The organism is Ralstonia chuxiongensis (genome assembly GCF_024158925.1).
Taxonomy (GTDB): Bacteria; Pseudomonadota; Gammaproteobacteria; order Burkholderiales; family Burkholderiaceae; genus Ralstonia; species Ralstonia chuxiongensis.
Map to the genome: position 1 here is coordinate 675,530 of NZ_JAMYWC010000003.1, position 112,561 is coordinate 788,090.

The following is a 112,561-nucleotide window of genomic DNA, read 5'->3' on the forward strand; positions in this document are numbered from 1 at the left end:
CATCGACATCCGTCAAGGGCTGCAATACGAATGCATCGGTTGTGGCGCCTGCATTGACGCCTGTGACCAGGTCATGGACAAGATGCGCTACCCGCGCGGTTTGATCCGCTACACGTCGGAACGCGCGATGCTTGATCGGCTCAGCCCGAAGGAAGCCCGGCGACATCTGATGCGTCCGCGCGTGCTGATCTATACCGGGATCATGCTGGTGCTCTTCACCGGGTTCATCGTGGCATTGGCGATGCGGCAGCCGCTCAAGGTTGACGTGATTCGTGATCGTGGTGCGCTGGCGCGTGAAGTGGACGGCGGCAAGATCGAGAACGTTTATCGCCTGCAACTGATGAACGCGTCCGAGCACCCCATGCGCGTGACCATCACCGCCGAGGGCATGCCGGAACTGGACGTGGAGGGCGGTCGCGGCGAATCGACCACACTGGAACTGCCGCCAGCGGCTAACCGGCTGCTGCCAGTGCGCGTGCGCCGGCCGGCCGACGATGCCGCCCCCGGCTCGCACAAAATCCGTTTCGTCATCCATGCAGACAGCGGTAGCGACAGCCTTGTACTGCGCGAACCGTCGAGCTTCATCGTGCCGCGCTGATGCGGCATCCCCAACAGGAGGCAACGATGCACGCAACGCAATCTTCCGCACAGGCCCGTCCTTGGTGGCGCGAGCCGTGGCCGTGGCTGCTGATGGCAGGGCCGTTCGTCGCCATGGTCGGCTGCGGCGTCACCATTTGGCTGGCGATATCGCATCCCGATGCTGTTATTCATGACAACGTCGTGCGGCGCGGTTTGGTCGTTGAAAAGACGACGGGCGCACCGGCGCATGCCATTCACACGGAGGCCCGATGAAGCGTCGACTGCTGATGTGGATTCTGTGGCCGGCATTTCTGTCGGCGGCCCTGGCTGAGCTGGTGGTCTTCGCGGTGGTAGACCCCGTCGATCTGCGCTTCTTCGGCGAGCAGATCACGGTGTCGGCCCAGGCGGTTTACACCGTGTCCTTCTTTGTGTTCTGGTTGCTGTGCGCATTGTCGAGCGCGTTGACGCTCTATGTGTCGCCGGGCATTGGCAAGCTGGAAGCGCATGAACACCCGCTCGTCTGAGCGGGAGCCATGAAAGGCAGCTTAGGCCGCCTGACCGCTCATGACCTGGCGCAGGCCGGCCAGGTCGATCAGCTTGACGTGGCGTTGGCGGATCTGGATGAGACCCGCTTCGGCAAAGCGCGAGAACAGGCGGCTGACGGTTTCGAGCTTGAGACCCAGATAGCTGCCAAGTTCTTCGCGGCTCATGCGCAGCACAAACTCGGTCGACGAATATCCGCGCTGGGCCGAACGCTTCGAGAGGTTGAGCAAGAATGCTGCGAGACGCTCTTCCGCACGCATGGAGCCCAGTGTGAGCAGCATCAGATGATCCTGCGAAATCTCCTTGCTCATGATGCGCAAGAACTGATGCTGCAGCGAAGGCAGCCGGCGCGAAAGGTGCTGCAACTCGTCGTAGCGCACCACGCAGACTTCGGTATCTTCAAGCGCGGTGGCGTCCGACACGTGGCGCATATCGCCAATGCCATCGAGCCCGACGATTTCACCCGGCAGGTGGAACCCTGTGATCTGATGCCGACCGTCTTCAAGCGTCAGATGGGTTTTGAGTGTGCCGAAACGAATGCCGTAAACCGCCTCCAGCGGCTCACCCAGAGAATAGAGCGATTGCCCCTTCTTAATGCGGATGCGCTCGCCGACCAAATCGTCCATCTTGCGCACGTCATCCGAGTTCATTCCCACCGGCAGGCAGATTTGCCCGAGTACACAGGTGGAACAACGCGAGGCTTGGTCGGTAAGTGCGATTCGAGTGAGCACGGGCGGGGGCGAATTTCGGGAAGGTGAAATGAGTAATTCTTGTTTTACAGCGCCAGCTTATTATAACGGCGACCTTCTTGTCCTCGGACATTTCCGATGCGGCAAAACGCGTCAATTACGCTTGGTTCGCAACAGTAAGACAAAAACCTTGGTCCATATCAAAAGAGCGTCAGAAAGATGAGTGCCGCGGCGCTTGTGAGCGTTTTCCTGATTGCATTGCTCGGCGGTGTGCATTGTCTGGCGATGTGCAGCGGTATCGCACTCGCAGCCGAACGTGGCGCTGTGGCGGTGCGGATCGTGTCCCGTCGCCGGCTTTGGTTTGAACAGGTCGTCATGCATGCCGGCCGGCTGACCACCTATGCGTTGCTGGGCGCAATCATGGGTGCCATGGGCGCGACCGTCTGGCGCCAGCAATGGCTGCCGATTCAACGCGGCTTGTTTGCGTTCGCTAGCGCATTGCTGGTCGCCTACGGGGTTTTGCTGCTTGTTCGGTCCGCAGGGGATGCGTGGCGCAGTGTGTGGCTTGAACGCTTGCTTGGCCGCGTGGCAGGAGGCCTGTCTCGAGGCGCCGCCACGCTGGGCGGTAGGCTGCAGCGTCAGCCACCGTTACTGCGCCGCTATCTCACGGGTATGGCGTGGGGGCTGGTGCCGTGTGGGATGGTCTACGGCGCATTGGCTGTGGCGTTGTTGGCAGGCAACGCCGCTTCCGGGGCCGTGGTCATGCTCGCCTTTGGTGCGGGTACGCTGCCCAACCTGCTGATGATGTCTGGTCTGGCTGGGTGGCTGCGTGGGCTGTCGCGCCAGCGATGGGCGCGGGGCGCGGCCGGCATCGCCATCGCCGGGTTTGGGGTCTGGGGGCTGGCTCACGCAATCTGGTTGCCGGAGATGCTTAACGCACACGGATTCTGTCTGGTGCTGTAGGCGTTCAGGCAGGCAAAAATTGCCAATCGTCCCATGATAGGAGGCTAGGACATCTTCCCGGTTGCGGCGCTGCTGGAAATTGCCCTACAATCAACCGCAATTCGATTCGCCACCCGCGCAAATCAACAATCCTAAGCGCGGCGCCAAGCGATGCCATCCAGCGGTAGAGTCCCCTGGACAGTCGATTCGGGCGGGCTGCCGTTCTTCTTGGTAGTCGTCCGGCGCAGTATCCGTCCCCATGGCGGCGGAAGAAATTGCCCTTGTGGTGCCTGACCGGCACCGGATCAACTCGCTCCTCCGGCCCTACTTTGCGGGCACAGCCACTGCGTTTCGGTGCAGGCTCCAATTGGATGATTGGCCTTCGCGCGCCGGGCCCGGGCGGGCAACAGCATTCAGAAATGCCGCGTGCTTCGCGGTGGGACGACAAACCTCAAGCGTGACGGCGACTGGCCGTGCGCGAGCAATGACGAGCCGCTCAACCCGATGAATACCCAAGAGGCGAAGATCGTCCTCGAAACCGCGCTGATCTGCGCGCAGGACCCGTTGCGAGTCAATGACTTGCGCAAGCTCTTCGACGAAGATGTGTCCGCAGACACCATCCGTGTGCTGCTCGAAGAGCTGCGCCAGGATTGGCTGAATCGAGGTGTCGAACTGGTCGCGCTGGCCTCCGGCTGGCGCTTGCAGAGCCGCCCGGAAATGCGCGTGTATCTTGATCGGCTGCACCCGGAAAAGCCGCCCAAGTACTCGCGCGCTGTGATGGAAACGCTGGCGATCATCGCTTATCGTCAGCCGGTCACTCGCGGCGATATCGAAGACATTCGCGGCGTGACGGTCAACACGCAGGTCATCAAGCAGATTGAAGACCGTGGCTGGATCGAGGTCATCGGTCATCGCGACGTGCCGGGCCGCCCCGCGCTGTATGCGACGACCAAGCAGTTTCTCGACGACCTTGGCTTGCGCTCGTTGGACGAACTGCCGCCGCTTGAAGATGCCCGCGCCCAAGCGCAGGCGAGCTTGCTGGAGCAGGGCGCCATCGAGTTTGAAGGCGGTGCAATTGCGGTGGAAGAGCTGACGGCGCTCGTCAACGACGCGCCGGAAGGTGCTGGGAGCGCCGAGGCTTCGGTGCAGGAATCGGCTGCATTGCCGGTTGCCGAGGCTTCCGTTGAGGTAATCGCTGAAACGCCGGCGCAGTCTACTGAGGGTGCGGCGGGTGGTGAGCTGGCATTGGAAACCGAGTCGCAAGCGGTGAGTGCGACCGAGGTTCCATCCGAAGATGAGTACAAAACACCGGTCGAGCCGCCTGTGGCTCCCGCCAATGAACATTCGTAACGCCATGCCTGCCGCACAGTCGGCGCATGGCCTGAACCCCTAGATTTTTTGAAGACGTTGTGAGCACCCAGTCAGACTCCATGGATACACGTATGCCGGCCGACGCCGACGCTCAGCCGCCGCGACAAGACGGCGGTGATGGGACTGAGGCCGCGCCTCGTCGCAAGGGATTGCGCCGCGGCTTGCGCAATCTGGTGGCTTCGCGCCGCCAGCAGCAGGACGGCCGCCCTGAGGGTGAAGCCGCTGAGGCGGGTGGCGCGGACGCCGGCCAGCCTGCGCAACCGCGCAAGAGCCGCGCGCCACGGGCACGCAAGCCGAAAGAGGCGACAGCTGAGCCGGCGGTAGTTGCCGCAGAGGGTGCTGCACCGGCCGAACAGGCGCCAGCAGACAGCCAGGGCGAGCGACGTGGCCCGCGCGGCCGTTTCGGCAAGAACCGTCGCCGCCAAGGCGAAGGCCAACCGGCGGAACGCGCCGAGCGCGGCGAGCATACGGAAGGTGCTGGCGGCAAGAATGCCGGCGGTCGTGGCAAGCAGCAGAGCCGCAACGGTAAACCGCAAGGCAAGGCTGGGGGTCAGACCCAGAATCGCGGGGGCAAGGGGCTGAAGGGCGGCAAGGGCTCCGAAGACGTCTTCCAATACGTGATTTCAGGCGCGTACGACTCGGAGGTTGACGCCGGAGGCGCATCGCAGCCCCCCAAGGGGCGCGAACTGACCTCCGACGACGACGCTCCTAAGCTGCACAAAATCTTGGCTGATGCCGGGCTTGGCTCGCGCCGCGACATGGAAGACCTGATCCTGCAAGGTCGCGTCTCCGTGAACGGCCTGCCGGCTCATATCGGCCAGCGCATTCTCGCGACCGATCAGGTGCGCGTGAACGGCAAGCTGATCCAGCGCAAGCTGCCGAACAAGCCGCCGCGCGTGCTGCTGTATCACAAGCCGGCCGGTGAGATCGTGAGCCAGTCCGATCCGGAAGGCCGTCCGACCGTGTTCGACGCGTTGCCGCGCATGAAGACCGGCAAGTGGGTCGCTGTGGGCCGCCTTGACTTCAATACCGAGGGCCTGCTGATTTTCACGACGTCCGGCGACATCGCCAATCGGTTCATGCACCCGCGCTATGGCGTGGAGCGTGAATACGCAGTGCGTACGCTTGGTGAGCTGGCGGAAACCGATCGCCAGAAGCTGCTGCACGGTATCCCACTTCAGGACGGCGAAGCCAACTTCCTGCGCTGCGTCGATGGCGGCGGCGAAGGTGTCAACCATTGGTACCACGTCGCCCTGACCGAGGGGCGGAACCGCGAAGTGCGGCGCATGTTCGAAGCGGTCAACCTGACCGTGTCGCGCCTGATCCGTACGCGCTATGGCAGCTTCGTCCTGCCGCGCGGGCTTAAGCGCGGGCGCTGGCAGGAAGTGTCGGCCGACGATGTGCGTACGCTGATGGGCACGCTGGGCATGAAGGTGCCGACGGCCAGTTCCGGCAGTGGGCAAGACCGCCAGGGCAATCGTCGCCGTGGGCCTGCGCCGGTGCTGATGGGGCCGATGTCGTCCGGTTTTGCGGGGGAAGCTAACTTCCAGTCGCGCGGTATGGGCGTTGAGAACGGTAATCGCGCGCAGCCCGCGCAGCGCCGTCCGACCAACCCGCGCCAGCCCGATCCGATGCAAACGTCCATGGGCTACATCAATGTGGGCGGTCCGACCACGCTGACAGCGCGCACCCGTATGGGTGAGCGCCCGAATGGCCGCGGCGGCGCGGCTGGCGGCGGTGGTATGCATGATGGCAATCGCGCGCCCGGTAGCAAGCGCCCCGGAAAGAGTGGTGGTGGCATCCCGAGCGGCAACAAGGCGCCGCGCGGTGGTGGCAAACGCGGCGGTAAGCGCTAAAAAAATGCGGGCGTTGTGTGCGGCAGCCGTCGCAACGCCCCATTTTGTGGCGGCTTCTGGGCAATTTTTGCGTTTTGCCTGGAAGCGTATTACAATGTCAGTCTAATCAAAAGTCATCCTGTAGAAGATGGGCGAATGATATGGGCGTTGCGCCCATTTTTTTTTGCTTCCGCAGGTTGGCCATACCGGGAAATTCTTCAGGAAAAACGTGCATCTGACTGATCTGATTGAGAAAACCCTCACCGCCATGGGGTACGAGCTGGTGGAAGTGGAGCGCGCACCCGCTGGGCTGCTGCGCGTGTATATCGATCAGGCAGAGAACGGCATCGTCATTGAAGATTGCGAAAAAGTGAGCCATCAGCTCACGCGCGTGTTCGAAGTTGAAAACGTCAATTACGAACGGTTGGAAGTGTCGTCGCCCGGGCTGGACCGCCCGCTGCGCACGCTGGCCGACTTCACGCGCTTCGCCGGCCTTGAGGTCAAGGTGACGTTGCGCCTGCCAGTGGACGGGCAAAAGAATTTCACGGGAATCATTCAGGCTCCGACGGGCGAGTCAGGCCAGGAACGAATCGGCCTTGAGTTTGAGGGCAAGGAAGGCCCCGCACTGCTGGAATTCACGCTGTCGGAACTCGACCGCGCCCGGCTGGTGCCCGTGCTGGACTTCAAAGGAAATCGAAACAAAGGGAACAAGCAATGAGCCGCGAAGTTCTGTTGCTCGTCGATGCGCTTGCGCGCGAAAAAAACGTCGACAAGGATGTGGTGTTCGGGGCGCTGGAGGCCGCATTGGCTTCGGCGACCAAGAAGCGCTTTGAAGAAGACGTGGATGTGCGCGTGGCGATCGACCGTGAGTCGGGCGAACACGAAACCTTCCGTCGCTGGCTCGTCGTTCCCGACGATGCAGGCCTGCAGGAACCGGACAAGCAGATTCTGCTGTTCGAAGCCAAGGAGCAGAATCCTGACCTCGATGTAGACGACTTCGTCGAAGAGCAGATTGAGTCGGTCGAGTTCGGCCGCATTGGCGCGCAGGCTGCAAAGCAGGTGATCCTGCAGCGCATCCGCGATGCTGAGCGCGAGCAGATCCTGAATGATTATCTGGATCGTGGCGAGAAGGTCATGACCGGTACGATCAAGCGTGCCGACAAGAAGGGCCTGATCGTTGAAACCGGCCGCGTCGAGGCGCTGTTGGCCCGCGACCAGATGATCCCGAAGGAAAATCTGCGTACGGGCGACCGTGTCCGGGCGTACATCCTGAATGTCGACCGTACCGCACGTGGCCCGCAGATCGAGCTTTCGCGCACTTGCCCTGAGTTTCTGATCAAGCTCTTCGAAAACGAAGTGCCGGAAATGGAACAGGGCCTGCTGGAGATCAAGGCAGCCGCGCGCGATCCTGGCGTGCGTGCGAAAATCGCGGTCGTTGCACACGACAAGCGTATCGACCCGATTGGCACCTGCGTCGGCGTGCGCGGGACCCGTGTGACAGCTGTCCGTAACGAAGTTGGCGGCGAGGCTGTGGACATCGTGCTGTGGTCGGAAGACCCGGCGCAGTTTGTGATCGGTGCGTTGGCGCCGGCGCAAGTGCAGTCCATCGTCGTAGACGAGGAAAAGCACAGCATGGACGTGGTGGTCGACGAGGAAAACCTCGCCGTTGCCATCGGCCGTAGCGGCCAGAACGTTCGCTTGGCGTCGGAGTTGACCGGCTGGCAGATCAACATCATGACGCCGGCAGAGTCTGCGCAGAAGCAGGCAGAAGAAAGCTCCGTCGTTCGCCAGTTGTTCATGGCGAAGCTGGACGTGGACGAAGAGGTTGCCGACATCCTGATCGAAGAGGGCTTCAGCTCGCTCGAGGAAGTGGCCTACGTGCCGCTGCAGGAAATGCTGGAAATCGAAGCGTTCGACGAAGACACCGTCAACGAGCTGCGCAACCGCGCTCGCGACGTGTTGCTGACGATGGAGTTGGCGAAGGAAGAAAAGGTCGAGAAGGTGTCGCAAGACCTGCGCGACCTCGAGGGGCTGACCCCGGAGCTGATCGGCAAGCTGGCCGAGGGGAACATCCAGACGCGTGACGACTTGGCCGAGCTGGCCGTGGACGAATTGGTCGAGATGACCGGCGTCGACGAAGAACAAGCCAAGGCGCTGATCATGAAGGCGCGTGAACACTGGTTTTCGTGAGTCGTATAAGCGTTGATCGTTTATCGCAATCCTCACTGAAACCAAGCATCGAAAGGGTTTGAATGGCAAGCACAACAGTTGCCCAACTCGCTGGCGAATTGAACCGTAGCGCATCAGCGCTGCTGGAACAATTGCAAGCCGCGGGCGTGCAAAAGGCGACGCCGGAAGACGTCATCACCGAATCGGACAAGACCCGACTGCTCGACTATCTCAAGCGAGCACACGGCAGCGCCGAGGATGGCGCGCGCAAGAAGATCACGATCACCAAGCGCGAAACCAGCGAAATCCGCCAAGCGGATGCCACCGGCAAGACGCGTACCGTGCAAGTGGAAGTCAAGAAGAAGCGCGTGCTGGTCAAGCGTGATGAGCCGAACGCGGCACAGGCTGAATCGGACGCCACAGAGGCTGTACCGGTGGTCGATGCCGAGGAAGTTGCGCGTCGCGAGGAAGAACAGCGCCGCCAGGCCGAATTGCTGGCCCAGCAGGAAGCCGAGCTGAAGGCGCGCCAGGAAGCAATGGAGCGCGAGGAAGCTGAGCGACGCGCCCGCCAGGAAGCAGCGGAAGCCGAGCAGAAACGCCAGGCTGAACTTGCTGCCAAGAAGGCGGAAGAGGAAGCCGTTGCTGCCCGCGCAGCCGCTGAAGCGTCGGACGAAGCCCCGCGCCGTAAGGCCGAGGAAGATGCCGCACGTCTGGCAAGTGAACGCGAAGCGGCGCAGAAGGCCGCTGACGAAGCGCGCGTTGCTGCCGACAAGATCAAGGCCGAGGAAGACGGTGCGCGCAAGCGCCGTGAAGCTGCCGAAGCCGAAGCACGTGCCATCCGCGAGATGATGAGCGCCCCCGCTCGTGTGCTGAAGACACCTGCCGAACGCAAGGCTGAAGAAGTCAAGAAGGCCGAGCAATCGGGCACGCTGCACAAGCCGGTCAAGCCGGCTGGCGAAGCACGCCCGGCTGCGGCTGCCAAGAAGCCGGCTGCCCCCGCACCAGCCGCAGCTGCACCGAGCTCGCCTACGGGTGACAAGAAGGGCGGTCGTGGCAAGGCGGGTTGGCAAGACGACAACCGTGGTGGCAAGCGTGGCGGCCTGAAGACGCGCGGCGATACCGGTGGCGGTGCCGACGGCTGGCGCTCCGGCTCCAAGGGCGGCCGCAACCGCCATGGGGACGACAACCGCAATGCCTTCCAGGCACCGACCGAGCCGGTCGTGCGTGAAGTGCACGTGCCGGAAACCATCTCTGTGGCCGATTTGGCGCACAAGATGTCGGTCAAGGCTGCCGAAGTCATCAAGCAGATGATGAAGCTCGGCCAGATGGTCACGATTAACCAGGTGTTAGACCAAGAGACCGCGATGATCGTGGTCGAAGAAATGGGCCACCAGGCGGTCGCCGCCAAGCTTGACGATCCGGAAGCGCTGCTGATTGGCGGCGTGGAAGAGCCGACGAATGCCGAGGCCGAAACCCGTCCGCCTGTCGTGACCGTCATGGGTCACGTCGACCACGGCAAGACCTCGCTGCTGGACTACATCCGTCGTGCCAAGGTTGCGGCAGGCGAAGCCGGCGGTATCACGCAGCACATCGGCGCGTATCACGTTGAAACCGATCGCGGCGTCATCACCTTCCTCGACACCCCGGGTCACGAGGCCTTCACGGCCATGCGTGCACGTGGCGCCAAGGCAACCGACATCGTGATTCTGGTCGTGGCTGCCGACGACGGCGTCATGCCGCAGACGAAGGAAGCCATCGCCCACGCGAAGGCGGCCGGGGTGCCCATCGTGGTGGCGATCACCAAGGTTGATAAGCCCGAAGCCAACCCCGACCGCGTCAAGCAGGAGCTGGTGGCTGAGAGCGTGATTCCGGAAGAGTACGGCGGTGATGTGCCGTTCGTGCCGGTGTCCGCCAAGACTGGCGAAGGCATCGACAGCCTGCTGGAAAACGTGCTGCTGCAGGCTGAAGTGCTGGAACTGAAGGCGCCGGTCAATGCGCCGGCCAAGGGTCTGGTGGTGGAAGCGCAGTTGGACAAGGGCAAGGGTCCGATCGCTACGGTGCTCGTGCAGAGCGGTACGCTCAAGCGCGGCGACGTGGTGCTCGCTGGCACGGCCTACGGCCGCGTGCGCGCCATGCTGGACGAAAATGGCAAACCGGCCAAGGAAGCTGGTCCGTCGATCCCGGTGGAAATCCAGGGTCTGTCGGAAGTGCCGGGCGCCGGCGAAGAAGTGCTGGTGTTGCCGGACGAGCGCAAGGCACGCGAAATCGCGCTGTTCCGCCAAGGCAAGTTCCGTGACGTGAAGCTGGCGCGCCAACAGGCCGCCAAGCTGGAAAACATGCTGGAGCAGATGAGCGAAGGCGACGTGAAGTCGCTGCCGCTGATCATCAAGGCAGACGTTCAGGGTTCGCAGGAAGCATTGGTGCACTCGCTGCAGAAGCTGTCCACCGACGAAGTGCGCGTACAGGTTGTGCACGCGGCCGTGGGCGGCATCACCGAGTCGGACGTCAACCTGGCAACCGCGTCGAAGGCCGTCATCATCGGCTTCAACACGCGGGCTGATGCGGGCGCACGCAAGCTGGCCGAGCATCAGGGCATCGACATCCGCTACTACAACATCATCTATGACGCTGTGGATGAGGTGAAGGCGGCGATGTCGGGCATGCTCTCGCCGGAGAAGCGCGAAGAGACGACGGGCCTTGTCGAGGTGCGCCAGGTCTTCCACGTACCGAAGGTTGGTGCAGTGGCCGGCTGTATGGTGCTGGACGGTTTCGTCAAGCGCAATTCGCTGGTCCGGGTGCTGCGTGCGAACGTGGTCATCTTCTCGGGCGAACTCGATTCGCTCAAGCGCTTCAAGGACGATGTGAAGGAAGTGAAGCAAGGCTTCGAGTGCGGCCTGTCGATCAAGAACTTCAACGACGTTCAGGAAGGCGATCAACTCGAGGTCTACGAGATCACCGAGGTGGCGCGTACGCTGTAATACGTTGGCCGGACGCTGCGGTGTCCGGCTCGACTTTGCGACGGTGGCCCGGGCGCGTCCCGCGCCACCGTTTTGTCTTTTGGGCCAGACTAGCGCGTGCTGGCGGCGCCCATGTGAGGAACACTCTATGCCGAAGAAATCGGGATCGGCCGCTGGCCGCAACGTGCGCATCGCCGATCAGATCCAGCGTGATCTGGCCGAATTGATCCAGCGCGAAATCAAGAACCCGGCGATGGGCCTGGTGACGCTGCAATCCGTGACGCTCACGCCTGACTATGCGCACGCCAAGATCTACTTCACGGTGCTGGGCGCCGAGCCGGAAGTCGCCGGCGCCATCCTGAACGAGAAGGCAGGCTACCTGCATTCGCTGTTGTTCAAGCGCCTGCACATCCACACGGTGCCTACACTGCATTTCCACTTCGACGGTTCGGTCGAACGCGGTATCGAGATGTCGCGCCTGATCGATGAGGCCAACGCCACGCGTGCCAAAGACGATTGAAATGGGTGAGCAACATGCGACCACGCCACAGAAGCAGCCTCGCCGCGATGTGCATGGCGTGCTACTGCTGGACAAGCCGATCGGCTGGTCGAGCAACGATGCGCTGATCCGCGCCAAGCGCTTGCTGTGGGCCAAGAAGGCGGGGCATACCGGCACGCTGGATCCGCTGGCGACGGGCTTGCTACCGCTGTGTTTTGGCGAGGCGACCAAGTTTTCGCAGGATTTGCTCGATGCGGACAAGACGTACGAAACCGTTGTGCGTCTTGGTATCAAGACGAGTACCGCAGATGCGGAAGGCGAGGTGCTGAGCGAGCGCCCTGTTTCGGTCACGCCGGAGCAGCTGCAAGTAGTCATCGCGCGCTTTGTCGGCGAGATCGACCAAGTGCCGCCGATGCACTCTGCGCTGAAGAAGGACGGCAAGCCGTTGTACGAGTACGCGCGCGCGGGTCAGACCGTGGAGCGCGCTGCACGTCGGGTAACGATCCACGCGATCGATGTGTTGGCGACGGATCTGGAGTCGGCAGAGCCGACGATCACGTTGCGCGTGTCATGCAGCAAGGGAACGTACATCCGCACGTTGGGTGAAGACATTGGCGAGGCGCTGGGCTGCGGCGGGCATCTGGTTGCGCTGCGACGCACGCAGGTCGGCAACCTGACACTGAACGGCGCCGTGACGCTCGAATTGCTGGACGCGGCCGCTGAAGATGCTCGCGCCGCATTGCTGGCCCCAGTCGATGCGCTGCTGCAGACGCTACCGCGTGTGGAGTTGGATGCGGAAGAGAGCCGCCGCTTCCTGCATGGACAGCGCTTGCCGTTGCGATTGGCGTTGCCGAACGCAGATCAGGTACGCGTATACGGCGTGCGTGAGGCGATAGGGGCGGGCTCCACGGCATCGCTGCTCGGAGTGGCTACTTGGCAAGATGGTGTGCTGCGACCGGGGCGGCTCGTGCATCTTTAAGCCGATCGACGGCAAAAAAAAGCCACGCAGCTATGCGTGGCTTTTTTGTTGCGCGATCTTGGATCAGTGCGCACCGGCTGCCGCTTCCGCACCGGCCGCCGACTTCGCCGGCTTGGTCAGCCAGATGAAGACGATCAGCACGATAAACAGCACAGCCGAAATCCAGAAGATATCGTTGGCGCCCAACATTGCGGCTTGCTGCGAGATCACGCGTTCGATCACGCCATTGGCCTGCAGGTTGGGCATGCCAAGCTGCGTGTACTGGTTGATCGACGACGCATAGGCCGGGTTGTACGGATTCACGTGCTCGACCAGTTGGGCGTGGTGCAGGGCTGAGCGGTTGTCCCACACCGTGGTCGAGATCGATGCACCGATGCCGCCGAACATGATCCGCACGAAGTTCGACAGACCCGATGCCGCCGGAATCCGCTCGGGCGGCAGGCCCGAGAGGATGATCGACGTGAGCGGGATGAAGAACATTGCCATGGCGGCGCCCTGGATCAGCGTGGGGATCATCAGCGTCCACGTGTCGACTTGCACGGTAAAGCGCGAGCGCATCCAGAACACCAGCGCGAAGGTAATGAACGCCGTGGTCGCCACCCAGCGTGCATCCATCTTCGGCAGGTTCTTGCCGATCACGGGCGACAGGATGATGGCGAAGATGCCCACCGGCGCCATGATCAGGCCCGCATCCGTGGCGGTGTAGCCGACGATGGTTTGCAGCCACAGAGGCAGGATCACGAGGTTGCCGAAGAACAGCCCGTACGCCACCGAGATCGCAACGACCCCCGCGCTGAAGTTGCGGCCCTTGAACAGCGTCAGATCCACGACGGGGTGATCTTCGGTGAGCTCCCACACCAGGAAGAACGCGAAACCCACGATGGCCACGACCGTCAGCACCACGACCTCGGTCGAGTTGAACCAGTCGAGTTCCTTGCCGCGATCGAGCATCAACTGAAGCGAGCCCACCCACAGGATCAATAGCGCCAGGCCGATCTTGTCGATCGGGAGCGCGCGTGTCGGCGATTCGCGGTCCTTGTAGATGACCCACGTTGCGTACGCAGCCAGGATGCCCACCGGGATGTTGATGTAGAAGATCCACGGCCAGCTCATGTTGTCTGAGATCCAGCCGCCGAAGATCGGCCCCATGATCGGCGCGACCAGCGTGGTCATCCCCCATAGCGCCAATGCCATCGAGCTTTTGGCGGGCGGATATGTCGACAGCAGCAGCGATTGCGACAGCGGAATCATCGGGCCCGCCACAGCGCCCTGGATGATCCGGGCCGCGATCAGCATGCCCATGTTGGGCGCCAGCCCGCACGCCCACGACGACAGCACGAACAGCAGAATGGACGTGACGAACAGGCGCACCTGCCCGAAACGCTGCGTCAGCCACCCCGTGAGCGGCACCGAGATGGCGTTGGCTACCGCAAACGAGGTGATGACCCACGTGCCCTGGTTCGGGGCCACGCCCAGGTCGCCCGAAATTGCCGGGATCGACACGTTGGCGATGGACGAATCCAGCACGTTCATGAAGGTGGCCAGCGACAGCGCGACCGTACCGATCGCCAGTTTGGCGCCGGTCAGTGGCTGTAGCGGCTTGGGCGCGGCTGTTGCCATGCGTCAGACCTTGGGTGCGGGTTGTGAAGTGCGCGGAGCCGTTGCAGCCGGCACGTTGGTGGCGGCCGGTGCCGTAGCGCCGCCGCGGCCGGCGTTGGCTGTGATGATGCTGGCAATGACCTGATCGGCGTCTTTTCCGGCCTGGTCGTACACCGTCGTTTGCAGCGGTGAGGCTGTCGGGGAGGTGGCCAGGCTTTGACCGCCTTCGTCATGGATGTCGACCTTGGCTTCCATCGACAAGCCTACGCGCAGCGGGTGGTCCTTCAGTTCCTTCGGGTCGAGCGACACGCGCACCGGCAGGCGTTGCACCACCTTGATCCAGTTGCCCGTGGCGTTCTGTGCCGGCAGCAGCGAGAACGCCGAGCCCGTGCCCGCCGAAAAACCGACCACCTTGCCGTGATACGTCACGCTGCTGCCATACACGTCGGCCACCAGTTCAACCGGCTGGCCCACTCGCATGTGGCGCACCTGGACTTCCTTGAAGTTGGCGTCCACCCAGAGCTGGTCCAGCGGCACGATGGCCATCAGCGGCGTGCCCGGAGCGACGCGCTGGCCGACCTGCACCGAACGCTTGGCCACATAGCCCGTGACCGATGCCGGCAGGCTGGTACGCGCATAGGCCAGGTAAGCCTCGCGGACTTTGGCAGCAGCCTGCAGCACGTTCGGGTGACGCTCCAGCGTGGTCTGTTCGGTCAGCACGCGGTTGCCCTGCAGTTGTTCCTTGGCGGCTTCCAATGCGGACTGGGCAGCCTGCACGGCGGTTTGTGCGTGCGAGATTTCTTCTTGCGACACGGCGCCCGTGCCGGCGATCTGCTTGCGGCGTGCCAAGTCGTCCTTTGCCTTGGCGAGATCGCTTTCGCGCATGGCCAACGTGGCGGTGAACGCGCTGGTGTTCGAATACAGCGTGCGCACCTGGCGCACCGTCTGCGCAAGTGCGGCTTCAGCCTGCTCCAGCGCGACGCGTGCATCGGCACGATCCAGCTCAATCACGGGCTGGCCGGAGGTGACGAGCTGCGTGTCATCAGCGCGAATGGCGACCACGGTGCCCGCCACCTGCGGCGTCACCTGGACCACGTTGCCTTGCACGTATGCATCGTCGGTCGACTCGAACCAGCGGCCGTACAGGCCCCAGTAGACGCCGTAGCCGACGCCGGCAACGACCAGTGCGGCGGCCAGCGTGGTCAGCATGCGCTTGCGCTTTCCGTTGGAATTGCCGTTGCCGGCGGGCGTTGCCGCGGGGGCTGCGGGTGCGGGGGCAGCGGACGGTGCGGCTTGGGGCTTGTTGTCACTCATGATGTTGGCTCGAAAGAATGCGGTGGAACGTTCGGTTCAGTTCAATTCAGTACAGCTCAGCCATGCGATGCGGCGGCCTCGGGCTTGGCGCCGGGGAGGTCTTCTGCCGTATAGCCGCCGCCGAGGGCCTTGATAAGGGCCATCTGCGCGTCGAGTCGGCGTGCCTGCAGATCGGTCGCGAGCTTGCGTTGCTGCAGCACGGTAGTCTCGGCGTTCAGCACAACCAGTTGTGTACCAAGGCCGGCGCTGTAGCGCGTGCGTGCAAGGCTGTAGGCGCGCTCAGCTTCGCTCAAGGCGGTGCGCTGGATGGCGATCTGCGAGTCAATGCTGTGCAGCGTGGTGATCTGGTCAGCGGTGTCGTGCAGGGCTTCGGTCAGCGTCTGGTTGTAGCTCGCGACTGCAGCGTCATAGTTGGCGTACTTGCCGCGCAGGTTGGCGCGCAGCTTGCCGCCCTGGAAGATCGGCAGCTTGAGCGCCGGGCCGATACCGAGCTGACGCGATGCACCAAGCAGCAGGTTTTCCGGCGCAATCGAAGCCAGCCCCAGGAATGCAGTCAGGCTGATATCCGGCAGGAATTGCGCCTTGGCGACGTCGATATCCTTCGACGCGGCTTCCACGCGCCAGCGCGCAGCCACGAGATCCGGGCGACGGCCGATCAGGTCGATGGTCAGGTTGTTCGGCAGCTTGGGCGTGGTTTGCGCGAGCAGCGTCGGGCGCGTGATTGAGAGGCCGCGGTCGGGGCCCTTGCCCAGCAGCGCGGCCAACTGGTTGCGTGCCAGCGCGATCTGCTCGTCGACTTGTTCAAGTTCCGTCTGTGCGGCGGCCACATTGGCGCGGGCCTGCGTGGTTTCAACTTGCGTATCAAGGCCAGCACGCACGCGTTGGCCTGCAAGGTTGGTCAAATCCTTGCGCTGCACGATTGCACGTTCGGCCACGTCGCGCTGCGCGTAGAGCGCGGCCAGCTTGGCGTAGGTGCGTGCCACCGTGGTCGACAGCATCAAACGCGAAGCCTGGCTTTCCGCTTCCATCGATTTGTCATCGGACAGCGCAGCTTCCAGCGCAGAGCGATTCTTGCCCCAGAAATCCAGGTCGTAGCTCACACCCAGCTGGATCTTCGATTCCGTGAACCAGCGACCAGCCAGTGGCGTGCCTTCAAACATGTCGTATTCCGACAGGCGCTGACGCGTCATGTCGGCATCGAGACCGACGCTCGGATACAGATTGCCGCGCACCACATCGGCCATCGCACGCGAAGCGCGCACGCGGGCAAAGGCGACTTGCAGGTTCGGGTTGTCCTTGATGGCCTCATCCACCAGCGCGCGCAGTTGCGGATCGTTGAACTGATCGACCCAATTCTGCGACGGCCACTGGCCGCCTTGCGAGGGCAACGATTGCGCGCTCGCCAACTGGCCCGGCGTTGTCAGCGTCTGCGTGCTGTGCGAATTGCCGAGGTTCGCGCAACCAGCCAGCACGGCCAGCGTCACGGTGGAAAGCGCCACACCCAGGCGTGCCGGCCATTGCGCGCGCGGACTGCCGGCGCGGCTTAGGGGCGAAAGTGCCTGAGGGGCGGAATTCAAGGCGTTCATGTTGTTTGATGGGTCAAGCGATCAAGGGGGCGGGAAGCGTTCGGTGCTGCAGATGCAATTCGAGCGGGGCGGCGTCAGTGGCCGGCGGGGCGCACGCGGTGCCCCTCCGTGGCGGCGCCGTTGTCGAGAATGCGCTTGAGGAGTTCGCGCAGCGTATCGACGTCGCCCGGCGTGAAGCCAGCAAAAAAACGGTTCAGCACGTGCGTATAGATGGCTGGCATGCGGTCAGCCAAGTCACGGCCGGCTTGCGTCACCTCCAGATGCACGACGCGGCGGTCGGACTCGCTGCGCACGCGCTCGATCAGGCCGCGCTTTTCCATGCGGCTGAGCATGCGCGTGAGCGAACCGATATCGGTGTTCAATTCGCGGCCCAGATCGGTAGCGGTTTGGCATCGGCCGTTGGCGAGCAGCACCAGGCAACTGGCCTGGGAATGCGTCACATCCATCGCGGCAACTTCCTGCTCGATGGCCATGGACAGCGCCGTCTTGGCGCGCCCGACGAGGTAGCCCACGCTTTCGCACATGCGGTAGTCCTCCACCCGGAAGAGCGTTCCGGCAGCAACTTCGGTGGCGGGTCTTGTTTGTTCGGACATCTTATGTATGCACAATCATTGTCCGGACAAATATACGAATCGGCGCAGCAAACAGCAAGGTACTGAATGTGCGATTCCATTTTTAGAAATAATTGGTGATCTATGATGCACTCGAACTATGCTCCTTCATCGATTCGTCAAGGAGTGTCATGTCTTGCGCATCGCAGCATGCTAGAATGTCAGGTTATTCCGCGAGCTGAATTTGGGTGCTGTCCCGGGCTCGTATCACGTCTTTTCGAGTTCACATCCCATGCGCGCGCTTCGCAACATCGCCATCATTGCCCACGTTGACCACGGCAAAACCACTCTGGTCGACCAGCTCCTTCGCCAAGCCGGCACGTTCCGCGAGAACGAGCAGATCGCCGAGCGCGTGATGGATTCGAACGACATCGAAAAAGAGCGCGGCATCACGATCCTGGCCAAGAACTGCGCGGTCGAATACAACGGCACGCACATCAACATCGTCGACACGCCGGGGCACGCCGACTTCGGTGGTGAAGTGGAGCGTGTGCTGTCGATGGTCGACGGCGTGCTGCTGCTGGTGGATGCCGTGGAAGGCCCGATGCCGCAAACGCGTTTTGTGACGCGCAAGGCGCTGGCCCTGGGCCTGAAGCCGATCGTCGTGATCAACAAGGTGGACCGCCCGGGTGCGCGTCCGGAGTGGGTGATCAACCAGACCTTCGACCTGTTCGACAAGCTGGGCGCCAACGACGACCAACTCGACTTCCCGGTGGTGTACGCCTCGGGCCTGAACGGTTACGCGGGCCTGACCGACGATGTGCGCGAAGGCGACATGAAGCCGCTGTTCGAGACCATTCTCGACAAGGTGCCGCAGCGTAACGACGACCCGAACGGCCCGCTCCAGCTGCAGATCATCTCGCTGGACTACTCGAGCTACGTGGGCAAGATCGGCGTGGGCCGCATTACGCGTGGCCGCGTGCGTCCGCTGCAGGACGTGGTGGTGAAGTTCGGTCCGGAAGGCAACCCCATCAAGGGCCGTATCAACCAGGTGCTGAAGTTCCGCGGCCTGGAGCGCGAGCTGGTGCAGGAAGCCGAAGCCGGCGACATCGTGCTGATCAACGGTATTGAAGAACTGGGCATCGGTTGCACCGTGTGCGCTCCGGACGCCCAGGAAGCCCTGCCGATGCTGAAGGTGGACGAGCCGACGCTGACGATGAACTTCTGCGTCAACACCTCGCCGCTGGCTGGCCGCGAAGGCAAGTTCGTGACGAGCCGCCAACTGCGCGATCGTCTGGACCGCGAGCTGAAGTCCAACGTGGCCCTGCGCGTGAAAGACACCGGCGACGACACGATCTTCGAAGTGTCGGGCCGTGGCGAACTGCACCTGACGATTCTGGTGGAAAACATGCGCCGTGAAGGCTACGAGCTGGCCGTGTCGCGCCCGCGCGTGGTGTTCAAGGAAATCGACGGTGTGAAGTGCGAGCCGTTTGAGCGTCTCACCGTGGACGTGGAAGACGGCCACCAGGGCGGTGTGATGGAAGAGCTGGGCCGCCGCAAGGGCGAGCTGCTCGACATGGCGTCGGACGGCAAGGGCCGTACGCGTCTGGAATACCGCATTCCGGCCCGTGGCCTGATCGGCTTCCAGGGTGAATTCCTGACGCTGACGCGCGGCACCGGCCTGATCAGCCACATTTTCGACGACTACTCACCGGTCAAGGAAGGCGACCTGGGCGAGCGCCATAACGGTGTGCTGATCTCGCAGGACGACGGCGCTGCCGTGGCCTACGCGCTGTGGAAGCTGCAGGATCGCGGCCGCATGTTCGTGTCGCCTGGCGATGCACTTTACGAAGGCATGATCATCGGCATCCACAGCCGTGACAACGACCTGGTCGTCAACCCGATCAAGGGCAAGCAGCTGACCAACGTGCGTGCGTCGGGCACCGATGAAGCTGTGCGCCTGGTGCCGCCGATTCAGATGTCGCTGGAATACGCGGTGGAATTCATCGCCGACGACGAGCTGGTGGAAGTCACGCCGAAGAGCATCCGCCTGCGCAAGCGTCACCTGAAGGAACACGAGCGCAAGCGCGCATCGCGTGAAGAAGCGGTCTGATCGCCAGTCGGTCTGCCAAAACGACGCCCCGATATTTCGGGGCGTTTTTTTTCGTCCGGCGATGCCGGTGGCGTTACGTCTGGATGCGCGCGAAGGCTTGTGCCAGATCGTCGATCAGGTCTTGCGGGTCTTCCAGCCCGATATGCAGGCGCACGATCGGACCCGTTCGGGACCAATCCGTGCAGGTGCGCGTGCCCGCCACATTGCTGACCGTCGCAAGACTCTCAAAGCCGCCCCATGAGGCGCCGATGCCAAACAGCGTGAGGGCATCGACGAAGCGCCCGGCGGTTTGCGCATCTGCTTGGGCGAATTCGAACGAGACCAGTCCGTTGGTGCCGCTGCAGTCGCGTTTCCACAATGCGTGGCCGCGGTCTTCGGGAAGCGCGGGGCAAAAGACACGTGCCACTTCCGGGCGCGCCACAAGCCAGCGCGCAATCTCAAGCGCGTTGCGTTCGTGCATGGCAAGGCGCGCGGCCAGCGTGCGCGTGCCGCGCAGCACGAGGTAGGCATCGTCGGGGCTGACAGCCACGCCTTGGGCGTCGCTCATCGTGGCGAGCGTTTGCCAGCACGCCTGTGTGGTGGTCACCGTGCCCATCATCACGTCGGAGTGGCCGCTCAGATACTTGGTTGCCGCCATGATCGATACGTCGGCACCCAGTGTGAGCGGGCGGTATTGCAGACCCGAGCCCCACGTGTTGTCGGCGATGACCAGGGCCCCATGGCGATGCGCAATCTCAGCCAGCGCGGGCAGATCGCACATCTCATAGACGAGCGAGCCGGGGCATTCCACGTAGACGAGCTTGGTCGTCGGTTTGATCTGCTGTGCGACATCGCTGCCGTCGGCGCAGAAATACGTCACCTCCACGCCCCAGGGGCGCAGGAACGTATCGACGAAATGACGCAGCGGCTGGTAGACGCAATCGGCAATCAATACGTGATCCCCTGGGCGGGCGAAGGCCAGGAAAACCATCGAAATGGCGGCCAGGCCAGTCGGGAAGAGCCGCGTGCGATAGCCGCCTTCGAGTTGCGCGACAACGTCTTCCAGCGCAAAGCCCGTCGGGTTGCCGCGCGCGCCGTAGGTAAACATGCGTTCGGTGCCGCGACGGCGGCGCGCGTCGTTCATCTCGTCCATCGACTCGAACAACACGGTGGAGGCGCGCACGACGGGCGGGTTGACGGCTCGGCCGCCTTCAAAGGCGGGCGATGTGCCACCCTTGACGAGGCGTGTTGCGACTCGGGTTGCCAGCCGTGGCTCGGTTTTCTGCGATGACATGGTGCGTGGGCCTCGAGGGTTGAGCGTCATGACTGCGCGGCACCAGCGCCCACGCGAAAGGCGCCAAGTTCTTGCGCGTCGAGCTGGGCCAGCAGGCCGGTTTCCCAGGCTAGGTATTGCCTTGCTGCAGCCTTGTTGCCGTCATGCCGATCATGCACGAAGAAGAGATAGTCGATGCAATCGGCGTCGGGCGGGACGTTCTCGGAACCTTCGGTGGCGTAGCCGGCAGCAGTCCACGCGGCGACGCTTCCGGCGAGTAACTTGAGACGCGATGCAGCCCGCGGTGCGCCCGTGCCCCAATCCGCCGCCGCGAGTGCTGCGATGCGCGGGTCGTCAGCGATCAACACGGTATCGCGGTCGGCGGCCAGGGCCGGCAAGCGCGGACGAATGGCCCATGTGGCGCCAGGCACGTGGGCGCGGCGGAAGGCCATGCTGGGGCGCAAGTCGATCACGTGTGCGGTGCCGGCCGCGAGCGCGGTGGAGAGCGCTTGCGCACTGATTTCCGGTAACGGTTGCGGCAACGCGGTTGGGGCCACCGGCAGGCTCGCGTTGCTGTTCAACCCCTCGCGCAGCACATAGGCATCGTGGCCGAGTTGCCGCAGCCAGCTTGCAACAATTGGCGCGCGCACGCCGTCGGCATCGAAGAGCACGAGGCGGGCATGACGCACGCCGACGTACTGATCGGTTGCCTGGATCAACTGGCCGCCGGGTGCATGCTGTGCACCTGGCAGGCTGCCGCTGGCGAATTCCTCGGGGGTACGGACATCGCACAGGAAGACGCTGTGCTCACCGTGTGCAGCCCAACGTGCGAGCGTTTCTGCATCGACCTCGGGCACTGCAAAGCGGGCGGCGAGTTGCTGACTGGCCTCGCGCATGTCCTTGACGGTAGCGGGCGTCACGACGTCGGGATAACGGCGCGTGCTGCCGTGCTCCAGAGGCAGGTCTTCGAGGTACCAGCCTTGCGTTCCGTTCTCCAGCGCCATCACCGGATTGGGGATGCCCAGGTTGATCAGCGTCTGCGCGCCGATGATGCTGCGTGTGCGGCCCGCGCAGTTGACGACGATCGGCGTGGTTGCATCGGGGACAAGCTCGCGGATGCGCAGCCCAAGTTCGCCGTTCGGGCAGCAGATCGACGACGGGATCGTCATCTTCAGATATTCGCTGACGGGGCGGCCGTCGACGATGACCACGTCGTCGCCGCGTTCGCGCATGGCCGCGAGCTCGCGTGCGGTGACGCGTGGCGTGTGGTACGCCATCTCGACGAGTTCGCCGAAGGTTTTGGATGGTACGTTGACGCCGGAAAATAGCGTGAAGCCTGCGTGAGTCCAGCCTTGTGCGCCGCCTTGCAGCACGTGCACGTTGGTGTAGCCGACGGCGCTCAGGCGTTCGGCCGCGCGGTCGGCAACGCCATCGTTGTCGTCATAAACGACCATGCGCACTGCGCGGCGGGGCGCGAGGCGCGGGGCATCGATCTCAAGACGGCTGTACGGCAGCGGGATGGCGTAGAAGAGGTGGGCTTCACCGTACTGGCCGTGCTCGCGCACGTCGAACAGCGCAATCTCGGCGCCGTCGTGCAGCCACGCTTTCAGGGTCTGGGCGGTAACGAACGATGTCATATCGATGCGAAACGAATCAAAAGGGTGAGCGCGCCCCTCCGCGCACGCAGCGCGGATTGCAGGCAACGCGATTCGGGTTGAGGCTGGCCGGTTAGCGGCGCGTCTTCACGCCGATGCCCATGGTCTGGTAGCGGCCGGTCGCCAGGTCGAACGTGATGCGCTCGGTCAGCGTTTCGAGCGCGCGTCCGTACATGTGCAGATGGCGGATGGGAGCCTCGCCCTTGATCTCGACGGCGTGGATGTCTTCGGCCGCCAGCGCGATGCCGGTACCGGGTTCGACGACAACGGTGTCGGTCATTTCCAGCGTGCCGACGCCTGGCGTGGCGCGGTCGTCGGTGCGGCGGTAGACATAGTTGTATTCCGTGCCGGCCACGGCAGCGATGCAGGCCCACGTGGTGTGGTTGTGCGGCGTGATCTTCTTGCCCGGGCGCATGACATTCAGGTACAGCGCGTAGGTCTGGTTTGCATCTTCGTGGATCAGGTAGCGGGCTTGCAGCTCGCCGTCGCTGGGAGGCGGGAAGTCGGTTTCCTGCCAGAACTCCGTGCGCGCGGCGAGGCCTTTGACCTGTTCGAGCACGTCCGCCAGTGCGGGACGCGTTTCACCTTCGGGTGCGAGAGCGGCTTTCATGGCTGCAATCGCATCATTGACTGCCGCTTGGCGTTGCTGAGGAAGAGATGTCGACATGGATGGATTCTCCTGAGGTATGGGGGCGCCTTGTTGTATGACGTGGCGTTGTTATCGTTGTTGGTGTCAGGCGACGAGTTCGGCAATGCGCGGGGCCGGCCGCAGGACGTCTTGCAGAAAGCGCTGCGCACGCGCGTGCTTCGGTCGGCTGAAGAACTGGTCAGGCGGCGAGTCCTCCAGCAGCTCGCCCTGGTCCATGAACCAGACACGGCTGGACACATCACGCGCGAAGCCCATCTCGTGGGTGACGATCATCATCGTGAGACCGTCGTCTGCCAGCTCGCGCATCACGTGCAGAACCTCTTGCACCATCTCGGGGTCGAGCGCGCTGGTCGGCTCATCAAACAGCATGAGCGGCGGCTTCATCGCCAGCGCCCGTGCAATGGCCACGCGCTGCTGCTGGCCGCCCGAGAGGTTCGCGGGCATCGCGTCGATCTTGTGGGCAAGGCCGACCTTGGCAAGTAGCGCTTCGGCCTGCGCCGTCGCTTCATCGCGCGATAGACCGAGCACCTTGGTCGGCCCGAGAATCAGGTTCTGCCGCACCGACAGGTTCTGAAACAGGTTGAAGTTCTGGAACACGAAGCCGATGCGCGCACGCAATTGGTTGACGCGTACATCGCGTGCATGGACATCGCGTCCTTCGAAGCGGATGCATCCGCCGTGGATGGCTTCCAGCCGCGTGACCGTGCGGATCAGCGTGGATTTGCCCGAGCCCGAGGGGCCGCACACCACAACGACTTCACCGCGTTCGATGGTGGCGCTGATGCCTTTGAGCGCGTGGTAGTCGTCGTAGTACTTATCGACGTTTTTAAATGCCAGCATGGGATGTTGTCTCCGGCAAGGGTTTGTTCCTAGGCAAGCCCCGCGCGATGGCGGGCAATGCGGCGCTCCAGCTGCCCCGCGAAGCGGGAGATGGCGAAGCACAAAACGAAGTAGAAGGCTGCCAGCACGAGGAAGGTCTCCAGCGGCTTGGTCAGCGTGATGGTGTTGACCTGCGCCGCTGAGTACGTCAGCTCCGGCACGCCAATCACATAGGCGAGCGACGTTGCCTTGATGATCGACACGAACTGGTTGACGATCGACGGCAGCATGTTGGTCAGCGCTTGCGGCAGTTGCACGTAGCGCATGCTCTGCAGCCAGGACAGGCCGTTCGAGCGCGCGGCTTCCATCTGTCCGCGCGGCAGGCCCTCCAGCCCCGCACGTACGATCTGCGAGAGGAATGCGCTTTCGTAGACGATGATCGCGCAGACCGCCGTGGTGAACGCGGACACTTCCTTGCCCACCAGCAGCGGCACCGCGAAGTACGCCCAGAAGATGATCATCAGCAGCGGAATGCCGCGCACCAGGCGAGACCAAACACCGGCAATACGACGCAGCCAGCGCCAAGGGCTCACGTGTGCCAGACCGATCAGCACTGCAATCGGGAACGACATCACCAAGCCCAGCGCCGAAAGCACCAGCGTCACCGCCACACCGCCCAGCGGCCCATTCGGCCACGACCCGACCAGAAACAACGCCAGATAGTCATGCAGGATTTCAAGCATGCGTCAGACCCCCAGTGGCGTCGTACGACGCTTGGCAACGCGATCCGACAGCGACATCAGCGCAAGCGTGCCGAGCAGATATAGCAGCGTGGCGACGAGGAACACGTCAAACGTGCGGAAGGTGAGGTTATCGATCTGCCGCGTGCGGTAGAGCAATTCGTGCACGCCGATGGCCATCGCGAGCGAGCTGTTCTTGAACAGCAACAGCGCCTGGTTGAGCAGCGCGGGCAGCGCCACGCGAATCCCCTGCGGCAGGATCACGTAACGCAGCGCCTGCAGATGTGTCAGCCCGATCGACCACGCCGCCTCCTGCTGCGTATGCGGGATCGCACGCAGGCCCGAGCGCAGGTCTTCGGAGATGAACGCACCCGAGTTCAGCGCCAGGGCAATCGCCGCGAAGAAGAACTCGGTGTTGCCGGCGTTGATCCATACCTTGAGCGATTCCGGCAACAACTGCGGGACGCCGAAATACCACACCAGGATCTGCACCAGCATCGGCACGTTGCGGTGGTATTCGACAACCACGATGACGAACGCCTTGAACACGCGCACCGGCAGCGCACGCAGCGTTGCCAGTGAAATACCAACGGCGATGGCCAGCAGGCCCGAGACGACAAACAGACGCAGCGTGGTCAGGATGCCGTCCCGCAACAGGCGCAGATATCCGTCTTCGAGCAGGAACGAGAGATCGAACATGTCGGCCGCCTTGGGCTTACTGCGGCTTGATCGGTTCGACCTTGTAGTCGCGCGAGAACTTGTAGACCGACTTGGCGCCGAGCCACTTGTCGAAGCTCGTCTGCAGGCCGCTGGACTGGTCGTAATCCGCCAGCACCTTGTTGACGGCCGCCATGAGCGCGGGCTCGTTCTTGTTCGTCACCACGCCCCAGCGCTCTTCGTACACGGGCGCGGTCAGCAGGCGATATTGCTGGCCGCCTTTTTGTGCCGCCTCGTTGGCAAAGCGGGCCAGCACCAGTTGCCCCGCCACCAGCCCATCGACCTTGCCTTGCTGCAAAGCGAGATACGCCGACGAAATATCGTGGAATGTCAGCAGACGCGAATCCGGCAGGCGCGTGACAGACACGGCTGCCGAGCTGGACCCTTCGGATGCGGCGATTTTCTTGTTGGCAAGCTGATCGAGCGTCTGGATGGGCGAATCAGCGCGCACCAGCACGCGGATCGGCGCAACGAAATATTGGTTGCTGAAATCGACCTGCGCGGCGCGCGCCGGCATCCACGCCACAGCAGCGGCCAGCACATCCACGCGATGTGTTTTCAGTTCGGGAATGCGGGCGTCGGTCGACAGCGCGCGGTGCTCCAGCTTGACGCCCAGCCCCTTGGCCAACGCGCTGCACACATCCACGTCAAAGCCGACGATCTGCCGCGTGGCGGCGTCGGGAAAGGCGTAAGGCTCGCTGGCGTTCTGGGTGCCGCAGACCAGCGTGCCGCGAGATTTGATGTCCGTCAGCGCATCGGCGTGCGCCACACCTGCCACGCCCAGCATGCCCAAGGTGAGCGTCGCCGCGGCTTGTGCCCATTTCCATACCCACATGGTGTTCCTCCTTTGTATGAAACCGATTCAATGTCGGACCGCGCTTCCCCGCGGCTCAGGTGTCTGTCTGAACGTATTGTTCGTTCAGTGTTATTTGTATTTCTGGCAGGTTATCGGCCAGAATTGCGCAGAACAATTTAATTCTTGGTTGGAATTGATTAGGGTTTCTGAAGTATCGGGATCGAGATGCGAAATCTGGACATCGATTTGCTGCGCACATTCGTAGCGATTGCGCAGCACGAGACGTTTGCCGCGGCAGCGGCACGGGTGGGGCGCACGCAGTCTGCGGTCACGCAGCAGATGCAGCGGCTGGAGGAGGAAATGGGCTGCGCGCTGTTCGAGAAGCGCGGCCGCCACAAGATGATGACGCCCGATGGCGTGCGGCTTGTCGCCTATGCGCACAAGATCCTGGCGCTCAACGACCAGGCCGTGCAGGTGATCCAAACTGGTGGGCCGATCGAGAAAATCCGCATCGGCTCACCGCATGACGTGGCCGATTCGATCTTGCCGAATCTGCTGCGGCGGTTGTCCAAGCTGTCGCCAGAATTGCAGATGGAAATCAACGTCGGACGCAGCCCGTTCCTGATGGACGCGTTGCGCGACAAGACGCTCGATCTGGCGATCTCCACCCGCTATGACGATGCGTTTCCTGGTATCAAGCTGCGCACGTCGCCGATGGTGTGGATCTGCGCGGAAGACTTCATCTTCAATCCCGCCGCGCCGGTGCCGTTGGTCATGGCCGACGAACTGAGCCTGTTCCGTCAGCTGTCGATTGAATGCCTGGACGCGCACCACATTCCGTGGCGCACGAGTTATCTGTCGCCCACGCTGACGGGCATCAAGGCTGCCATCAGCGCGGGGTTGGGCGTGACGGCGCGCACGACCGAATTGCTCGACGCCAACATGCGTGTGCTGACCGAAGCAGATGGCCTGCCGCGACTGCCGGAAGTGGCGTTCTACCTGTACGTGCAGCCGACGTGCACCAGCGCCGTCCTGCGCGATTTGTTCGATTCCACCGATCGCGTCGCCACGCGCTTCGGGCCGCCGTTCATGTGAGCGGCATCGCCTCGACCGTTCCCGCAGCGCGCGGGCTGCGCCACTCGGGGGGTTTCCACAGGTAGCGAATGTCCCGATCGCGGAACACGTCTGCCCACATGTCGCGCCATTCGTGGAAGGTGAGGGTGAGCGGGTTGTGCGTGTGGACTTGCCGCGTGATGCCAAAGATGGGCGCGTCTTCCTCCGGCACGAAGCTGCCGAACATGCGATCCCAGATGGTAAGCACGCCGGCGTAGTTTCGATCGATGTACTGCGGGTTCTTGGCGTGGTGCACGCGATGCACCGACGGCGTATTCACGTATTGCCCGAGCCAGCGCCAGAAGCCGGCGTAGCGCGAATCCAGTGCCCCCAGCCGCGTATGCACGAAGAACTGGAATGCCAGGTTCAGGCCCACGGCGAGGATCACCCAGTCCGGCGTAAAGCCGATCCAGGCAAGCGGAATCCAGAACAACCACATGCCAGAAATCGGGTAGGTCAGGCTCTGGCGGAACGCCGTCGAAAAATTCATGCCTTCCGACGAGTGGTGCGTCACATGCGAGGCCCACATCCAGCGCACGCGATGGCTCGCGCGGTGGAAGAAGTAGTACAGAAAATCCTGCAGCAGCAGGAGCAGCACAAACGACCACCACGTCTCGGGCACCGCGCGCAGGCCGTGGCTGTACGTCCACGAATAGACCGTCTTGATCATCAGCCACAGGAAGAACGCGTCCGACGCCTGGTGCATGAGCGCAAGGCACGCGTTTGAAACGGTGTCTTTGAGGCCGTAGACGGATGGATCACGCTTGCGCCAGTACCACGCCTCTGCGCCGATGGTCAGCAGGAAGACCGGCGCAAAGGCCAGCAGGATCAGGCCTGGGTCGAAACCGGATGCGCCCGGGGTGGCGTTGGCAGGGGTCATTGGATTGTTGTGATGTGTGTCGTCTCCAACCGGCAGGTATACGCCCAACACCCGCGCTGCGAAAGGGGGCAGGCTAGAGCCCTTCCTCGCTTCAATACGCTGTCGTGTACAGTGCGAGCCGTTATTTCCACAACAACATCCGAGACATGCAATCCACCGTTTCCATCGCGCCTCAGGCTGAAGTCCAACCCAACGTGATCGCCGAAGTACGTGGCGGCATCGGCTGGCTGACGCTGAACCGGCCGCAGGCGCTCAACGCGCTGTCGCTGGAGATGATCCGCGCGATGTCGCATGCGCTGCTGGCCTGGCAGCACGATCCGGAGGTCCACGCTGTCATCCTGCGTGGCGAGGGCGGCAAGGCCCTGTGTGCCGGCGGCGACATCCGTTTCTTCCACCGCGCCGCCACGGCCGGCGACCCGCAACTCATCACCTTTTTCACCGAGGAATACCGCCTCAACCACCTGATCTTCAGCTATGCCAAGCCCTACATCGCGCTGATGGACGGCGTGGTGATGGGCGGTGGCATGGGCATCTCGCAAGGCGCATCGCTGCGCGTAGTGACCGAGCGCGCGAAGATGGCCATGCCTGAAACCAACATCGGTCTGTTCCCGGACGTTGGCGGCGGCTGGTTCCTGGCGCGCGTGCCCGGCCATGTGGGCGAATACCTGGGCGTGACAGGGCAGATGATCGAAGCGGCCGACGCGTTGTCAGTTGGCCTTGCCGATTGCCACGTCACCACCGACGCGCTGGCGGGCATCGTCCAACGCCTGCGCGATGGCAACTGGGGCAGCGCCGAGCAGATCGCTGCCTGCTTTACCGAAGCCGCATCGGCGCCGAATGATGCCAAGGCCATCATCGTGCCCCACCGCGAGGCCATCGATGCCTGCTTCAGCCAGAGCAGCGTGCAAGGCATCTTCGCCGACCTGGCTGGCAGCACGGATGCCGAATGGGCCGCACAGACCGCTGAGCACATGGCCAAGCGCTCGCCGTTGATGATGGCGGTGACGCTGGAGCTGATCCGCCGCGGCCGCCGCACCACGCTGGCCGATGAACTGCGCCGCGAACTGGACATGATGACGCACGTGTTTGCTGAAGGCGACGGTATCGAAGGCATTCGCGCACTCGCTGTCGACAAAGACCACGCGCCCAAGTGGAAGCACACCAGCATCGACGCCGTGCGTGACGATGAAGTGGCTGCGTTCTTTATCTCGCCGTGGCGCCATGAGCAACATCCGCTGCTGGGGCTGTCGGACTAGAACCGGTAAACTGCGCGCCTGGATTTTGAATCGTTGATCTTGCTGTGACTGCTGAACGCCCCACGCCCAACCCTCGCCGCTTGTCGGTGGCGCCCATGATGGATTGGACAGACCGACATTGCCGGTTCTTCCATCGCCAGATCTCGCGCCACACCTGGCTCTACACGGAAATGGTGACCACCGGCGCGCTGCTGCACGGCGACGTCCCGCGCCACCTCGATTTCGACGAGGTCGAGCATCCCGTGGCACTGCAGCTCGGCGGCAGCGAACCCGATGATCTCGCCCAGGCCGCGCGTCTCGGCCAGCAATGGGGCTACAAGGAAATCAACCTCAACTGCGGCTGCCCGTCCGAGCGCGTGCAGCGAGGTGCGTTCGGCGCGTGCCTGATGGCCGAACCGAAGCTCGTCGCACAGGGCGTCAAGGCGATGCGCGACGCGGTGTCGATTCCAGTCACGGTGAAGCACCGCATCGGCATCGACGCCATCGAGACCTATGATTTCGTGCGTGATTTCGTCGGCGCCATCGCCGAGGCGGGTTGCGAGACCTTCATCGTCCACGCGCGCAACGCCATCCTGAAAGGCCTGAGCCCCAAGGAAAATCGCGAAATTCCGCCGCTGCGGTACGAAGTCGTCTACCAGCTCAAGCGTGATTTTCCGCATCTGGAAATCCTCCTCAACGGCGGGGTGCAGACGCTGGAACAGATCGACACGCACCTTGCGCACGTTGACGGCGTCATGATCGGCCGCGAGGCATATCACCATCCGCATCTGATGGCGGTGTTCGATGCGCGGTACTACGATGCCGACACCGAGGCCCCCACGCGTGCAGAGGTGGAAGACGCGATGATCGGCTACGTCGGCCGCTGGGTAGAGCGCGGCGGCTACGCTGGGGCGGCGGTGCGCCACATGCTGGGGCTATATCGCGGCGTGGCGGGCGCGCGCGGCTGGCGGCGCGTGCTGTCGGATTCCAAGGCGTTGGGCCGCGTCAAGACGCTGGCCGACGCCCACGCACTCTTCGACGAGGCGCGGGCGCACCTGCGGCGCGGCGAAGAATCGAACGATGAGGCGGTAGCGGTTTGATGCAGGAAGGGGCGGGTTGCCCCGACCGCTGAATGAAAAAAAGCCCGCGAATGCGGGCTTTTTCTTGAATCTTGGGGTGACTGATGGGATTCGAACCCACGACAACCAGAATCACAATCTGGGACTCTACCAACTGAGCTACAGCCACCATTGTTCTTTGAGCAGCGTGTCGCCGTTCAAGGAAACAGCGATTATACAAACATTCTTTCGACTTGCCTAGAGGGTTTCGCAACGGAGTTCAACGAGCCTCCGCCACGACCGTTCCCTGGTGGTACACGATCTTCCAGCCATCAGCCGTCCGCCGCCACAACGTCGCCCGGCGCGTCGTCCGGTTCGATTGCACCAGCGTGTACGTCAGCAAGTAGTTGTCCGGCGCAATCTCCTGGCAGCGGAAATCGCGCGTTTGCCAGAAATCCTCGCCGATATGGCCGTGCCGGGCATCGAGAACCCCAAGCACATAGCTGCGGCTATAGCGCTGACCGGAGGCGCCGGTTTCCCAGAAATCTTCCGTGGTCATGCGCTCGAAGTCTTCGCGGCGCGTGCCCAATTCGGGGCGATGGAAAATAGGTTCGCGCCGGCGCAGTTCTTCCAGCACGCTCAGCAGAGCCGGGGCGGTATCCAGAGACGGTTCCATGCGGTAAGCCTCCTAGGAAAACTCCAAGCATACTGCGCAGCGTGCGTAGCTTAGCGTTTTTCGCGCCGCACAATGCGTGGCTTGCGCTTCGCCCCTATGATGGCGCCTTCGCCTTTCCTGGAAACCACTTCGATGCAACGCACTGCCCGTATTGGCCTGTCTTCGCTGACGATCGCACTGTCGCTGGCTTGCGGCACCGGCGCCTTTGCCGCCACGCTTCAGAAACCGCAACTCGATGCGCTGCTCGCCGCCGAACAATCCAAGGCATCTGCTGACCTGAACAGCTTTCTCGCGGCAGCCGCGAAGGCTGATCCGCAGGTCGCAGGCAGTGTTGCCGCGTATCAGAAGAAGGCCGCGCTCACTGGCGATGACCTCGTCAATATCGGGCGTCTGCTCGGTCTGTACAACCGCCTGCACAACCAGCAGGCCGTGATCGCCTCGATCGAGAAGATGGTCGCGCTGCCGACGGTGCGCGACGACAAAATTCCGCAGTACGAAAACCCCGCCATCGTGGCGTTCGGCAAGCTGGTCGAGGGCATGGCGCGCGACTTCGGCCTGAAATATCGCAACGTCGACAACCGCGTATTTGAAGTCACGCTGCCCGGCACCGGCTCGGACGAGTTCGGCATCCTGACGCATGCCGATGTCGTACCCGCAAAGCCCGAAGAATGGGTGCTCGGCGACGGCACCAAGCTCGATCCGTTCAAGGTCACGCGCGTTGGCAATCTGCTGTACGGCCGCGGCACGATTGACGACAAGGGCTCGATTGCCGCCGCGATGTACGCCATGAAAGCGGTCAAGGACAGCGGCGTGCCGCTCGCGCGCACGATCCGTCTGATGATCGAAACCACCGAAGAAACTGGTGGCGATGGCATGAAGTACTACCGCGAACACACGCAATTGCCTGCGTACAACATCGTGCTCGACAGCAAGTATCCGGCCGTGGTCGCTGAGAAAGGCACTGGCGCGCTGAAGGTGTTCTTCCCTGCGCAGGCCGGCGATGCAACGCATACGGCCATCATTTCGATGACGGGCGCGGCGTCGGCCAGCTCCGTCCCGCAGACGGCCACCGCCACGCTCAAAGGCGGGGATCTGGGCGTGGCGGCCGCCGCGCTCGAAGCCAAACGCGACGCGTTTGTGAACAGCTTGGCCGCACAGGGCAAGTTTGCAATCGACATCACGCGCACCGCGGACAGCATCGTCTTGAAGGTGACCGGCACGTCGGCGCACGGCTCGCGCCCGGAGGAAGGCGTTAACCCGCTGCCGCGTCTGGCGCTGTTCCTGCGCGCAGCCGATCTCGGCCTGGCAGACAACGCTTACGCCCACGCCGTGCGTTATCTGACCGACCTTTACGGCACTGACTACCTCGGCAACACCATGGGCCTCGCCTACAAGGACGACTTCATGGGGCCGCTCACCATCTCGCCTACGGTGATTGGTGACAAGAATGGCCGCGTGGAGGTGACCGCCAACGTGCGCATGCCGCGTGGCAAAACCCCCGACGCGCTGCGAGGTGAGATCGCCGGCAAGATCAACGCGTGGGCCAACGCCAACCATGTCGCCCTTGAGATCAACCACGACCAGGGCAACTGGATGGCGCGCGATCCGAAGGGGGCATGGCTGTCGACACTGCTCAACATCTACGGCGACACGACTGGCCTTGACGCCAAGCCCGTCCCCACGGCCGGCAGTACGACCGCCAAGCTGATGCCGAATGCCATCAACTTCGGCCCCGCCATGCCCGGCAAGAAGTACACCGCGCACAACGCCAACGAGTACAAGGAAGTGCCGGACCTCGACCTCGATATGCAGATGTTCACCGAGATGCTGGTGCGTGTTGGCAATCTGCCGTCCATGCAGTAACCGCCGGGAACCGCCATGAACATCATCCGGGCCAAGTCGTTTACTGCTGAGCGTGCCTGGGGCGCGCTCGACATTGCCAACATGAGTGGCATTACCACGCGCTTGCATTGGACCGACCAGCCTTATCGCTGGCATGTGAACGATGGCGAGGAGGTGTTTGTGGTGCTCGACGGCACGGTCGACATGCATTACCGCGAAGTCGGCGAAGAGAGGGTCGCGACGCTGGAGCCCGGTGACATCTTCTTCGCCGGTGTCGGTTGCGAGCATGTGGCGCACCCGCGTGGCGAGGCACGAATTCTCGTCGTCGAGAAAGCCGGGAGCGTTTAGCGGCTCGCCGTCGGGTTGCGGCGAAAAAAAAGCCCGCAATGTGCGGGCTTCGAATTCAGCGATCTCATTGCCCCTGAGGGCACTGGCAATACTACTGTCACGTACGCCAAACAACATCCGGGTAAACGTCCGTTTTGCTGACGGAACATCGTGGGATGTGCCGCTGCAGCAACTTGCGAACAAAAAAAACAGCCCGCTCAAGCGGCGGGCCGAAAATCAGTTGAAGAAAGCCCTGTCCTCAGGGCAGGGCAAGTGTATGAAATCAGTTGCGGCGGCAGCATTGGGGTATGCCCTGATCGGCTGCGGCAGCACGTTTCATCGCCCCTCGTTGTCCTTCTTTTCCTCAGCAGTTTTCGGCGCCAGCGGTACGTGAAGCGACCGGAATAGCATCCAGCATTCGGCAGATGGCGGCCATGCTGCCGACCATCGTACGGCGCTGCTCCCCCTGATAGATGCGCACGCCCTGGGTTTGGCGGAAAGGCACCGGTTGTACCGGGCGGCGGCGGGAAGACATCGATCCGAGTCGCATGGCAGACCTCGTGAGTTCGGGTGGAAAAGCGAGAGGCAAGACTCCGCCCTGGCGAGCCGATGGCTCACCTCCAGGTTGGATCAAACGGCGAAGTTTTGGCGCTGAGATGCGCCGGAGACTTACGGAGCAGCAGGCCGGATCAGACCGACGGCCAAGCCCTCCAGGTGAAACTCATCACGATCCAGATCAACGTGGATCGGTTCGAAATCGAGGTTCTCGGCAATCAGCTCGACATGGCGGCCCTTGCGCTGGAAGCGCTTGACCGTGACGTCGTCGCCCAGTCGAGCCACAACGATCTTGCCGTTGGTGGCTTCGGCGGCGCGCTGCACGGCCAGCAGATCACCGTCCAGAATGCCGGCGTCGCGCATGCTCATGCCACGCACCTTCAGCAGAAAATCGGGCTGCGCAGAAAACAGCGACGGATCGACCTGATACTGGCGATCAATGTGCTCTGCAGCCAGGATCGGACTACCGGCGGCCACGCGGCCCACCAGCGGCAGCGTCAATTGCATCAGCCCCATCGACGGCAGCGAGAACTGATGCTGCGCCGTGTCGCCTACCGCCCGCAGCCGAATGCCGCGCGAGGCGCCGGGCGTCAATTCGATCACGCCCTTGCGTGCCAGCGCGCGCAGGTGCTCCTCGGCAGCATTGGGCGATGAGAAGCCGAACTCAGCGGCAATCTCAGCGCGTGTGGGCGGAAAACCCGTGCGCTGGATCGTCTGGCGGATCAAGTCGTAAATCTGCTGTTGGCGAGGGGTGAGGGCGGCCATTGGTGTACTGTATATGTGAACAGGTGCTGTGATTTTATACAGTGACGCGGGAAGCGCAAGTGATTTTGTTGTGATGTGTTGCGCGAGCACCCGGTCCTTATGACCGCCGTCAAAACCTATGCGAGTGGTTAGAAGCTTATGCGCAATCCATGCAGGCGCAGCCGCGGGGAATCGCATAAAATCAAGGCCTTGACCGATTTTTGCACCGCCACATAGCCCGATTGAGCCTCGTTGGGCTGGCCCGAACGTCACCATGTCCGCCTTCAATCAAGAGACCGTTCTGAGCGTCCATCACTGGAACGACTCGCTGTTCAGCTTCAAGACCACGCGCGATCAGGCGCTGCGCTTCCACAACGGCCACTTCGTCATGATTGGGCTGGAGGTCGAAGGCAAGCCGCTGATGCGCGCCTACAGCATTGCCAGCCCGAACTACGAAGAGCACCTCGAGTTCTTCAGCATCAAGGTGCAGAACGGCCCGCTGACGTCGCGCCTGCAGCACCTGAAGGTGGGCGACAAGCTGCTGGTGAGCAAGAAGCCGGTCGGCACGCTCGTGCTGGATGACCTGCTGCCCGGCAAGAACCTCTATCTGTTCGGCACTGGCACCGGCCTCGCGCCGTTCATGAGCATCATTCAAGACCCGGACACTTACGAGCGCTTCGAGAAGGTCGTGCTGCTGCACGGCGTGCGCCAAGTGAGCGAGCTGGCCTATGCCGACTTCATCACCCGCGAATTGCCGAATAACGAGTTCTTCGGCGATCAGGTGCGCGAGAAGCTGATCTATTACCCGACCGTCACGCGCGAGCCGTTCCGCAACATGGGCCGCCTGACAGACCTCGTCGACAACGGCAAGCTGTCTGCCGACATCGGCCTGCCCCCGATGGACCCGGCCGTCGACCGCGCCATGATCTGCGGCAGCCCGGCCATGCTGGAAGACACCTGCAAGCTGCTTGATGCCCGCGGTTTCAAGATTTCGCCGCGTATGGGCGAAGCCGGCGACTACGTGATCGAGCGCGCCTTCGTCGAGAAATAATCGACGCCGTTTCTGCTGCAAACGCCGGCCCGTGTGCCGGCGTTTTGTTTTCTGGGTGCCCAGGGCAATCCCGCGTCGGCAAAGGCGGGGCGGGCGGATACAATGCGCGCCTTGCCCACAACGCATGTCTGCAACGATGTCCTTGCCTACCATCGCCATCCTCGCTACCGGCGGCACGATCGCCGGCTCTGCTGACGACGCTGGCTCCGCCGCGCGCTACCGCGCAGGCGCCGTCCCCATCGATCAACTGCTCGCGGCCAGCAAACTCGGTTTGGAGCGCCTCGCCAACGTGCGTGCCGAGCAGGTCGCCCAGATCGACAGCAAGGACCTGACGTTCGACGTATGGGAAAAACTGGTGGCGCGCATCCGTCACTGGATCGACGTCGAACGAGTGGACGGCGTGGTCATCACGCACGGCACCGACACGCTTGAAGAAACCGCGATGCTGCTGCACCTGACGCAGCAGACCGATACGCCGATCGTTCTGACGGCAGCGATGCGGCCGTCGACGTCGCTGTCGGCAGATGGTCCGCTGAATTTGCTGAACGCGGTGCGGCTGGCAGCCAGTCCATCGGCGCGCGGGCGCGGCGTGCTGGTCGCGCTCAACCAGCGCGTGCACGCCGCTCGCGATGTGCAGAAGGGCCATACTTACGCGGTCGAAGCCTTTGTCTCGCCGGACACGGGCGCGCTGGGTTTTGTGCTTGACGCTCAAGTGCAGTTTCAGCGTGCAGGGCAGCGTGTAGGTGCGGCGGATGTGCTGCCCATGCCGCCCGCAGGCCAGTGGCCGTGGGTTGAGGTGGTGGCGAGCTATGCGCAGCCCGATGCGCGCGTGGTCGATGCCCTGGTCGCCGCTGGCGTAAAGGGGCTGGTGATTGCCGCAACTGGCGCGGGCTCGATTCACGCCAATCTTGAGGCCGCGCTGAACCGGGCGAGTCAGCAGGGCGTTTTCGTGCTGCGTTCCACGCGTACCGGCGCTGGCGTGGTCCCCGCGCAGCCTGGTGGGGAGCGCTGGGCATCGAGTGGCTCGCTGAACCCATATAAAGCGCGTGTGCTGTTGACGTTGCTTCTGGCCTCTGGGCGCGCCCAGGCAGAAGTTGCCTCCCTGCAGCAAGTCATTGATCGATATTGAAAAAATCTCCAAGGCCTGCGTATAATGGCAGGCTAACCAACCTTGCTGCACCGGAGTGTGACGCCCGGGCGGCTTAATCCACAAGGAGCGTCAATGCGTCATTACGAAATCGTATTCATCGTCCATCCGGACCAGAGCGAGCAAGTGCCCGCGATGATCGAGCGCTACAAGAGCACGGTCACCACGCAAGGCGGTCAAGTGCACCGCGTCGAGGACTGGGGCCGTCGTCAACTGGCCTACATGATCCAGAAGCTGGCGAAGGCTCACTACGTGTGCCTGAACATCGAGTGCGGCAAGGAGACCCTGGCTGAGCTCGAGCACGCGTTCAAATTCAACGACGCCGTGCTGCGTCACCTCATCGTTCAGACCAAGAAGGCTGAAACGGCGCCGTCGCCGATGATGAAGGAAGTCGCACGCGAAGAGGCCAAGAAGGCCGCCGCTCAGACCGAACAGGCCGCCTGATGCCGCGCGGTGCTGCGCAAGCCTGATCGCGCATCACCAGCATGAACGAAACCCACGGGGACAACGCCATCAACCGCCTGCAGCTCGTCGCCACTCTGGTCGAGCGCGAGGTGATGCGATACACCCCGGCCGGCGTACCGATCGTCAATTGTCTTCTGGCATACAGCGGGCAGGCGGTCGAAGCGCAGACAGTGCGGCAGATCGAGTTTTCGATGGAAGCACTGGCAGCCGGCAAGATGGCTTCCGTTCTGGATCGCATCGCTCCGGGCACCGTCCTGGATTGCGTAGGATTCCTGGCTCGCAAGCACCGCAGCAGTAAGGCACTGGTCTTTCACATCTCCGGATGTAACGTATTCGTAAAGGATTGAATCATGGCATTCATGAACAAGAAGCAGCGCGACGCGAAGAACAAGAAGCGCTTCCAGCAGCAAAACCCGTTGTTCAAGCGCAAGAAGTTCTGCCGCTTCACCGTGGCTGGCGTTGAGCAGATCGACTACAAGGATCTGGACACGCTCAAGGACTTCATCGGCGAGAACGGCAAGATCACCCCGGCCCGCCTGACCGGTACGCGCGCGATCTATCAGCGCCAGCTGGACACGGCCATCAAGCGCGCACGTTTCCTCGCGCTGATGCCGTACACCGATCAGCACAAGCACTAATCAGCGGGATAAGGAGAACTCACAATGCAAATTATTCTGCTCGAGAAGGTCGTCAACCTGGGTAACCTGGGCGACGTGGTGCGTGTGAAGGACGGTTACGCTCGTAACTTCCTGATCCCGAACAAGCAGGCCCGCCGCGCTACGGATTCCGCCATCAAGGAATTCGAAGCCCGCCGCGCTGAGCTGGAAAAGCTGGCAGCTGAAAAGCTGGCTGCTGCGCAAGCCGAAGGCGAGAAGCTGAACGGCCTGACGCTGCAACTGTCGCAAAAGGCTGGTGTGGATGGCCGTCTGTTCGGCTCCGTCACCAACCACGACATCGCTGATGCACTGGTTGCGCAAGGCTTCAAGGTTGAGAAGGCGCAAGTGCGTCTGCCGAACGGCCCGCTGAAGACCGTGGGTGACCACCCGGTCGTCGTGTCGCTGCACACCGACGTGGCAGTTGACGTGAACGTGTCGGTGCGGGGCGACGCAGCCTAAGCACGCACGCAGCACCTCGCGGCGCCCGGGTCACCGATCGACGCGAGTCAAGAAGGCAGGGACGAAAGTCTCTGCCTTTTTTTTGTTGTCCTTTGTGTCAGGGGTTCCAGATTGAAGACCGAGCAGCGCCGCTATAATCCCGCCATGAACGCGCCCTCCGATCCCCAGCTCGATTCCCTCAAGGTGCCCCCGCATTCCATCGAGGCCGAGCAGTCGGTGCTCGGCGGGTTGCTGCTGGATAACGCCGCTTGGGATCGCATTGCCGATTTCATCAACGAGCACGATTTCTACCGCTACGACCACCGGCTGATCTTCCACAACATCGGCAAGCTGATTTCGCAGGCCAAGCCAGCTGACGTGATCACGGTGTACGAGCAGTTGCAGGCCGCAGGCAAGGCGGAAGAGGTGGGCGGTCTGGCCTACCTGAACGCGCTTGCGCAGAACACGCCGAGCGCAGCCAACATCCGTCGCTATGCGGAAATCGTGCGCGACCGCGGCGTGCTGCGCCAACTCGTGACGATCGCCGACGAGATTTCCGCCGGCGCCTTCAACCCGCAGGGGCGCGATGTGCGCCAGCTGCTGGACGAGGCCGAATCCAAGGTGTTCGCGATTGCCGAAGAAGGTTCGCGCGGGCAGAAAGGCTTCCTGGAAATCCAGCCGCTGCTGACGCAGGTGGTCGAGCGTATCGACGAGCTGTACCACCGCGATAACCAGAGCGACATTACCGGCGTGCCGACTGGCTTCGTTGACCTCGACCGCATGACCAGCGGTATGCAGGGCGGTGATTTGATCATCGTGGCTGGTCGCCCCTCGATGGGTAAGACGGCGTTCTCGCTAAACATCGGCGAACACGTTGCGGTGGAGCAGGGGCTGCCGGTAGCGGTGTTCTCGATGGAAATGGCCGGCACGCAGCTCGCCATGCGTATGCTGGGTTCGGTTGGGCGATTGGATCAGCACCGGCTGCGTACCGGCCGCTTGCTCGACGAGGATTGGCCGCGCCTGACGCATGCCATCCAGAAGATGAACGACGCGCAGCTCTTCATTGACGAGACGCCCGCGTTGAACCCGATGGAATTGCGTGCGCGCTCGCGCCGGCTTGCACGGCAGTGCGGGCAGCTCGGCCTGATCGTGATCGATTACCTGCAGCTGATGTCGGGCTCGGGCAGCGGTGAGAACCGCGCGACCGAAATTTCGGAAATCTCGCGTTCGCTGAAGGGCTTGGCGAAGGAACTCAACTGCCCGGTGATCGCGCTGTCGCAGTTGAACCGAAGCCTGGAACAGCGTCCGAACAAGCGTCCTGTGATGTCGGACTTGCGTGAATCCGGCGCTATCGAACAGGATGCCGATGTGATCCTGTTCATCTATCGTGATCAGGTCTACAACCCCGATTCTCCGGACAAGGGCACGGCAGAAATCATCATCGGTAAGCAGCGTAACGGCCCGATTGGTACGGTTCGTCTCACGTTCCTGGGTGAATACACGAAGTTCGACAACTTCACCGGGGGCAATGCATTCTTTGACAACGACACGTAACGTGTAATTCGTGTCGGCCCGCCACAACGTGCCACGCATGTCGCGAGGCTGGTTCCGGTAAAATATTGCGTTTTAATGACAGCGCCGGCGGTGATCCCGTCCGGCGTTGTTTTTACGACTCCTGCTTTTTTCCGTTCCCAAGGATCATCATGTTCGGTCGCTTCATGCCCACCGAAGGCAAGTTTTTTGAGTACTTCAACCAGCACGCCGAGTGCGCCGTCAAGGCAGCCCATGCACTCAAGGAACTGGTCAATGACTTGCCCAATGCTGAAATGCATGCGCGCAATGTGCAGAACTTTGAAAAGAAAGCCGATCGCATCACGCATGACACGATCGAGTTGCTGCACAAGACCTTCATCACCCCGCTCGATCGCGACGAGATCCACAAGCTGATCACGACGATGGACGACATCCTCGACCTGATGGAAGACGTGTCGCTCACCATCTCGTTGTACGACGTGACCAATGTCACGGACGAATCGCGTCAGCTCGCGATGATCTGCGTGGCTTGCTGCGAGGAGGTTCGCAAGGCTGTGGCGCTGCTCAACGACATGAACAACGGCCGCCAGATCCTCACCATCGCCCAGGAAATCGACCGTCTTGAGTCGGAAGCCGATCGCGTGATGCGCGCCGCCATGGCCAAGCTGTTCCGCACCGAAAGCGATATCAAGCTGCTGATCAAGCTCAAGGCGATCTACGAGCAACTGGAGAGCGTGACCGACCGTTGCGAGGATGTTGCCAACATCATCGAAGGCATCGTGCTCGAAAACGCCTGACGAGACGACGCCTCATGCATACGCTTCAGATCAGTCTCTGGGTGGTCGTTCTGCTGGTGGCGCTGGCCATCGTGTTCGACTTCATGAATGGCTTCCACGACGCGGCCAACTCCATTGCGACGGTGGTGTCGACGGGCGTGCTCAAGCCGCAGCAGGCAGTGGCGATGGCCGCAGCCTGCAACGTGATCGCCATTTTCATCTTCCACCTCAAGGTGGCGACCACGGTGGGGCGAGACACGATCGATCCGTCCATCGTCGATCACTACGTCATCTTCGGGGCGTTGGTCGGCGCCATCGCGTGGAACATCATCACGTGGTACTACGGCATTCCGTCCAGCTCGTCGCACGCGCTGATCGGTGGCTTGGTGGGCGCAGCTGTGGCCAAGTCGGGTACGGGCTCACTGGTGGCGAGTGGCTTGCTCAAGACCGTGGCGTTCATCCTGATTTCGCCGTTGCTGGGCTTTATCCTCGGCTCGCTGCTGATGGTGGCGGTGTCCTGGCTGTTCTTCCGAACGCCGCCATCCAAGGTGGACCGATGGTTCCGGCGCCTGCAGCTGCTCTCGGCCTCGCTGTACAGTCTGGGCCACGGCGGCAACGATGCGCAGAAGACCATCGGCATCATCTGGATGCTGCTGATCGCGGGCGGCTACGCGTCGGCCACTTCAACTGAACCGCCGATCTGGGTCATCGTCTGCTGCTATGTGGCGATCGGTCTGGGTACGCTGCTGGGCGGCTGGCGGATCGTGCGGACGATGGGTCAGAAGATCACCAAGCTCAAGCCGGTCGGCGGTTTCTGCGCTGAAACCGGTGGCGCCATGACGCTGTTCTTGGCGTCGGCGTTGGGGGTGCCCGTGTCGACGACGCATACCATCACCGGCGCCATCGTCGGCGTGGGATCTGCGCAGAAGGCTTCCGCAGTGCGCTGGGGTGTGGCCGGCAACATCGTCTGGGCGTGGGTTTTGACGATTCCCGCATCCGCGTTCATGGCGGCGATTGCCTGGTGGATTGGCCGACACTTGCTGTAAGCCGACCGCAGGTCGACTCCGAAAAAACGAAACGCCCACCAAATCGGTGGGCGTTTTGCGTTGGGGGCCGTGCGCCAGCTATTGCGTGGCGAAGCGCGCGATGGGGTCATCGTCCGCAGGTGTCGTCGCAGCGGCAGGCCCGCGCGTCGACATCAGGCTGTCAGCTTGAGCGTCGCGTGACCGGGCGAGGGTTCCCAGTGGATCATCGTCGATCGGATGGGCTGGGCTGGCGGGTGCCGGAGCCATCGGAGCGATGGTCGGTGCTGGCGCATCGGGCAGATTGCTCACGGCCACGACGCGGCGCGCGCCCATGTAGCGGCTTGCCCAGTAAGACTTGGTCATGTCTTCTAAGCGTACCGTGCCGCCTGTGGCGGGTGCATGGACAAACCGGTTCTGGCCAACATAGATGCCGACGTGCGAATTCGGCTGGCCGGTCGTGTTGAAGAAGACGAGGTCACCCGACGCGACGTCGCGTCGGTCCAATGAGGTGCCGCGGCGGCCCATTTCGGCCGCCGTGCGTGGCAGGTTTACAGAAGCAGCGCGCCGCACGACGTAGCGCACAAGTCCGCTGCAATCGAAGCCACTGTCGGGAGTATTGCCGCCGTAGCGGTATGGCGTGCCGACCAGCGCCATCGCTTCGATGGAGATTTCCTCCAGGCCAGCGCTCGGATCGTGGATCGGGGCGCCGCGCGTGCGCAGACCCGCGTCGCGCGAGGCGGTGGAGCGGGTCGGTGTCGACGAGCAGGCAGACAGCAAGCACGCCAGCGCCAACAGGCCGGCGCCTGCTAGTCGCGTGTTTGCGTGGAGAAAGCTGTGCTGCGCGAGCATGCGCCATCAGGAGAGTCCAGATAGGGAGCATGCTATGCGCGCCTTGTCAGAAAGCCAAACTGCGTGTTGGCGAGGCGCAACGCCAAGCGGGGCGCGGGTCTGCGGATTTTGGCTCGATGGCGTCGCGTTTTGCGGGCCGTTTTACCAGCGCAGTTGGACGCTGCGTGTGCTGCCGGTCTGCACCGTCGCGCGCTTGGTGGTGCCCTGGTACGTGGCGATGACGTTATAGCTTGCCGGCGGGGCTTTGATCAGGCAGCGCGGTCCGTCGGCGCGAAAGCTTGCGACCTCCTTGCCGTGCCGTATGAGTTGTACGTCGACGTCGGCCAGATATTCGCCACGTGCGCCTTGGGTGAACAGCAAAGACAGGTTGTAGTTGCGTGCCTCGCTGTTCAGCGCCTGTTGCTCGTCTTGTGCAACGCCGCCGCAGACGTAGCTGATCTGTCCGGCGGTTTTCGGCGTGAGGTTGTCGGCGAGCGCAATGGAAGCGCTGGCGGACAGCATCATCGCCAGCGCGGCCGACGTCAGGGTCAAGCGCGATCGGGTCCGCAGGTTTTGCTGCATGGGCATCATTGGCCTCCATCAGGGAAAAAGAGAGGTGCCTCAGAAGCAGCAAAAAAAAGGCCACGCAATTGCGCGGCCTGATAGCACAACGGTTTGCGGCAGACAAATATGTCGCCGCGTGATTTTTACAGCACGTCTGACGCGTGATCCGCGAGCCGCGAGCGCTCGCCGCGCGCCAGCGTGATATGCCCGCTGTGGCTCCAGCCCTTGAAGCGATCGACCACGTAGGTCAGGCCTGATGATCCTTCGGTCAAATACGGCGTGTCGATCTGCGCGATGTTCCCCAGACACACGATCTTCGTCCCCGGGCCCGCGCGCGTGACAAGCGTCTTCATCTGCTTGGGCGTGAGGTTCTGCGCCTCGTCGATGATCAGGAACTTGTTGACGAAGGTGCGGCCGCGCATGAAGTTCATGCTCTTGACCTTGATGCGCGAGCGGATCAGCTCCTGTGTAGCCGCGCGGCCCCATTCACCGGCATTGTCGTCGGATTTTTGCAGCACTTCGAGGTTGTCGTCGAAAGCGCCCATCCACGGCTGCATCTTTTCTTCTTCCGTGCCGGGCAGGAAGCCGATGTCTTCACCCACGGGCACCGTGGCGCGCGTGATGATGATCTCGTTGTAGAGCTTCTGATCCAGCACTTGCTCAAGGCCCGCCGCCAGTGCCAGCAGCGTCTTGCCTGTGCCGGCCTGGCCAAGCAGTGAAACGAAGTCGACTTCCGGGTGCATCAGCAGGTTCAACGCGAAGTTCTGCTCGCGGTTGCGCGCGGTCACACCCCAGACGTTGTTCTTCTGGTGCGTGTAGTCCTTGAGCGTCTGCAGTACGGCGGTCTTGCCATTCAGCTCCTTGACCTGCGCGTACAGCGGCAAACTGCCGTCATTCGGCTCTAGGAAGACAAACTGGTTGACGAGGAACGACGGCACCAGCGGGCCGGACAGGCGGTAGAACGTCGTGCCCGTCTTGGGGTCCTGCCAACTCTCGATGTTCTTGCCGTGCTTCTGCCAGAAGTCTGCCGGCAGCGCCATGATGCCGCTGTAGAGCAGGTCGGTGTCTTCCAGCACGCGATCGTTGAAGTAGTCCTCCGCCGGCAAGCCGAGGGCGCGTGCCTTGATCCGCATGTTGATGTCTTTGGACACCAGCACGACCGATCGGTCCGGACGTTGCTGCTGCAATGCGGCCACCACACCAAGGATCTGGTTGTCCGCTTTGCCCTGCGGCAGGCCATCGGGCAGCTTGATGTCGTTCAGACGCGTTTGGAAGAACAGGCGCCCCTGCGCATCGCGGTTGCCGAGCTTGGCGAGCGGCAAGCCGTCGTCCATGACACCATCGGTGCCAGCCACGAGCTGGTCGAGCGTGCGGCTGACCGTGCGGGCATTGCGCGCAACTTCGCTCATGCCCTTCTTGTGGTTGTCCAGCTCTTCCAACGTCATCATTGGCAGATAGACGTCGTGTTCTTCAAAACGGAAGAGCGATGTCGGATCGTGCATCAGGACGTTGGTGTCGAGCACGAACAGCTTGGCGGGGCCTTCGTCGCGGCGGGTGCGGCGGCGGGCGGCGGTTTCGGTTGATTTGCCGGTCGCGCCCACCGTGTCCACGGCCTTGGCGAGGATGCCTGTGTGTTCGCGTGAGGTGTCTTTCGCCATGGGCGACGCTTCGCCCGAGCGGGCGCGGGCCGTGCTGGCTGCATTGCGTTTAGGTTGCGCACGGCCTGTTTCTGACAACGCCTCGCGCTCGAGCGCGGGCACCGGTTTTCGAGGTTCCTGACCCGCCTTCGGCTTTCCGGCTTTGCCGAAAGGCTTGAATTCAGCCGGGTCAAGCAATTGGGCTGGCTGGGTGGGCATGGTCGGCAGCGGCATGCTTCGATTACCTCTCTGGGTGGAACAACGACGAAACACCGTCCGCGCACATGGCGAGGCGGCGCTGGCGGGAAACGCTGGAAAACGGATGGGCGCGCCGCAGCGGTTGAGGCATGGACGACGGCCACAAAAAAGCCGCCATGACCTGCGAGAGGTGAGGCGGCCTAGGTGAACGCCACGACAAGCTGCACGTTTCGGACGTCCTGCCCGGCCTGCTTGCCGGGAAAAACGCAGAAGCGGTATCAGGCCAACTTGGCCGCCGGTACCGTCGTGGGCTATCGGAATGGCATCCGGATTTCGTACTCATCGGTTCCGACTGTATCGGAAGCTTTTGTGATTTGCAATCGCTCACATGTGACCTGTGGTGCGTCGCAAACTGGCCACGACAGACGATGCGAAATCGACGCAGAATCAACCGCCAGGAGGCCCTGCACCGCACTTTCCCGACAGCTGGATCCACGTGCAGTTACAGGGCGCGCACCGCCGCGAGCACATCATCGACATGGTTTGGCACTTTTACGCCGCGCCATTCCTTTCGCAGCACGCCCTTGCTGTCGATCAGGAATGTGCTGCGCTCGATGCCGCGCACGTCCTTGCCGTACATCTTCTTCATCTTGATGGTGTCAAAGATGTCGCAGACGGCTTCGTCGGCGTCGGAAATCAGCTCGAAGGGCATCTCCAGTTTCGCCTTGAAGTTTTCGTGCGATTTCAGGCTGTCGCGCGAGATGCCGAACACCACGGCGCCGGCGGCTTCAAAGGCGTCGTACTGGTCGCGGAAGTTCATCGCCTCGGTGGTGCAGCCAGGCGTGTTGTCCTTCGGATAGAAATACAGCACGACGATCTTGCCGCGCTGCGATGCCGGCGAGAACGTGATGCCGTTGGTTGCCGGTGCGGAGAAATCGGGAAGAGGCTGGTCGATCGTGACGGGCATGGTGTGTTCCGGAAAACCGCGAGGAGAGAGACGGGAAGCTCGTAGACGGGCAAATCTGAGATACAGCGCCCAACGCCAAACCGGAGATCGGAAAGATCAGGCCGGCTGAACGATCAGGCTGCCGCTGCGGCCGGCAACTTCGCCCCATGTGACGGGCTGCACGGGCAGGGTACTGCGATCGAGCGTCGCGTAGTAATCGCCCATCGACCCTAGCCGATGGCCTTGCGCGCGCCATCCTCGCAGCAACTCGCGGAAGATCGGGGCAAGTTTCTGCCCTTCAAGTTCTGCATGCAAGGTAAACACCTGGTCGCGGTCGGACTCGGTCATCTTCAGGATATGCCGGGCGACGTTGTCGAGGGAGATGTCTTCCACGCCGATCAGCTCGTCCAGTGTGGGCAGCGTCGTCGGCAATTGCACGTGGTTCAGCGCTTTGCCATCAACGCTCGGGATGTACGGATGCGTGCCCCGGCCGTCGGAGGCATAGGCCATGCCCCAGTTGTCGATCTGGCGGAACGCGTGGTCGTTCATCTGCCAGCCGGCGGCGCCGTGCGTCGCGGGTGGCTGGCCGAATACCTGGATGAAACGGGCGTGTGCGGCGGTCATCTGGCGGGCGGTCCAGCCTGCGTCGCGCTGGCGGACATTGTCTTGCCAAAGCACGTGGTCCCACGTGTGGATGCCGGTCTCGAAACCTGCCTCGGCGATGGCGCGCATTTCAGCTGCGGCTTTGCGTCCGATGTCGGGGCCGGGCAGCAGCACGCCGTACATCAGCGTGCGAAGACCGTAATGCTCAACAACCGACGTGCGAGAAACCTTTTTGAGAAAGCCGGGGCGAAAGGCCCGACGCAGCGCCCAGCCGGTGTGATCCGGGCCGAGGCTGAAGAGGAAGGTCGCGCCCGCCTCGTGCTCGCGCAGCATGCGCGCGAGGTTGGGCACGCCTTCGCGGGTACCGCGCAGGGTGTCGACGTCGATCTTGAGGACGATGAGAGCCATGAACCTGCGCGGGGGGTGTTGCTTTACTTGTTGCCGTTGCCGTCTTCGACCAGGCTGCGGGCTTCAGCCACGTGCGTGCGATACGCTTCGAAAATGTTCGCCAGCGCGTCCTTCATCACGGTGGTCGGCTTCCAGCCGAGGTCTTCCATGGTGTTGGCGATCTTCGGCACGCGGTTCTGCACGTCCTGGTAGCCGGTGCCGTAGTAGGCGCCGGAGGTCGTTTCCACCAGTTGGACCTGCTTGGCGGTGTCCTTGTACTCGTCGATCTTGGCGGCTTGTTCCAACATCATGTTGGCCAGCTCGCGCACCGAGTAGTTGTTCGACGGGTTGCCGATGTTGTAGATCTTGCCCGAGGCCACGCCGTCCTTGTTGGCAATAATGCGCACCAGGGCGTCGATGCCGTCATCGATATACGTGAAGGCGCGCTTCTGGCTGCCGCCGTCGACGAGCTTGATGTTCTCGCCGCGCACGATGTGGCCGAGGAACTGCGTCACAACGCGCGACGAACCTTCCTTCGGGGTGTAGATCGAGTCCAGGCCCGGGCCGATCCAGTTAAACGGGCGGAACAGCGTGAAGTTCAGGCCTTCCATGCCGTAACCCCAGATCACGCGGTCCATCAACTGCTTCGAGCACGCGTAGATCCAGCGCGGCTTGTTGATGGGGCCGTAGATCAGCGGCGAGGCTTCCGGATCGAATTCCGAATCGCCGCACATGCCGTAGACCTCGGAGGTCGACGGGAAGACCAGGTGCTTGCCGTACTTGGCAGCCGAGCGAACGATCGGCAGGTTGGCTTCAAAGTCCAGCTCGAACACGCGCAGCGGGTCTTTGACGTAGGTCGACGGCGTGGCGATAGCTACCAGGGGCAGGATCACGTCGCACTTCTTCACGTGATACTCGACCCACTCCTTGTTGATGGTGATGTCACCCTCGAAGAAGTGCATGCGCGGGTGGTTGATCAGGTCGCCCAGACGCTCGGTCTGCATGTCCATGCCGTAGACCTCCCAGTCGGTGGTCTCCAGGATGCGCTTGGACAGGTGGTGGCCGATGAAGCCGTTGACGCCGAGGATCAGTACTTTTTTCATGAAGGCAAACTCAAGATCAGGAGAGGGCGAGCTGGCTGGCGAGCTGCTGCGCGGTCACGACAGATGTTCCGCTGGCAGCTTGGGGCTCGACGCGCCAGAGCTCGTGAATGGCGATGGCTCCCCCATCGCCGCACACGCCGAACATCGCATTATCCACGACGTGCAAGCCCGGCGGCAAATTCGTAAGGGTTTGGTGCGCCAGACGGGCCCGCGCGACAACGTAGCGTTCGCTGCCGGCGTCCGTAAAGGCACCGGGGTAGGGCGGCGCCACGGCACGAATCAGGTTATAGACCTGCTGTGCCGGTTTGGACCAGTCGATGCGGCCGTCTTCGGGTTTGCGGCCGCCGAAATAGCTACCGTTGGCCAGCACGTTCGGGTGCTGCGGAATGTGCCCGGCAATCATCGCGGGAAGCGCGCGCCACAAGGTTTGCTCGGCCGCCACGGTGGCCTTTTCGAACACTTCGTGCGAGGTGTCGTCCGGCAGGATCGGCACGATGGTCTGGTCGACGATGTAACCGGCATCCGGTTTTTCGACCATTTCGTGCAGGGTGGCGCCGGTTTCGGTCTCGCCGTGCAGCACCGCCCAGTTGATGGGCACGCGGCCGCGGTACTTGGGCAACAGTGAACCGTGCATGTTGAACGCGCCGAATTTGGCGAGGCTCAACAGGCGCATCGGGATCATGTGCCGGTAATAGAACGAAAAGATGAAGTCCGGCGCAATGGCGGCGATTCGCGCGTGCAGGTCTTCACCGTTTGCGTTGTCCGGCGTGATGTATGGAATGCCTAATTCCTGTGCGGTGGCGCGCACGCTACCGAACCAGATGTTCTCGGCGGCGTTGTCCTCGTGCGTGACAACGAGTTCGACCTGAATGCCACGCGCTGCCAGCACGCGCAGGCAGCGTACGCCGACGTTGTGATACGCGAAAACGACCGCGCGCCGCTTGAGCTGCGAACTCATGCAACACCCCGCTGCGAGCCCGACTTCAGATCGGCGGCACCGGCTTCATGCAGATGCGGCGTCTCTTCCAGCACACCCTGCACCAGATAGCGCGGGCGTTCGCGCACCTGTTGATAGATGCGGCCGATGTATTCGCCCAGCAGGCCAATGCCAAACAGCAGCACGCCCATCAGGAAGAACGTGATGGCGAATAGCGTGAATACGCCCTGGACTTCCGCGCCCAGGATGAAGCGCCGCACCACTAGCAGGATGAACAGCACGGCAGAGGCAAACGACAACAGCATCCCGATCGCCGAGAACCATTGCAGCGGCACGACGGAAAAGCCCGTCACCAGGTCGAAATTCAGGCGCACGAGCTTGTAGAGCGAGTACTTCGACTCGCCGGCGAAGCGCTCTTCGTGGTCGACTTCGATTTCGGTCGGGTTCTTGCTGAACGTGTAGGCCAGCGCCGGAATGAAGGTGTTGACTTCGCGGCAGCGGTTGATGGTGTCGACGATGGTTCGGTTGTATGCGCGCAGCATGCAGCCCTGGTCCGTCATCTTGATGTGCGTGATGCGCTCGCGGAGCGAATTCATGGCGCGCGATGCGGTGCGACGGAACCAGCTGTCTTGGCGCACTCGCCGGATGGTGCCGACGTAGTCGTAGCCTTCGTCGAGCTTTTCAACCAAGCGGCCGATTTCTTCCGGCGGATTCTGCAGGTCGGCATCGAGCGTGACGACGCGTTCGCCGCGCGCATGTTCGAAGCCGGCCAGGATGGCCATGTGCTGGCCATAGTTGCCGTTGAACAGCACGACGCGCGTGCTGTCCGGGCGCGCGCGGAACTGCTCGGCCAGCATGGCGGCGGAGCGGTCGCGGCTACCGTCGTTGACGAACACGACTTCATACGAAATGCCGAGCGCGTCGAGCGCGGGATACAGACGCGCAAACAGCGCGGCGAGCCCGTCTTCTTCGTTGTAAACAGGAATGACGACCGAGAGAGCGGGTGTCTTCATTATTGGATTATTGGTACTGGGCGCAAAGTTGGCGGACCGCGCTGACCACGCGATCCACATCGGAATCTTCCATGCCGGCAAACATCGGCAGCGTAACGATGGCGCGGCCAATGCGCTCGGCCACCGGGAACATGCCCGGCTTCCAGCCGAGTTCGCGGTAGAGCTTGAACAGGTGGATGGGCGGATAGTGCACGCCCGCGCCGATGCCCAGCGCCTTCAGGCCAGCCATGAAGCCGGCGCGATCGACCTTCAGGCGATCCAGCGGCAGCACGATTTGGAACATGTGCCAGTTGGTGTGCGTGAAGTCCTCTACGGGCAGCTCAACGCCGAACGACTCGATATCGGCTGCGCGCATGCCGGCAAAGTAACGGCGGGCCAGGGCAGCGCGGCGTGCGGTCACGGCTTCAAGCTGGGCGAACTGGCCCAGGCCAATCGCGGCATTCACGTCCGTGAGGTTGAACTTGCCGCCCACCAGGTCGACTTCCATGCCGTCAAAGCCGGTACGCACGACGCCTTGCAGGCGATATTTTTCGGCCAGCACGGCTTCTTCGGGCGTGTTCAGCACCAGCGCGCCGCCTTCGATGGTCGTGATGTTCTTGTTGGCCTGGAAGCTGAAGCTGACCAGGTCGCCAATCTGGCCGATGCGCTTGTCGCCCCAACGCGAACCAATGGCTTGCGCGGCATCTTCCACCACGCGCAGCTTGTGGCGGCGGGCGATGTCGTAGAGGCGATCCATGTCGACGGGCAGGCCCGACAGATAGACCGGAACAATGGCCTTGGTGCGCGGCGTGATGGCGGCCTCGACCTTGTCCAGATCGATGTTGCGCGTCACCGGGTCGATGTCGACGAAGACCGGCTTGGCGCCGACCGTCAGCACCACATTGGACGTGGCGACCCACGAGATCGGCGTGGTGATTACCTCATCGCCGGGGCCAATGCCCGCAATGCGCAGCGCGACTTCCATCGTGGCCGTGCCGTTGGCGAATGTGCGGACGATGCGGCCGCCGAAGTACTCCGACAGCGCGGCTTCGAACGCGGCAACCTTGGGGCCCGAGGTGATCCAGCCCGAGCGCAGCACATCGGCCACGGCGGCGATGGTCGCCTCGTCAATGGTCGGGCGCACGAAGGGCAGGAACGGAAGTTCGGCTGTGGCGGTGGTTTGCGTCATGACTTGAATGAGGTTGGGTGCTGGGGGCGGGCACATCGGATCACGAGCGAGCCAGCACAAGTACGCCGACGAGGATGATCGCGATGCCGATCAGGCGCTGCACCGACAGCACTTCGCCAAACAGATACCACGCCAGGAAGGCGTTGACCACGTAGCCCAGGGAGAGCATCGGATACGCGATGGTCACATCCACGCGCGACAGGCCGAGAATCCACACCACCACCGAGATGACGTAGCACGACAGGCCGCCAATGATGGGCCACTGTGTTGCAAGCTTGATGCCGATCGGCAGGATGTTGTCGGCCGAAAACGCAAAGCGGCCGATGTTGTTGACGCCCGCCTTGAGCAGCAGCTGGGCGCACGCATTGAGCATGACGCCCGTCAGGATCAGCCCGAAAGTGACCAGATTCATGTGTTCTTTTGATGTTTTACAGACTGCGGCGGTTTCCCCGTGCGGATATTCTTAATCCCGCCGCCGGGCCGCATGTTACGACAATTCCGCTTGCGCGCCCCTTTCGACAATCCGTGGCGGTGAAACCTAGTTGCGCCGGACGATCACGCGGCGGGCATCGCGGGCGATCACGATCATCGGTACGCCCTGGGCTGCCAGCCGGTCATAGGTACCCGGCCCCATCATGGCGACGGCCTGACCGCCGGCTTTCCAGCGCGCCACGAACGCTTCGGTGGTCGGCACCCACTTGGCCGGCTCCTGCTTAGCGCCGAAGGCCAGCTCATCAGGTTCCTGCACCATGGTGGTGGGCCTGCCGAGGTAAAACGGCATTGTATGGTCCAGACGCTCCACCGCATAGAACGGCACGTCGGGCTTGAGCCACGGCTTGACGGCTGGTACGAGATCGATACCCGACATGGAGCGCCCGAAAGCTTCGTGGCCCAACATCGCCGCCGTAAATGTCAGGAACCACGCGCACGCAAATGCGGCCACGCTCTCGAAGCGCCGGTCCGCCAAGCGAAGTGCCAGCCACGTGAACCCTGCTCCCGCCACGAACGCCACGGCCAGGAACATCGCAAATCGGGAAAACACGGCGTTCGGGTACATGTCCGACGACATGGTCGCCACGTAACCGCTGGCCGCCAGACCAGCCAGCGCCAGCGCCAGGAAGCCCTTGAGTTGCCAGCGCCACGCGTGCTCGCTGGTGTGCTCGAGCACCAGGGCCGCCAGAATCGCCAGCGCTGGGATGATTGGAAAGATATAGCCCGGCAGCTTCGAGTCGGAAATGCTGAAAAACGCGAAGATCAGGACAGCCCACAGGCCGAGCATGAGCGTGGGGCGGAAACCGTTGCTGGCGGTTTCACCGCGTGCAAGGGTCAGGCGTGCAGCGCCGGGCAATTGAGCAAGCCACGGCAGGAACCCGGCCACCAGCAATGGCACGAAGTACCAAAGCGGCGCGTTTCGGTTATGCACGGTCGACGTGAAACGCTGGAAATGCTCGTGCACGAAGAAGAACCACGCGAATTCCGGGTTGCGTATGGAGATCAGGACGAACCACGGCGCGCCGACGGCAAAGAAGATGATCAGCCCGCTCACCAGATGCAATCGTTTCCACAGGGCCCAGTCGCGCGCGACCAACGTGTAGACCACCAGCACAAAACCCGGCAGGACCACGCCGATGAGGCCCTTGCTCAGCACAGCCAGCGCCATTGATGCCCAGCAGGCCCACATCCAGCCGCGTTGTTGAGCGCGCGTGGCATCCGGATGCTGCGCGAGCAGCAGCGCACCCAACGCCATCGTCATGCAGCCGGCCACGCCCATGTCGAGCGAATTGAAGTGCGAGCCCACGTTCCACAGAGGCGCGCTCACCAGCACCAGCCCGCTGATGACCGCCGTCCGTTTGCCCCACCAGCGCGCCGCCGCCAGCATCGTGAAAACAATGCCGACGATGCCGGAAAGCGCCGTGAACAGCCGCGCCTGCCAGTCGCCGATGCCAAACAGCGTGTAGGCGAGTGCGGTGCCCCACATTTGCAGCGGCGGCTTCTCGAAATACTTCAGGGCGTTGTAGCGGATGGTCACCCAGTCTCCCGAGACGAACATCTCGCGCGCGATTTCGGCGTAGCGACCTTCGTCGGTGGGGATCAGGTGCCGGTAGCCCAGCGTGCCGAGCCAGATGGCTAGGAACGCAGCAGCCAGCAGCCACAGCGACGCATTGCGCCAGGGGAGGATGGGCGCTTGAGCAGTGCGGTCGATCGGCATGCGGTCAGGCACGCTCGATTAGCAGGGCGGCGGCCACTTTGCGGCCTTCCAGCATCAGGATGTTGTACGTGCGGCCGGCGGCCTGCAGGTCCATGGCGTCCACGCCGATGCGCTTTTCTGTGAGCGGCACCGTCAGCCGCGGGTGCGGGAAGCGCAGCTTATTGCCGGAGCCGAAGATCACCACTTCGGCGCCCAGTTCGAGCAGGCGAGCGAAATGCTCGGGCGTCAGATCCTCAAAGCGCGACACATCCCACTGCACCACGGCGCCCTCGGGCATCACCAGCACGGAGTGCTCGTAGCGCACCTTGTTGATTTCGATATAGCCGTCGCCATAGCCGGTAACGGTATTGAGAATGGTCGACGAATCGGATGAATGGAGCTTCAAGGCGGGAATCCCATCGGGCGCGATGACTGCGGCGCATACGGCGGCACGCAGGCAAAGGCGCTAGGTTTCAGACTTCGGGCAGGTTTCGCTGCGTTGCAAAAATGCCCGCCTAAGTCTGTCATAATGGGCTAAATTATATCTTTTTCTCTCCTTCGCCCGCCGCGCCACAAGCGATGTCCGGCAAGGAATAGCGTAGCGGCGCCTGCCGCTGTGTGGCGTTACCGTCGCCGCTTTGCTGCGCCACAGAATGTCCCGTAGTTCCAGCCGTTCAACGTCGCCACTCGCCGCCTTGCCCGTGAAAACGATCCAGAAATCCGCCAAGCTCAACAACGTCTGCTATGACATTCGCGGCCCCGTGCTCGAGAAGGCCAAGCAGATGGAAGAAGAGGGCCACAAGATCATCAAGCTGAATATCGGCAACCTGGCCGTGTTCGGTTTCGATGCCCCTGAAGAAATCCAGCAGGACATGATCCGCAACCTGCCGAATTCGGCGGCGTATTCGGATTCCAAGGGCATCTTCGCGGCGCGCAAGGCGGTGATGCACTACACGCAAGAGCAGGGCATCAAGAATGTCACGCTGGAAGATATCTATCTGGGCAATGGCGCGTCGGAGCTGATTTCGCTGGCCACCAACGCGCTGCTCGACGCCGGTGACGAGCTGCTGCTGCCGGCGCCCGACTACCCGTTGTGGACCGCCGTGACCAGCCTTTCGGGCGGCACGCCGGTGCACTACATCTGCGACGAAGCCAATGGCTGGATGCCAGATCTGGACGACATCCGCGCCAAGATCACGCCCAACACCAAGGGCATCGTCGTCATCAACCCGAACAATCCGACCGGCGCGCTGTATTCGGACGAGCTGCTGCTGGGCATCGTCGCCATTGCGCGTGAGCACGGCCTGGTGATCTTCGCCGATGAGGTGTACGACAAGGTTCTGTTCGACGACAACAAGCACACCGCGATCGGCTCGCTGTCGGAAGACGTGCTGACCGTGACGTTCAACAGCCTGTCGAAGAGCTACCGCTCGTGCGGTTACCGCGCAGGGTGGATGGTCGTGTCAGGCGACAAGCGCCCGGCCAAGGATTACATCGAAGGCCTGAACATGCTGTCGTCGATGCGCCTGTGCGCCAACGTGCCGGGGCAGTGGGCGATCCAAACCGCGCTGGGCGGCTACCAGAGCATCAAAGACCTGGTGGCGCCGGGCGGCCGCATGCGTCGTCAGCGCGACTTGGCGCACGAGCTGATCACCGCCATCCCTGGCGTGACCTGCGTCAAGCCCAAGGCTGCACTGTATATGTTCCCGCGTCTGGACCCAGCGGTGTATCCCATCGAAGACGACCAGACCTTTATCCGCCAACTGCTGGAAGAAGAGCGTGTGCTGCTGGTGCAGGGCACGGGCTTCAACTGGCACTCGCCGGACCACTTCCGCATCGTCTTCCTGCCGCACGAAGACGATCTTCGTGAAGCGATTGGCCGAATTTCGCGCTTCCTGGAGCGGTACCGTCAGCGTCACGGTACTGGCATCCGGGCCGCATAAACTCGGTCTTCCGCCAGATCAGTAACTGCGGGGCAGACCGAAGTGTCTGCCCTGTGTGTTTTTTGCTTCTCCGCTTTTTCGTTTCTTTACGACACGTCTCATGAATCCCATCAAGATCGGCCTGCTCGGGCTCGGTACCGTCGGTGGCGGTACCCTCAAGGTTCTGCAACGGAACCAGGAAGAAATCCGCCGTCGTGCGGGTCGCGGCATTGAAGTCGCCATGATTGCAGTGCGCAATGTCGACCGCGCCCGCGCTATCGTGCAGGAAGCCGGCGCGACCGTGCCGGTGGTGAACGACCCGTTTGCGATTGTGGATTCGCCCGAGATCGATATCGTCGTGGAGCTGATTGGAGGTTACGACCTGGCACGCGAACTGGTGCTGCGTGCCATCGCCAACGGCAAGCACGTTGTCACCGCCAACAAGGCGCTGCTGGCCGTGCATGGCAACGAGATCTTCAAGGCCGCGCAGGACAAGGGCGTGATGGTGGCGTTCGAGGCTGCCGTGGCTGGCGGCATTCCGATCATCAAGGCGCTGCGTGAAGGCCTGACGGCCAACCGCATCGAGTGGATCGCCGGCATCATCAACGGCACCACGAACTTCATCCTGACCGAGATGCGCGACAAGGGTCTGGACTTTGATACGGTGCTCAAGGAAGCCCAGCGCCTGGGCTACGCCGAAGCCGATCCGACCTTCGACATCGAAGGCTTTGACGCCGCGCACAAGCTCACGCTCATGAGCGCCATCGCCTTTGGCGTGCCGGTGCAGTTCGAGCGCGCGTATGTGGAAGGCATCACGAAGTTGGAAGCCGTCGACATCCGCTACGCCGAAGAACTCGGCTACCGTATCAAGCTGCTGGGCATTACGCGCCGTGTCGAAGCGGGCATTGAGTTGCGCGTGCATCCGACGCTCGTGCCGGCCAAGCGCCTGATCGCCAATGTCGAAGGCGCGATGAACGCCGTGGTCGTCAATGGCGATGCCGTGGGCCCGACGCTGTACTACGGCAAGGGCGCTGGCGCCGAGCCGACCGCTTCGGCCGTCGTCGCCGATCTGGTGGACGTGACGCGCCTGCACACGGCCGACCCGGAACACCGCGTGCCGCATCTGGCGTTCCAACCGGACGCGCTGTCCGACACGCCGGTGCTGCCGATCGACGAAGTGCGTTCGAGCTACTACCTGCGCATGCGCGTGGCCGATGAAACCGGCGTGCTGGCCGACATCACGCGCATCCTGGCCGAAGGCGGCATCTCGATCGACGCCATGCTGCAGAAGGAATCGCGCGAAGGCGAGCCGCAGACCGACATCATCATGCTGTCGCATGTGACGGTGGAAAAGCGCGTGAACGCCGCCATCGCCGCCATCGAAGCGCTGCCGACCGTGCTGTCGAAGGTCACGCGCATCCGCATGGAAGAACTGAACTAAGCGCAGGACATGAGCATGCAATACCGATCGACCCGCGGCCACGCAGAGCCGCAGAGCTTCTCCCGCATCCTGCTGGGCGGCCTGGCGCCGGACGGCGGCCTGTACCTGCCTGAGCAGTACCCGCAGGTCAGCGTTGACGAGCTGACCCGCTGGCGCGACCTGCCGTACGCCGATCTCGCGTTCGAAATCCTGCGCAAGTTCGCCACCGACATTCCCGAGGACGACCTGCGCGCATTGACCCGCCGCACCTACACGCCCGAGGTCTACTGCAACGCGCGCGCCGGCGATAACACCGCCGACATCACGCCGCTGCACAAGCTGGGCGAGGAAGGCGGCACGTCGCTGTCGCTGCTGTGCCTGTCCAACGGCCCGACGCTGGCCTTCAAGGACATGGCGATGCAGCTGCTGGGCAACCTGTTCGAATACGCACTCGACCGTGAGCACGCCGAGCTGAACATTCTGGGCGCGACCTCCGGCGACACGGGCAGCGCCGCCGAATACGCCATGCGCGGCAAGCGTGGCGTGCGCGTGTTCATGCTGAGCCCGCACCGCAAGATGAGCGCGTTCCAGACCGCGCAGATGTTCAGCCTGCAAGACAAGAACATCTTCAACATCGCCATCGAAGGCGTGTTCGACGACGCGCAGGACATCGTCAAGGCGGTGTCGAACGATCTCGAATACAAGGCCCGCCAGAAGATCGGCACGGTCAACTCGATCAACTGGGCGCGCGTCGTCGCCCAGGTCGTCTATTACTTCAAGGGCTACCTGCTGGCGGCCCCGAAGATTGGCGACAAGGTGTCGTTCTGCGTGCCCTCGGGCAACTTCGGCAACGTCTGCGCCGGCCACATCGCGCGCATGATGGGTTTGCCGATCGACAAGCTGGTCGTTGCCACCAACGAGAACGACGTGCTCGACGAGTTCTTCCGCACCGGCACGTACCGCGTGCGTTCTGCCGCGCAGACGTATCACACGTCCAGCCCCAGCATGGACATCAGCAAGGCGTCGAACTTCGAGCGCTTCGTGTTCGATCTGCTGGATCGTGATCCGGCGCGCCTGGCCCAGCTCTTCCGCGATGTGGACGAAAAGGGCGGTTTCTCGATGACGGGCAAGCCGGAGTTCGACCGCATCGCCGAGTTCGGCTTTGTCTCGGGCCGCAGCTCGCACGCAGACCGCGTCGATACGATCCGCGACGTGTTTGCCACCTACGGCACGATGATCGACACCCACACCGCCGACGGCGTGAAGGTGGCACGCGAAAACCTGACGCCGGGCGTGCCGATGGTGGTGCTGGAAACGGCGCTCCCGGCCAAGTTTGGCGACACCATTCGCGAAGCGCTGGATCGCGAGCCGGAGCGTCCTGCGGGCTACGCTGATATCGAATCGCTGCCGCAGCGCTTCGAAGTCATGCCGGCCGACGCAGACCGCATCAAGGGCTACATCGCCCAGCACACCGGTCTCTGAACCGATGGAAGCAGTGCCGGATGACGGGGCAGGGGCAGCGTTCGAGCGCTGCCTGCACGACATCCGTGCCTGCCGCGAGTGCAAGGGCGCCCTCGCGCACGAGCCTCGCCCGGTGGTCGTGGCGGACCGCCGCGCTCGCGTCCTGATCATCGGGCAGGCGCCGGGCCGCATCGTCCACGAAACCGGCATCCCCTGGAACGACCGTTCCGGGGACCGCCTACGCCAGTGGCTGCAGATCTCATACGACGATTTCTACGCGGACAGGCGCATCGCCGTGGTGCCGATGGGTTTTTGCTTTCCCGGTACCGGCGCGAATGGCGATTTGCCCCCGCGCCCGGAATGCGCGCCCAAGTGGCATCGGCCGTTGCTGACCGCGATGCCCGATGTAAGGCTCGCGCTGCTGGTAGGCACCTATGCCCAGCGCAACTACCTCGACGTGCCGCGCGACTGGTCGCTGACCGACGTGGTGCGCAATGGGCCCGTGCGGGACGCCGACGGCCGTGTGCTGTTCCCGCTGCCGCATCCGAGCCCGCGCAATCTGGCTTGGTTCAAACACAACCCGTGGTTTGACGCGCACATCGTGCCGGCACTGCGGGCCGCGCTGGCCGACGCATTCGCTTGATACGCCTGCGCTGATGCATGGCATCGGTCTGGAACCGATACAATCGAAATCTCCCTTTCGATTCCGCTTCCCCATTCCCGCATGTCCGCCAACGATGCTCCTGCCGTCAAACCGTCCTTGCTGACGCTCGATGCGGCGCTGTCGCAACTGCTTGCCGCAGTGCGCGTTTTGCACGAGACCGAAACCGTGTCGACGTTGCACGCCAACGGGCGCGTTCTCGCGCAGGCCGTCCGCAGCAGCTTGAACGTGCCGCCCGCCGACAACACGCAGATGGACGGCTACGCCGTGCGCGCGGCCGACATCACCGCGCCGGGCACGCGCCTGAAGGTGGCGCAGCGCATTCCCGCCGGCCATGTCGGCCAGCCGCTCAATGCGGGCGAGGCGGCGCGTATCTTTACCGGCGCGCTGATCCCGCCGGGCGCCGATGCGGTGGTCATGCAGGAGCAATGCAAGGCTGATGCTGACACGGGCACCGTCACCATCGACCACGTGCCGGAATCCGGCGAGTGGATCCGCCGCGCTGGCGAGGACATTGCCGACGGCGCCGAGATCCTGCCGCGCGGCACGCGCCTTGGCCCGCAGCAACTCGGCTTGGCGGCTTCGGTCGGCTGTGCCAATCTGCACGTGGTGCGCCGTCCGCGCGTGGCCGTGTTCTTTACCGGCGATGAGCTTGCTATGCCCGGCGAGCCGCTCAAGCCCGGCGCGATCTACAACTCCAACCGCTTCACGCTGCGCGCCCTGCTGGAAAACCTCGGCTGCGATATCACCGATTTCGGCATCGTGCCCGACACGCTGCAAGCCACGCGCGACACGCTGCGCGAAGCGGCCGAGGAGCACGACCTCATCATCACCTCCGGCGGCGTGTCGGTGGGCGAGGAAGACCACATCAAGCCCGCTGTGGAAGCGGAAGGGCGCCTGAACCTTTGGCAGATCGCCATCAAGCCGGGCAAGCCGCTGGCCTTTGGCGAGGTGCGCCGGCCAGAAGGCATGGTCGGTGGCCCCACCGCGTTTTTCATTGGCCTGCCGGGTAACCCGGTGTCGAGCTTCGTCACCTTCCTGCTGTTCGTGCGGCCGTTCATTCTGCGTCTGCAGGGCGTGGCGGATGTGGCCCCAAAGCGCATCCCGATGCGTGCCGACTTTGCATTGCCCAAGGGCGATCGCCGCAACGAGTTTCTGCGTGCGCGCATCAACGCCAACGGCGGGCTGGACCTGTTCCCCAATCAAAGCTCGGGCGTGCTGACCTCCACCGTGTGGGGCGATGGCCTGATCGACAACCCGCCCAACCAGCCGATCGCGCCGGGCGGTGTTGTCAGCTTCCTGCCGTTCGCGGGTCTGGTGTAAGGAGCGATGGCCATGCAGATTGAACTTCGTTTCTTTGCCAGCGTGCGCGAACAACTCGGAACCTCGCAGGAGCAGGTGGTCGTGCCGGAGGCCGTGCGCACCGTCGGCGATGTGCGCCGCTGGCTGGCGCAGCGCGGTCCGGTCTGGGGCGAAACCCTGGCCGAAGGCCGTGCGCTGCGCATGGCGGTCGACCACCAGATCGTGCCGGCCGATACCGCTGTGCACGACGGCTGCGAGGTCGCATTCTTTCCGCCCGTGACCGGCGGCTGAGCGCAGGAGACCGACCATGTCCGTCCGCGTCCAGGAAGCCGACTTCGACCTCGGCGCCGAGATTGCCGCGCTCCGTGCCGGCCGCCCAAACATCGGCGCGGTGGCCAGCTTCATCGGCACCGTGCGCGACATCAACGACGGCACCGGCGTGTCCGAGATGGAGTTGGAGCACTATCCCGGCATGACCGAAAAGGCGCTCGCTGACATCGTGAGCGCGGCCATGCAGCGTTGGGAGTTGATCGACGCGCTCGTCATCCATCGCGTTGGCAAGCTCAAGCCGCAAGACCAGATCGTGCTGGTGGCGGTGGCTTCCAAGCACCGCGGCGAATCCTTTGCCGCGTGCGAATTCATCATGGATTACCTCAAGAGCGAGGCGCCGTTCTGGAAGAAGGAACAGACGCCTGAAGGCGCGCGCTGGGTCGATGCGCGTGTCACGGACGACAAGGCGCTCGCCCGCTGGGGCATTGCCACCACCAACGCCGGGGCAAACACGGCCAATCAGCCTGGCGCATCTGCGCAACCCAACGACTACGAATAACAAGGACGCGACCGCATGAGCGGAATTGGCATTCTGGCAGTTGGGGTGGGCGCTGCACTGGGAGCCTGGTTGCGCTGGGCGTTCGCCATCTTGTGGAATGCCATCAATCCGGCCTTGCCGTACGGCACGCTGGCAGCCAATCTGGTGGGAGGCTATTTGATTGGCGTTGCGGTGGGTTTTTTCGATACGCACGCGGGGCTGCCGCCTGAATGGCGTTTGCTTGTCATCACCGGTTTTCTGGGCGGGCTGACGACGTTCTCGACGTTTTCCAGCGAGGTTGTCGCCAACATCCTGGCCGGCGACCACCTGATGGGCGCGCTGCATATCGTGGCGCATCTCGGGGGCTCGCTGTTCCTCACCATGCTCGGTCTCTGGACGGTGCGCACGTTCAGTTGATCGCAAGGCCGGGCGCGCAAATTGGGTTGCGAATGAGAAGTTGGGTTCACATACTGGTAGTGCCTGCGGTGGCGTAGGGACGTGCAGTATCGAAGGCCGCCGCGGGTTGCTTTGTGTTGTTCCATCCATAACGAGAAGGAGACGCAATGAAACCAACCCGAACGGCGCGCCTGCGACGGCACGTCTCAGCAAGCAGCGTCATCGCTGCCGGTGCCGTGCTGCTGGCCGGCTGCGGTGTGCTAAGCGCTTGCGGCGGCAGCAATGATGGCAACAACGTGCCGGGCAATACCAAACCGGCCTTTGCCGGCAAGGTGACCATCAACCGGTACGACGGCGTATCCGACGACCTGCTGACCGCCGGCCTGGGCGCAAGCGGCCTGGCTTCAGCCGCCGCGCCCGCCATCGCCAACCCCACCGCGCCCACGGCGGCCGAGCTGCGCCGCCTGGCGATCTATGCCAACTACCGCGCGCTGGTCGACACGGCAGCCAAGGGCGGTTACGGCACGCTCTATGGCCCGAACGTCGACGCCAGCGGCAACGTCACGCAGGGCTCCGGCATGATCGCCGGGACGGAATACGTGACGTACTCCGACGACGGCACAGGCCAGCAGAATGTTGTGCTGCTCGTGCAGATCCCGGACAGCTTCGACGTCAACAACCCCTGCATCATCACCGCCACCTCGTCGGGCTCGCGCGGTATCTACGGCGCGATTTCCACTGGCGAGTGGGGCCTCAAGCGCAAGTGCGCCGTGGCCTATACCGACAAGGGCACGGGGGCCGGACCGCACGATCTGGCTACCGACACCGTCGCCCTGCAGGACGGCACGCGCACCACGCGCAGCGCCGCCGGGTCCAACGCGCACTTTGCCGCGCCGCTCACCAGCAGCCAGTTGTCCGCCTTCAACGCCGCCACGCCGAACCGGCTGGCGTTCAAGCACGCGCATTCGCAGCGCAATCCCGAGAAGGATTGGGGCCTGTTCACGTTGCAGGCCGTGCAGTTCGCGTTCTGGGCGATCAACGACAAGGTCTCGGGGACGAGCGGTGCGTTGGTCGGCAGCGCGCTGCCGGTGCGTCCGGACAACACCATCGTCATCGCGTCGAGCATCTCCAACGGCGGTGGTGCGGCCATCGCAGCGGCCGAGCAGGACACCGGCGGGTGGATCGACGGGGTGGCCGTCGGCGAGCCCGGCCTGAACCTGCCGCCCAACACCGGTGTGCAGGTGGTGCGCGGCGGCACGACGCTGCCGACGACCGGCAAACCGCTGTTCGACTACGTGAGCTACGCCAACGTGTTCCGGCTGTGCGCGGCGTCGTCTGCGAGCGTTGCCACGGCACCGGCGCAGGCGTTCTTTGGCAGCCTCACGACGTTCCCGGCAGGTGCGCAGGCCAACCGCTGCGCAGCGCTCAAAGCGGCCGGGCTGCTGACGTCCACCACGGCAGCTGCCCAGGCTGACGAAGCCCTGCAGAAGATGCGTGCCTATGGCTGGGAGCCCGAATCGGACCTCGTGCACGCGTCGATGTCGTTCTACGAGATCGACCCATCGGTGGCGACCACGTTTGGCAATGCACTCGCGCGCGCCAGCGTGACCGACAACCTGTGCGGGCTAAGCTTCGCGGCAACTGACGCGTCGTTCCATCCGACGGCGGTGAACGCCACGGCGCTCGCGCAGATGGCGGCGCTCGGCAACGGCATTCCGCCCACCTCCGGCGTGCAGCTCGTCAACAACAACGCGCAGGGCGGGCCGACGCGCAGCAACCAGTCGGTGGACTCGACCGGCACGCAGGCCGCCAACCTCGACGGCGCGCTGTGCCTGCGGAACCTGCTGACGGGCGCCGATGCCGCTTCGCAATCGCTGCAGACGGGGATCAGCCAGACGCTGCGCACGGGCAACCTGCAGGGCAAGCCTGCGCTGATCGTGCAGGGCCGCAACGACGCGCTGCTGCCGGTCAACCATGGCTCGCGGCCGTACTTGGGGCTGAACGCCAAGGTTGAGGGCGGCTCGAGCAAGCTGTCGTACATCGAGGTGATGAACGCGCAGCATTTCGATGGCTTCATCGACCTTGTGCCCGGCTACGACACGCTGTTCGTGCCGCTGGTGCTGTATGAGCAGCGCGCGCTGGACGCCATGTACGCCAACCTGAAGAACGGCACGCCGTTGCCGCCGTCGCAGGTGGTGCGCACGACCCCGCGCGGTGGCACGCCCGGTGCTGCACCTGCCATCAACGCGGCAAACGTGCCGAACTTCACGAGCACGCCGGCCGCGGCCGACCGCATCTCGGTGAGCGTGTCGGGCGGTGTGGCGACGGTATCGGTGCCCAACTGATGCGATAGCCAGGACGATTTTGAAGCACTTGGGACGGCGGCGTGGCCAGCAGGCGCGCCGCCGTTTGTTCTGGCGCAAATCTGCATCAAAACTCGCGTTTCCATGCTTGAAAAGCCACCGAAGCTCCCTATCTTTCGGAGCAGTGAAACATTTTCCGCAAGGGGTTTTTAATGCGTTTGGACAAACTGACCACCCGCTTCCAGGAAGCGCTGGCCGACGCGCAGAGCCTGGCGCTGGGCAACGACAATCCGTACATCGAACCCGTCCATCTGCTGCTGGCCATGCTGCGCCAGCCGGATGGCGCGACCAAGAACCTGCTCGCCCGCGCGGGCGTCAACACGGGCGCGCTGGATACGGCGCTGGACCGCGCCATCAAGCATCTGCCGCAAGTGCAGGGTGGTGAACAGGTACAGGTCGGCCGTGATCTGGGCAACCTGCTGCAGCAAACCGAGAAGGAAGGCATCAAGCGCGGCGACCAGTTCATCGCCAGCGAGCTGTTCCTGCTGGCCGTGGCTGACGACAAGGGCGAGGCAGGCCGTATTGCGCGCGAACACGGCCTGTCGCGCAAGCCGCTCGAAGCCGCCATCGACGCCGTACGCGGCGGCCAGACCGTCGGCAGCGCCGAGGCCGAAAGCCAGCGTGAAGCGCTCAAGAAGTACACCATCGACCTCACCGAGATGGCCCGGATCGGCAAGCTCGACCCCGTCATCGGCCGCGATGATGAAATCCGCCGTGCCATCCAGATCCTGCAGCGTCGCACCAAGAACAACCCGGTGCTGATTGGCGAGCCGGGCGTGGGCAAGACGGCCATCGTCGAGGGGCTGGCGCAGCGCATCGTCAATGAAGAGGTGCCTGAAAGCTTGAAGAACAAGCGTGTGCTGGTGCTCGACATGGCGGGTCTGCTGGCCGGTGCCAAGTATCGCGGCGAGTTCGAGGAGCGCCTGAAGGCGGTGCTGAACGACATCGCCAAGGAAGAGGGCCGGACCATTCTCTTCATCGACGAGATCCACACCATGGTGGGCGCGGGCAAGGCCGAAGGCGCAATGGACGCCGGCAACATGCTCAAGCCGGCGCTTGCACGCGGCGAGCTGCATTGCATCGGCGCGACCACGCTGGATGAATACCGCAAGTACATCGAGAAGGACGCCGCGCTGGAGCGCCGCTTCCAGAAGGTGCTCGTGGGCGAGCCGAGCGTGGAGGCGACCATCGCCATCCTGCGCGGCCTGCAGGAGAAATATGAACTGCACCACGGCGTGGAGATCACCGACCCAGCGATCGTGGCCGCGGCTGAACTCAGCCACCGCTACATCACCGACCGCTTCCTGCCGGACAAGGCCATCGACCTGATCGATGAGGCAGCAGCGCGCATCAAGATGGAAATCGACTCGAAGCCCGAGGCGATGGACAAGCTCGACCGGCGCCTGATCCAGCTGAAGATCGAGCGCGAGGCCGTCAAGAAGGAAACCGACGAAGCGTCGCAGAAGCGCCTGGACCTGATCGAGCAGGAGATCGAACGCCTGCAGAAGGAATACGCCGATCTGGATGAAATCTGGAAGGCCGAGAAGGGCGCTGCGCAAGGTGCGGCGACGCTCAAGGAAGAGATCGAAAAGATCAAGCTGGAGATCGCCAAGCTGCAGCGAGAAGGCAAGCTCGACAAGGTGGCCGAGTTGCAATACGGCAAGCTGCCCGAACTGGAAGGCAAGTTGAAGGCCGCCACTGCCGCCGAGTCTGCCGGCCAGAAGCAGCCGAACAAGCTGCTGCGCACGCAGGTGGGTGCCGAAGAGATTGCCGAAGTCGTCAGCCGCGCCACGGGCATTCCCGTGTCGAAGATGATGACCGGCGAGCGCGAGAAGCTGCTCAAGATGGAAGACCGCCTGCACGAGCGCGTTGTCGGCCAGGACGAGGCCGTGCGCCTGGTGTCCGACGCCATTCGCCGCTCGCGTGCCGGCATTGCAGACGAGAACAAGCCCTACGGCTCGTTCCTGTTCCTGGGCCCAACGGGCGTGGGCAAGACCGAGCTGTGCAAGGCGCTGGCCGGCTTCCTGTTCGATTCGGAAGAGCACCTCATCCGCATCGACATGAGCGAGTTCATGGAGAAGCATTCCGTGAGCCGGCTGATCGGCGCGCCCCCGGGCTATGTCGGCTATGAGGAAGGCGGTTACCTGACCGAAGCCGTGCGTCGCAAGCCGTACAGCGTGGTGCTGCTCGATGAAGTGGAAAAGGCGCACCCGGACGTTTTCAACGTGCTGCTGCAGGTGCTCGACGATGGCCGCCTGACGGATGGCCAGGGCCGCACGGTCGACTTCAAGAACACAGTGATCGTGATGACGTCGAACCTTGGCTCGCAGCTCATCCAGCAGATGGCGACCGAACCGGCGGACGTGATCAAGGGTGCCGTGTGGCAGGAAGTGAAGACGCATTTCCGGCCCGAGTTCCTGAACCGGATCGACGAGGTGGTGGTGTTCCACTCGCTGGACCAACGCAACATCGAATCGATCGCGCGCATCCAGCTCAAGCGCCTCTCGGCACGTCTGGCGCAGATGGACCTGGCGCTGGAAATCAGCGACGAGGCAGTGGCCAAGCTGGCATCGGCGGGCTACGACCCGGTGTTTGGGGCACGGCCGTTGAAGCGGGCCATCCAGCAGCAGCTTGAGAATCCGGTGGCACGGATGATTCTGGAGGGCAAGTTTGCCCCGAAGGATGTGGTGCCGGTGGATTATCGGGATGGGCAGTTCTCGTTTGATCGGGTTGTGCACTGAGGCTGTGTAGTGGTGCGTTAAAAAGCCGCTCCGGAGGATTCCGGAGCGGCTTTTTTGTTTTTGGCTTTTTGTTTTTGTTGGTGGTGCATCCCTGTTTCACCCCCTGCCGGGGGCGACTCACTTTCTTTGTCTTGCCAAAGAAAGTAAGCAAAGAAAGGCGCGCCCGAGATGGCGACTTCCCCTTGGATTTTTGTCGCGGGGAGGGGAAGGAGCCAAACTCGCTGCGCTCAGACAAGGCTCCTTCCTTTTTCCTCCCCGCAACAAAAATCCAAGGCGCCATCTAGGGCAAGGTACGGCCACACCATCGAAGCACAACCGCAGTAGTGGGATGTGCGGCAAGACGCGAGGCAAAGCAGTAAGAACAGGTTGAGATAGCGAGCGAAGCGAAGCAGCACACCGCAAGAAACGAAACTCCGACAGGACACGCAAACCACCGGTTTGGTCGTTGACGTTCCTGCCCTTGATGGCGCCTTCAATTTTCGTAAGCGGGCGGAAAAAAGGCGGGGAACTGTTTGAGCGCAGCGAGTTTTCCCCGCCTCCGCCCGGTTACGAAAATTGAAGGAGTCTTTCGCCATCTCGGGCGCGCCTTTCTTTGCTTACTTTCTTTGGCAAGACAAAGAAAGTGAGTCAGCCCCGGCAGGGGATGAAACAAGGGATGTACCACCAACAAAAAGAAGACCGCCCCCAAGCAAGCAAGCCCCGCGCGCCACCACAAAACCCGACCCCAAGGGCTCCGGGCAGCCCCCGACGCCGCGACTCCAAAACCCTCAAGCCCCACCCCAAAACCCTCAACCTCCACCCTCCAAGGCTCAACCTCCACCCTCCAAGGCTCGAACTCCACCCTCCAAGGCTCGAACTCCACCCTCCAAGGCTCAACCTCCACCCTCCAAGACTCGAACTCCACCCCAAAACCCTCGCACTTGCCCCTCCGACATTCAAACCGAGCAAAAAAATCAGCCGCCTTCGACCCTCCAACACTCAAGCGTCACCCTAAAACCCTCAAGCTCCACGCTCCAACACCCAAGCTCCACCCAAAAACACTCGACCCAACGTCTCTCCAAGGCCCGACCTCCACCCAAAACCCCCGGAGCCCCGCTGTCCAAGGCCCAAGCTCGGCTCTCCAACATCCAAAGCCCAGGGTTTGACCCTCAAGCGCCACGCTCGCCCTCCCGCCCGAAGCCCTTTGCCCCGCATCCGCGCAGCCCCAATCCCCGCCTTTATGCAAAAACCGATGAACATTCCCTGAAACCATTCGTTCCCCGCACAAGACCCGCTCGGTAGTCTTGCTCCTATTCCAAATCCATCAGAGATCAGAAACGGAGCCTGCAAGATGATTCGCAAGTTTGTTTTCAAAACGCTTGTACGTGCTACGGCGGCTGCCATCGTGGCGGGGGGAACCGTGGGTGCCCATGCGGCAACGACACTGTTGAATGTGTCGTACGACCCGACGCGCGAGCTGTACAAGGAAATCAACACCGAATTCGCCAAGAAGTGGAAGGCGGAAACGGGTGAGGACATCACCCTGCGTGCCTCGCATGGCGGCTCGGGCAAGCAGGCCCGCTCCGTGATCGACGGTCTGGATGCCGACGTGGTGACGCTGGCGCTGGGCTACGACATCGACGCGATCGCCGAGAAAGGCCTGACCGGCAAAGACTGGCAGAAGCGCCTGCCGCACAACGCCTCGCCGTACACCTCGACCATCGTCTTCCTGGTGCGCAAGGGCAACCCGAAGGGCATCAAGGACTGGAACGACCTGGTCAAGCCGGGCATTGCCGTCATCACGCCCAACCCCAAGACCTCCGGCGGTGCGCGCTGGAACTACCTGGCCGCATGGGCCTATGCGCTCAAGCAGCCGGGCGGTTCGGACGCCACCGCCAAGGCCTTCGTGCAAAAGCTCTACAAGAACGTGCCGGTGCTCGATTCGGGCGCGCGCGGTGCGACCACCACCTTTACCGAGCGCGGTATCGGCGATGTGCTGATCGCGTGGGAAGACGAGGCGCTGCTGGCCTCGCGCGTGGAAGGCAAGGACAAGTTTGACGTGGTCGTGCCGTCGATTTCCATCCTGGCCGAGCCGCCGGTGGCGGTGGTGGACAAGGTGGCCGACAAGAAGGGCACGCGCAAGGCCGCGGAGGCGTATCTCAAGTTCCTGTACACGCCGCAAGGGCAGGAGATTGGCGCGAAGAACTTCTATCGCCCGACGGACCCGGCCGTGGCCAAGAAGCACGAGAGCGAATTCCCGAAGGTGAAGCTGGTGACCATCGACGACACGTTCGGCGGATGGCAGAAGGCGCAGAAGACGCACTTTGCCGACGGCGGTCAGTTTGACCAGCTCTATCAACCGGGCAAGTAAGGCCCCAAGCGACGCAACAACATCGAGTGATCCGCATCATGCAAATCCTGACCATTTCCGGCAGCCCTTCGGTGCAATCGCGATCTGCGCGTCTGCTGGGCCACGTGCGCGCGCAGCTCGAACGCGCCGGCGAGCGGGCGGATCACCTGGACCTGCGCAGTCTTCCCGCTGACGCGCTGCTCGGCGCGCAGGTGTCCGACCCGGCCATCGCCGATGCGGTGGCGCGGGTGGAAGCGGCCGAGGTGGTGATCCTGGCCACGCCGGTCTACAAGGCAGCCTACAGCGGCCTGCTCAAAACGTTTCTCGATCTGCTGCCGCAAAGCGGGCTGCGCGACAAAGTCGTGCTGCCGATTGCCACCGGCGGCAGCCTGGCCCATACGCTGGCGATCGACTACGCGCTGCGCCCCGTGCTGACGGCACTGGCTGCGCGCTCGATCCTGCCAGGCATCTTTGCGGTCGACTCGCAGATCGTCGTGGCCGACGACGGCGTCACGGTTGACCCATCGCTGCAGCAGCGCCTGGACGACGGCGTGGAGCGCGTGCATCAGGCGCTTGCGCTGGCACGGCATCCGACCGTGGCGCAGGTGATGGTCTCCAGCCGCAGCGCCGCACGTGCCGCCGCACTGACCCACGCCCGGGCCGACGCTGGGCGAATGCGATGTCTGGCGTGATGCGCTGAACGCGCCGCCTTACACACGCAGCCAACACTTTCCCGTTGTTGTCACGCCGCGCAGCCTCTGCGCGCGGATCGTGCCGCCCATACACACCGCATCCACCAAATTCGCCATGAACACCCATTCGCCCCTGCGCAGGACTTTGACCATCGCCGCCACGCTGCTCGCCACGCTCGGCGCACCTGCCGCCTTTGCCAACAGCGATGCACCGCCCCCGACCGCCGCAAAACAACTGCGCATCGGCTATCAGAAATACGGCACGCTGACCGTGCTCAAGGCACGCGGCACGCTCGAAAAGCGCCTTGCCGCGCAAGGCATCGAAGTGAAGTGGACGGAGTTTCCCGCCGGCCCGCAGTTGCTGGAAGGCCTGAACGTGGGCGCCATCGATTTCGGCACCACGGGTGAAGCGCCGACGATCTTCGCGCTGGCTGCCGGGGCCCATCTCGTCTACGTCGGCAACCAGCCGCCCGCGCCGGCCGGCGAGGCGATCATCGTGCCGAAGACTTCGCCGCTCAAGAGCGTGGCCGATCTCAAGGGCAAGCGCGTCGCCTTCAACAAGGGTTCGAACGTGCATTACCTGCTGGTGAAGCTGCTGGAAAAGGCCAACGTGCCTTACAGCGATATCCAGCCTGTGTACCTCACCCCCGCCGATGCGCGTGCCGCCTTCGAGCGCGGCGCCATCGACGCGTGGGTGATCTGGGACCCGTTCTTTGCCGCGGCCGAACAGCAACTGGGCGCGCGCGTGCTGGCAGATGGCACGGGCGTGGTCAATAACTCGCAGTATTTCCTGGCATCGAAAGGCTATGCGGGTGCCCGGCCCGATGTGCTGAACATCGTGCTCGATGAACTGAAGAAGACCGATACCTGGGCCGCGGCCAACCCGAAGGATGTGACGACCATTCTCGGCCCGCAGCTTGGCCTGGAGCCGGCTGTGGTGGCGCGCTCGGTGTCGCGCATTGCGTACGGCATCCAGCCGGTGGGCGCCGAGGCGCTGGCCGACCAGCAGCGCATTGCCGACACGTTCCACGCGCTCAAGCTGATCCCGCGTCCCGTCAAGGTGGCCGATTCGGCGTGGCAGCCCACGACGCAACAGGCTGCGCGCTGATTGCCATGACGATCGACATCCAACGCCGTCGCCTGCTGAACGCCACCGTGGCAGGCGCATCGCTTGCCACGCTTGGGCCCATCGCGCAAGCCGCCAATGCCGCAACCGCCACCCCCGCAGCTGCAGGTTTGCCGAAGGTGACGCCGCCCGCGCAACTGCGCATCGGGTTCCAGAAGAGCGCGGTCAATCTCGTCATCGTGAAAGAAAACCGGGCGCTGGAGCAGCGCTTTCCGGGCACCAAGATCAACTGGCTGGAATTTCCGGCCGGGCCGCAGCAGCTCGAAGCGCTGTCTGCGGGCAGTCTCGACCTCGCCATCACGGGCGATACGCCGCCGGTATTCGCGCAGGCGGCGGGCAAGGACTTGCGCTACGTGGGCGTGGAGCCACCCAAGCCGGATAGCTCGGCCATCCTCGTGCAGCAGGATTCGACGCTCAAGACGCTGGCAGACCTGAAGGGCAAGCGCGTGGCGCTGCAGAAGGGTTCCAGCGCGCATTTCCTGATCGTGCGGGGCTTGCAGAAGGGCGGACTGAGCTTTGCCGACATCCAGCCCGTGTATCTGACGCCGGCCGATGCGCGTGCCGCCTTCGAACGCGGCAGCGTCGACGCCTGGGGCATCTGGGATCCGTACTACGCCGCCACGGAACTCGCCATCAAGCCGCGCGTGCTCGCCACCGGCCGCACGCTGTCGTCCAACAACTCGTTCTACTTCGCGCCGACGGCCTTTACCGAGAAGCACGGCGACACCATCGCGGCGATCTTCGCGGAGCTGTCGCGTGCCGACCGGCTCGTGCAGGAGAACCGCAAGGAAGCTGCGCAGCGCATTGCGGATTTTTCCGGGCTGTCGCTGGCGACGGTGCATCTGTTCTTGTCGCGCAGGCCGCCGTCGCCCGTGCGGCCCGTAACGCCGGAAGCGGTTGCCGAGCAGCAACGTGTGGCCGATGCCTTCCACGGGCTGGGGCTGATTCCACGGCCAGTCAAGCCGATCGATCTGGTCTGGCATCCGACGCCCGCGCAACTGGCAATAGCCCAACGCTGAATACGATTCGAGGAGCTGACATGCAAGTTTTCTGGTTCATCCCGACGCACGGTGACAGCCGCTATCTCGGCACCGCCGAGGGCGCACGCCAAGTCGATCACACCTATCTGCAGCAGGTGGCCGTAGCCGCCGATACGCTCGGCTACGAGGGCGTGCTGATTCCCACCGGACGTTCGTGCGAAGACCCGTGGATCGTGGCCGCGAGCCTGATTCCGGTGACGAAGCGTCTGCGTTTTCTGGTGGCGGTGCGCCCGGGGCTGATGGCGCCCACGCTGGCCGCGCGCATGGCTGCCACGTACGACCGTTTGTCGAACGGCCGCTTGCTGGTGAACCTCGTCACGGGTGGTGACCCGTCGGAGCTCGCAGGCGACGGTCTGTTCCTCGATCACGCGCAGCGCTATGAAGCCTCGGAAGAGTTCATCCGCATCTGGCGTGAAACACTGGCCGCGAGCCATGAAGGCGCTGCGCTGGATTACACCGGCAAGCACCTCAGCGTGAAGGGCGCAAAGGTGCTGTATCCGCCAGTGCAGCGGCCGCATCCGCCGGTGTATTTCGGTGGGTCGTCGGAAGCGGCGCACGAGCTGGCAGCGGAGCAGGTCGACACGTATCTCACCTGGGGCGAACCGCCTGCCGCCGTGGCCGAGAAGCTGGCCGACGTGCGGGCGCGCGCTGCCAAGCATGGCCGCACCGTGCGCTTCGGTATCCGCCTGCACGTGATCGTGCGTGAGACGGACGACGAAGCCTGGGCTTCCGCCGACAAGCTCATCAGCAAGCTCGACGACGACACCGTGGCCCGCGCGCAAGAGGCCTTCCGCAAGATGGATTCGGCCGGCCAGCAACGCATGGCTGCGCTGCATGCCGGCGGCGTCAAACGCACGCGCGCCGATCTGGAGATCAGCCCCAACCTGTGGGCGGGTGTGGGGCTGGTGCGCGGCGGTGCCGGCACAGCGCTCGTGGGCGATCCGCAAACCGTGGCCGCGCGCATGCAGGAATACGCCGAGCTGGGCATCGATACATTCGTGCTCTCCGGTTATCCGCATCTGGAAGAGGCCTACCGCTTTGCTGAACTGGTGTTCCCGCTGTTGCCGCGCTCGGTGCGCGACAAGCTGCCGGGCAACGTGCTGAACGGGCCGTTTGGCGAGGTGATTGCCACGGGCATCGTGCCGCGCGTGGCGGCAAGCTGAGCCGGGAGGAGTGAGGCTATGGCATCCAAGTCGAAACCGAAGGCAAACACCTTCCTGCGTTCCGCCCAGCAACGACTGGCGCCGTGGATCGTGCCGCTGGTGCTGCTGGTGCTGTGGCAGGCATCGGCCCAATGGGGCTGGTTGTCGAACCGCATCCTGCCGGCACCGCTGGACGTGGCGAAATCCGCCGTGGCGCTGGCTCGCTCCGGCGAGCTGTGGACGCACGTGGCTGTGAGCACGTGGCGCGCGCTGCTGGGCTTTGCGATCGGTGGTTCGCTGGGGCTGGTGCTGGGCTTGCTGACTGGCACCTTCCGTACGGCCGAGACCCTGCTCGACACCACGCTGCAGATGGTCCGCAACATCCCGGTGCTGGCGCTGATTCCGCTCGTGATCCTGTGGTTCGGCATCGATGAATCGGCCAAGCTTTTCCTTGTATCGCTGGGCGTGTTCTTCCCGATCTACCTGAACACGTATCACGGCATCCGCTCGGTCGATCCGGCCCTGGTGGAAATGGCCCGCAGCTACGGCCTCTCGCGTGCGCAGCTGTATCGCGAGGTGATCCTGCCCGGTGCGCTGCCGCAGATCCTGGTGGGCGTGCGCTTCTCGCTCGGCCTGATGTGGGTGACGCTGATCGTGGCGGAGACGGTCTCTGCGCAGGCCGGCATCGGCTACATGACGATGAATGCGCGCGAGTTCCTGCAGACCGACGTGGTGCTGCTGGGCATCCTGCTGTACGCGCTGCTGGGCAAGCTGGCGGATTGGTTGTCGCGCGGGCTGGAACGTTACTGGCTGCGCTGGCACCCCGGTTATCAAGCAGCGGCCTGAGGCTGAATTGGAGAGACGCTTGCAAAGCAACGCCACTGAACACGCCGCGCTGGCCGGCACCGCCTTGCACATCGAGCACGTCGTCAAACGCTACGGCGATCGTGAAGTGCTGCACGGCATCGATCTGGACATCACCCCAGGCGAGTTTGTCGTCATCGTCGGGCGCAGCGGCTGCGGCAAGAGCACGCTGCTGCGGCTGATCGCCGGGCTGGAAGGTATCGACGATGGCCATCTGCGTCGCGATGGCGACGCCGAAGACGGCCTGCACGACGATGCCCGCGTGATGTTCCAGGATGCCCGTCTGCTGCCGTGGAAGAAGGTGCTCGACAACGTTGCGCTTGGGCTGCCGAAGACACAGCGTGCGCAAGCCGCTGAAGTGCTTGCACAAGTCGGGCTGGCCGAGCGGGCAGGGGAATGGCCCGCGCGCCTGTCGGGCGGGCAGCGCCAGCGTGTGGCATTGGCGCGCGCGCTCGTGCATCGGCCGCGCCTGCTGCTGCTGGACGAACCGCTGGGCGCGCTCGACGCGCTCACCCGCATCGACATGCAGAACCTGATCGAAGGTCTGTGGCAACGCCTCGGCTTTACCGCCGTACTTGTTACGCACGATGTGGCCGAGGCGGTAGCGCTGGCCGACCGCGTGGTGCTGATCGAAGACGGTCGCATTGCGCTGGACGAACGCATTGATCTGCCGCGTCCGCGCCACCGTGGTTCGCCCGCGTTTGCGCGTCTGGAAGAAGCCATCCTCAACCGCGTGATGCAGCGCAAGATCGATCCGAATGAAGTGACCGATGTGCGTTCGCACACGGCGTGGGCATCACCCTTTGACGTGTCGGCCACTGCCGTGCGCTGGGCCGTGTAAGGCGCTGCAAACCTTTCTCCTGAAAACATTCATTGGCACGTAGTGCCGTTGTCACCTAAGAAGGAACATCATGAGCATTCAAGCGATTAACGTACGCAACCAGTTTCGCGGGCAGATCAAGGAGATCATCCGGGGCGACGTGCTCTCGGAGATCGACGTGGAGACCCCGGCCGGCATCGTGACCTCGGTCATCACCACGCGCTCGGTCGACAGCCTTGGCCTGAAGATCGGCAGCGAAGTCGTTGCGCTGGTGAAGGCGACTGAAGTATCGATCGCCAAACTGTAAGGACGGGGAGGAGACGGCGACCCAACAAGGAGCCTCACCCATGAGCCTGATGCACACCACAGCACTCGCACAATTTCTGGGCACGTTGCCGAGCGCCCCGACGCCGGACCGCCAGTTGTGGCGCGACGCCGCTGGCCGCGTGCAGGGCCAGTTCTTCCACTGCGCGCTGACCAGCCTGTTTGAACCGGTCTGGCAGCTTGCTGCGGATGGCTCGCTTGCCCCCGCCGGCCACGAAGCGCTGATGCGCACCTGGACGCGCGACGGCGATCTGGGCCTGAACCCGTGGAAGGTGTTTTCGCTGGCCTCGGATGACGGCACGCTGGTCGAACTCGACCGCCTGTGCCGGCTCGTGCATACGCTCAACTACTTCTCCCGCACCGACGCGCGGCAGCTTGTTGTGAACGTGCATGGCCGGTTGCTGGCGGCGGTGGCGGCCGACCATGGCAAGGCGTTCCATCGCGCGGTGACGGCGCTGGGGCTGCATCCGGAGCAATTCGTCATCCAGGTGCCGTCTACGGCCAATGACGATCTGGGGTTGCTGCTGTTCGTGGTGGACAACTACCGGCGCAACGGTTTTGCCGTGGCGGTGCAGGCATCGGACCCGGCGGAAGCGGGCGCGCTGCTCGTGCATGCCAAGCCGGCGTACCTGAAGCTGGATGCCCGGCGTGAATGGCATGCGCGGCACATGGTGTCGCTGGCCGATTCCGCACGTGAGCTGGGCGTGATGCTGGCATTGCGGCGTTGCGAGCGCCCGAGCGATCTGGAGCTGGCACGGGCGGCCGGTATCGCCTATGTGCAGGGCAGCATCCTGCCAGGAGCCGAGCCGGAGCCGGACGCCGTACCCACGCCGATGGTGACACCGATGGCGCAGGCACCGCTGGTGCAACAGCAGCAGTGCGCCGGCATTTCTCTCACGCAATGAGTACCCCCATGGCACGCAGCGCACTCGCAACCGCATCGGACGCACCCGCCTGGCAGTGGCCGGCAGACGCCGTCATCCTGACCGTTCCTGGTTTGCATGGCAGCGGCCCCGGCCACTGGCAGACGCGTTGGGAGCAGCGGTTTCCAAACTGGCACCGCGTGGAGCAGACCGACTGGTCAACGCCTGACCTTCCGCGCTGGTCTGCCCGCGTGGGCGAAGCGGTACATGCGGCACTGGCTGAGCGTCCCCCAATTCGTGGGCGGCGCCCCGTGATCTTGGTGGCCCATAGCTTCGGCTGCCTGGCGGCGCTGCACTGGGCGGTTCAGACAAAAGAGGCCGTGGCCGCAGCGCTGCTGGTCGCGCCGGCCGATCCGGAAAAATTCGGTGTGCGCGATCTGCTTCCGGACCACGCGTTGCCGTTTCCCGTCACGCTCGTTGCCAGCCGCAATGATCCGTGGATGCCGCAAGGCAGTGCTATCGACTGGGGTGCGCGTTGGGGCGCCGAGTTCATTGACGCCGGCGAGGCTGGCCATATCAACGCGGATTCCAACCTCGGCGACTGGGACGCTGGCTTGACAGTGCTTGATCGCCTGATCGGTCGCGCAAGTGCACAAGACACCACCCGCGACGGCGCCGACTGGCAAGCCCAGTGGGATGTCTTACCGAGCACTCCTTATATCTAAAACGATGATGCACATGCGCAAATATTCGTTTTCGTCATAAGAACAGTTCGCCACAATCGGTTCATCTGCATATCGGCCGCAGTGTTTTTTTTGCCCGGCGGCCATTTTTATCGGTGCGCTGATGAGCCTGTCTTCTGCGTTTTCTTTGTCCAAGCGGCGTAAGCCCGCCAATGTGCTGCCCGGCTTCGGGCTGGCGCTGGGCTTTTCGCTGCTGTACCTCGCGCTGATCGTCCTGATTCCGCTGTCGGCGACCGTCCTCAAGACGTTCACCATGACGTGGGATGCGTTCTGGACCACCGTCACCGCGCCGCGCGTGGTGGCGTCGTACAAGCTGACGTTCGGCGCATCGCTGATCGCGGCGGTGATCAACCTCGTGTTCGGGCTGATCGTGGCGTGGGTGCTGGTGCGCTATCGCTTTCCGGGCAAGCGGCTGATCGATGCGCTGGTCGATCTGCCGTTTGCGCTGCCGACTGCGGTGGCCGGCATCGCGTTGACTGCCTTGTACGCGCCAAATGGCTGGATCGGCTCACGACTGGAGCCGCTGGGCCTGAAGGTCGCGTTCACGCCGCTGGGCATCGTGGTGGCGCTCACGTTCATCGGGCTGCCGTTTGTTGTGCGCACGGTTCAGCCGGTGCTCGAAGACTTGGAAGCCGAACTGGAAGAGGCCGCAGCCAGCCTGGGCGCCACGCGCTGGCAGACCTTCATTCGCGTAGTCTTGCCGACCTTGCTGCCTGCATTGCTGACGGGTTTTGCGCTGGCCTTTGCGCGTGCCACGGGTGAGTACGGTTCGGTCATCTTCATCGCCGGCAACATGCCGATGGTCTCCGAGATCACGCCGCTGATGATCTATTCCAAGCTGGAGCAATTCGATTACGCGGGCGCCACGGCGATTGCCGTCGTCATGCTCGGTATCTCGTTCACGCTGCTGCTGGTGATCAACCTGCTGCAAGCCTGGGCGCGCCGCCGCGGCAATCGCAACGACGCCATCGAGCGCGCCCCCGAACCCTTGACCGCCAATGCGGCAGCAGGAGCCTGACATGGCCGGTACCGTTTCCCGTCAACTTGGTCAGGCGCTCGCAGTTGGCCGCCGTGGCGCCACCGCAGAATCTGCGTGGGTGCGGGCCATGCTGATCCTCGTGTCGTTCGTGTTCCTGGCGCTGTTCCTGTTCGTGCCGCTGGTGAGCGTGTTTGTTGAAGCGTTCAAGAAGGGCATCGACGTGTATCTCGAAGCGCTGGTCGAGCCGGATGCGCTCTCGGCCATCGGCCTCACGCTCACGATTGCGGCGATTGCCGTGCCGCTGAACGTGGTGTTTGGCGTGGCGGCGGCGTGGGCGATTGCCAAGTTCGAGTTTCGCGGCAAGAACCTGCTGCTGACGCTGATCGACTTGCCGTTCTCGGTGTCGCCCGTCATTGCGGGGTTGATCTACGTGCTGCTGTTTGGCGCACAAGGCTGGTTCGGGCCTTACCTGTCGGACCACGATTTCAAGGTCATCTTTGCTGTGCCGGGCATTGTGCTGGCCACCGTGTTTGTCACGTTTCCGTTTGTGGCGCGCGAGCTGATTCCGCTCATGCAGGCGCAGGGCAGCGAAGAGGAGGAGGCCGCCATCGTGCTCGGCGCATCGGGCTGGCAGACGTTCTTTCGCGTGACGCTGCCCAACATCAAGTGGGGCCTGCTGTATGGCGTGATTCTCTGCAACGCGCGGGCGATGGGCGAGTTTGGTGCGGTGTCGGTGGTGTCGGGCCACATTCGCGGGCTGACCAATACGATGCCGCTGCACGTGGAAATTCTCTACAACGAATACAACTTTGCAGCCGCGTTTGCCGTGGCGTCGCTGCTGACATTGCTGGCGCTCGTCACGCTGGCGCTGAAGACGCTGGTCGAATGGCGCAGCCGCCGCGAACTGGCCGATGCGGATGCCGGCGTGGGCGAAGGCCCGGGCGCGCGCGTCGCACCGTCCTCATCGATTTCGCATTCGCACGTCTCTGTGCAATCTCCGCTCGAAGGGAGCGTCGCATGAGCATCCAGGTTCAACACATCACCAAGCGCTTTGGCAACTTCGTTGCCCTCAACGATGTTTCGCTCGACTTCAAGCAGGGCGAGTTGACTGCGCTGCTGGGCCCGTCGGGTTGCGGCAAGACCACGCTGCTGCGCATCATCGCGGGGCTGGAGCATGCGGATTCGGGCAGCATTCATCTGAATGGTGAAGACGCGTCGGACCAGCATGTGCGCGAGCGCCAGGTCGGATTCGTGTTCCAGCATTACGCGCTGTTCAAGCACATGACGGTGTTCCAGAACGTGGCGTTCGGCCTGCGTGTGAAACCGCGTACGCAGCGGCCGAGCGAAGTGCAGATCCGCGCCAAGGTGAAGGAGCTGCTGGAGCTTGTGCAGCTTGATTGGCTGGCTGACCGCTACCCGCCGCAACTGTCGGGCGGACAACGCCAGCGGATTGCCTTGGCGCGTGCGCTGGCGGTGGAGCCGCGCGTATTGCTGCTCGACGAGCCCTTCGGCGCGCTCGATGCCAAGGTGCGCAAGGAGCTGCGCCGCTGGCTGCGTCGCCTGCATGACGATCTGCACGTCACCAGCCTGTTCGTCACGCACGATCAGGAAGAAGCGCTGGAAGTGGCCGACAACGTGGTGCTGATGAACCGCGGCGAGGTAGAGCAGGTCGGCAGCCCCGATGCGGTCTACAACACGCCGGCCACGCCGTTCGTCTATGGCTTCCTCGGCAACGTGAACCTGTTCCACGGGCGCCTGGAAGAAGGCGAGGGCGGCAGCGTGCTGCACGTGGGCGATTCCGCCATTGCAGTGCCGTCGGGTGGTGTCGATTCTTCGCGTGCCGATCAGGCGGTGGCCTTCGTGCGCCCGCACGAAATCGATCTGGAGCGTTACGCGCCGGGCGCCGAGGGCATTCCCGTCATGCTGCGCCGCGCGCTCACGCTTGGCGCCATCGCCCAGCTTGAGCTGGAGCGCGAAGACACCGACGACATCATCGAAGTCTCCCTGCCCATCGAACGCTTCCGCGCCGAGGGCTTCCGCGAAGGCGAAACGCTGGTGGTGCGCCCGCGCGCGATTCGCGTGTTCGCGCAAGGTGCACGGCCGGCCGCCGCGCAAGCGACCGCTTAATTCGCCGCTCCGACGACAACCAATACGAGAGGACACGAGCCATGAACTTCCAGCAACTGCGTTCCATCCGCGAGGCGGTGCGCCGCCAGTTCAACCTGACCGAAGTTGCCAACGCGCTGTACACGTCGCAGCCCGGCGTGTCGCGGCAGATCCGCGAGCTGGAGGATGAGCTGGGCGTGGAGATTTTCGAGCGCTACGGCAAGCGCCTGACGGGCCTGACCGAGCCGGGTCGCGAGATCGTCCGCATTGTCGAGCGCCTGCTGCTCGAAGCCGAAAACCTACGCCAGGCCGGCGAGGAATTCTCCGGCCGCCAGTCCGGCCGCCTGACCGTGGCAACCACGCACACGCAGGCCCGCTATGCGCTGCCGAAGGTGGTGCAGTCGTTCCGCAAGGAATATCCGCATGTCACGCTGGCGCTGCAGGAGGCATCGCCCTCGCACATCGTCGAGCTGCTGCTGACCGGGCAGGCGGATATCGGTATCGCCACCGAGGCGGTGGCCAACGAGCCGGGGCTGACGTCGTTCGAGGCGTACCGCTGGCGCCACGTGCTGGTGGTCAGCCCCGACCATCCGTTGACCAAGAACCCGCTGCCCACGCTCGAAGACGTGGCGCAATACCCGCTCATCACTTACGACGCGGGTTTTACGGGGCGCCGCAACATCGACGCCGCATTTGCCGGCGCCGGACTGCACCCGGAGATCGTGCTGACCGCCATGGATGCGGACGTGATCAAGACCTATGTGGCGCTGGATGTGGGCGTGGGCATCATCGCCTCGATGGCGTATGACGGACGCAAGGACGACAACCTCGTCTGCATTGGGGCAGATCACCTGTTCGAGCCGAATACCACGCGCGTGGCGGTGCGCCGTGGCGCGTACCTGCGTGGCTATGCGCATGACTTCATCGGGATGTTTGCGCCGCACCTTTCCCGTGACACGGTGGCGGAGGCGGTGGCGTCCACGGTGGTGGGCCAGTCCGCGCGGGAGGCGTTGGCGGCATAGCCACGGCTGCTGTGTGTCGGCGGAGCCGGTTGCGCACCGTTCATCCGCCCGATTCCGCCATTCGTCGCACGCCCGTGGCGCCTGCCCAGGCGCCATTCCTATACTGCGGACATCTTCGGTTCCACCAGAGACCGCCATGTCTGCCGTGCCCTACACCCCAACTTCCCCGTCTGTTGAATCCGACGACGCTCTGCTGCGCCGCGCCCGACACCGCGCCGGCGCGCGCCTGGGGTTCCGCATTCACCTGCTGTCGTTCCTGGCCGTGAACGCCGGGTTGGCAGCGATTGCGTTGTCGCGCGGGCAGTTCTGGTTTGTGTGGCCGCTGCTGGGCTGGGGGTTTGGCCTGGCTGCGCACGGGCTGAGCCTGGCCTGGAGCCAGGGCAACGGCTACCAGCGCATGGTCGACCAGGAACTCGCCCGTTTGCGAGAGCAGGCCGGCCGCCGGTAATGCGGGAAACCCCAAGCTTCAACGCCGAAGAGCCGTCCGGTAAGATCGCCCGCATGTTCGCCAATGTGTCGCTCCCTTCGCTTGCCGATTGCCTGCACTTTGCCCGGCGCTGGGTGATCCGCTATGCCGTCATCATCGTTATCAATACGCTGATTGCGGCCGTGCTGGCGTTCGGCATCCGGCCAGAAGAGACGTTCTGGAAAGATTTCGTCTTCAGCCAGGCGATCGGGCTGTCGATGTTCTCGCTGATCGGCATCCCGCGCCATGTGCTCTGGGGCGACGGCCCGCCCAACAAGAGGGTGTTTCCTTGGATCATCGTGGGCGCGGTGCTGATCGGCGTGCCGTTTGGCCAGTGGATCGCGCGGACGATCCTGTGCCTGCACAACCCGAACCCGGAACCCTGGCGCGCCGACAGCCTGCGCATGAGTTTCATCATCGCCATGCTGGCCGCGCTTGGCGCAACGTATTACTACTGGTCGCGCGGCAAGCTGGCCGCATTGCAGCGCCAGGCTGCGCTCGATGCACTGGAGCGGGAAGAAGCCGAGAAGCAAGTCGTGCGTGCGCAATTGATGGCGCTGCAGGCGCAGATCGAGCCTCACTTCCTGTTCAACTCGCTCGCCCACGTGGATGTGCTGATCGCACGGGACCCGGCCGCCGCGCGGCGGTTGCTGCAGCATTTGATTGGTTTTTTGCGCAGCTCGCTTTCGCACGCACGCGCCGAGCAGTGCACGCTGGCGCAAGAGTTTGCGCTGCTGCGCGCGTATCTCGACATCCAGGCGCTGCGCTTCGGCAATCGCCTGCGTTTCTCGTTGGCGCTGGACGATGCCATCGCCAACATCGTCATCCCACCGATGCTGATTCAGCCGCTGGTGGAAAACGCCGTGGTGCACGGCATCGAGCCTGCGCGCGAGGGCGGGGAGATCGCCCTGTCTGCGCGCTTGGCGGCCGGCAGCGAGGGCGAGCGGCTTGTGCTGGAAGTGCGCGACACGGGTGTCGGTTTCGGTAACGATGGCGCCACGGGCTCCGGGCTGGGCCTCACGCACGTGCGTGAACGCCTGTCGCGCTTGTTTGATGGCGACGCACGCCTGACGATCACGGAGACCGTGCCGCATGGCGTGACGATCATCGTTGAATTGCCGCTGGCGCACGAAACGGCGCCTGCACCATCTCAAGCCGACGCGCCGGAATGGCGCTGCCGCTTTTCTCGCTCAACCTCCCGCTCAACCGAAAACGCCACCGGCGCGCTCTCATCGCGCGCATCCGCCGGAACCTGATCGATGCCTGCTTCCCCACGCGTGCTTATTGCCGATGATGAACCGGCACTGGCTGAAAACCTTGTCGCTGAACTGGCGGCACTATGGCCCGAGGCCACGTTGCTGCCGGCCGTGTACGACGGCCAATCCGCGCTCGACGTGATTGACGATGCGGCCGACGGGCAGGGGCCCGATGTGGTCTTTCTCGATATCCGCATGCCGGGGTTGTCGGGCATTGATGTGGCGCGCGAGCTATCGCAGCGGGAAGTGCGTCCGCTGGTGGCGTTCGTTACCGCGTATGACCAGTTCGCGCTCGATGCCTTCGAGCAAGCCGCGGTCGACTATGTGCTCAAGCCCGTGCAGACCGAGCGTCTGGCCGAGACCGTCAAGCGGCTGAAGGACCGGCTCGGCACGCGCCTGAGCGACAACGTCAACGCGCCTGCCGTGACCGATCCCGCGCAGACGCTGGCTGAGCTTGTCGAGCGCCTTGCCGGCCTGCAGGGCGCCGCGCAAACGCGTGCCACGCCGCAGGGCGGCTATCTGCGCTTCATCAAGGCGCTGGTCGGGCAGGAAGTGCGCTTCATCCCCGTGGATGACGTGATCTATCTGGAAGCGACCGACAAGTACGTCAACGTGGTCGCCAGCAGCGGCGAATCCCTCATCCGCACCAGCCTGCGTGACCTGCTGACCCAGCTCGACCCCGAGCACTTCTGGCAGGTGCACCGCGGTACGGTGGTCAACGTGGCGCATGTATCGAGCGCCGTGCATCTGTCGCTGGGCCGCCTGGGGTTGAAGATTCGCGGGCGCACTGAGACGCTGCCCGTCGCGCGGCAATACGCACATTTGTTCCGGCAGATGTAGTCGCCGCGGCGGCGTGTTCCGCTATGATCCATTGTGTTGTCAACGGATCGAGAGCGAGACTACCCGCCATGGAGACACCAGTCGCACGCCACGCCAGCAACGTTGCCGAGCCACGCCACGGCGGCCAGATCCTTGTTGATGCGCTGTTGGCCCACGGCGTCGACATGGCCTTTGGCGTGCCCGGCGAGAGCTATCTCTCGGTGCTCGAAGGCTTCTACCAGCGCCGCGACCGCGCGCGCTTCATCGTTTGCCGGCAAGAGGGCGGCGCCGCCAACATGGCGGATGCCTACGGCAAACTCACTGGGCGGCCCGGCATCGTCTTCTGCACACGCGGGCCGGGCGCCACCAACGCCAGCATTGGCGTGCACACCGCGTTTCAGGACTCCACGCCGCTGATCCTGTTCATCGGCCAGGTCGGCCGCGATTTCGTCGACCGCGAAGCGTTTCAGGAAATCGACTACCGCCGCATGTTCGGCCAGATGGCCAAGTGGGTCGCGCAGATCGATAGCGTCGAGCGCATCCCCGAATACATCGCACGCGCGTTCCAGACCGCCACCGCCGGCCGCCCCGGCCCGGTGGTGCTGGCGCTGCCGGAAGACATGCTGGCCGAGGTTGCCGCCGTGGCCGATGTGCCGCCCGAGGTGGCAACGAAAGCGCGCGCGATGGCATGGCCCAGCCCGCATGATCTTGCCCAGCTGAAGACGCTGTTGCAGAACGCCGAGCGCCCGATGCTGCTGCTGGGTGGTTCCGGCTGGACGCCGCAAGCCGCCGCCCGCATGCAAGCCTTTGCTGAACGCTGGAATCTGCCCGCAGGCTGTGTGTTCCGCCGGCAAGACCTGTTCGACAACCGCCACCCGAATTACGCCGGCGATGTCGGCATTGCCATCAACCCGAAGCTCGCCGCGCGCGTCAAAGACGCCGACCTGGTGCTCGCCGTCGGCACACGCCTGGGCGAGATGACGACCTCCGGCTACACGCTCTTCGATGTGCCCCGGCCGAAGCAGACGCTCGTCCACGTGCATGCCGGTGCGGAAGAGTTGGGACGCGTCTACCAGGCCGACCTGATGATTCATGCATCGATGCCGGCGATTGCGGAAGCGCTGGATGGTGTATCGCCCGACTCGCCTGACACCCCGCCGCGTTGGTCTGCCTGGACAGAAGCGGCCAACGCCGATTACCTCGCCAACATCGTGCCGCCGCCGTTTGGCGGCAAGGGCATCGACATGGCCCGCGCGATGCGATGGCTGCGCGAGCGCCTGCCGCACAACAGCATCTTGACCAACGGCGCGGGCAACTACGCCACGTGGCTGCATCGGTTCTATCAATACGGTGCGCTGGCGGCGGGCTCGCGCACGCAGTTGGCGCCGACCAGCGGGGCGATGGGCTACGGGGCGCCCGCCGCAGTGGCGGCCAAAATCATCTGCCCCAACACGCCCGTCATCTGCATGGCTGGCGATGGCTGCTTCCTGATGAACGGTCAGGAATTGGCCACCGCCATGCAGTACAACGCGCCGGTCATCTTTATCGTGATCAACAACGGCATGTACGGCACCATCCGCATGCACCAGGAGCGCGAGTACCCCGAGCACGTGAGCGGCACCGAGCTGCGCAACCCCGACTTTGCCGCGCTGGCCAGAGCCTACGGCGCCGAAGGGCACACCGTGCGCTCGCTCGAAGGCTTCCAGTCGGCGGTGGAAACCGCGCTGGAAGCAAGCGTTGCGTCCGTCATCGAGGTGCAGACCGATCCGAACATCATCAGCCCACGCGCGACGATCGATTCGTTGCGTGCACAGTCGCGCAGTTGAATCCGCTTTCGTTTTTCGTTTTTTGTTTTTGCTAACGCCAAACCATCCATTGCCATGACGATGATTCCCGTGACTGATTTGTGCGACATGCACGAAGACAAGCTGGTGTACGGCAGCCTACGTGTGCTCACGCCGGTATTTCGCAGCTTTGGCAAGCGCGCCGCGTTTGCCGGCCCAGCTTCCACGCTCAAGGTGTTTGAAGACAACGGCCTGGTACGCGCCGCGCTGGAAGAGCAGGGTGCAGGCCGCGTGCTGGTGATCGACGGCGGCGGCTCGCTGCGCTGCGCGCTGGTGGGCGGCAACCTCGGCAAGCTGGCGGAAGAGAACGGTTGGGAAGGGATTCTGCTCAACGGCTGCGTGCGGGATACGCGCGAGCTGGCCGAATGCAACGTCGGCATCCACGCACTGGCCGTGCACCCGCGCAAAAGCATCAAGAAGAACGCTGGGCAGCGCGAAGTGGGCGTGCAGATGCCGGGTGCTTACATCCAGTCCGGCGAATGGATCTATGCCGATGAAGACGGCGTGCTGGTTTCGCTGGACATGCTCGAATGACCCGCGCCAATGCCATCCATGTGTTCGTCTACGGCACGCTGCGCGCCGGTGAGGCGAATGATTTGCGGGTTGCCGCAGCCAAGCGCGGCATTCCCGAACCGGAGCTGCTCGGTACCGCTACGTTGCACGGCCGCCTGTACGACTTTGGTGCGTACCCCGGCCTCGTGCTGGACCCGACCGGCACCGCCGTGCGTGGCGATGTGTACCAAATCGACGCGGCGCTTGTCCCCGTGCTGGACGAGATCGAAGAGGTCTACCCCGGCGGCGACGCGCTGTTCCTGCGCGAGAACCACGCCGTCATGCTGGGTAGCGAACCAGTCGACTGCATTGTCTATCCGGTCAGCCCGCAGCACATTGCCGGGCGGCCCGTCATCACGGGTGGAGATTGGGTGGCGCATCGCTTGTCTCGAGGCTGATTCCGATTTTGAGGAGGAGGGGCGCACGATATAATTCGCGCGCTGTTCGTTCGAGCAGCCGGGTTTAGCAGCCCACAAGATGTGCCATCTAGACGGACAATGTCCGGTGCTTGTGCACGCCTATGCTTCATGGCGGGCCGGGCGGTGAGACCTTCGGGTCTGCCGGTTTCTAGATGGCCGGTCTGCTAACGCCGTCGTCAGGCCCGCCACCCTCGTTTAGCAGCGAGCGGCTGGCCTCTTCATCTAGGAGACGTCATGTCTTTCGCATCAAACGGGCATCGCCCCGCGTCTTACCCCTCGCCACCGCCCTGCATCTCCTGGCATCCGTCTTACGGAGGTGCACGTTGAGCGCTTTACGCCACTACCAATCGGGCGCCCTCGCAGCCAAGGATTTCCTCTGCCGCACGCACATCGACGCGCGTGCCGGCCGGCCCTTCGCGGCCATGCGGCTGCGCTCGAAGATCGACGGCATCACGCACGCGCTGCCGCGCGAGTTTCGGGCCGGTTTCATCGATGCGATCTATCTGTTCGTAGCCGCAGCCCTCCAGGGCAAGGCGCCCGATCTCCTACAGTGGGATGTCTTGGCGGAAGTAGAACGCACGTCCTGAGTTTCCACCCGATCACCATCCTGAACGCCGCGTCTGCGGCGTTTTTTGTGCCCCTGCGATGTGACGGACAGATGTCCATGATTTTTCACAATGCGGAAAGGGGTTTTGGCCCGCAAAAATTCTGCATCGCACAGCACCATCACCTTCTTTCATGATAGAAAAAATCTTTCCGCATCATGAAACGATGGAGATAAGTCATTGAAAAATATGAGGTAAAAACTTCAATTCCTGCGCATGTTCTCCTTGTTGCGCTGCACCGGCCATTTCTACACTCTTATATAAGACATATGACCTGAGCCACCCAGCAGCGCCCCAAGAAGGTGCCAGCGGCTCAAGGCGCAGAGTGAGTTACCCGGTTTTTATTTGATGGATGCGATCAAACAGGAGAGTGCGATGTCACGCGAACTCGAAGTGCAAAAGCTGCAGAAGGAATGGGATACCAACCCGCGTTGGAAGGGCATCAAGCGTGGTTACACCGCTGAAGATGTCGTGCGCCTGCGCGGTTCGCTGCAGATCGAACACACGCTGGCCAAGCGTGGTGCCGAAAAGCTGTGGCACCTGATCAATAACGAGCCCTTCGTCAACGCGCTCGGCGCTCTGACGGGCAACCAGGCCATGCAACAGGTCAAGGCTGGCCTGAAGGCGATCTATCTGTCGGGCTGGCAGGTGGCGGGCGATGCCAACAGCAACGGCGAGATGTATCCGGATCAATCGCTGTACTCGGTGGATTCGGTGCCCAAGGTCGTGAAGAAGATCAACAACACGTTCCAGCGCGCTGACCAGATCCAATGGTCGGAAGGCAAGGACGACATCGACTTCTTCGCCCCGATCGTGGCAGATGCCGAGGCGGGTTTTGGCGGCGTACTGAACGCATTCGAGCTGATGAAGGCCATGATCGAGGCCGGTGCCGCAGGCGTGCACTTTGAAGACCAACTGGCCGCCGTGAAGAAGTGCGGCCACATGGGCGGCAAGGTTCTGGTGCCGACCCGCGAAGCCGTGAGCAAGCTCGTGGCCGCGCGTCTGGCGGCCGACGTGATGGGCGTGCCGACCGTGCTGATCGCCCGCACCGACGCAGAAGCTGCCGACTTGCTGACCACCGATGTGGACGAGAACGACAAGCCGTTCTGCACCGGCGAGCGCACCGTCGAAGGCTTCTATCGCACCAAACCGGGCTTGCAGCAAGCCATCTCGCGCGGCCTGGCCTACGCGGAGGTGGCCGACCTCGTGTGGTGCGAAACCGGCAAGCCGGATCTGGAATACGCCAAGAAGTTTGCCGAAGCCATCCACGCCAAGTTCCCGGGCAAGATGCTGGCCTACAACTGCTCGCCGTCGTTCAACTGGAAGAAGAACCTGGACGACGTGACGATCGCCCGATTCCAGAAGGAACTTGGCGCCATGGGCTACAAGTTCCAGTTCATCACGCTGGCCGGTTTCCATGCCCTGAACTACTCAATGTTCAACCTGGCCTACGGCTATGCCCGCAACCAGATGAGCGCTTTCGTGGAGCTGCAAGAGGCCGAGTTCAAGGCAGCGGAAAAGGGATTCACGGCTGTGAAGCACCAGCGCGAAGTCGGCACGGGCTACTTCGACGCCGTGACGCAGACCATCGAACGCGAGGCGTCGACCACGGCGCTGAAGGGCTCGACGGAAGACGAACAATTCTTCGAAGAAACGGCGCAAGCCAAGAAGGTTGCCTGAGGTTGCCGACGCATCCGGCACCTAGGTACCTGGGCCGGCCGTGCTGACCACACGCCGGCCTCTCGAACCGCGCCTCTGCAACGGCGCGGTTTTTTTTCGTCTGTGCGATTGCGGCGCGGCCGATCAGGCGCGCTTGAAGATCGATTCGAGATCCAGCGCCGATGTAGGGGTCGCGTGCAAATCGAGCGAGTGCTCGATGTGCTCCAGATGCTCGCGCATCAGGTCGTGCGCACGTGCGGCATCGCCGGTGGCAATCGCTTCAGTCAGGGTGTCGTGCTCGTGCTCGGGGCAGGCGGGCAGGCCCGGGCGGTCATAGAGCGTGATGATCAGACACGTGCGCGAGACGGCTTCGCGCGTGAGCCGTTCCAGCACATGGTTGCCGGCCATCTCGGCAATCAGGACGTGATATTCGCCGGACAGACGGATGGTGGCCGCCCGGTCGCCGCGTTCGCGTGCTGCGTGTTCGGCCGCGATGTGTTCGCGCAGGCGTTTGGCCTTGGCGGGCGTGCAGGCGTTTGCCAGCATGCTGGCCAGTTCGGGTTCGATGATGCGGCGGGTCTGGAAAACGTCGCGTGCCTCTTTCACGGAAGGCTGCGCGACGAAAGCGCCCTTGTTGGGCACGAGGGTCACCAGATGCTCATGCGCCAATCGCGCCAACACCTGGCGGATGCGCGGCCGGCCCGCGCCGGTGGCTTCACACAGCCTCTCCTCGACCAGCTTGGTGCCGGCCGGCAGTCGGTGCTCCATGATGGCCGTCAGCAGGCCCTGGTAGATCGGTTCGGCGGCCGGTTGGCCGTCGGCAGGTTCCCGGGCGGGTGCGGGCATGGCAGGTGGCAGTGCAGAAGAAGAAGCGGAATGGTGCATGGTAGCAAATGCGCCACTCCGCTTTGCACTACGCCAGCGCAAACGGAGCAAGCATTCCTGTGTAGGGTTTCGGAAGCGGCCGGGCCCAATCGCCGCGCTTGCTGGTGGAAAGCCGCATGCCGACCAGCGCCTCGACCAGCTTTACCGCCGCAACCACGCCGTCGATGACGGGCACGCGCAGTTCGGCGCTCAGGTCTTCGCACAGGTCTGCCATGCCGGCACAGCCGAGCACGATGCAGTCGCTGCGGTCTTGTGCGAGCGCGCTTCGGCACGCTTCCAGGATGATCTGGCGCGCGTTGGAGCCGGGTTTCTCTAGGTCCAGCACGGGCAGGTCGCTTGCGTGCACGTTGCGGCACGCGTGCCGCATGCCGTAGCGCTCGGCCAGGTGCCAGGCCATGCCGACGGTGCGCTCCAGCGTCGTCACCACGCTGAAGCTGTTGCCGATCAGGCTGGCCATGTGCATGGCCGCTTCAGCGATGCCGACCACGGGGCCGTGCGCCAGTTCGCGTGCGGCGTAGAGGCCGGGGTCGCCAAAGCAGGCGATGACGTAGGCGTCGGCGCCATCGCATTCGCCGTGGCGGATTTCCTCCAGGATGCCGGGCACCGAGAGCGCCTCGTCGTAGTGGCTCTCGATGGAAGCCGGGCCCATCTTTGGGCTCACCGCCGTGATGCGCGTGCCCGACGCGGCTGCTGCTTGGGCGCAGCGGCCGATGAGCGCGGTCATGCTCGCCGTGGTGTTGGGATTGATGATGCGGATGTCCATGTGCTTGATGCGTCGATGACTCGGATTAGCGGGTGAGGGTGCCTTGCTTGCGGCTGAGCACGGTGTAGAGCACCAGCGCGATGCCCACGCCGATGAACCAGCTGTAGTTGGCCAGCGCGTGCAGCCGTTCGAAGACCACGCATGCCATCGGGATCAGCGCGGAGGGGATCAGCGTCCAGACCGCAGCCGGGTTGTAGCCGTTGCGATACCAGTAGCGGCCGGTGGGGCGCAGCGTGTAGAGATCGTCCACATGCACCTGCTGACGGTGCACGAAGTAGAAATCGGCGATCAGGATGCCGAACAGCGGACCGATGAACGCGCCCAGCACGTCGATCGTGTAGTGAATCACCTCGGGGTTGTTGTAGAGGTTCCAGGGCGTGATGAAGATCGACGCCACCGCCGCAATCATGCCGCCCGTGCGCCAACTGATGTGCTGCGGCGCCACGTTGGAAAAGTCGAATGCCGGCGACACGAAGTTGGCGACGATGTTGATGCCGATGGTGGCGATCATGAACGTGAGCGCGCCCAGGACGACGGCCGTGATGTTGTCGATGCGCGCAACGACGGCGACCGGGTCGGAGATCATCTCGCCAAACACCGGCAGCGTGGCCGAGGTGGTGATGACGGTCAGCAGCGCGAAGCCGAGGAAGTTGACCGGCAGCCCCCAGAAGTTGCCGCGTTTGACCGAGGTGAAATCCTTGCCGTAGCGGGAGAAATCACCGAAGTTGAGCATCGGGCCGGAGAAGTACGAGACCACCAGCGCGATCCCGCCCAGCACCACCGGCACGGCATCCCAGCCCTCGTATTTGAGGAAGGAAAGCGTCAGGTTGATGTTGTTCCAGCCCGCCTTATGCACGAGCCATGCGGCCAGCGCAATCATCACCACGTACACCGCCGGGCCCGCCCAGTCGATGAATTTGCGGATCGATTCCATGCCGTGCCAGAACACGAACGCCTGCAGCACCCACAGCAGCATGAACGCCGACCAACCGAGCGTCGACAGGCCGACAAAGCCGTGCTGCGTGGCGTCTGCATACGGCGCGAGTTGCGGCATGAACTTCAGCGCCAGCACGAGGAATGCGCTCGATGCCAGATAGGTCTGGATGCCGTACCACGCCACCGCAATCAGCCCCCGGATGATGGCCGGAATGTTGGCGCCCAGCACCCCGAACGAGGCGCGGCAGATCACCGGATACGGCGTGCCGGTCGCCTGGCTGGGTTTGGCAACGAGGTTGCAGAACACCTGCACGATCACGATGCCCACCAGCAGCGCAAACAGCACCTGCAGGCTCGACAGGCCCAGTGAGAACAGACTGGCTGCCGTCAGGTACCCGCCCACGCTATGCACGTCGGACATCCAGAACGCGAAGATGTTGTAAGTGCCCCAGGTCTGCTTGCGCAGCGGGGCGAGATCTTCGTTGGTAAGCCGCGGATCGTAGTGCGGCTTGATGACGACGTTGGGATGCGCGTGTGGCGAATCAACCGCCTGCGCCGCCGAAGCGGTGGTGCTGGTCATGCTGTCTCCTTTGGCTTTTTTTGCCGGTTTCAAGGCCGTGCAGTCGTTGTGCGCAAAAATGTACACAAGATGTTTTTATTTTGTGTACAAAGTTGTATGCGCCAGCAAGACAAGAGTCAAGGAGAAAAAAAAGCCGCCTGAAAAGGCGGCTGGATATCGTGCGGGCAGGCGAGGATTTCAGCGATAGACGATCACCGGAATCTCAGTATGGGTGAGCACCTTCTGCGTCTCGCTGCCGAGCAGCAGCCCCGCCAACCCGCGCCGGCCGTGGGATGCCATGAAGATGACGTCGCAGCCATGGCGCTCGGCCGCGTCAATGATTCCCATGTAGGGCACGGCAAAGCAGCTCATGTCGGTGTCGCAGTTGATGCCGGCGCTGCGGGCGGCGTCTTCCACGTCCTTGAGCACCACACGGGCCTGCGCTTCGACGCGCTCCTTGAACGCCTGCGGCGTCTCGACGACGATCTCGGAGAACGGTGTGTACGGGTATTCCTCAAGGCAGGTGTAGGCCGTCAAGCGTGCGCCCAGCGTCTTGGCAAAGTCGAGCGCGCCCGCCACCGCCTTGCGCGACAGCTCGGAACCATCGGTGGGGATGAGGATGTGCTGGAACATGCGGCCTCCTGAGGTGGGATGCGGAAGACGGTCTTGTCTTGATTGTAGGCCGCACGCGGTGTTTCACCCACTCGGGGTGATTGCTAATCGATCCCGATAACGGCGTCCGCCCGGCGCCAGTAGGCCGGGTTGCCATACGTGTTCTTAAGGAAATCGATAAACAGGCGCACGCGCAGCGGCAGATGCTTGCGCTGAGGGAACACGGCGTGGATGCCGATCGGCGGCGCTTCGAAGGCATCGAGCACCGTCACCAGCTTGCCCGTGGCAATGTCATGCCCGACCTCCCACCACGAGCGCCACGCCAGGCCGTAGCCTTGCAGGCACCACTCGCGCAACACGGCGCCGTCCGTGCATTCCATCGTGCCGGACACCTTCACGGTGACGGCCTTGCCGCCTTGCTGGAACACCCAGCCGCGCTGCACGTTGGCGCTTGCGCCGAAGGCCAGGCAGTTGTGCGTCGAAAGCTGCTCCACCTGCGTTGGAACGCCCCGGCGCTCCAGGTACGACGGCGCAGCCACCACCACGCGGCGGTTTTCCCAGAGGCGGATCGACACGAGGCTCGAATCGGGCAGGTCGCCCAGGCGGATCGCGCAATCGAAACCTTCGTTGACGAGGTCGACGACCCGGTCGCCCAGGTCCAGCGTCATTGAGACATCCGGGTGGGCCTCGATAAAGTCCGGCACCATCGGCGCGACATGGCGGCGGCCAAAGCCGGCGGGGGCGGTCACACGCAGGTGCCCGCTGGCTTTTACACCACCGGCCGAGACGCTGGCTTCGGCGTTGTGCAGGTCGTTGAGAATGCGCTGGCAATCTTCCAGGAACGCCGAACCCTCGAACGTGAGGGTGATGCGCCGCGTGGTGCGCACCAGGAGCTTGACGCCCAAGCGTTCTTCCAGCGCGTCGATGCGCCGCCCGATGATGGCAGGCGCCACACCCTCGGCGGCGGCGGCGGCGGATAGGCTGCCGCGTGTTGCGACGGCGACAAATGTTTCGAGCTGCTTGAAATGATCCATGCCTGATGTATACCGTGGCAACCGGGGCCTGCGGGATTGTGACGAATATAAAGGTTATCACTCGTCATTCCATCGGTAAAAGTTAAAAATCAAGTGACCATTGCCGTCTTTGTGCGGTGCGTCAGCTTTTCTACAATGGCCCTCGTTGCGAAGGTCGGCAAGGCGTTCTGCGTAGTGGAACGTAAAAATGCGGGACCTTCGGGTCCGTGGAGCTTCTGATGAGTTCGATTCGCGCGGTGGTTTTCGATGCCTATGGCACGTTGTTCGACGTGTATTCCGTGGCCGCGCGCGCCGAGCAACTGTTTGCTGGCAAGGGCGAAGCGCTGTCGGTGCTCTGGCGTGACAAGCAGATCGACTACACGCGCATCCGTTCGCTGGCCGGCCCCTCGGGCGAACACTACAAGCCGTTCTGGGACATCACCGTCGATGCGCTGCGCTATGCGGCGGCGCGCCTGGGCGTAGAGCTTTCCGCCCACGACGAAGCTACGCTGATGCGCGAATATGCGTGCCTGTCGGCGTTTCCCGAAAACGTGCCCGCGCTGCGTCGCCTGCGCGAGATGGGGCTGCCGCTGGGCATCCTCTCCAACGGCAACCCGCAGATGCTCGACATTGCCGTGAAGAGTGCCGGCATGTCGGGGCTGTTCGATCACGTGCTGTCGGTCGATGCGGTCAAGCTCTACAAGACCGCGCCGCAAGCTTATGCGCTGGCGCCGCAAGCCTTTGGCGTGCCGGTGGAACAGATTCTGTTTGTGTCGTCCAACGGCTGGGATGCTTGCGGTGCGACGTGGTACGGCTTCACAACGTTCTGGATCAACCGCCTGGGGCATCCGCCCGAGGCACTCGACGTGGCGCCCACCGCGGCCGGCCACGACATGCGCGATCTGCTGCAGTTCGTGCAGGCAACACAAGCGACATAAGGCATTGCATTCAATCGGCCCAGCCATAGGACCGAACCCGTTCAACCCTCACATCATCCTCTGGAGAACAACCATGGCGCTCACGCTGCCCCAAGGCATGGAGATCAAGGCCGAGATTCTGCCGGCCTACGAAGACATTCTGACCCCGGAAGCACTGGCGCTGGTTGCCAAGCTGCATCGTGCCTTCCAGCCGCGTCGCAAAGAGTTGCTGGCGGCCCGTGTTGAGCGCGCCAAGCGCCTTGACGCTGGCGAGCGCCCGGATTTCCTGGCTGAAACGAAGGCTGTGCGTGAAGGCGACTGGAAGGTTGCTCCGATTCCGCCGGCACTGCACTGCCGCCGTGTGGAGATCACTGGCCCCGTCGATGCCAAGATGGTCATCAACGCGTTCAACTCGGGCGCGGACAGCTACATGACCGATTTCGAAGATTCGAACTCGCCGAGCTGGCACAACCAGATCCAGGGCCAGGTCAACCTGAAGGCCGCCATCCGCCGCACGCTCACGCTGGAGCAGAACGGCAAAACCTACAAGCTCAACGACAAGATCGCCACGCTGCAGGTGCGTCCGCGCGGCTGGCACCTGGACGAGAAGCACGTGCTGATCGACGGTGAGCGCGTTTCCGGCGGCATCTTCGACTTTGCGCTGTTCCTGTTCCACAACGCCAAGGAGCAAATTGCCCGCGGCGCAGGCCCGTTCTTCTACCTGCCGAAGATGGAAAGCCATCTGGAAGCGCGTCTGTGGAACGACATCTTCGTGATGGCGCAGAACGAGATCGGCCTGCCGCAAGGCACGATCAAGGCCACCGTGCTGATCGAAACCATCCTCGCCGCGTTCGAGATGGAAGAAATCCTGTACGAACTGCGTGAGCACAGCGCAGGTCTGAACGCCGGCCGCTGGGACTACATCTTCTCGTGCATCAAGAAGTTCAAGGTCGACAAGAACTTCTGCCTGGCCGACCGCGCCAAGGTGACGATGACCTCGCCGTTCATGCGCGCCTACGCGCTGCTGCTGCTCAAGACCTGCCACAAGCGCGGTGCGCCCGCCATTGGCGGCATGAGCGCGCTGATCCCGATCAAGAATGATCCGGAGAAGAACGCCATCGCCATGGCTGGCATCATCGGCGACAAGAAGCGCGACGCGACCGACGGCTATGACGGTGGCTGGGTGGCTCACCCGGGCCTGGTCGAGCCGGCCATGAAGGAATTTGTGGCAGTGCTGGGCGACAAGCTGAACCAGTTCGAGAAGCAACGCCCGGACGTGGAAGTGAAGGCCGCCGACCTGCTGGACTTCCAGCCGGAAACGCCGATCACCGAAGCCGGCCTGCGCATGAACATCAACGTCGGCATCCACTACCTGGGTGCCTGGCTGGCCGGCAACGGTTGTGTGCCGATCCACAACCTGATGGAAGATGCCGCCACGGCCGAGATCTCGCGCTCGCAGGTGTGGCAGTGGATCCGCTCGCCCAAGGGCAAGCTGGAAGACGGCACCAAGGTCACGGCTGAACTGGTGCGCAAGCTGATCCCGGAAGAATTGGCCAAGGTGAAGGAGACGGGTGCGGTGGGCCATTTTGACCGCGCTGCAGAAATCTTCGAACAGATGTCGACGTCGGAAGACTTTGCGGAATTCCTGACCCTGCCGCTGTACGAAGAAATCTAAAACCTGCCCACGAGATCCTACTGCGCGCCCCGATCTTGGCCCTGTGATGCTCGCCGTACCCGTGTACGGCTGCGCTTCTCGAGCCAACCTCGGACCGCTCGCTACGGATCGTGAACAGGTTCAAGCGACGCTTGGGTCGCAACGGAAACGCCGGTTGGGGCAACCCGCCGGCGTTTTGTCATTTGGCGCAAGGCCAGCCAAGCCGCGCGATAATGTCACGAAATCTTTCGGAGGCCGCTTTGCGCTTTGAACACCTGGTGGAAGTCAACGATCCACTGAACCCCCTCATCGACACGCTGACCCTGAACCAGATCTGGCAAGGCCTGGTGCTGCGCGTGCGGGAGCAAACCGAATTTGTCGAAAGCCTGGACGAATGCATCATCACCGCTGAGGGTGACGGCTGGGTCGAGCGCGAACTCGTTTTCGGCAAGGCGCGCATCCAGGATCGCGTGACGCTCGAGCCGCACAAGCGCGTGACCTACACCACCGCAGCCACCGGTGAACACGCCGGCGGGTCGCTGACCATGACGATCGAGAGCAACGAGGCCAACGCCGCGTTCATCCGCTTCGTCTACGACACCACGCTACCCAGCGCCGACGAAACCGGCGACACGCGCTACGCTGAGATCGTCAAATCCGCCTATCGCGAATCCGACATCGACACCGTGCGCCGCATCCGCGAGATCGCCGCCACCGGCCGCCTCGGCTGACGTGTCCCACCTGGCCGGCGCTGGAGGAGGCGCCGGCCAGGTTTTCGCTCCACTGGTCGTCTCACACATCACTACAACGAGACCATGACGACATTCACGCCCACCCTGGAGGCCCTTCGCGCGCGTTACGGCGAGCGCTTCAAGTGGCTCGTGCTCTTTACGCTGATGGTCGGGGCGGTGTCGTCCGTCATCTCGGCCACCATCGTCAACGTGGCGATTCCCGATCTGAGCCGGCACTTCGTGCTCGGGCAGGAACGCGCGCAGTGGGTGTCGGCCAGCTTCATGGTGGCGATGACCTTATCGATGCTGCTGACGCCCTGGTTGCTGCTGCGTTTCGGACTGCGGCGCACGTTCATCGGCGCGCTGCTGCTGCTTGGCGTGGGCGGGCTGGCTGGCGGTCTGTCGCCCAATTACGAAGTGATGATCGCCATGCGGGTCGTGGAGGGCATTGCGGCCGGCATCATGCAGCCGCTGCCCAACATCCTCATCCTGCGCGTGTTTCCCGAACGGGAGCAGGGCAAGGCGTTCGGCCTGTTCGGTTTTGGCGTCGTGCTGGCGCCGGCCGTGGGCCCGAGCGTGGGTGGTTTCCTGGTGGAGTTGTTCGGCTGGCGCTCGATCTTCTTCGTGGTGATGCCGTTTACGTTGATTGGGTGGGCGATGGCGCGGCGCTTCATGGCCGTCAACTCGTCGATGGCGGGCGAGCCCAAACCGCTTGATTGGCGCGGGCTGTTGCTCATCGGCGGTGCAACCGTCACGCTGCTCAACGGCCTGGTCGCGCTGCACAGCGACGCGACGCACGGCATCGTGCTGATGCTCGTATCAGCCGTGTGTGTCGCGGGCTTCGTATTCTGGCAGCGGCGGGTGGAGTCGCCCCTGCTGAACCTGCGCCTCTTCAGCTACCGACAGTTTGCGATGGGGGCGGTGGTGGCGTTCATCTACGGGGCGGGGCTGTACGGTTCAACGTATCTGGTGCCGGTGTATATGCAGGTCGCGCTGGCCTACGCGCCGTCGCGTGCCGGGTTGGTGCTGCTGCCTGCAGGGCTGGTGCTAGCCGTGACGATCATGCTGGCAGGGCGGCTGACCAATCGCATCGAACCGTTCCGGCTGGTCTCGTTCGGTCTGGCAGCGCTGGCGCTTTCGTTCTTCCTGATGGCAACGAACACGCGTGCCACCAGCTACCTGTTGTTGATTGCCATTGCCATCGTCGGGCGGATCGGGCTCGGTTTTGTGCTGCCGTCGCTGAGCCTGGGCGCCATGCGCGGCGTCGATTTCACCTTGATCCCGCAAGGCTCCAGCGCCGTCAATTTCCTGCGTCAATTGGGCGGGGCGATCGGGGTGTCGGCCACGGGCATTTTTCTGCAATGGCGGCTCGCTGCGCGCGGTATCGAAACCGTGCATGGCGCCGCGGTCGACCCCGAAGCACGCATCCTGGCCTTCGATGAGACGTTCATCTTTCTCGGCACGCTGTGCGCACTGGCCGTGCTGGCCGCGTGGCGCATGCGCCGCCGAGAGCTGCCGTCCGCCATTCCTGCAACGCAATAAAAAACCGGGCGCAGAGCCCGGTTCTTCATTTGGCGATTCGACGATCAGGTCGTCGCGCCGCTCTTCAGTTCTTCGACGAGGTCGATGTACTTTTGCTTGGCTTCGTCCTGCGACGTGCCCTTCAGGCCTTCCCATGCCTCAAATTTGTAGCGGCCGACGATGTCGGTAAAGCCCGGCTTGTCGCCATGTGCGTCACCTTCGGCGCCTTGCTTGTACAGCGCGTAGAGGCGCAGCAGCGTCATGTTGGCGGGGCGTTCGGAGAGGCCCTTGACATCGATTTGGGCTTGGTCGAAACGGGCTTGCAGGTCGCTCATGATGATTCCCGGCTGAAAACAATGGTCTGGCGATGATAGCGCCGGGGTTGCACAGTCGGGCCGTTTGAATTCGAGGATGGCTTCGGTTTTCCGGTCGATTTTTAGCGCGTTTTCCCCATGGGCGGCCACGGGTTTGCGCCTTCGGGCACCACACCAGCCGGTACAATGCCGCCATGCCCTGGATTCTTGCTTTCGACACCTCCACCGAGTTCTGCTCCGTCGCCCTTGGTGACGGCACGCGCACGCTGTTCCGTCATGAACACACCGGCCCGCGCTCCAGTAGCCGCGTGCTGCCGGCGGCTTCCGAATTGTTGGCCGAGGCGGGTATCGCCCTGGCCGATTGCGCGGCGATTGCCTTTGGCGCTGGCCCTGGCTCGTTCACCGGTCTGCGCACGGCGTGCGGCGTGGCGCAGGGTTTGGCGTTTGGTGCAGACTTGCCCGTCGTCCCGGTCAATTCCCTCGTCGCCTGCGCGGAACAGACGCGCGTTACGTTGCCGGCCGGCACAGCCGTGACCATCGCCCTCGACGCGCGCATGGACGAGTGCTACTGGGCCAGCTTCGTGCCCGCTGATGCGGCGCAGGATGCCTCCGGCTGGCACGCGCTTTCCGCCATTCAGGTGAGCGGGCCGCAGAGCGTTGCCGCGCCGCCGCAGCCGTACTGGCTGGCGGGCAACGCCGCAGCAGTGTTCGGCGATCAGTTGAGCATTGCGGCAGGCGCCGCCGCTGTGTTGTCGGAAGTCGCGCCGCACGCTCGCGAGATCATCGCCGTGGGTCTGCGCCTCCTGGCTGCCGGCCATACGGTGCGCCCCGAAGACGCGGCGCCGCTCTATGTGCGTGACAAGGTCGCGCTCACCATTGAAGAGCGGCAGGCTGTGCAGCAGGCCAAGGCTGCAGCCGCGGGTGCACAGCCATGAGCCTGATCGAGAACGCGCTGGCCGGCGTCATCGCGCAAGCGCCGTTGCCTGCAGGCTGGCGCGCCGAGCGCATGACCGCACTCGATCTGGCGGGCGTCGCGGCGATCGAGCAGGCGGCGTTCACGTTTCCCTGGTCACGCGGTAACTTTGAGGATTCGCTCAAGTCCGGCCACATCGGCATTGTTCTGCGCGACGGCGGCAACGAGGTAGCGGGCTACCTGATCCTCATGCCGGTGGTCGATGAGATGCACCTGCTCAATGTGACCGTTGCGCCGGCGTGGCAGCGGCACGGGCTGGGCCGTTGGCTGCTGCGTCTGGCTACGGCACTGACGTTGGTGCATGGATTCGGCAGCCTGCTGCTGGAGGTGCGCCCCTCCAACACCGGCGCGATTTCGCTGTATCACCGTGTCGGGTTTGCCGAGATTGGTCGGCGCAAGCGCTATTACCCGGCCGAAAACAACACGCGCGAAGACGCGCTCGTCATGCGCATGGTGTGCGAAGCGAGCGGGGTGGAGGCTGCATGAATCGTCGATCCCGAATGCTGGAAGCGCTGGGCGTTTCGACCGAATGGACATTGCGCGGGGCTGAGCCGGCTGCGTTGGAGGCAGTCGAGGCCGTCGAAGCTGCCGTCGTCGAGCCAGTCGCCGTGGAGGTTGAGGCGGCTTCGTTTTTGGCTGCGGAGCCTGCGGCTGCGCGAGTCGAGCCGCCTGTCATCGAGGCACCGTCGGATTCGGTTGCCCCGCGCGCCCAGCGCATTGCCACCTTCGATTGGGCGCAGCTCGAAGCCGCTGTTTCCAACTGCACGTCGTGCAAGCTGTGCGAGCGCCGCACGAACACCGTTTTCGGCGTTGGCGACCGTCAGGCCGAATGGATGCTGATCGGCGAGGCGCCGGGCGAGCAGGAAGACAAGCAGGGCGAACCGTTCGTCGGCCAGGCCGGCAAGCTGCTCGACAGCATGCTGCGATCGATCGGCCTGTCGCGCGAGAAAGGCGTGTTCATCGCCAATGTGCTCAAGTGCCGCCCGCCCGGCAATCGCGATCCGGAGCCGGACGAGGCAGCGATGTGCGATCCGTATCTCAAACGTCAGATTGCGCTGGTCAAGCCGCGCATCATCGTCGTTCTGGGTCGCATTGCCGCACAAAACCTGCTGCAGACGCAGACGCCGGTTGGCAAACTGCGCGGCAAGGTGCACGAAGTGGAAGGCGTGCCCGTGGTGGTGACTTATCACCCGGCCTACCTGCTGCGTACGCTGACAGACAAGGCGCGTGCATGGGAAGACCTGTGTCTGGCGCGCAAGATCTACGCGGAGCGCGGCGGCCAGTAAGCCCCGGCCGGCGGGGCGGGCACTGCGTCAGTGGTGCTTGTCTTCGCCGATGAGCGCGGCGGTGTGGAACAGCTTTTCGTTGACGCGATGCCGGCGCATCACCAGCGCCATCGTCAGGCAGACGAAGATGCCAAACGACACGATCACCACGCCCACCGACACATTCAGCTTGATGAGCAGCGCGTACAGGCACAGCATCAGCAGCACCGAGACATTCTCGTTGAAGTTCTGCACCGCAATCGAGTGCCCGGCTGAAAGCAACACATGCCCGCGGTGCTGCAGCAGCGCGTTCATCGGCACCACGAAAAAGCCCGACATGGCGCCCACGAGCATCAGGAACAGGTAGGCGATCATCATGTACAGCGGCAGCTTCATCCCGCCGATGTGGAACGTGATTTCCGGGATCGTGTGCTTGGTGTAGAACGCCATCAGCATGACCACCGCGCCCATTGCCACGCCCACCGGCAGCACATCGAGCGAGCGGCGCAGCGGGATTTTAACGGCGGCAGCCATGGCGCCGGCAGCCACCCCCACGGCCACAACGGCCTGCAGAATGGCGCCCTGCGAGAGGTTTAGCTCCAGCGATTGTTCAGCCCACTTCAGCACGATGAATTGCAGCGTGGCGCCGGCACCCCAGAACAGTGTCGTCACGGCCAGGGAGATCTGGCCCAGCTTGTCGTGCCACAGGGCGTTGAAGCAGTCGGCAAACTCTGAAACGAGACGTACCGGGTTCTTTTCCTGCTGCGGATAGCGCGCGCCGGTATCGGGAATGCGCGTGTTGAACAGTGCCGCGATCAGGTAGATCACCATGATCACCAGCATGGCCGCTTCGGCCGGGGTGTCGATGCGCTCCAGCCCAGGAATGTCGAACGACAGCAGCCACGCCGATACATGGTTCGAGATCAACGCCCCACCCAGCACGGTGCCCAGGATGATCGAGCCGACGGTCAGGCCTTCGATCCACCCATTGGCGGCGACGAGCTTTTCAGGGGGAAGGAGTTCGGTAAGGATGCCGTACTTGGCCGGCGAATACGCCGCCGCACCGAAGCCGACCACACCGTAGGCGAGCAACGGGTGCAGGCCGGAAAGCATCACGCCGCAACCGACCAGCTTGATGGCATTGGTGATGAGCATCACCTTGCCCTTGGGCCGGGAATCGGCGAACGCGCCCACGAACGCGGCAAGTAGAACGTAAGAGAGCACGAAGAACAACTTGAGCAGCGGGGTCATCCACTGCGGCGCATGCATCTCTGTCAGAAGGGCGATGGCGGCAATAAGCAGCGCATTGTCGGCGAGCGACGAAAAGAACTGCGCCGCCATGATGATGTAAAAGCCCTTCTTCATACCTTCGAATTCGTCCCCGTAGACCGCGGTGCCATGTTCGTCTTCACGTCTTGCCGGCAGCGTGCCGGCGCTCGGAAGCGCCTTCCGGAGGTGCCGGCCAGGCGATGCGTCGGCTGACTGGCCGCGCAGCGCACAGGTGCGCGGTGGCGGCCTTGATGCCAGCGCCCGCGCGGCCTCCCCGGATTGTGGTTCCCTTGGGCGGGGCCCGTCCGGTGCTGCAAGAGATGCATCGCCGGGCAACCGCGGGAATCTTCACTGACAGGCGTTGGGGCCATGCGTTCCGCCCGCAGCTTGTTTTGGTCTCGCCTGTTTGCATAGTCAAACCGGATGTGACGCCATCGCGAAAAAAGAAGTGGCCGGTGCCCAACTTTCTCCATGCTGGCAGCGCATCACGACGGTTTTCCCATGCCTAAATTGAACGGCTTTATATCACGAAACTTGTGCGCTTCCGGTGACGGCGGCGCACTTTCTTTTTTGGCAGGCTCATGACAGGCGCGAACCAGTTGGCGTCCTGTGGTCAAATAGAACGCTCACTGCGTGAGGCCGGGCGCACGGCCCGCTCACAGCCTATTTGCATGTTGCATTGCAGCACCGACGCCGCGCCACGAGCGCGCCATCGCATTCACGTTTTTGCAGGTTTGCCGTCATGCCAAGACCCATCCAGGCCGTCATCCACGGCCCAGCACTTGCCAATAATCTCCAGGTTGCCCGCCGCCATGCGCCAAATTCGCGCGTGTGGGCTGTCGTCAAAGCCAACGCCTACGGCCACGGCATCGAACGCGCGTATGAAGGTCTGCGCCAGACCGATGGTTTCGGTCTGCTCGACCTGGACGAAGCCGTCCGCCTGCGCCAACTCGGGTGGCAGGGGCCGGTTCTCCTGCTCGAAGGTTTTTTCAAGCCGGAAGATCTGGCCATCGTCGAGCAGTACCGCCTGACCACCACCGTTCACTGCGAAGAGCAACTGCGCATGCTGGAACTGGCGCGCCTGAAAGGCCCCATCAGCGTGCAGCTCAAGATCAATACGGGCATGAGCCGCCTGGGCTTCGCGCCCGCCGCTTACCGCGCCGCATGGGAACGCGCCCGAGCCATTTCGGGCGTCGGCACGATTGTCCACATGACGCATTTTTCCGATGCCGATGGCCCGCGCGGCATTGAGCATCAGCTCACCGCGTTTGAACACGCCACGCAAGGTTTGCCGGGCGAGGCGTCGCTTTCCAACTCCGCGGCCACGCTGTGGCATCCGAAAGCGCATCGCGACTGGGTGCGCCCGGGCGTGATCATGTACGGCGCATCGCCGACGGGCGTGGCGGCGGACATTGACGGCACGGGCCTGATGCCCGCCATGTCGCTCAAGAGCGAGCTGATCGCCATTCAGGATCTGCAGCCGGGCGCGACGATTGGTTACGGCTCGCGCTTTACCGTGGAGCACCCAATGCGTATCGGCATCGTCGCGTGCGGTTATGCCGACGGCTACCCGCGCCATGCGCCGGGCTGGGACGGCAACCATACGCCGGTGCTGGTCAATGGCACGCGCACGCACATCGTGGGCCGCGTGTCGATGGACATGATTACCGTTGACCTGACCGGCGTGCCCGAGGCGCGTGTCGGCACGCCCGTCACGCTGTGGGGCGAAGGCTTGCCGATCGACGATGTTGCGCAGGCCTCCGGCACGGTCGGTTATGAGCTGATGTGCGCGCTGGCGCCGCGCGTGCCGGTATCGGTCGAACCGGTCAGCACGGCAGACGCCGGCGACCTGGGCAAGGCCGCTTGAGCGCGGCACCGTCAATACAAAGATCAAGCGGCCGCCGCCCATGCGCGGCGCCGTAAGCAGGGGGTTGTTTGGCCAAGAGCAAGACGGTCTATACGTGCACCGAATGCGGGGGCACGGCGCCGAAATGGGCGGGGCAGTGCCCGAATTGCCAGCAGTGGAACACGCTGGTGGAAACAGTTGCGCAGCCGACGTCCGGCGCCGGCGCGCGCTTTCAGTCGCTGGCATCGAGCGCGACGGTGCGCAAGCTGTCGGACATCGACGCAGTGGATGTGCCGCGCTTCTCCAGCGGTATCGACGAATTTGACCGCGTATTGGGCGGTGGCCTAGTCAGCGGCGGTGTGGTGCTGATCGGCGGTGATCCGGGCATCGGCAAATCGACGCTGTTGCTGCAGGCGCTGTCCAACCTGTCGGCCGATCGGCGCGTGCTGTATGTGAGCGGCGAAGAATCCGGCTCGCAAATCGCGCTCCGTGCGCGCCGACTGGGCATTGAGAGCCCGAACCTTGCGTTGCTGGCCGAGATTCAGCTTGAGCGCATCCAGGCGACCATCGAGGTGGAAAAGCCCGAGGTGGTCGTCATCGATTCGATTCAGACGTTGTATTCGGAGGCGCTGACCTCGGCGCCGGGCTCGGTGGCCCAGGTGCGCGAATGCGCGGCGCAACTGACGCGCATTGCCAAGCGGCTGGATGTGACCACCATTCTTGTCGGCCATGTGACCAAGGAAGGCGCGCTGGCGGGCCCGCGTGTGCTCGAGCACATCGTCGATACGGTGCTGTATTTCGAGGGCGATACGCATTCCGCCTACCGCCTGGTGCGCGCGTTCAAGAACCGCTTTGGCGCCGTTAACGAGCTGGGCGTGTTTGCGATGACGGAGCGTGGCCTGCGTGGCGTGGCCAATCCGTCGGCGCTGTTTCTCTCGCAGCACGAGCAGGTGGTGCCGGGTTCGTGCGTGCTGGTGACGCAGGAAGGCACGCGGCCGTTGCTGGTGGAAATCCAGGCGCTGGTGGACACGGCCAACGTGCCGAATCCGCGCCGCCTTGCGGTGGGCCTGGAGCAGAACCGGCTGGCGATGCTGCTGGCGGTACTGCACCGTCATGCCGGCATTGCGTGCTTTGACCAGGACGTGTTCCTGAACGCGGTGGGCGGCGTGAAGATTACCGAGCCGGCGGCGGACTTGGCGGTGCTGCTGGCGATCCATTCGTCGATGCGCAACAAGGCGCTGCCGCGTGGGCTGGTGGTCTTTGGCGAGATCGGTCTTGCCGGAGAAATCCGCCCGACGCCGCGCGGCCAGGAGCGCTTGAAGGAAGCCGCCAAGCTGGGCTTCTCGATTGCCGTGATTCCGAAATCCAACGCCCCGAAGCAGGCGATCGACGGGCTGGAGGTCATTGCCGTTGAACGCATTGAGCAGGCTATCGACCGGGTGCGGGCGCTGGAGGCATGATCGTTCAAAATTTCGCAACGGTATCGCTGATGCCATTTGAAAATGCGTGTGCCGTTGCGGTGCGATAATCCGCCAACTTTTCTCTACTCCCTCTGAACTGACGCCGCCATGCAAGCCAACTCGCGCGCCTTTTTCCTGCTGATTGCCGTGATCTCCTTCGGGCTGGTCGGCTATGCGCTGTACCTGCAGCACGTCGAAGGGCTCCAGCCGTGCCCGCTGTGCATCTTGCAGCGGTTCGCTTTCCTCGGCATTGGCGTGTTCTCGCTGCTGGCGGCGCTTTCGTCGGCCACGCGGCTGCTGTGGCATGGCCTGGGGATGCTGTCGGGGCTGGCAGGCCTGTGCGTGGCGGGGTATCACGTATCGCTGCTGCTGAACCCGAAGGCAACGTGCGGTATCGACCCGATCGAGAACTGGGTTAACGCGCTACCCACTGCCAAATGGTTGCCGCAGGTGTTCGAAGCCGATGGCCTGTGCGTTGGACCGATGCCGCCGGTGCTGGGCCTGTCGGTGCCAGTGTGGTCGCTGATCTGGCTGGTGATTCTTTCGCTGACGCTGGTGGTGGGAATGATCCGCCGCGAGCGCCGCTAAGCCGGAGCCGCCGGTCATGCAACGCGTGCTGGTGAGTGCCTGCCTGCTAGGCCAGCCGGTGCGCTATGACGGCGGCACGGTCGTCACTGAAGGCGGCATCCTGGCGCGCTGGCAGATGGAAGGGCGCATCGTGCCGATGTGCCCTGAGATGGCCGGCGGTTTGCCGGTGCCGCGACTGCCCGCAGAAATTCACGGCGAAGGCGGTGGTGCGGCGGTGCTGCGCGGCGTGGCCCGTGTCGTCGAACACCACGGCCACGATGTCACTGAGGCCTTTGTGCGGGGTGCGCAACGCGCCCTGGAGGCGGCGCAGGCGGCCGGCGCGCAAGTCGCCGTGCTTACCGAGCGCAGTCCGTCCTGCGGTTCTGAATTTCTCTACGACGGGACGTTTTCCAGCCAACTGCAACCCGGCGAGGGCGTTACCGCGGCGCTGCTGCGCCAGCACGGCATCCGCGTGTTCAGCCAGCATCAACTGGAAGAAGCCGCGCGCCTGCTCGATGCGCTGGATCGTGCCGACTCGTCAGTCGGCAAACCGTAGCGGCAGGGCGAGCTGCACGGGCTCGCCGTTTTCCTTCACCACGCTGTTGCGCTCAGCAAAGAGCGGATGTTGCAGCGCTTCTTCCATGCGCAGCACGGGCGTGACGCAGCAATCGGCATCGGCAAAACGTTCGGTCCATTCGGCTTGCGTGGCGGTCAGGAACAGCGCAGCAAGTTCGTCGCGAATGGCCCGTGCCTCATCGCCGCCAACGCGCTGGCCGAGGGCCCAGTGCTTGTCTTTCCATGCAGGCTTGCCGATGACTTCGCACATCACCTGCCAGAACTTCAATTCGAGTGCGCCGACGGCCATGAAACGGTCGTCTGCGGTGCGATACACGCCGTAGCATGGCACGCCGCCGTTGAGCAGATCGGTGCCTGCGGGGCTCGCCTTGCCGCGCGTGCCGACGGCAAAGAACGCCATCAGGTTGTGCGCGAACACCGAGTCCGTCATTGAAACGTCGACATAGCGGCCGTGGCCCGTGGCGCGCGCGTCGACGAGCGCGGCAAGGATGCCGACCACCGCCGTGAGCGCGCCGCCCAGTAGGTCGCCGATCTGCACGTTCGGGACGATGGGCGTGCCGTCTGCGCTGGCGAGCTGATCGAGCATGCCCGCGTAGCCGACGTAGTTGATGTCGTGCCCTGCGGCTTGTGCGAGCGGTCCGTCCTGGCCGTAGCCGCTGATGGAACACATGACGAGCGCGGGGTTGGCCGCGCGCAGCGTGTCCCAGCCAACGCCGAGACGCGCCATGACGCCAGGGCGGAAGCTTTCGATCAGCACATCGGCGTGGCGCACGAGTTCGATCAGGGCTTCGCGGTCTTCGGCGCGCTTGAGGTCGAGCCGCATTTCGGTCTTGCCGCGATTGAGTGAGCGGAAGAACAGGCTCGGACGCTCGGCCGCGCGATCAGCGGAGGAGCGCATCATGTCGCGGGCGTAGTCGCCTGGGCCGGGGTCTTCGATCTTGATGACTTCTGCGCCGAGGTCAGCCAGGTGGCGTGTGGCGGCCGGGCCGGGCAGCAGGCGCGTAAGGTCGAGCACGCGCACGCCGGCCAGAGGCTGGTGCGTGGCGGTGTCCGGCGAGGGCGATGTCATCAACAGGTCTCCTTGGCCGGGCACGCCAGCCTCAATTGATTTGTTCGAGTTGGTCGTGCAGCTCGAGCCAGCGCTCTTCCAGCTCGTCGAGTTCAGCGTTCAGTTCTGCCTGGCGGCGCAGGCTTTCCATCATGCGTGTCTTGTTGGCTTCTTCATACGCGGCGCCGTCGGCGAGGAAGGCTTCGATGTCGGCCTTTTCCTTTTGCAGTGGCGCCATGCGTTTCTCGATGGCGTCGACGTTCTTTTGCAGCGGTTTGCGTAGCGCATTCAAGCGTTGACGTTCGGCGGCTTCTTCGCGCTTCTGGTCACGCCGATTGACGACCGGTGCACCATCCGCGTCGGCCGGAGCTGCAGACGCGCTGGCGGCGGCTCGCTTGGCGGCGGCTTGCTTGAGCAGCCAATCGCGGTAGTCGTCCAGGTCGCCATCGAACGGGGCGACGGTGCCCTGGCCGACGAGCAGGAACTGGTCGGTCGTGGCGCGCAGCAAGTGGCGGTCGTGCGAGACGAGGATCAGCGTGCCGTCAAACTGGGCCAGCGCCATCGTCAGGGCTTCGCGCGTGTCGAGATCCAGGTGGTTGGTCGGCTCGTCGAGCAGCAGCAGGTTGGGGCGCTGCCAGACGATCAGGGCGAGCGCCAGGCGCGCCTTCTCGCCGCCCGAGAACGGCTCGATGGGCGAGGTCGCCATGTCGCCGCGGAAGTTGAAGCTGCCGAGAAAGTCGCGCAACTCCTGTTCCCGGACGTCCGGCGCCAGACGCGCCAGGTGCAGCAGCGGCGAGGCGTGGTCGTCCAGCGTTTCCAACTGGTGCTGAGCGAAGTAGCCGATCTGCAGGCCCTTGCCGCGTCGGATCGTGCCGGACAGCGGTGCCAGTGTTTCTGCCAGCGTTTTCACCAGCGTCGACTTGCCCTGGCCGTTGGCACCCAGCAGGCCGATGCGCTGGCCGGTCTGGATCGAAAACGTCAGGTGTTTGAGGATGGTGATGGGCTCGTCGACGCTTGGGCCGGGATAGCCGCAATCGACGCCTTCAAACGTGAGCATCGGATTGGGCGCCGCATCGGGCTCGCGGAATTCAAACGAGAAGCCCGCCGCCGCGTGCACGGGCGCGAGACGCTCCATGCGCTCCAGCGCCTTGACGCGGCTCTGCGCCTGCTTGGCCTTGCTGGCCTTGGCCTTGAAGCGCGTGATGAACGATTCGAGATGCGCGATCTGCTTCTGCTGCCGTGCGTACGACGCTTCTTGCAGCGCCATCTGCTGCAGGCGTTGCGTCTCGAACTGCGTGTAGTTGCCGCCGTAGCGTTTGAGCTTCTGGTTCTCGATATGCAGCGTGACGTTGCACACGCCGTCGAGGAATTCGCGGTCGTGCGAAATCATCACCAGCGTGCCGGCGTAGCGCGACAGCCAGTCTTCCAGCCAGACCACGGCGTCCAGATCCAGGTGGTTGGTCGGCTCATCGAGCAGCAGCAGGTCGGACGGACACATCAGTGCCTGCGCAAGGTTCAGGCGCATGCGCCAGCCGCCGGAGAAGCTCGCCACCGGCTGCGTGGTCTGCGCCATCGTGAAACCGAGGCCGAGCAGCAGCGCCTGCGCGCGTGCCGGGGCGGTGTAGCCGTCGGCATCGGCGAATGCGGTGTGGGCTTCAGCTTGCGCGTGGCCGTCGTGCGCGGCTTCGGCTGCTGCGAGGCGGCGTTCGATGTCGCGCAGGCGGGTGTCGCCGTCGAGCGTGTAGTCGAGCGCGCTGCGGTCGACGGCAGGCGTTTCCTGCGCCACGTGGGCGACCTGCCAGGTGGGCGGGATGGCGACTTCCCCGCCGTCGGCATGCAGCTCGCCGCGCAGCATGGAAAACAGCGTGGATTTGCCGCTGCCATTCACGCCGACAAGGCCGACCCGTTCACCGGGGTTGAGTGTGGCGGTGGCGTGGTCGAACAGCACCTTGGTGCCACGCTGGAGGACGAGGTCGTCGAATCGGATCACGAAAAACTGCGCTTGAAGGCAAATCGGAGAAGGGTGCGATTGTAGCGTGCTGCGTCGCACGATCCTGGCGCAACGCCGGCGTTTGGACTGGTGCATTGCACCGTGGCGAGGCCGCGCTCGCCCCCGATTCGTGCGTGGGCCTTCGACCTAGGGAAAACCATATGCCCCTGTGAAAGTTTTTTTCTTTACATGGCCGATTCGTGAAAATACATTTACACAAAATTTTCACGACCCAGGAACATGGCGAAATCCACCAGCAAGCGTACGGATGTGTCGAAAGGCGCATTTGCCGCCGATGCGACGGTCTCCGAGCGCATCGGAGCGGCCCTTGCCACGCTCACGCCCGCGCACCAGCGCATGGCGGAATACGTGCTGGCGAATCCGTTCCGCGCGGCCACCATGCGCATCGACGAGTTTGCTGCCGCGGTGGACATGTCGATTGCCACGGCCAACCGCTTTGCGCTGGCGCTGGGCTTTGACGGCTATCCGCAGTTCCGTGCCGGGCTGTTGCGGGGCTTTGAAGCGACGCTCGCACCGGTGGAAAAGCTGCGCCACGAGCTGGCACGCCCCGCCACCAGTGCCGAGATCTTTGCCGCCTCGCTCAACGAAGACATCGCCAACCTTGACGCCACGCGCCGCATGCTCGACCCCGCAGCGTGCGAGCGCGCGGTCGACGCCATCCTGGGCGCACAGCGCATCTACGTGATGGGCTTTGGCGCCAGCGGCTATCTGGCGGGGCTGCTGCGCCATGGGCTCGATCTTTACTGCGACACGGTGATCTCCGTTTCGCAGCCAGGCGGCGCATCGGATGCGGCGCGCCAACTGCGCAAGATCGGACCGAAGGATCTGCTGATCGCCATCGCATTCCCGCGCTATGCGGCAGACACGATCACGCTGGCCAAACAGGCGAGCAAGCAAAGCTGCCAACTGCTGGCCCTGACGGACAGCCCCACATCGCCGCTCGCGCCGCTGGCCGACATTGCGTTGTATGCGCGGCCAGAGCGGCAGTTCTCGGCCACGTCTGACACCGCTGCCGTGGCGCTTTTCGAAGCGCTGTGCGGCGCAGTGGCGCATCGCTCGGCGCATTCGCTGGAATCGGCCGAACGCCTGACTGAATTCGTATTGCCGTGGCTGCATACCGGTCAGGCGCCGCGCGCCAACGACGCGACGAACACCGCCGACACCCCCACGACCACCCGACGCGGCCGCAAACGCACCGCTGAAAACTGATTTACATCGAGCCACGCATGACTACGCCCATCCTCGCCATTCACGGCGGCGCCGGCACCATTACCCGCACGGCCATGAGTGCCGACAAGGAAGCCGCTTACCAGCAGGCGCTCAACGACATCCTGACCGCAGGGCAGCGAATCCTTGTGGATGGCGGCAGCGCCCTGGATGCCGTGACCGAAGCCGTGCGCCTGCTCGAAGAGTGCCCGCTGTTCAACGCCGGCAAGGGCGCGGTGCTGACCAGCGCCGGCACGTACGAACTCGATGCGTCGATCATGGATGGCTCCACGCTGGCCGCCGGCGCAGTCACTTGCGTCAAGCGCCTGCGCAACCCGATTCTCGCAGCCCGCGCCGTCATGGAGCGCAGCGAGCACGTGCTGTTCACCTCCGAGGGCGCCGAGGCTTTCGCGCGAGCGCAGGGCCTGGAGTTTGTCGAGCCCGACTACTACTACACCGAAGCGCGCTACGCCCAATGGCAGCGCGCCCGCCAGCAAGATGGCATGGCGCTGCTCGATCACGATGCCGCGTCGCTCGTGGCCAAGGAAGCCGCACCCATCGACCCGGACAGCAAGTTCGGCACCGTGGGTGCCGTGGCATGCGACGCGCAAGGGCGCTTGGCTGCCGCCACCTCCACGGGCGGCGTTACCAACAAGAAGGTCGGCCGCGTGGGGGATACGCCCATCGTCGGCGCGGGTTGCTTTGCGAACAACGTTGCGGCGGTGTCGTGCACCGGCACAGGCGAGATGTTCATCCGCGCCGTGGCAGCCTACGACGTTGCCGTGCAGATGGAATACGCAGGCAAGTCGCTGGCTGACGCGAGCGACGACGTTGTCATGCGCAAGCTGATGGCCATCAACGGACGCGGCGGCCTGATTGCCGTGGACGCGCAAGGCAACGTCGCGTTGCCGTTCAACACAGAAGGGATGTACCGCGGGTTCGCACGCGGCGCGCAAGCGCCCGTTGTGTCGATCTATCGGTGAGAGGCTGAAGCCGCCAAGCAGGACAGCAGGAGAGTTTTCGTGACAGCAACTAAACAGCCGAGTGCCAACAGCGTCATTGCGATGCTCGATCAGCGCATCGTGCAAGTGCAAGACCTGAGCGTGCGCTTTGCCACGTCCGAGCGCGTGGTCGACGCGGTGCGCAACCTGTCGTTCCACGTCGACCGGGGCGAGACGCTGGCCGTGGTGGGCGAATCGGGCTCGGGCAAGTCGGTGACGTCGCTGGCGCTGATGCGGCTGGTGGAGCACGGTGGCGGCAAGATCGTCGGCGGGCAGATGCACTTGCGCCGCCGCAACGGCGAGGTGCTGGACTTGGCCAACGCCAGCCCAGCCGCCATGCGCGGCGTGCGCGGCGCCGATATCGCGATGATCTTCCAGGAGCCGATGACCTCGCTCAACCCGGTGTTCACCGTGGGCGAGCAGATTGCCGAATCGATTCGTCTGCACCAGGGCAAGACGCATAGCCAGGCCAAGGCCGAGGCGCTGCGCATGCTGGAACTGGTGCGCATTCCTGAAGCGCGCAATGTGCTGGGGCGCTATCCGCATCAGCTGTCGGGCGGCATGCGCCAGCGCGTGATGATTGCGATGGCGCTGTCATGCAAACCGTCGCTGCTGATTGCCGACGAGCCGACCACCGCGCTGGACGTGACCATCCAGGCGGAAATTCTGCAACTGATCCGCGCGCTGCAGCAGGAACTGCACATGGCGGTCGTGTTCATCACGCACGACATGGGTGTGGTGGCGGAAGTGGCCGACCGCGTGCTTGTCATGTACAAGGGCGACCGCGTGGAAGAGGGCCCATCGGCCACCGTGTTTGCGCAGCCTGCGCATCCGTATACGCGTGCGCTGCTGTCAGCTGTGCCGCGTTTGGGCTCGATGCAAGGCACCGATGGCCCCGCGCGTTTTCCGCTGTTGCGGGTGGACGGCACGTCCGCTGCGGTGGATACGACACCGCAACCGGCTGCGTCGCACGAAGTGCAACCCATTTTGCGTGTGCGGGATCTCGTCACGCGCTTTGATGTGCCCACGGGCATCTTCGGCCGCGTCACGCGCCGGGTGCATGCGGTGGAGCAGGTCAGTTTTGATCTCTACCCTGGTGAGACGCTGGCGCTGGTCGGCGAATCGGGCTGCGGCAAGTCGACGACGGGACGGTCGCTCTTGCGTCTGGTGGATAGCCAGAGCGGCAGCATCGAATTTGCCGGCCAGAACATCGGCGAGTTGAAGGGGCCTGCGCTCCAGACGC

General features: G+C 63.6%; 110 protein-coding genes and 1 tRNA gene (2 of these 111 cut by a window edge). 73 read left to right on the forward strand and 38 right to left on the reverse strand.

The genetic code is table 11. The features are described 5' to 3' along the window. The 3 genes in view from ccoG to NKG59_RS12460 are tightly spaced (at most 26 nt apart) and all read left to right on the forward strand, a layout consistent with a single transcriptional unit that may run on beyond the window. On the forward strand, nt 1-598 hold the final stretch of the coding sequence (gene ccoG, locus NKG59_RS12450; RefSeq protein ID WP_045204215.1) for a cytochrome c oxidase accessory protein CcoG. The gene continues 866 nt to the left of window position 1, outside the view; 598 of the gene's 1,464 nt are visible here — the last part of the coding sequence; its start codon lies beyond the left edge, outside the window; the stop codon is at nt 596-598. Between the two features lie 26 nt (nt 599-624). Next, nucleotides 625-852, forward strand: coding sequence for a FixH family protein (locus NKG59_RS12455; protein WP_253537157.1), 228 nt, complete (start codon nt 625-627; stop codon nt 850-852). Then, nucleotides 849-1,103 (forward strand): hypothetical protein, encoded by a 255-nt coding sequence (locus tag NKG59_RS12460; RefSeq protein ID WP_045204213.1) that lies wholly within the window; start codon nt 849-851, stop codon nt 1,101-1,103. Before NKG59_RS12455 ends, NKG59_RS12460 begins: the two co-directional genes overlap by 4 nt. A gap of 21 nt (nt 1,104-1,124) precedes the next feature. On the opposite strand, the gene fnr is transcribed toward NKG59_RS12460, so the two are convergent. Next, nucleotides 1,125-1,853 carry a fumarate/nitrate reduction transcriptional regulator Fnr gene (gene fnr, locus NKG59_RS12465; protein WP_080633364.1) on the reverse strand — a complete coding sequence of 243 codons (729 nt, stop codon included), beginning with the start codon at nt 1,851-1,853 and terminating at the stop codon, nt 1,125-1,127. Nucleotides 1,854-2,030: 177 nt separating this feature from the next. Here fnr and NKG59_RS12470 point away from each other — a divergent pair, with 177 nt between their 5' ends. The 8 genes from NKG59_RS12470 (at nt 2,031) to truB (ending at nt 12,563) form a co-directional block, all read left to right on the forward strand. Continuing rightward, entirely contained in the window at nt 2,031-2,774 is a 744-nt protein-coding gene (locus NKG59_RS12470; protein ID WP_253537160.1) for a sulfite exporter TauE/SafE family protein, read from the forward strand. Nucleotides 2,775-3,257: 483 nt separating this feature from the next. Continuing rightward, a complete protein-coding gene (gene scpB / locus NKG59_RS12475; RefSeq protein WP_045204666.1) occupies nt 3,258-4,103 on the forward strand; it encodes an SMC-Scp complex subunit ScpB in 846 nt (281 codons plus the stop codon). A gap of 92 nt (nt 4,104-4,195) precedes the next feature. After that, the gene (locus tag NKG59_RS12480; RefSeq protein ID WP_253537492.1) at nt 4,196-5,980 is read left to right on the forward strand and encodes a pseudouridine synthase; all 1,785 of its coding nucleotides are present in this window, start codon (nt 4,196-4,198) and stop codon (nt 5,978-5,980) included. Nucleotides 5,981-6,188: 208 nt separating this feature from the next. Beyond that, complete coding sequence (rimP, locus tag NKG59_RS12485; RefSeq protein ID WP_253537495.1) at nt 6,189-6,677, forward strand: ribosome maturation factor RimP; 489 nt, start codon at nt 6,189-6,191, stop codon at nt 6,675-6,677. Continuing rightward, nucleotides 6,674-8,149 (forward strand): transcription termination factor NusA, encoded by a 1,476-nt coding sequence (nusA, locus tag NKG59_RS12490; protein WP_027677577.1) that lies wholly within the window; start codon nt 6,674-6,676, stop codon nt 8,147-8,149. Before rimP ends, nusA begins: the two co-directional genes overlap by 4 nt. A gap of 62 nt (nt 8,150-8,211) precedes the next feature. After that, a complete protein-coding gene (gene infB, locus NKG59_RS12495) occupies nt 8,212-11,106 on the forward strand; it encodes a translation initiation factor IF-2 (protein WP_253537163.1) in 2,895 nt (964 codons plus the stop codon). Nucleotides 11,107-11,233: 127 nt separating this feature from the next. Further along, nucleotides 11,234-11,605, forward strand: coding sequence for a 30S ribosome-binding factor RbfA (rbfA, locus tag NKG59_RS12500; protein WP_004626422.1), 372 nt, complete (start codon nt 11,234-11,236; stop codon nt 11,603-11,605). Between the two features lies 1 nt (nt 11,606). Then, nucleotides 11,607-12,563 (forward strand): tRNA pseudouridine(55) synthase TruB, encoded by a 957-nt coding sequence (gene truB, locus NKG59_RS12505; RefSeq protein WP_253537165.1) that lies wholly within the window; start codon nt 11,607-11,609, stop codon nt 12,561-12,563. A 63-nt stretch (nt 12,564-12,626) separates the two neighbouring features. Here the strand turns inward: truB and NKG59_RS12510 are convergent, their stop codons facing one another. The 4 genes from NKG59_RS12510 to NKG59_RS12525 form a co-directional block, all read right to left on the reverse strand. Further along, nucleotides 12,627-14,183 (reverse strand): DHA2 family efflux MFS transporter permease subunit, encoded by a 1,557-nt coding sequence (locus NKG59_RS12510; RefSeq protein ID WP_253537167.1) that lies wholly within the window; start codon nt 14,181-14,183, stop codon nt 12,627-12,629. Between the two features lie 3 nt (nt 14,184-14,186). Further along, entirely contained in the window at nt 14,187-15,476 is a 1,290-nt protein-coding gene (locus tag NKG59_RS12515) for an HlyD/EmrA/EmrK family protein (protein WP_045204206.1), read from the reverse strand. Between the two features lie 56 nt (nt 15,477-15,532). Beyond that, complete coding sequence (locus NKG59_RS12520; RefSeq protein ID WP_253537170.1) at nt 15,533-17,062, reverse strand: AdeC/AdeK/OprM family multidrug efflux complex outer membrane factor; 1,530 nt, start codon at nt 17,060-17,062, stop codon at nt 15,533-15,535. A gap of 74 nt (nt 17,063-17,136) precedes the next feature. Further along, nucleotides 17,137-17,655 (reverse strand): MarR family winged helix-turn-helix transcriptional regulator, encoded by a 519-nt coding sequence (locus NKG59_RS12525; protein ID WP_175537105.1) that lies wholly within the window; start codon nt 17,653-17,655, stop codon nt 17,137-17,139. A 250-nt stretch (nt 17,656-17,905) separates the two neighbouring features. Between NKG59_RS12525 and typA the strand changes: the two genes are divergently transcribed. After that, nucleotides 17,906-19,726: a translational GTPase TypA gene (typA, locus tag NKG59_RS12530; RefSeq protein WP_045204204.1), complete on the forward strand. Its 1,821-nt coding sequence runs from the start codon at nt 17,906-17,908 to the stop codon at nt 19,724-19,726. 73 nt (nt 19,727-19,799) lie between these two features. Here typA and metC read toward each other — a convergent pair whose 3' ends face one another. From metC to NKG59_RS12565, 7 genes are all read right to left on the reverse strand, one after another. Further along, entirely contained in the window at nt 19,800-20,999 is a 1,200-nt protein-coding gene (gene metC, locus NKG59_RS12535) for a cystathionine beta-lyase (protein WP_253537173.1), read from the reverse strand. A gap of 26 nt (nt 21,000-21,025) precedes the next feature. Next, complete coding sequence (locus tag NKG59_RS12540) at nt 21,026-22,615, reverse strand: rhodanese-like domain-containing protein (protein ID WP_253537176.1); 1,590 nt, start codon at nt 22,613-22,615, stop codon at nt 21,026-21,028. Between the two features lie 91 nt (nt 22,616-22,706). Further along, nucleotides 22,707-23,300 carry a cysteine dioxygenase family protein gene (locus tag NKG59_RS12545; protein ID WP_253537179.1) on the reverse strand — a complete coding sequence of 198 codons (594 nt, stop codon included), beginning with the start codon at nt 23,298-23,300 and terminating at the stop codon, nt 22,707-22,709. A 66-nt stretch (nt 23,301-23,366) separates the two neighbouring features. Then, a complete protein-coding gene (locus NKG59_RS12550) occupies nt 23,367-24,122 on the reverse strand; it encodes an amino acid ABC transporter ATP-binding protein (RefSeq protein ID WP_253537183.1) in 756 nt (251 codons plus the stop codon). Nucleotides 24,123-24,151: 29 nt separating this feature from the next. Then, the gene (locus tag NKG59_RS12555; RefSeq protein WP_253537186.1) at nt 24,152-24,844 is read right to left on the reverse strand and encodes an amino acid ABC transporter permease; all 693 of its coding nucleotides are present in this window, start codon (nt 24,842-24,844) and stop codon (nt 24,152-24,154) included. A gap of 3 nt (nt 24,845-24,847) precedes the next feature. After that, nucleotides 24,848-25,540, reverse strand: a complete 693-nt coding sequence (locus NKG59_RS12560) for an amino acid ABC transporter permease (protein ID WP_253537188.1) — start codon at nt 25,538-25,540, stop codon at nt 24,848-24,850. Nucleotides 25,541-25,556: 16 nt separating this feature from the next. Beyond that, nucleotides 25,557-26,393: a transporter substrate-binding domain-containing protein gene (locus NKG59_RS12565; protein ID WP_253537191.1), complete on the reverse strand. Its 837-nt coding sequence runs from the start codon at nt 26,391-26,393 to the stop codon at nt 25,557-25,559. A 186-nt stretch (nt 26,394-26,579) separates the two neighbouring features. Between NKG59_RS12565 and NKG59_RS12570 the strand changes: the two genes are divergently transcribed. Continuing rightward, entirely contained in the window at nt 26,580-27,449 is an 870-nt protein-coding gene (locus NKG59_RS12570) for a LysR substrate-binding domain-containing protein (RefSeq protein WP_012435357.1), read from the forward strand. On the opposite strand, the gene NKG59_RS12575 is transcribed toward NKG59_RS12570, so the two are convergent. Continuing rightward, nucleotides 27,442-28,347, reverse strand: a complete 906-nt coding sequence (locus tag NKG59_RS12575) for a sterol desaturase family protein (protein ID WP_253537194.1) — start codon at nt 28,345-28,347, stop codon at nt 27,442-27,444. The genes NKG59_RS12570 and NKG59_RS12575 overlap by 8 nt on opposite strands. A 146-nt stretch (nt 28,348-28,493) precedes the next feature. Between NKG59_RS12575 and NKG59_RS12580 the strand changes: the two genes are divergently transcribed. Together NKG59_RS12580 and dusA are read left to right on the forward strand one after the other, a co-directional pair. Beyond that, a complete protein-coding gene (locus tag NKG59_RS12580; RefSeq protein WP_253537197.1) occupies nt 28,494-29,603 on the forward strand; it encodes an enoyl-CoA hydratase/isomerase family protein in 1,110 nt (369 codons plus the stop codon). A gap of 44 nt (nt 29,604-29,647) precedes the next feature. Beyond that, nucleotides 29,648-30,682 (forward strand): tRNA dihydrouridine(20/20a) synthase DusA, encoded by a 1,035-nt coding sequence (gene dusA, locus NKG59_RS12585; protein WP_315862598.1) that lies wholly within the window; start codon nt 29,648-29,650, stop codon nt 30,680-30,682. Nucleotides 30,683-30,754: 72 nt separating this feature from the next. Here dusA and NKG59_RS12590 read toward each other — a convergent pair. Further along, a tRNA-His gene (locus NKG59_RS12590) sits at nt 30,755-30,830 on the reverse strand. Between the two features lie 90 nt (nt 30,831-30,920). Next, on the reverse strand, nt 30,921-31,316 hold the full coding sequence (locus NKG59_RS12595; protein ID WP_253537200.1) for a nuclear transport factor 2 family protein: 396 nt from the start codon (nt 31,314-31,316) through the stop codon (nt 30,921-30,923). Between the two features lie 132 nt (nt 31,317-31,448). Here NKG59_RS12595 and NKG59_RS12600 point away from each other — a divergent pair, with 132 nt between their 5' ends. The 3 genes from NKG59_RS12600 to NKG59_RS12610 are packed head-to-tail and all read left to right on the forward strand — an operon-like array spanning nt 31,449 to nt 33,879. Then, the gene (locus tag NKG59_RS12600) at nt 31,449-33,179 is read left to right on the forward strand and encodes a dipeptidase (RefSeq protein WP_253537203.1); all 1,731 of its coding nucleotides are present in this window, start codon (nt 31,449-31,451) and stop codon (nt 33,177-33,179) included. Between the two features lie 15 nt (nt 33,180-33,194). Further along, nucleotides 33,195-33,506, forward strand: a complete 312-nt coding sequence (locus NKG59_RS12605) for a cupin domain-containing protein (RefSeq protein ID WP_253537206.1) — start codon at nt 33,195-33,197, stop codon at nt 33,504-33,506. Beyond that, a complete protein-coding gene (locus tag NKG59_RS12610; protein WP_253537208.1) occupies nt 33,445-33,879 on the forward strand; it encodes a hypothetical protein in 435 nt (144 codons plus the stop codon). The genes NKG59_RS12605 and NKG59_RS12610 overlap by 62 nt, the downstream gene beginning before the upstream one ends. Here NKG59_RS12610 and NKG59_RS12615 read toward each other — a convergent pair. Beyond that, nucleotides 33,850-34,035, reverse strand: coding sequence for a hypothetical protein (locus NKG59_RS12615; protein ID WP_024975893.1), 186 nt, complete (start codon nt 34,033-34,035; stop codon nt 33,850-33,852). The two genes, NKG59_RS12610 and NKG59_RS12615, sit on opposite strands and share 30 nt — an antisense overlap. 119 nt (nt 34,036-34,154) lie before the next feature. After that, the gene (gene lexA / locus NKG59_RS12620) at nt 34,155-34,805 is read right to left on the reverse strand and encodes a transcriptional repressor LexA (RefSeq protein ID WP_253537211.1); all 651 of its coding nucleotides are present in this window, start codon (nt 34,803-34,805) and stop codon (nt 34,155-34,157) included. 253 nt (nt 34,806-35,058) lie between these two features. Here lexA and NKG59_RS12625 point away from each other — a divergent pair, with 253 nt between their 5' ends. The 9 genes from NKG59_RS12625 to NKG59_RS12665 all read left to right on the forward strand — a co-directional run bounded on the left by NKG59_RS12625 (nt 35,059) and on the right by NKG59_RS12665 (nt 41,896). Then, a complete protein-coding gene (locus tag NKG59_RS12625) occupies nt 35,059-35,835 on the forward strand; it encodes a ferredoxin--NADP reductase (RefSeq protein ID WP_045204191.1) in 777 nt (258 codons plus the stop codon). Nucleotides 35,836-35,971: 136 nt separating this feature from the next. Further along, complete coding sequence (locus NKG59_RS12630; protein WP_253537214.1) at nt 35,972-36,964, forward strand: asparaginase; 993 nt, start codon at nt 35,972-35,974, stop codon at nt 36,962-36,964. Between the two features lie 93 nt (nt 36,965-37,057). Beyond that, nucleotides 37,058-37,426: a 30S ribosomal protein S6 gene (gene rpsF / locus NKG59_RS12635; protein WP_027677553.1), complete on the forward strand. Its 369-nt coding sequence runs from the start codon at nt 37,058-37,060 to the stop codon at nt 37,424-37,426. A gap of 41 nt (nt 37,427-37,467) precedes the next feature. Beyond that, nucleotides 37,468-37,794: a primosomal replication protein N gene (priB, locus tag NKG59_RS12640; protein ID WP_024975888.1), complete on the forward strand. Its 327-nt coding sequence runs from the start codon at nt 37,468-37,470 to the stop codon at nt 37,792-37,794. A 12-nt stretch (nt 37,795-37,806) separates the two neighbouring features. Beyond that, a complete protein-coding gene (gene rpsR, locus NKG59_RS12645; RefSeq protein ID WP_037022304.1) occupies nt 37,807-38,085 on the forward strand; it encodes a 30S ribosomal protein S18 in 279 nt (92 codons plus the stop codon). A 24-nt stretch (nt 38,086-38,109) separates the two neighbouring features. Beyond that, on the forward strand, nt 38,110-38,562 hold the full coding sequence (rplI, locus tag NKG59_RS12650) for a 50S ribosomal protein L9 (protein ID WP_045204188.1): 453 nt from the start codon (nt 38,110-38,112) through the stop codon (nt 38,560-38,562). A 144-nt stretch (nt 38,563-38,706) separates the two neighbouring features. Further along, nucleotides 38,707-40,095 (forward strand): replicative DNA helicase, encoded by a 1,389-nt coding sequence (locus tag NKG59_RS12655; protein WP_012435397.1) that lies wholly within the window; start codon nt 38,707-38,709, stop codon nt 40,093-40,095. 149 nt (nt 40,096-40,244) lie between these two features. Beyond that, entirely contained in the window at nt 40,245-40,871 is a 627-nt protein-coding gene (locus NKG59_RS12660) for a DUF47 domain-containing protein (RefSeq protein WP_045204187.1), read from the forward strand. A gap of 14 nt (nt 40,872-40,885) precedes the next feature. Beyond that, nucleotides 40,886-41,896: an inorganic phosphate transporter gene (locus tag NKG59_RS12665; protein WP_045204186.1), complete on the forward strand. Its 1,011-nt coding sequence runs from the start codon at nt 40,886-40,888 to the stop codon at nt 41,894-41,896. A 78-nt stretch (nt 41,897-41,974) separates the two neighbouring features. On the opposite strand, the gene NKG59_RS12670 is transcribed toward NKG59_RS12665, so the two are convergent. The 12 genes from NKG59_RS12670 to NKG59_RS12725 form a co-directional block, all read right to left on the reverse strand. Then, a complete protein-coding gene (locus NKG59_RS12670) occupies nt 41,975-42,724 on the reverse strand; it encodes a C40 family peptidase (RefSeq protein WP_253537218.1) in 750 nt (249 codons plus the stop codon). Between the two features lie 141 nt (nt 42,725-42,865). Then, nucleotides 42,866-43,291 (reverse strand): hypothetical protein, encoded by a 426-nt coding sequence (locus NKG59_RS12675; RefSeq protein WP_253537220.1) that lies wholly within the window; start codon nt 43,289-43,291, stop codon nt 42,866-42,868. 119 nt (nt 43,292-43,410) lie between these two features. Beyond that, nucleotides 43,411-45,138, reverse strand: a complete 1,728-nt coding sequence (locus NKG59_RS12680) for a PhoH family protein (RefSeq protein WP_253537222.1) — start codon at nt 45,136-45,138, stop codon at nt 43,411-43,413. Between the two features lie 466 nt (nt 45,139-45,604). Then, on the reverse strand, nt 45,605-46,069 hold the full coding sequence (locus NKG59_RS12685; protein ID WP_045204183.1) for a peroxiredoxin: 465 nt from the start codon (nt 46,067-46,069) through the stop codon (nt 45,605-45,607). Nucleotides 46,070-46,165: 96 nt separating this feature from the next. Further along, a complete protein-coding gene (locus tag NKG59_RS12690; protein WP_253537224.1) occupies nt 46,166-47,059 on the reverse strand; it encodes a 4-deoxy-4-formamido-L-arabinose-phosphoundecaprenol deformylase in 894 nt (297 codons plus the stop codon). 23 nt (nt 47,060-47,082) lie between these two features. Next, nucleotides 47,083-48,141, reverse strand: a complete 1,059-nt coding sequence (locus tag NKG59_RS12695) for a bifunctional UDP-4-keto-pentose/UDP-xylose synthase (protein WP_092971384.1) — start codon at nt 48,139-48,141, stop codon at nt 47,083-47,085. Between the two features lie 16 nt (nt 48,142-48,157). Next, nucleotides 48,158-49,099 carry a formyltransferase gene (locus tag NKG59_RS12700; RefSeq protein WP_253537226.1) on the reverse strand — a complete coding sequence of 314 codons (942 nt, stop codon included), beginning with the start codon at nt 49,097-49,099 and terminating at the stop codon, nt 48,158-48,160. Beyond that, nucleotides 49,096-50,091: a glycosyltransferase gene (locus NKG59_RS12705; RefSeq protein WP_253537227.1), complete on the reverse strand. Its 996-nt coding sequence runs from the start codon at nt 50,089-50,091 to the stop codon at nt 49,096-49,098. The genes NKG59_RS12700 and NKG59_RS12705 overlap by 4 nt, the downstream gene beginning before the upstream one ends. Before the next feature lie 7 nt (nt 50,092-50,098). Further along, nucleotides 50,099-51,259: a DegT/DnrJ/EryC1/StrS family aminotransferase gene (locus NKG59_RS12710; protein ID WP_253537230.1), complete on the reverse strand. Its 1,161-nt coding sequence runs from the start codon at nt 51,257-51,259 to the stop codon at nt 50,099-50,101. Nucleotides 51,260-51,299: 40 nt separating this feature from the next. Next, on the reverse strand, nt 51,300-51,671 hold the full coding sequence (locus NKG59_RS12715) for an SMR family transporter (protein WP_004626520.1): 372 nt from the start codon (nt 51,669-51,671) through the stop codon (nt 51,300-51,302). Nucleotides 51,672-51,797: 126 nt separating this feature from the next. Beyond that, the gene (locus NKG59_RS12720) at nt 51,798-53,468 is read right to left on the reverse strand and encodes a glycosyltransferase family 39 protein (protein ID WP_253537231.1); all 1,671 of its coding nucleotides are present in this window, start codon (nt 53,466-53,468) and stop codon (nt 51,798-51,800) included. Between the two features lie 4 nt (nt 53,469-53,472). Continuing rightward, nucleotides 53,473-53,853: an Mth938-like domain-containing protein gene (locus tag NKG59_RS12725; RefSeq protein WP_045204178.1), complete on the reverse strand. Its 381-nt coding sequence runs from the start codon at nt 53,851-53,853 to the stop codon at nt 53,473-53,475. Nucleotides 53,854-54,148: 295 nt separating this feature from the next. Between NKG59_RS12725 and NKG59_RS12730 the strand changes: the two genes are divergently transcribed. From NKG59_RS12730 to aceA, 32 genes are all read left to right on the forward strand, one after another. Next, nucleotides 54,149-55,390 carry a pyridoxal phosphate-dependent aminotransferase gene (locus tag NKG59_RS12730; protein ID WP_045204177.1) on the forward strand — a complete coding sequence of 414 codons (1,242 nt, stop codon included), beginning with the start codon at nt 54,149-54,151 and terminating at the stop codon, nt 55,388-55,390. 100 nt (nt 55,391-55,490) lie between these two features. Further along, nucleotides 55,491-56,810: a homoserine dehydrogenase gene (locus tag NKG59_RS12735; protein WP_045204176.1), complete on the forward strand. Its 1,320-nt coding sequence runs from the start codon at nt 55,491-55,493 to the stop codon at nt 56,808-56,810. 15 nt (nt 56,811-56,825) lie between these two features. Next, on the forward strand, nt 56,826-58,271 hold the full coding sequence (gene thrC, locus NKG59_RS12740) for a threonine synthase (RefSeq protein WP_253537233.1): 1,446 nt from the start codon (nt 56,826-56,828) through the stop codon (nt 58,269-58,271). Nucleotides 58,272-58,275: 4 nt separating this feature from the next. Next, on the forward strand, nt 58,276-58,893 hold the full coding sequence (locus NKG59_RS12745) for a uracil-DNA glycosylase family protein (RefSeq protein ID WP_253537236.1): 618 nt from the start codon (nt 58,276-58,278) through the stop codon (nt 58,891-58,893). 81 nt (nt 58,894-58,974) lie between these two features. Beyond that, complete coding sequence (locus NKG59_RS12750) at nt 58,975-60,234, forward strand: molybdopterin molybdotransferase MoeA (RefSeq protein ID WP_253537239.1); 1,260 nt, start codon at nt 58,975-58,977, stop codon at nt 60,232-60,234. 12 nt (nt 60,235-60,246) lie between these two features. Beyond that, nucleotides 60,247-60,504, forward strand: coding sequence for a molybdopterin converting factor subunit 1 (moaD, locus tag NKG59_RS12755; protein ID WP_009238308.1), 258 nt, complete (start codon nt 60,247-60,249; stop codon nt 60,502-60,504). 16 nt (nt 60,505-60,520) lie between these two features. Beyond that, nucleotides 60,521-61,042, forward strand: a complete 522-nt coding sequence (locus NKG59_RS12760; RefSeq protein WP_045204173.1) for a molybdenum cofactor biosynthesis protein MoaE — start codon at nt 60,521-60,523, stop codon at nt 61,040-61,042. A gap of 15 nt (nt 61,043-61,057) precedes the next feature. Further along, a complete protein-coding gene (gene crcB, locus NKG59_RS12765) occupies nt 61,058-61,438 on the forward strand; it encodes a fluoride efflux transporter CrcB (protein ID WP_253537242.1) in 381 nt (126 codons plus the stop codon). A 146-nt stretch (nt 61,439-61,584) separates the two neighbouring features. Further along, complete coding sequence (locus NKG59_RS12770; protein WP_253537244.1) at nt 61,585-63,762, forward strand: D-(-)-3-hydroxybutyrate oligomer hydrolase; 2,178 nt, start codon at nt 61,585-61,587, stop codon at nt 63,760-63,762. Between the two features lie 170 nt (nt 63,763-63,932). After that, nucleotides 63,933-66,521: an ATP-dependent chaperone ClpB gene (clpB, locus tag NKG59_RS12775; RefSeq protein WP_253537246.1), complete on the forward strand. Its 2,589-nt coding sequence runs from the start codon at nt 63,933-63,935 to the stop codon at nt 66,519-66,521. Nucleotides 66,522-67,851: 1,330 nt separating this feature from the next. Further along, nucleotides 67,852-68,871 (forward strand): sulfate ABC transporter substrate-binding protein, encoded by a 1,020-nt coding sequence (locus NKG59_RS12780; RefSeq protein ID WP_253537249.1) that lies wholly within the window; start codon nt 67,852-67,854, stop codon nt 68,869-68,871. Nucleotides 68,872-68,909: 38 nt separating this feature from the next. Continuing rightward, on the forward strand, nt 68,910-69,542 hold the full coding sequence (gene ssuE / locus NKG59_RS12785) for an NADPH-dependent FMN reductase (protein ID WP_253537252.1): 633 nt from the start codon (nt 68,910-68,912) through the stop codon (nt 69,540-69,542). 115 nt (nt 69,543-69,657) lie between these two features. Continuing rightward, a complete protein-coding gene (locus NKG59_RS12790; RefSeq protein WP_253537256.1) occupies nt 69,658-70,650 on the forward strand; it encodes a sulfonate ABC transporter substrate-binding protein in 993 nt (330 codons plus the stop codon). A 5-nt stretch (nt 70,651-70,655) separates the two neighbouring features. Continuing rightward, the gene (locus NKG59_RS12795) at nt 70,656-71,687 is read left to right on the forward strand and encodes a sulfonate ABC transporter substrate-binding protein (RefSeq protein WP_045204658.1); all 1,032 of its coding nucleotides are present in this window, start codon (nt 70,656-70,658) and stop codon (nt 71,685-71,687) included. A gap of 20 nt (nt 71,688-71,707) precedes the next feature. Then, nucleotides 71,708-72,871 (forward strand): FMNH2-dependent alkanesulfonate monooxygenase, encoded by a 1,164-nt coding sequence (gene ssuD / locus NKG59_RS12800; RefSeq protein WP_253537259.1) that lies wholly within the window; start codon nt 71,708-71,710, stop codon nt 72,869-72,871. An 18-nt stretch (nt 72,872-72,889) separates the two neighbouring features. Continuing rightward, nucleotides 72,890-73,696, forward strand: coding sequence for an aliphatic sulfonate ABC transporter permease SsuC (ssuC, locus tag NKG59_RS12805; RefSeq protein ID WP_253537262.1), 807 nt, complete (start codon nt 72,890-72,892; stop codon nt 73,694-73,696). Nucleotides 73,697-73,715: 19 nt separating this feature from the next. Further along, entirely contained in the window at nt 73,716-74,555 is an 840-nt protein-coding gene (locus NKG59_RS12810; RefSeq protein ID WP_232042663.1) for an ATP-binding cassette domain-containing protein, read from the forward strand. A gap of 70 nt (nt 74,556-74,625) precedes the next feature. Beyond that, entirely contained in the window at nt 74,626-74,841 is a 216-nt protein-coding gene (locus tag NKG59_RS12815; RefSeq protein WP_004626558.1) for a TOBE domain-containing protein, read from the forward strand. Between the two features lie 40 nt (nt 74,842-74,881). Then, nucleotides 74,882-75,763, forward strand: a complete 882-nt coding sequence (locus NKG59_RS12820; RefSeq protein WP_253537265.1) for an EAL domain-containing protein — start codon at nt 74,882-74,884, stop codon at nt 75,761-75,763. Between the two features lie 8 nt (nt 75,764-75,771). Beyond that, nucleotides 75,772-76,446, forward strand: a complete 675-nt coding sequence (locus NKG59_RS12825) for an RBBP9/YdeN family alpha/beta hydrolase (protein WP_253537267.1) — start codon at nt 75,772-75,774, stop codon at nt 76,444-76,446. Between the two features lie 121 nt (nt 76,447-76,567). Then, a complete protein-coding gene (cysT, locus tag NKG59_RS12830; RefSeq protein WP_253537269.1) occupies nt 76,568-77,482 on the forward strand; it encodes a sulfate ABC transporter permease subunit CysT in 915 nt (304 codons plus the stop codon). A 1-nt stretch (nt 77,483) separates the two neighbouring features. Continuing rightward, nucleotides 77,484-78,464: a sulfate ABC transporter permease subunit CysW gene (gene cysW / locus NKG59_RS12835; RefSeq protein ID WP_253537271.1), complete on the forward strand. Its 981-nt coding sequence runs from the start codon at nt 77,484-77,486 to the stop codon at nt 78,462-78,464. Then, on the forward strand, nt 78,461-79,570 hold the full coding sequence (locus tag NKG59_RS12840) for a sulfate/molybdate ABC transporter ATP-binding protein (RefSeq protein ID WP_253537274.1): 1,110 nt from the start codon (nt 78,461-78,463) through the stop codon (nt 79,568-79,570). Before cysW ends, NKG59_RS12840 begins: the two co-directional genes overlap by 4 nt. Nucleotides 79,571-79,611: 41 nt before the next feature. After that, nucleotides 79,612-80,571, forward strand: a complete 960-nt coding sequence (locus NKG59_RS12845) for a CysB family HTH-type transcriptional regulator (RefSeq protein WP_253537276.1) — start codon at nt 79,612-79,614, stop codon at nt 80,569-80,571. 136 nt (nt 80,572-80,707) lie between these two features. Then, nucleotides 80,708-81,019 carry a 2TM domain-containing protein gene (locus tag NKG59_RS12850; protein WP_253537278.1) on the forward strand — a complete coding sequence of 104 codons (312 nt, stop codon included), beginning with the start codon at nt 80,708-80,710 and terminating at the stop codon, nt 81,017-81,019. Then, entirely contained in the window at nt 81,019-82,293 is a 1,275-nt protein-coding gene (locus NKG59_RS12855) for a sensor histidine kinase (protein WP_253537280.1), read from the forward strand. Before NKG59_RS12850 ends, NKG59_RS12855 begins: the two co-directional genes overlap by 1 nt. Nucleotides 82,294-82,296: 3 nt before the next feature. Continuing rightward, nucleotides 82,297-83,133 (forward strand): LytR/AlgR family response regulator transcription factor, encoded by an 837-nt coding sequence (locus NKG59_RS12860; RefSeq protein ID WP_253537282.1) that lies wholly within the window; start codon nt 82,297-82,299, stop codon nt 83,131-83,133. Between the two features lie 68 nt (nt 83,134-83,201). After that, nucleotides 83,202-84,938, forward strand: coding sequence for a thiamine pyrophosphate-binding protein (locus tag NKG59_RS12865; protein ID WP_253537283.1), 1,737 nt, complete (start codon nt 83,202-83,204; stop codon nt 84,936-84,938). 54 nt (nt 84,939-84,992) lie between these two features. Beyond that, on the forward strand, nt 84,993-85,490 hold the full coding sequence (gene rraA, locus NKG59_RS12870; RefSeq protein WP_024975846.1) for a ribonuclease E activity regulator RraA: 498 nt from the start codon (nt 84,993-84,995) through the stop codon (nt 85,488-85,490). Further along, nucleotides 85,487-85,906, forward strand: coding sequence for a gamma-glutamylcyclotransferase family protein (locus tag NKG59_RS12875; protein ID WP_045204154.1), 420 nt, complete (start codon nt 85,487-85,489; stop codon nt 85,904-85,906). Before rraA ends, NKG59_RS12875 begins: the two co-directional genes overlap by 4 nt. Nucleotides 85,907-86,250: 344 nt before the next feature. Then, entirely contained in the window at nt 86,251-86,514 is a 264-nt protein-coding gene (locus NKG59_RS12880; protein ID WP_045204153.1) for a hypothetical protein, read from the forward strand. Nucleotides 86,515-86,907: 393 nt separating this feature from the next. Continuing rightward, nucleotides 86,908-88,212 (forward strand): isocitrate lyase, encoded by a 1,305-nt coding sequence (gene aceA, locus NKG59_RS12885; protein WP_253537285.1) that lies wholly within the window; start codon nt 86,908-86,910, stop codon nt 88,210-88,212. Nucleotides 88,213-88,335: 123 nt separating this feature from the next. Here aceA and NKG59_RS12890 read toward each other — a convergent pair whose 3' ends face one another. The 5 genes from NKG59_RS12890 to NKG59_RS12910 all read right to left on the reverse strand — a co-directional run bounded on the left by NKG59_RS12890 (nt 88,336) and on the right by NKG59_RS12910 (nt 92,980). Further along, on the reverse strand, nt 88,336-89,037 hold the full coding sequence (locus NKG59_RS12890) for a GntR family transcriptional regulator (RefSeq protein ID WP_253537288.1): 702 nt from the start codon (nt 89,035-89,037) through the stop codon (nt 88,336-88,338). A 67-nt stretch (nt 89,038-89,104) separates the two neighbouring features. Beyond that, the gene (locus NKG59_RS12895; protein ID WP_253537290.1) at nt 89,105-89,839 is read right to left on the reverse strand and encodes an aspartate/glutamate racemase family protein; all 735 of its coding nucleotides are present in this window, start codon (nt 89,837-89,839) and stop codon (nt 89,105-89,107) included. Nucleotides 89,840-89,864: 25 nt separating this feature from the next. Next, nucleotides 89,865-91,355 (reverse strand): NCS1 family nucleobase:cation symporter-1, encoded by a 1,491-nt coding sequence (locus NKG59_RS12900; protein ID WP_253537293.1) that lies wholly within the window; start codon nt 91,353-91,355, stop codon nt 89,865-89,867. A 177-nt stretch (nt 91,356-91,532) separates the two neighbouring features. Beyond that, nucleotides 91,533-91,967 (reverse strand): universal stress protein, encoded by a 435-nt coding sequence (locus NKG59_RS12905; RefSeq protein ID WP_048932252.1) that lies wholly within the window; start codon nt 91,965-91,967, stop codon nt 91,533-91,535. An 83-nt stretch (nt 91,968-92,050) separates the two neighbouring features. Further along, nucleotides 92,051-92,980, reverse strand: a complete 930-nt coding sequence (locus NKG59_RS12910) for a LysR family transcriptional regulator (protein ID WP_045204148.1) — start codon at nt 92,978-92,980, stop codon at nt 92,051-92,053. A gap of 218 nt (nt 92,981-93,198) precedes the next feature. On the opposite strand from NKG59_RS12910, the gene NKG59_RS12915 reads away from it, so the two are divergent. The 4 genes from NKG59_RS12915 (at nt 93,199) to NKG59_RS12930 (ending at nt 97,803) form a co-directional block, all read left to right on the forward strand. Continuing rightward, entirely contained in the window at nt 93,199-93,897 is a 699-nt protein-coding gene (locus tag NKG59_RS12915; RefSeq protein ID WP_253537296.1) for a haloacid dehalogenase type II, read from the forward strand. A 73-nt stretch (nt 93,898-93,970) separates the two neighbouring features. Then, nucleotides 93,971-95,551 carry a malate synthase A gene (gene aceB / locus NKG59_RS12920; protein ID WP_045204146.1) on the forward strand — a complete coding sequence of 527 codons (1,581 nt, stop codon included), beginning with the start codon at nt 93,971-93,973 and terminating at the stop codon, nt 95,549-95,551. A 239-nt stretch (nt 95,552-95,790) separates the two neighbouring features. Further along, on the forward strand, nt 95,791-96,261 hold the full coding sequence (locus tag NKG59_RS12925; protein ID WP_045204145.1) for an SRPBCC family protein: 471 nt from the start codon (nt 95,791-95,793) through the stop codon (nt 96,259-96,261). Between the two features lie 84 nt (nt 96,262-96,345). Further along, nucleotides 96,346-97,803 (forward strand): DHA2 family efflux MFS transporter permease subunit, encoded by a 1,458-nt coding sequence (locus NKG59_RS12930; RefSeq protein WP_253537300.1) that lies wholly within the window; start codon nt 96,346-96,348, stop codon nt 97,801-97,803. 44 nt (nt 97,804-97,847) lie between these two features. Here the strand turns inward: NKG59_RS12930 and NKG59_RS12935 are convergent, their stop codons facing one another. After that, a complete protein-coding gene (locus NKG59_RS12935) occupies nt 97,848-98,117 on the reverse strand; it encodes an acyl-CoA-binding protein (RefSeq protein ID WP_004626591.1) in 270 nt (89 codons plus the stop codon). 173 nt (nt 98,118-98,290) lie between these two features. Between NKG59_RS12935 and tsaB the strand changes: the two genes are divergently transcribed. From tsaB to NKG59_RS12950, 3 genes are read left to right on the forward strand one after another with little or no spacing between them, the layout of a single operon-like run. After that, nucleotides 98,291-99,031 carry a tRNA (adenosine(37)-N6)-threonylcarbamoyltransferase complex dimerization subunit type 1 TsaB gene (gene tsaB / locus NKG59_RS12940; protein ID WP_253537303.1) on the forward strand — a complete coding sequence of 247 codons (741 nt, stop codon included), beginning with the start codon at nt 98,291-98,293 and terminating at the stop codon, nt 99,029-99,031. Then, entirely contained in the window at nt 99,028-99,555 is a 528-nt protein-coding gene (gene rimI / locus NKG59_RS12945) for a ribosomal protein S18-alanine N-acetyltransferase (RefSeq protein ID WP_253537305.1), read from the forward strand. Before tsaB ends, rimI begins: the two co-directional genes overlap by 4 nt. After that, nucleotides 99,552-100,355 carry a uracil-DNA glycosylase gene (locus NKG59_RS12950; protein ID WP_253537307.1) on the forward strand — a complete coding sequence of 268 codons (804 nt, stop codon included), beginning with the start codon at nt 99,552-99,554 and terminating at the stop codon, nt 100,353-100,355. The genes rimI and NKG59_RS12950 overlap by 4 nt, the downstream gene beginning before the upstream one ends. 27 nt (nt 100,356-100,382) lie before the next feature. Here NKG59_RS12950 and lplT read toward each other — a convergent pair whose 3' ends face one another. Further along, nucleotides 100,383-101,699 carry a lysophospholipid transporter LplT gene (lplT, locus tag NKG59_RS12955; RefSeq protein WP_045204140.1) on the reverse strand — a complete coding sequence of 439 codons (1,317 nt, stop codon included), beginning with the start codon at nt 101,697-101,699 and terminating at the stop codon, nt 100,383-100,385. Nucleotides 101,700-102,345: 646 nt separating this feature from the next. On the opposite strand from lplT, the gene alr reads away from it, so the two are divergent. The 4 genes from alr to NKG59_RS12975 all read left to right on the forward strand — a co-directional run bounded on the left by alr (nt 102,346) and on the right by NKG59_RS12975 (nt 106,032). Continuing rightward, entirely contained in the window at nt 102,346-103,470 is a 1,125-nt protein-coding gene (gene alr / locus NKG59_RS12960; RefSeq protein ID WP_045204139.1) for an alanine racemase, read from the forward strand. Between the two features lie 68 nt (nt 103,471-103,538). Further along, nucleotides 103,539-104,909, forward strand: a complete 1,371-nt coding sequence (radA, locus tag NKG59_RS12965) for a DNA repair protein RadA (protein WP_024975828.1) — start codon at nt 103,539-103,541, stop codon at nt 104,907-104,909. Between the two features lie 108 nt (nt 104,910-105,017). Further along, nucleotides 105,018-105,497, forward strand: a complete 480-nt coding sequence (locus tag NKG59_RS12970; protein ID WP_232042687.1) for a disulfide bond formation protein B — start codon at nt 105,018-105,020, stop codon at nt 105,495-105,497. A gap of 16 nt (nt 105,498-105,513) precedes the next feature. Then, nucleotides 105,514-106,032: a 2-thiouracil desulfurase family protein gene (locus NKG59_RS12975; RefSeq protein ID WP_253537309.1), complete on the forward strand. Its 519-nt coding sequence runs from the start codon at nt 105,514-105,516 to the stop codon at nt 106,030-106,032. Here the strand turns inward: NKG59_RS12975 and NKG59_RS12980 are convergent. Next, nucleotides 106,015-107,121: a CaiB/BaiF CoA transferase family protein gene (locus NKG59_RS12980; protein ID WP_253537311.1), complete on the reverse strand. Its 1,107-nt coding sequence runs from the start codon at nt 107,119-107,121 to the stop codon at nt 106,015-106,017. The two genes, NKG59_RS12975 and NKG59_RS12980, sit on opposite strands and share 18 nt — an antisense overlap. Before the next feature lie 31 nt (nt 107,122-107,152). Beyond that, nucleotides 107,153-109,090 (reverse strand): ATP-binding cassette domain-containing protein, encoded by a 1,938-nt coding sequence (locus NKG59_RS12985; protein ID WP_253537313.1) that lies wholly within the window; start codon nt 109,088-109,090, stop codon nt 107,153-107,155. Between the two features lie 240 nt (nt 109,091-109,330). Between NKG59_RS12985 and NKG59_RS12990 the strand changes: the two genes are divergently transcribed. The 3 genes from NKG59_RS12990 to NKG59_RS13000 all read left to right on the forward strand — a co-directional run. Next, on the forward strand, nt 109,331-110,320 hold the full coding sequence (locus NKG59_RS12990; RefSeq protein WP_253537315.1) for a MurR/RpiR family transcriptional regulator: 990 nt from the start codon (nt 109,331-109,333) through the stop codon (nt 110,318-110,320). A 17-nt stretch (nt 110,321-110,337) separates the two neighbouring features. Next, the gene (locus NKG59_RS12995) at nt 110,338-111,300 is read left to right on the forward strand and encodes an isoaspartyl peptidase/L-asparaginase family protein (protein ID WP_253537316.1); all 963 of its coding nucleotides are present in this window, start codon (nt 110,338-110,340) and stop codon (nt 111,298-111,300) included. A gap of 81 nt (nt 111,301-111,381) precedes the next feature. Further along, nucleotides 111,382-112,561 carry the 5' portion of a dipeptide ABC transporter ATP-binding protein gene (locus NKG59_RS13000; protein ID WP_301288155.1) on the forward strand. 668 nt of this gene lie beyond the right edge of the window, so only the first 1,180 of its 1,848 coding nucleotides appear in the window; it begins with the start codon at nt 111,382-111,384; its stop codon lies beyond the right edge, outside the window.

What these genes read in the sequence shown, in the direction of transcription:
- rbfA (WP_004626422.1), top strand. Translation starts at nt 11,234, where the DNA reads ATGCCGAAGAAATCGGGATCGGCCGCTGGCCGCAACGTGCGCATCGCC.
- NKG59_RS12595 (WP_253537200.1), bottom strand. Translation starts at nt 31,316, where the DNA reads ATGGAACCGTCTCTGGATACCGCCCCGGCTCTGCTGAGCGTGCTGGAA.
- NKG59_RS12680 (WP_253537222.1), bottom strand. Translation starts at nt 45,138, where the DNA reads ATGCCGCTGCCGACCATGCCCACCCAGCCAGCCCAATTGCTTGACCCG.
- NKG59_RS12905 (WP_048932252.1), bottom strand. Translation starts at nt 91,967, where the DNA reads ATGTTCCAGCACATCCTCATCCCCACCGATGGTTCCGAGCTGTCGCGC.
- crcB (WP_253537242.1), top strand. Translation starts at nt 61,058, where the DNA reads ATGAGCGGAATTGGCATTCTGGCAGTTGGGGTGGGCGCTGCACTGGGA.
- nusA (WP_027677577.1), top strand. Translation starts at nt 6,674, where the DNA reads ATGAGCCGCGAAGTTCTGTTGCTCGTCGATGCGCTTGCGCGCGAAAAA.
- NKG59_RS12790 (WP_253537256.1), top strand. Translation starts at nt 69,658, where the DNA reads ATGAACACCCATTCGCCCCTGCGCAGGACTTTGACCATCGCCGCCACG.
- NKG59_RS12685 (WP_045204183.1), bottom strand. Translation starts at nt 46,069, where the DNA reads ATGCCCGTCACGATCGACCAGCCTCTTCCCGATTTCTCCGCACCGGCA.
- alr (WP_045204139.1), top strand. Translation starts at nt 102,346, where the DNA reads ATGCCAAGACCCATCCAGGCCGTCATCCACGGCCCAGCACTTGCCAAT.
- NKG59_RS12470 (WP_253537160.1), top strand. Translation starts at nt 2,031, where the DNA reads ATGAGTGCCGCGGCGCTTGTGAGCGTTTTCCTGATTGCATTGCTCGGC.
- lexA (WP_253537211.1), bottom strand. Translation starts at nt 34,805, where the DNA reads ATGGCCGCCCTCACCCCTCGCCAACAGCAGATTTACGACTTGATCCGC.
- NKG59_RS12540 (WP_253537176.1), bottom strand. Translation starts at nt 22,615, where the DNA reads ATGACATCGTTCGTTACCGCCCAGACCCTGAAAGCGTGGCTGCACGAC.
- NKG59_RS12760 (WP_045204173.1), top strand. Translation starts at nt 60,521, where the DNA reads ATGTCCGTCCGCGTCCAGGAAGCCGACTTCGACCTCGGCGCCGAGATT.
- typA (WP_045204204.1), top strand. Translation starts at nt 17,906, where the DNA reads ATGCGCGCGCTTCGCAACATCGCCATCATTGCCCACGTTGACCACGGC.
- rpsF (WP_027677553.1), top strand. Translation starts at nt 37,058, where the DNA reads ATGCGTCATTACGAAATCGTATTCATCGTCCATCCGGACCAGAGCGAG.
- NKG59_RS12900 (WP_253537293.1), bottom strand. Translation starts at nt 91,355, where the DNA reads ATGACCAGCACCACCGCTTCGGCGGCGCAGGCGGTTGATTCGCCACAC.
- NKG59_RS12525 (WP_175537105.1), bottom strand. Translation starts at nt 17,655, where the DNA reads ATGTCCGAACAAACAAGACCCGCCACCGAAGTTGCTGCCGGAACGCTC.
- NKG59_RS12510 (WP_253537167.1), bottom strand. Translation starts at nt 14,183, where the DNA reads ATGGCAACAGCCGCGCCCAAGCCGCTACAGCCACTGACCGGCGCCAAA.
- NKG59_RS12840 (WP_253537274.1), top strand. Translation starts at nt 78,461, where the DNA reads ATGAGCATCCAGGTTCAACACATCACCAAGCGCTTTGGCAACTTCGTT.
- tsaB (WP_253537303.1), top strand. Translation starts at nt 98,291, where the DNA reads ATGCCCTGGATTCTTGCTTTCGACACCTCCACCGAGTTCTGCTCCGTC.
- NKG59_RS12825 (WP_253537267.1), top strand. Translation starts at nt 75,772, where the DNA reads ATGGCACGCAGCGCACTCGCAACCGCATCGGACGCACCCGCCTGGCAG.
- NKG59_RS12995 (WP_253537316.1), top strand. Translation starts at nt 110,338, where the DNA reads ATGACTACGCCCATCCTCGCCATTCACGGCGGCGCCGGCACCATTACC.
- NKG59_RS12750 (WP_253537239.1), top strand. Translation starts at nt 58,975, where the DNA reads ATGTCCGCCAACGATGCTCCTGCCGTCAAACCGTCCTTGCTGACGCTC.
- ssuD (WP_253537259.1), top strand. Translation starts at nt 71,708, where the DNA reads ATGCAAGTTTTCTGGTTCATCCCGACGCACGGTGACAGCCGCTATCTC.
- NKG59_RS12600 (WP_253537203.1), top strand. Translation starts at nt 31,449, where the DNA reads ATGCAACGCACTGCCCGTATTGGCCTGTCTTCGCTGACGATCGCACTG.
- NKG59_RS12515 (WP_045204206.1), bottom strand. Translation starts at nt 15,476, where the DNA reads ATGAGTGACAACAAGCCCCAAGCCGCACCGTCCGCTGCCCCCGCACCC.
- NKG59_RS12735 (WP_045204176.1), top strand. Translation starts at nt 55,491, where the DNA reads ATGAATCCCATCAAGATCGGCCTGCTCGGGCTCGGTACCGTCGGTGGC.
- NKG59_RS12980 (WP_253537311.1), bottom strand. Translation starts at nt 107,121, where the DNA reads ATGACATCGCCCTCGCCGGACACCGCCACGCACCAGCCTCTGGCCGGC.
- scpB (WP_045204666.1), top strand. Translation starts at nt 3,258, where the DNA reads ATGAATACCCAAGAGGCGAAGATCGTCCTCGAAACCGCGCTGATCTGC.
- aceB (WP_045204146.1), top strand. Translation starts at nt 93,971, where the DNA reads ATGGCGCTCACGCTGCCCCAAGGCATGGAGATCAAGGCCGAGATTCTG.
- NKG59_RS12570 (WP_012435357.1), top strand. Translation starts at nt 26,580, where the DNA reads ATGCGAAATCTGGACATCGATTTGCTGCGCACATTCGTAGCGATTGCG.
- ssuC (WP_253537262.1), top strand. Translation starts at nt 72,890, where the DNA reads ATGGCATCCAAGTCGAAACCGAAGGCAAACACCTTCCTGCGTTCCGCC.
- NKG59_RS12695 (WP_092971384.1), bottom strand. Translation starts at nt 48,141, where the DNA reads ATGAAAAAAGTACTGATCCTCGGCGTCAACGGCTTCATCGGCCACCAC.
- NKG59_RS12865 (WP_253537283.1), top strand. Translation starts at nt 83,202, where the DNA reads ATGGAGACACCAGTCGCACGCCACGCCAGCAACGTTGCCGAGCCACGC.
- NKG59_RS12555 (WP_253537186.1), bottom strand. Translation starts at nt 24,844, where the DNA reads ATGCTTGAAATCCTGCATGACTATCTGGCGTTGTTTCTGGTCGGGTCG.
- priB (WP_024975888.1), top strand. Translation starts at nt 37,468, where the DNA reads ATGAACGAAACCCACGGGGACAACGCCATCAACCGCCTGCAGCTCGTC.
- moaD (WP_009238308.1), top strand. Translation starts at nt 60,247, where the DNA reads ATGCAGATTGAACTTCGTTTCTTTGCCAGCGTGCGCGAACAACTCGGA.
- lplT (WP_045204140.1), bottom strand. Translation starts at nt 101,699, where the DNA reads ATGAAGAAGGGCTTTTACATCATCATGGCGGCGCAGTTCTTTTCGTCG.
- NKG59_RS12560 (WP_253537188.1), bottom strand. Translation starts at nt 25,540, where the DNA reads ATGTTCGATCTCTCGTTCCTGCTCGAAGACGGATATCTGCGCCTGTTG.
- NKG59_RS12975 (WP_253537309.1), top strand. Translation starts at nt 105,514, where the DNA reads ATGCAACGCGTGCTGGTGAGTGCCTGCCTGCTAGGCCAGCCGGTGCGC.
- NKG59_RS12675 (WP_253537220.1), bottom strand. Translation starts at nt 43,291, where the DNA reads ATGCCCATGCAGCAAAACCTGCGGACCCGATCGCGCTTGACCCTGACG.
- NKG59_RS12710 (WP_253537230.1), bottom strand. Translation starts at nt 51,259, where the DNA reads ATGACGCAAACCACCGCCACAGCCGAACTTCCGTTCCTGCCCTTCGTG.
- aceA (WP_253537285.1), top strand. Translation starts at nt 86,908, where the DNA reads ATGTCACGCGAACTCGAAGTGCAAAAGCTGCAGAAGGAATGGGATACC.
- rplI (WP_045204188.1), top strand. Translation starts at nt 38,110, where the DNA reads ATGCAAATTATTCTGCTCGAGAAGGTCGTCAACCTGGGTAACCTGGGC.
- NKG59_RS12860 (WP_253537282.1), top strand. Translation starts at nt 82,297, where the DNA reads ATGCCTGCTTCCCCACGCGTGCTTATTGCCGATGATGAACCGGCACTG.
- infB (WP_253537163.1), top strand. Translation starts at nt 8,212, where the DNA reads ATGGCAAGCACAACAGTTGCCCAACTCGCTGGCGAATTGAACCGTAGC.
- truB (WP_253537165.1), top strand. Translation starts at nt 11,607, where the DNA reads ATGGGTGAGCAACATGCGACCACGCCACAGAAGCAGCCTCGCCGCGAT.
- NKG59_RS12550 (WP_253537183.1), bottom strand. Translation starts at nt 24,122, where the DNA reads ATGCTGGCATTTAAAAACGTCGATAAGTACTACGACGACTACCACGCG.
- ssuE (WP_253537252.1), top strand. Translation starts at nt 68,910, where the DNA reads ATGCAAATCCTGACCATTTCCGGCAGCCCTTCGGTGCAATCGCGATCT.
- NKG59_RS12770 (WP_253537244.1), top strand. Translation starts at nt 61,585, where the DNA reads ATGAAACCAACCCGAACGGCGCGCCTGCGACGGCACGTCTCAGCAAGC.
- NKG59_RS12820 (WP_253537265.1), top strand. Translation starts at nt 74,882, where the DNA reads ATGAGCCTGATGCACACCACAGCACTCGCACAATTTCTGGGCACGTTG.
- NKG59_RS12745 (WP_253537236.1), top strand. Translation starts at nt 58,276, where the DNA reads ATGGAAGCAGTGCCGGATGACGGGGCAGGGGCAGCGTTCGAGCGCTGC.
- NKG59_RS12990 (WP_253537315.1), top strand. Translation starts at nt 109,331, where the DNA reads ATGGCGAAATCCACCAGCAAGCGTACGGATGTGTCGAAAGGCGCATTT.
- NKG59_RS12545 (WP_253537179.1), bottom strand. Translation starts at nt 23,300, where the DNA reads ATGTCGACATCTCTTCCTCAGCAACGCCAAGCGGCAGTCAATGATGCG.
- NKG59_RS12780 (WP_253537249.1), top strand. Translation starts at nt 67,852, where the DNA reads ATGATTCGCAAGTTTGTTTTCAAAACGCTTGTACGTGCTACGGCGGCT.
- NKG59_RS12850 (WP_253537278.1), top strand. Translation starts at nt 80,708, where the DNA reads ATGTCTGCCGTGCCCTACACCCCAACTTCCCCGTCTGTTGAATCCGAC.
- NKG59_RS12565 (WP_253537191.1), bottom strand. Translation starts at nt 26,393, where the DNA reads ATGTGGGTATGGAAATGGGCACAAGCCGCGGCGACGCTCACCTTGGGC.
- NKG59_RS12580 (WP_253537197.1), top strand. Translation starts at nt 28,494, where the DNA reads ATGCAATCCACCGTTTCCATCGCGCCTCAGGCTGAAGTCCAACCCAAC.
- thrC (WP_253537233.1), top strand. Translation starts at nt 56,826, where the DNA reads ATGCAATACCGATCGACCCGCGGCCACGCAGAGCCGCAGAGCTTCTCC.
- NKG59_RS12480 (WP_253537492.1), top strand. Translation starts at nt 4,196, where the DNA reads ATGCCGGCCGACGCCGACGCTCAGCCGCCGCGACAAGACGGCGGTGAT.
- rimI (WP_253537305.1), top strand. Translation starts at nt 99,028, where the DNA reads ATGAGCCTGATCGAGAACGCGCTGGCCGGCGTCATCGCGCAAGCGCCG.
- NKG59_RS12705 (WP_253537227.1), bottom strand. Translation starts at nt 50,091, where the DNA reads ATGAAGACACCCGCTCTCTCGGTCGTCATTCCTGTTTACAACGAAGAA.
- metC (WP_253537173.1), bottom strand. Translation starts at nt 20,999, where the DNA reads ATGTCATCGCAGAAAACCGAGCCACGGCTGGCAACCCGAGTCGCAACA.
- cysT (WP_253537269.1), top strand. Translation starts at nt 76,568, where the DNA reads ATGAGCCTGTCTTCTGCGTTTTCTTTGTCCAAGCGGCGTAAGCCCGCC.
- NKG59_RS12575 (WP_253537194.1), bottom strand. Translation starts at nt 28,347, where the DNA reads ATGACCCCTGCCAACGCCACCCCGGGCGCATCCGGTTTCGACCCAGGC.
- rpsR (WP_037022304.1), top strand. Translation starts at nt 37,807, where the DNA reads ATGAACAAGAAGCAGCGCGACGCGAAGAACAAGAAGCGCTTCCAGCAG.
- NKG59_RS12670 (WP_253537218.1), bottom strand. Translation starts at nt 42,724, where the DNA reads ATGCTCGCGCAGCACAGCTTTCTCCACGCAAACACGCGACTAGCAGGC.
- NKG59_RS12665 (WP_045204186.1), top strand. Translation starts at nt 40,886, where the DNA reads ATGCATACGCTTCAGATCAGTCTCTGGGTGGTCGTTCTGCTGGTGGCG.
- cysW (WP_253537271.1), top strand. Translation starts at nt 77,484, where the DNA reads ATGGCCGGTACCGTTTCCCGTCAACTTGGTCAGGCGCTCGCAGTTGGC.
- NKG59_RS12605 (WP_253537206.1), top strand. Translation starts at nt 33,195, where the DNA reads ATGAACATCATCCGGGCCAAGTCGTTTACTGCTGAGCGTGCCTGGGGC.
- NKG59_RS12610 (WP_253537208.1), top strand. Translation starts at nt 33,445, where the DNA reads ATGTGGCGCACCCGCGTGGCGAGGCACGAATTCTCGTCGTCGAGAAAG.
- clpB (WP_253537246.1), top strand. Translation starts at nt 63,933, where the DNA reads ATGCGTTTGGACAAACTGACCACCCGCTTCCAGGAAGCGCTGGCCGAC.
- NKG59_RS12615 (WP_024975893.1), bottom strand. Translation starts at nt 34,035, where the DNA reads ATGCGACTCGGATCGATGTCTTCCCGCCGCCGCCCGGTACAACCGGTG.
- NKG59_RS12915 (WP_253537296.1), top strand. Translation starts at nt 93,199, where the DNA reads ATGAGTTCGATTCGCGCGGTGGTTTTCGATGCCTATGGCACGTTGTTC.
- NKG59_RS12655 (WP_012435397.1), top strand. Translation starts at nt 38,707, where the DNA reads ATGAACGCGCCCTCCGATCCCCAGCTCGATTCCCTCAAGGTGCCCCCG.
- NKG59_RS12720 (WP_253537231.1), bottom strand. Translation starts at nt 53,468, where the DNA reads ATGCCGATCGACCGCACTGCTCAAGCGCCCATCCTCCCCTGGCGCAAT.
- NKG59_RS12660 (WP_045204187.1), top strand. Translation starts at nt 40,245, where the DNA reads ATGTTCGGTCGCTTCATGCCCACCGAAGGCAAGTTTTTTGAGTACTTC.
- rraA (WP_024975846.1), top strand. Translation starts at nt 84,993, where the DNA reads ATGACGATGATTCCCGTGACTGATTTGTGCGACATGCACGAAGACAAG.
- NKG59_RS12875 (WP_045204154.1), top strand. Translation starts at nt 85,487, where the DNA reads ATGACCCGCGCCAATGCCATCCATGTGTTCGTCTACGGCACGCTGCGC.
- NKG59_RS12520 (WP_253537170.1), bottom strand. Translation starts at nt 17,062, where the DNA reads ATGAACGCCTTGAATTCCGCCCCTCAGGCACTTTCGCCCCTAAGCCGC.
- NKG59_RS12815 (WP_004626558.1), top strand. Translation starts at nt 74,626, where the DNA reads ATGAGCATTCAAGCGATTAACGTACGCAACCAGTTTCGCGGGCAGATC.
- NKG59_RS12700 (WP_253537226.1), bottom strand. Translation starts at nt 49,099, where the DNA reads ATGAGTTCGCAGCTCAAGCGGCGCGCGGTCGTTTTCGCGTATCACAAC.
- NKG59_RS12935 (WP_004626591.1), bottom strand. Translation starts at nt 98,117, where the DNA reads ATGAGCGACCTGCAAGCCCGTTTCGACCAAGCCCAAATCGATGTCAAG.
- NKG59_RS12715 (WP_004626520.1), bottom strand. Translation starts at nt 51,671, where the DNA reads ATGAATCTGGTCACTTTCGGGCTGATCCTGACGGGCGTCATGCTCAAT.
- NKG59_RS12630 (WP_253537214.1), top strand. Translation starts at nt 35,972, where the DNA reads ATGTCCTTGCCTACCATCGCCATCCTCGCTACCGGCGGCACGATCGCC.
- NKG59_RS12795 (WP_045204658.1), top strand. Translation starts at nt 70,656, where the DNA reads ATGACGATCGACATCCAACGCCGTCGCCTGCTGAACGCCACCGTGGCA.
- NKG59_RS12855 (WP_253537280.1), top strand. Translation starts at nt 81,019, where the DNA reads ATGCGGGAAACCCCAAGCTTCAACGCCGAAGAGCCGTCCGGTAAGATC.
- NKG59_RS12625 (WP_045204191.1), top strand. Translation starts at nt 35,059, where the DNA reads ATGTCCGCCTTCAATCAAGAGACCGTTCTGAGCGTCCATCACTGGAAC.
- NKG59_RS12460 (WP_045204213.1), top strand. Translation starts at nt 849, where the DNA reads ATGAAGCGTCGACTGCTGATGTGGATTCTGTGGCCGGCATTTCTGTCG.
- NKG59_RS12970 (WP_232042687.1), top strand. Translation starts at nt 105,018, where the DNA reads ATGCAAGCCAACTCGCGCGCCTTTTTCCTGCTGATTGCCGTGATCTCC.
- NKG59_RS12930 (WP_253537300.1), top strand. Translation starts at nt 96,346, where the DNA reads ATGACGACATTCACGCCCACCCTGGAGGCCCTTCGCGCGCGTTACGGC.
- NKG59_RS12455 (WP_253537157.1), top strand. Translation starts at nt 625, where the DNA reads ATGCACGCAACGCAATCTTCCGCACAGGCCCGTCCTTGGTGGCGCGAG.
- NKG59_RS12845 (WP_253537276.1), top strand. Translation starts at nt 79,612, where the DNA reads ATGAACTTCCAGCAACTGCGTTCCATCCGCGAGGCGGTGCGCCGCCAG.
- NKG59_RS12910 (WP_045204148.1), bottom strand. Translation starts at nt 92,980, where the DNA reads ATGGATCATTTCAAGCAGCTCGAAACATTTGTCGCCGTCGCAACACGC.
- NKG59_RS12890 (WP_253537288.1), bottom strand. Translation starts at nt 89,037, where the DNA reads ATGCCCGCACCCGCCCGGGAACCTGCCGACGGCCAACCGGCCGCCGAA.
- NKG59_RS12690 (WP_253537224.1), bottom strand. Translation starts at nt 47,059, where the DNA reads ATGGCTCTCATCGTCCTCAAGATCGACGTCGACACCCTGCGCGGTACC.
- NKG59_RS12895 (WP_253537290.1), bottom strand. Translation starts at nt 89,839, where the DNA reads ATGGACATCCGCATCATCAATCCCAACACCACGGCGAGCATGACCGCG.
- NKG59_RS12950 (WP_253537307.1), top strand. Translation starts at nt 99,552, where the DNA reads ATGAATCGTCGATCCCGAATGCTGGAAGCGCTGGGCGTTTCGACCGAA.